General features: G+C 66.2%; 110 protein-coding genes and 2 pseudogenes (1 of these 112 only partly in view). 42 read left to right on the top strand and 70 right to left on the bottom strand.

The annotated features are described in order from the left end of the window. From QOJ24_RS14600 to QOJ24_RS14590, 3 genes are all read right to left on the bottom strand, one after another. Positions 1-240, bottom strand: the beginning of a protein-coding gene (locus QOJ24_RS14600; protein ID WP_526262385.1) for an ArsR family transcriptional regulator. Its footprint begins 834 nt before the window's first position; the window shows 240 of its 1,074 coding nt (coding positions 1-240); its start codon is at positions 238-240; its stop codon lies off the left edge, out of view. Positions 241-520: 280 nt separating this feature from the next. Continuing rightward, a complete protein-coding gene (locus tag QOJ24_RS14595; RefSeq protein ID WP_526262336.1) occupies positions 521-1,363 on the bottom strand; it encodes a MaoC/PaaZ C-terminal domain-containing protein in 843 nt (280 codons plus the stop codon). Positions 1,364-1,373: 10 nt separating this feature from the next. Beyond that, entirely contained in the window at positions 1,374-2,726 is a 1,353-nt protein-coding gene (locus QOJ24_RS14590; protein ID WP_526262334.1) for a 3-oxoacyl-ACP reductase, read from the bottom strand. Between the two features lie 46 nt (positions 2,727-2,772). On the opposite strand from QOJ24_RS14590, the gene QOJ24_RS14585 reads away from it, so the two are divergent. Continuing rightward, positions 2,773-4,071 carry an acetyl-CoA C-acetyltransferase gene (locus tag QOJ24_RS14585; protein WP_526262332.1) on the top strand — a complete coding sequence of 433 codons (1,299 nt, stop codon included), beginning with the start codon at positions 2,773-2,775 and terminating at the stop codon, positions 4,069-4,071. 104 nt (positions 4,072-4,175) lie between these two features. Here the strand turns inward: QOJ24_RS14585 and QOJ24_RS14580 are convergent, their stop codons facing one another. After that, positions 4,176-5,291: a TDT family transporter gene (locus QOJ24_RS14580; protein WP_526262330.1), complete on the bottom strand. Its 1,116-nt coding sequence runs from the start codon at positions 5,289-5,291 to the stop codon at positions 4,176-4,178. Positions 5,292-5,321: 30 nt separating this feature from the next. Here QOJ24_RS14580 and QOJ24_RS14575 point away from each other — a divergent pair, with 30 nt between their 5' ends. Continuing rightward, positions 5,322-6,251: a TIGR03564 family F420-dependent LLM class oxidoreductase gene (locus QOJ24_RS14575; protein ID WP_526262328.1), complete on the top strand. Its 930-nt coding sequence runs from the start codon at positions 5,322-5,324 to the stop codon at positions 6,249-6,251. A 156-nt stretch (positions 6,252-6,407) separates the two neighbouring features. Here QOJ24_RS14575 and QOJ24_RS14570 read toward each other — a convergent pair whose 3' ends face one another. The 3 genes from QOJ24_RS14570 to QOJ24_RS14560 form a co-directional block, all read right to left on the bottom strand. Then, positions 6,408-7,136: an Rv3717 family N-acetylmuramoyl-L-alanine amidase gene (locus QOJ24_RS14570; protein ID WP_526262326.1), complete on the bottom strand. Its 729-nt coding sequence runs from the start codon at positions 7,134-7,136 to the stop codon at positions 6,408-6,410. Next, positions 7,136-8,479, bottom strand: coding sequence for a serine/threonine-protein kinase (locus tag QOJ24_RS14565; RefSeq protein ID WP_526262325.1), 1,344 nt, complete (start codon positions 8,477-8,479; stop codon positions 7,136-7,138). Before QOJ24_RS14565 ends, QOJ24_RS14570 begins: the two co-directional genes overlap by 1 nt. Positions 8,480-8,645: 166 nt before the next feature. Beyond that, positions 8,646-8,867: a hypothetical protein gene (locus QOJ24_RS14560; RefSeq protein WP_526262323.1), complete on the bottom strand. Its 222-nt coding sequence runs from the start codon at positions 8,865-8,867 to the stop codon at positions 8,646-8,648. Between QOJ24_RS14560 and QOJ24_RS14555 the strand changes: the two genes are divergently transcribed. Next, positions 8,851-9,168, top strand: coding sequence for a hypothetical protein (locus tag QOJ24_RS14555; protein WP_526262321.1), 318 nt, complete (start codon positions 8,851-8,853; stop codon positions 9,166-9,168). The genes QOJ24_RS14560 and QOJ24_RS14555 overlap by 17 nt on opposite strands. Before the next feature lie 37 nt (positions 9,169-9,205). Here QOJ24_RS14555 and QOJ24_RS14550 read toward each other — a convergent pair whose 3' ends face one another. Then, positions 9,206-9,499 (bottom strand): hypothetical protein, encoded by a 294-nt coding sequence (locus tag QOJ24_RS14550; RefSeq protein ID WP_526262319.1) that lies wholly within the window; start codon positions 9,497-9,499, stop codon positions 9,206-9,208. Positions 9,500-9,604: 105 nt separating this feature from the next. Further along, entirely contained in the window at positions 9,605-11,440 is a 1,836-nt protein-coding gene (locus QOJ24_RS14545; protein WP_526262317.1) for an acyl-CoA dehydrogenase family protein, read from the bottom strand. Between the two features lie 245 nt (positions 11,441-11,685). Between QOJ24_RS14545 and QOJ24_RS14540 the strand changes: the two genes are divergently transcribed. Next, a complete protein-coding gene (locus QOJ24_RS14540) occupies positions 11,686-12,774 on the top strand; it encodes an NAD(P)H-dependent amine dehydrogenase family protein (RefSeq protein WP_526262315.1) in 1,089 nt (362 codons plus the stop codon). Between the two features lie 120 nt (positions 12,775-12,894). Beyond that, positions 12,895-13,380 (top strand): flavin reductase family protein, encoded by a 486-nt coding sequence (locus QOJ24_RS14535; protein WP_526262313.1) that lies wholly within the window; start codon positions 12,895-12,897, stop codon positions 13,378-13,380. On the opposite strand, the gene QOJ24_RS14530 is transcribed toward QOJ24_RS14535, so the two are convergent. The 5 genes from QOJ24_RS14530 to QOJ24_RS14510 are packed head-to-tail and all read right to left on the bottom strand — an operon-like array spanning position 13,377 to position 17,517. Then, the gene (locus QOJ24_RS14530; protein ID WP_526262312.1) at positions 13,377-13,532 is read right to left on the bottom strand and encodes a hypothetical protein; all 156 of its coding nucleotides are present in this window, start codon (positions 13,530-13,532) and stop codon (positions 13,377-13,379) included. The genes QOJ24_RS14535 and QOJ24_RS14530 overlap by 4 nt on opposite strands. 51 nt (positions 13,533-13,583) lie before the next feature. Further along, entirely contained in the window at positions 13,584-14,336 is a 753-nt protein-coding gene (locus tag QOJ24_RS14525) for a succinate dehydrogenase/fumarate reductase iron-sulfur subunit (protein WP_526262310.1), read from the bottom strand. Beyond that, positions 14,336-16,288, bottom strand: coding sequence for a fumarate reductase/succinate dehydrogenase flavoprotein subunit (locus QOJ24_RS14520; RefSeq protein ID WP_526262308.1), 1,953 nt, complete (start codon positions 16,286-16,288; stop codon positions 14,336-14,338). The genes QOJ24_RS14525 and QOJ24_RS14520 overlap by 1 nt, the downstream gene beginning before the upstream one ends. Positions 16,289-16,338: 50 nt before the next feature. Continuing rightward, positions 16,339-17,160, bottom strand: coding sequence for a succinate dehydrogenase subunit SdhC (gene sdhC, locus QOJ24_RS14515; RefSeq protein ID WP_526262306.1), 822 nt, complete (start codon positions 17,158-17,160; stop codon positions 16,339-16,341). 54 nt (positions 17,161-17,214) lie between these two features. Further along, the gene (locus tag QOJ24_RS14510) at positions 17,215-17,517 is read right to left on the bottom strand and encodes an Rv0250c family protein (RefSeq protein ID WP_526262304.1); all 303 of its coding nucleotides are present in this window, start codon (positions 17,515-17,517) and stop codon (positions 17,215-17,217) included. A gap of 107 nt (positions 17,518-17,624) precedes the next feature. Between QOJ24_RS14510 and QOJ24_RS14505 the strand changes: the two genes are divergently transcribed. Continuing rightward, positions 17,625-18,386 (top strand): isocitrate lyase/PEP mutase family protein, encoded by a 762-nt coding sequence (locus QOJ24_RS14505; protein WP_526262302.1) that lies wholly within the window; start codon positions 17,625-17,627, stop codon positions 18,384-18,386. Positions 18,387-18,414: 28 nt separating this feature from the next. Here the strand turns inward: QOJ24_RS14505 and QOJ24_RS14500 are convergent, their stop codons facing one another. After that, entirely contained in the window at positions 18,415-18,741 is a 327-nt protein-coding gene (locus tag QOJ24_RS14500; RefSeq protein WP_526262300.1) for a hypothetical protein, read from the bottom strand. A gap of 75 nt (positions 18,742-18,816) precedes the next feature. On the opposite strand from QOJ24_RS14500, the gene QOJ24_RS14495 reads away from it, so the two are divergent. From QOJ24_RS14495 to QOJ24_RS14480, 4 genes are all read left to right on the top strand, one after another. After that, complete coding sequence (locus tag QOJ24_RS14495; RefSeq protein ID WP_526262298.1) at positions 18,817-19,308, top strand: hypothetical protein; 492 nt, start codon at positions 18,817-18,819, stop codon at positions 19,306-19,308. A gap of 75 nt (positions 19,309-19,383) precedes the next feature. Continuing rightward, a complete protein-coding gene (gene nirB, locus QOJ24_RS14490) occupies positions 19,384-21,981 on the top strand; it encodes a nitrite reductase large subunit NirB (protein ID WP_526262296.1) in 2,598 nt (865 codons plus the stop codon). Beyond that, the gene (nirD, locus tag QOJ24_RS14485) at positions 21,978-22,334 is read left to right on the top strand and encodes a nitrite reductase small subunit NirD (RefSeq protein ID WP_526262294.1); all 357 of its coding nucleotides are present in this window, start codon (positions 21,978-21,980) and stop codon (positions 22,332-22,334) included. The genes nirB and nirD overlap by 4 nt, the downstream gene beginning before the upstream one ends. Before the next feature lie 37 nt (positions 22,335-22,371). After that, complete coding sequence (locus QOJ24_RS14480) at positions 22,372-22,602, top strand: ANTAR domain-containing protein (RefSeq protein WP_526262292.1); 231 nt, start codon at positions 22,372-22,374, stop codon at positions 22,600-22,602. A gap of 5 nt (positions 22,603-22,607) precedes the next feature. Here the strand turns inward: QOJ24_RS14480 and QOJ24_RS14475 are convergent, their stop codons facing one another. From QOJ24_RS14475 to QOJ24_RS14435, 9 genes are all read right to left on the bottom strand, one after another. After that, entirely contained in the window at positions 22,608-23,180 is a 573-nt protein-coding gene (locus QOJ24_RS14475) for a DUF2231 domain-containing protein (protein ID WP_526262290.1), read from the bottom strand. Between the two features lie 32 nt (positions 23,181-23,212). Then, positions 23,213-23,869 carry a sirohydrochlorin chelatase gene (locus tag QOJ24_RS14470; protein ID WP_526262288.1) on the bottom strand — a complete coding sequence of 219 codons (657 nt, stop codon included), beginning with the start codon at positions 23,867-23,869 and terminating at the stop codon, positions 23,213-23,215. Beyond that, positions 23,866-25,017 carry a uroporphyrinogen-III synthase gene (locus QOJ24_RS14465; RefSeq protein ID WP_526262286.1) on the bottom strand — a complete coding sequence of 384 codons (1,152 nt, stop codon included), beginning with the start codon at positions 25,015-25,017 and terminating at the stop codon, positions 23,866-23,868. Before QOJ24_RS14465 ends, QOJ24_RS14470 begins: the two co-directional genes overlap by 4 nt. A 121-nt stretch (positions 25,018-25,138) precedes the next feature. Then, positions 25,139-25,942: an SAM-dependent methyltransferase gene (locus QOJ24_RS14460; RefSeq protein WP_526262284.1), complete on the bottom strand. Its 804-nt coding sequence runs from the start codon at positions 25,940-25,942 to the stop codon at positions 25,139-25,141. Positions 25,943-25,963: 21 nt separating this feature from the next. Beyond that, positions 25,964-26,545 carry a GNAT family N-acetyltransferase gene (locus QOJ24_RS14455; RefSeq protein WP_526262282.1) on the bottom strand — a complete coding sequence of 194 codons (582 nt, stop codon included), beginning with the start codon at positions 26,543-26,545 and terminating at the stop codon, positions 25,964-25,966. A 17-nt stretch (positions 26,546-26,562) separates the two neighbouring features. Then, positions 26,563-27,459 (bottom strand): 5-oxoprolinase/urea amidolyase family protein, encoded by an 897-nt coding sequence (locus QOJ24_RS14450; protein WP_526262280.1) that lies wholly within the window; start codon positions 27,457-27,459, stop codon positions 26,563-26,565. After that, positions 27,456-28,118, bottom strand: a complete 663-nt coding sequence (locus tag QOJ24_RS14445; protein ID WP_526262278.1) for a 5-oxoprolinase subunit B family protein — start codon at positions 28,116-28,118, stop codon at positions 27,456-27,458. Before QOJ24_RS14445 ends, QOJ24_RS14450 begins: the two co-directional genes overlap by 4 nt. 85 nt (positions 28,119-28,203) lie before the next feature. Next, positions 28,204-28,893 carry a queuosine precursor transporter gene (locus QOJ24_RS14440; RefSeq protein ID WP_526262276.1) on the bottom strand — a complete coding sequence of 230 codons (690 nt, stop codon included), beginning with the start codon at positions 28,891-28,893 and terminating at the stop codon, positions 28,204-28,206. A 16-nt stretch (positions 28,894-28,909) separates the two neighbouring features. Continuing rightward, positions 28,910-29,863 (bottom strand): ABC transporter substrate-binding protein, encoded by a 954-nt coding sequence (locus QOJ24_RS14435; RefSeq protein ID WP_526262274.1) that lies wholly within the window; start codon positions 29,861-29,863, stop codon positions 28,910-28,912. A 78-nt stretch (positions 29,864-29,941) separates the two neighbouring features. Here QOJ24_RS14435 and QOJ24_RS14430 point away from each other — a divergent pair, with 78 nt between their 5' ends. The 3 genes from QOJ24_RS14430 to QOJ24_RS14420 are packed head-to-tail and all read left to right on the top strand — an operon-like array spanning position 29,942 to position 33,958. Further along, the gene (locus tag QOJ24_RS14430) at positions 29,942-30,937 is read left to right on the top strand and encodes a nitrilase-related carbon-nitrogen hydrolase (RefSeq protein WP_526262272.1); all 996 of its coding nucleotides are present in this window, start codon (positions 29,942-29,944) and stop codon (positions 30,935-30,937) included. Positions 30,938-30,975: 38 nt separating this feature from the next. Beyond that, entirely contained in the window at positions 30,976-32,583 is a 1,608-nt protein-coding gene (locus QOJ24_RS14425) for an amidohydrolase (protein WP_526262270.1), read from the top strand. Between the two features lie 13 nt (positions 32,584-32,596). Next, entirely contained in the window at positions 32,597-33,958 is a 1,362-nt protein-coding gene (locus QOJ24_RS14420; protein ID WP_526262268.1) for an amino acid permease, read from the top strand. Between the two features lie 3 nt (positions 33,959-33,961). Here QOJ24_RS14420 and QOJ24_RS14415 read toward each other — a convergent pair. The 3 genes and pseudogenes from QOJ24_RS14415 to lysE all read right to left on the bottom strand — a co-directional run bounded on the left by QOJ24_RS14415 (position 33,962) and on the right by lysE (position 36,653). Continuing rightward, positions 33,962-35,079 (bottom strand): annotated as a pseudogene (locus QOJ24_RS14415) (putative sulfate exporter family transporter). Between the two features lie 149 nt (positions 35,080-35,228). Then, positions 35,229-36,026: an SDR family oxidoreductase gene (locus tag QOJ24_RS14410; RefSeq protein WP_526262383.1), complete on the bottom strand. Its 798-nt coding sequence runs from the start codon at positions 36,024-36,026 to the stop codon at positions 35,229-35,231. A 27-nt stretch (positions 36,027-36,053) separates the two neighbouring features. Further along, complete coding sequence (gene lysE / locus QOJ24_RS14405; protein ID WP_526262266.1) at positions 36,054-36,653, bottom strand: L-lysine exporter; 600 nt, start codon at positions 36,651-36,653, stop codon at positions 36,054-36,056. A gap of 71 nt (positions 36,654-36,724) precedes the next feature. Between lysE and QOJ24_RS14400 the strand changes: the two genes are divergently transcribed. The 3 genes from QOJ24_RS14400 to QOJ24_RS14390 all read left to right on the top strand — a co-directional run bounded on the left by QOJ24_RS14400 (position 36,725) and on the right by QOJ24_RS14390 (position 40,084). Beyond that, positions 36,725-37,603, top strand: a complete 879-nt coding sequence (locus QOJ24_RS14400; RefSeq protein WP_526262264.1) for an ArgP/LysG family DNA-binding transcriptional regulator — start codon at positions 36,725-36,727, stop codon at positions 37,601-37,603. A 115-nt stretch (positions 37,604-37,718) separates the two neighbouring features. Then, positions 37,719-39,089: a hypothetical protein gene (locus QOJ24_RS14395; protein ID WP_526262262.1), complete on the top strand. Its 1,371-nt coding sequence runs from the start codon at positions 37,719-37,721 to the stop codon at positions 39,087-39,089. A 113-nt stretch (positions 39,090-39,202) separates the two neighbouring features. Then, positions 39,203-40,084, top strand: a complete 882-nt coding sequence (locus QOJ24_RS14390; RefSeq protein ID WP_526262260.1) for a mycofactocin-coupled SDR family oxidoreductase — start codon at positions 39,203-39,205, stop codon at positions 40,082-40,084. 16 nt (positions 40,085-40,100) lie between these two features. Here the strand turns inward: QOJ24_RS14390 and QOJ24_RS14385 are convergent, their stop codons facing one another. Then, positions 40,101-41,903, bottom strand: a complete 1,803-nt coding sequence (locus tag QOJ24_RS14385; protein ID WP_526262258.1) for a thiamine pyrophosphate-requiring protein — start codon at positions 41,901-41,903, stop codon at positions 40,101-40,103. Between the two features lie 47 nt (positions 41,904-41,950). Here QOJ24_RS14385 and QOJ24_RS14380 point away from each other — a divergent pair, with 47 nt between their 5' ends. Beyond that, a complete protein-coding gene (locus tag QOJ24_RS14380) occupies positions 41,951-42,253 on the top strand; it encodes a hypothetical protein (protein ID WP_526262256.1) in 303 nt (100 codons plus the stop codon). Positions 42,254-42,261: 8 nt separating this feature from the next. Further along, positions 42,262-42,738, top strand: a complete 477-nt coding sequence (locus QOJ24_RS14375) for a hypothetical protein (protein ID WP_526262254.1) — start codon at positions 42,262-42,264, stop codon at positions 42,736-42,738. Here the strand turns inward: QOJ24_RS14375 and QOJ24_RS14370 are convergent. Continuing rightward, on the bottom strand, positions 42,726-43,523 hold the full coding sequence (locus QOJ24_RS14370; RefSeq protein WP_526262252.1) for an IclR family transcriptional regulator: 798 nt from the start codon (positions 43,521-43,523) through the stop codon (positions 42,726-42,728). The two genes, QOJ24_RS14375 and QOJ24_RS14370, sit on opposite strands and share 13 nt — an antisense overlap. A gap of 87 nt (positions 43,524-43,610) precedes the next feature. Here QOJ24_RS14370 and hutU point away from each other — a divergent pair, with 87 nt between their 5' ends. The 8 genes from hutU (at position 43,611) to QOJ24_RS14330 (ending at position 52,964) form a co-directional block, all read left to right on the top strand. Beyond that, a complete protein-coding gene (gene hutU, locus QOJ24_RS14365; protein WP_526262250.1) occupies positions 43,611-45,275 on the top strand; it encodes a urocanate hydratase in 1,665 nt (554 codons plus the stop codon). A gap of 2 nt (positions 45,276-45,277) precedes the next feature. Continuing rightward, positions 45,278-46,513 (top strand): allantoate amidohydrolase, encoded by a 1,236-nt coding sequence (locus QOJ24_RS14360; RefSeq protein WP_526262249.1) that lies wholly within the window; start codon positions 45,278-45,280, stop codon positions 46,511-46,513. Next, positions 46,510-47,853 carry a formimidoylglutamate deiminase gene (locus QOJ24_RS14355; RefSeq protein WP_526262247.1) on the top strand — a complete coding sequence of 448 codons (1,344 nt, stop codon included), beginning with the start codon at positions 46,510-46,512 and terminating at the stop codon, positions 47,851-47,853. The genes QOJ24_RS14360 and QOJ24_RS14355 overlap by 4 nt, the downstream gene beginning before the upstream one ends. After that, on the top strand, positions 47,850-49,037 hold the full coding sequence (hutI, locus tag QOJ24_RS14350) for an imidazolonepropionase (protein ID WP_526262245.1): 1,188 nt from the start codon (positions 47,850-47,852) through the stop codon (positions 49,035-49,037). The genes QOJ24_RS14355 and hutI overlap by 4 nt, the downstream gene beginning before the upstream one ends. Then, positions 49,037-50,581 carry a histidine ammonia-lyase gene (gene hutH / locus QOJ24_RS14345; RefSeq protein WP_526262243.1) on the top strand — a complete coding sequence of 515 codons (1,545 nt, stop codon included), beginning with the start codon at positions 49,037-49,039 and terminating at the stop codon, positions 50,579-50,581. Before hutI ends, hutH begins: the two co-directional genes overlap by 1 nt. Positions 50,582-50,607: 26 nt before the next feature. After that, positions 50,608-51,378 (top strand): SDR family NAD(P)-dependent oxidoreductase, encoded by a 771-nt coding sequence (locus QOJ24_RS14340; RefSeq protein ID WP_526262241.1) that lies wholly within the window; start codon positions 50,608-50,610, stop codon positions 51,376-51,378. Beyond that, complete coding sequence (locus QOJ24_RS14335; protein ID WP_526262239.1) at positions 51,375-51,998, top strand: TIGR03085 family metal-binding protein; 624 nt, start codon at positions 51,375-51,377, stop codon at positions 51,996-51,998. Before QOJ24_RS14340 ends, QOJ24_RS14335 begins: the two co-directional genes overlap by 4 nt. Before the next feature lie 75 nt (positions 51,999-52,073). Next, on the top strand, positions 52,074-52,964 hold the full coding sequence (locus tag QOJ24_RS14330) for a mycobacterial-type methylenetetrahydrofolate reductase (protein WP_526262237.1): 891 nt from the start codon (positions 52,074-52,076) through the stop codon (positions 52,962-52,964). Here QOJ24_RS14330 and QOJ24_RS14325 read toward each other — a convergent pair. From QOJ24_RS14325 to QOJ24_RS14315, 3 genes are all read right to left on the bottom strand, one after another. Then, on the bottom strand, positions 52,961-53,611 hold the full coding sequence (locus QOJ24_RS14325; protein ID WP_526262235.1) for a GAP family protein: 651 nt from the start codon (positions 53,609-53,611) through the stop codon (positions 52,961-52,963). The genes QOJ24_RS14330 and QOJ24_RS14325 overlap by 4 nt on opposite strands. A gap of 100 nt (positions 53,612-53,711) precedes the next feature. Further along, the gene (locus QOJ24_RS14320; RefSeq protein WP_526262233.1) at positions 53,712-54,125 is read right to left on the bottom strand and encodes an STAS domain-containing protein; all 414 of its coding nucleotides are present in this window, start codon (positions 54,123-54,125) and stop codon (positions 53,712-53,714) included. Positions 54,126-54,210: 85 nt separating this feature from the next. Beyond that, the gene (locus tag QOJ24_RS14315; protein ID WP_526262231.1) at positions 54,211-55,458 is read right to left on the bottom strand and encodes a DNA polymerase domain-containing protein; all 1,248 of its coding nucleotides are present in this window, start codon (positions 55,456-55,458) and stop codon (positions 54,211-54,213) included. A 66-nt stretch (positions 55,459-55,524) separates the two neighbouring features. Between QOJ24_RS14315 and fadD2 the strand changes: the two genes are divergently transcribed. Next, positions 55,525-57,231, top strand: a complete 1,707-nt coding sequence (fadD2, locus tag QOJ24_RS14310) for a long-chain-fatty-acid--CoA ligase FadD2 (protein WP_526262229.1) — start codon at positions 55,525-55,527, stop codon at positions 57,229-57,231. 12 nt (positions 57,232-57,243) lie between these two features. On the opposite strand, the gene QOJ24_RS14305 is transcribed toward fadD2, so the two are convergent. The 9 genes and pseudogenes from QOJ24_RS14305 to QOJ24_RS14265 form a co-directional block, all read right to left on the bottom strand. Then, the gene (locus tag QOJ24_RS14305) at positions 57,244-57,714 is read right to left on the bottom strand and encodes a hypothetical protein (RefSeq protein ID WP_526262227.1); all 471 of its coding nucleotides are present in this window, start codon (positions 57,712-57,714) and stop codon (positions 57,244-57,246) included. A 128-nt stretch (positions 57,715-57,842) separates the two neighbouring features. Then, positions 57,843-58,172, bottom strand: coding sequence for a hypothetical protein (locus tag QOJ24_RS14300; RefSeq protein WP_526262225.1), 330 nt, complete (start codon positions 58,170-58,172; stop codon positions 57,843-57,845). Between the two features lie 368 nt (positions 58,173-58,540). Then, a complete protein-coding gene (locus QOJ24_RS14295; protein WP_526262223.1) occupies positions 58,541-59,557 on the bottom strand; it encodes an aminotransferase class IV in 1,017 nt (338 codons plus the stop codon). Positions 59,558-59,588: 31 nt separating this feature from the next. Then, a complete protein-coding gene (locus tag QOJ24_RS14290) occupies positions 59,589-61,088 on the bottom strand; it encodes an amino acid permease (RefSeq protein ID WP_526262221.1) in 1,500 nt (499 codons plus the stop codon). A 108-nt stretch (positions 61,089-61,196) separates the two neighbouring features. Next, positions 61,197-62,099: a LysR family transcriptional regulator gene (locus tag QOJ24_RS14285; RefSeq protein WP_526262219.1), complete on the bottom strand. Its 903-nt coding sequence runs from the start codon at positions 62,097-62,099 to the stop codon at positions 61,197-61,199. Between the two features lie 49 nt (positions 62,100-62,148). Beyond that, on the bottom strand, positions 62,149-64,344 hold the full coding sequence (locus QOJ24_RS14280; RefSeq protein ID WP_526262217.1) for an acyl-CoA dehydrogenase family protein: 2,196 nt from the start codon (positions 64,342-64,344) through the stop codon (positions 62,149-62,151). A gap of 42 nt (positions 64,345-64,386) precedes the next feature. Further along, the gene (locus QOJ24_RS14275) at positions 64,387-65,352 is read right to left on the bottom strand and encodes an NAD(P)-dependent oxidoreductase (RefSeq protein WP_526262215.1); all 966 of its coding nucleotides are present in this window, start codon (positions 65,350-65,352) and stop codon (positions 64,387-64,389) included. Continuing rightward, positions 65,328-66,467, bottom strand: a complete 1,140-nt coding sequence (locus QOJ24_RS14270; protein ID WP_526262213.1) for an alpha/beta hydrolase family protein — start codon at positions 66,465-66,467, stop codon at positions 65,328-65,330. The genes QOJ24_RS14275 and QOJ24_RS14270 overlap by 25 nt, the downstream gene beginning before the upstream one ends. 65 nt (positions 66,468-66,532) lie before the next feature. Further along, positions 66,533-66,733: pseudogene (locus QOJ24_RS14265) on the bottom strand (TetR/AcrR family transcriptional regulator); the annotation flags it as partial. A 91-nt stretch (positions 66,734-66,824) separates the two neighbouring features. On the opposite strand from QOJ24_RS14265, the gene QOJ24_RS14260 reads away from it, so the two are divergent. Beyond that, positions 66,825-67,403 carry a VOC family protein gene (locus QOJ24_RS14260; protein WP_526262211.1) on the top strand — a complete coding sequence of 193 codons (579 nt, stop codon included), beginning with the start codon at positions 66,825-66,827 and terminating at the stop codon, positions 67,401-67,403. On the opposite strand, the gene QOJ24_RS14255 is transcribed toward QOJ24_RS14260, so the two are convergent. Continuing rightward, a complete protein-coding gene (locus QOJ24_RS14255; protein WP_526262209.1) occupies positions 67,400-68,029 on the bottom strand; it encodes a TetR/AcrR family transcriptional regulator in 630 nt (209 codons plus the stop codon). The genes QOJ24_RS14260 and QOJ24_RS14255 overlap by 4 nt on opposite strands. 78 nt (positions 68,030-68,107) lie before the next feature. Between QOJ24_RS14255 and QOJ24_RS14250 the strand changes: the two genes are divergently transcribed. Both QOJ24_RS14250 and QOJ24_RS14245 read left to right on the top strand, forming a co-directional pair. Then, complete coding sequence (locus QOJ24_RS14250) at positions 68,108-68,965, top strand: oxygenase MpaB family protein (protein ID WP_526262207.1); 858 nt, start codon at positions 68,108-68,110, stop codon at positions 68,963-68,965. Between the two features lie 64 nt (positions 68,966-69,029). Then, positions 69,030-69,923: a class I SAM-dependent methyltransferase gene (locus tag QOJ24_RS14245; RefSeq protein ID WP_526262205.1), complete on the top strand. Its 894-nt coding sequence runs from the start codon at positions 69,030-69,032 to the stop codon at positions 69,921-69,923. A gap of 6 nt (positions 69,924-69,929) precedes the next feature. Here the strand turns inward: QOJ24_RS14245 and QOJ24_RS14240 are convergent, their stop codons facing one another. Together QOJ24_RS14240 and QOJ24_RS14235 are read right to left on the bottom strand one after the other, a co-directional pair. Continuing rightward, on the bottom strand, positions 69,930-71,141 hold the full coding sequence (locus QOJ24_RS14240) for an alpha/beta hydrolase family protein (RefSeq protein ID WP_526262203.1): 1,212 nt from the start codon (positions 71,139-71,141) through the stop codon (positions 69,930-69,932). A 24-nt stretch (positions 71,142-71,165) separates the two neighbouring features. Then, positions 71,166-73,004 (bottom strand): ArnT family glycosyltransferase, encoded by a 1,839-nt coding sequence (locus QOJ24_RS14235; protein WP_526262201.1) that lies wholly within the window; start codon positions 73,002-73,004, stop codon positions 71,166-71,168. 89 nt (positions 73,005-73,093) lie between these two features. Here QOJ24_RS14235 and QOJ24_RS14230 point away from each other — a divergent pair, with 89 nt between their 5' ends. Then, on the top strand, positions 73,094-73,858 hold the full coding sequence (locus QOJ24_RS14230; protein WP_526262199.1) for a trans-aconitate 2-methyltransferase: 765 nt from the start codon (positions 73,094-73,096) through the stop codon (positions 73,856-73,858). Here QOJ24_RS14230 and cysN read toward each other — a convergent pair. The 6 genes from cysN to QOJ24_RS14200 all read right to left on the bottom strand — a co-directional run bounded on the left by cysN (position 73,855) and on the right by QOJ24_RS14200 (position 80,749). Next, complete coding sequence (gene cysN, locus QOJ24_RS14225; RefSeq protein WP_526262197.1) at positions 73,855-75,711, bottom strand: sulfate adenylyltransferase subunit CysN; 1,857 nt, start codon at positions 75,709-75,711, stop codon at positions 73,855-73,857. The genes QOJ24_RS14230 and cysN overlap by 4 nt on opposite strands. After that, positions 75,711-76,637 carry a sulfate adenylyltransferase subunit CysD gene (gene cysD, locus QOJ24_RS14220; protein WP_526262195.1) on the bottom strand — a complete coding sequence of 309 codons (927 nt, stop codon included), beginning with the start codon at positions 76,635-76,637 and terminating at the stop codon, positions 75,711-75,713. The genes cysN and cysD overlap by 1 nt, the downstream gene beginning before the upstream one ends. Further along, a complete protein-coding gene (gene stf0, locus QOJ24_RS14215) occupies positions 76,634-77,431 on the bottom strand; it encodes a trehalose 2-sulfotransferase (protein ID WP_526262193.1) in 798 nt (265 codons plus the stop codon). The genes cysD and stf0 overlap by 4 nt, the downstream gene beginning before the upstream one ends. 9 nt (positions 77,432-77,440) lie before the next feature. Continuing rightward, the gene (locus QOJ24_RS14210; protein ID WP_526262192.1) at positions 77,441-78,811 is read right to left on the bottom strand and encodes a sulfatase family protein; all 1,371 of its coding nucleotides are present in this window, start codon (positions 78,809-78,811) and stop codon (positions 77,441-77,443) included. Positions 78,812-78,924: 113 nt separating this feature from the next. Then, positions 78,925-80,247 (bottom strand): adenylate/guanylate cyclase domain-containing protein, encoded by a 1,323-nt coding sequence (locus QOJ24_RS14205; protein ID WP_526262190.1) that lies wholly within the window; start codon positions 80,245-80,247, stop codon positions 78,925-78,927. Positions 80,248-80,266: 19 nt separating this feature from the next. Beyond that, positions 80,267-80,749, bottom strand: a complete 483-nt coding sequence (locus tag QOJ24_RS14200; RefSeq protein ID WP_526262188.1) for a hypothetical protein — start codon at positions 80,747-80,749, stop codon at positions 80,267-80,269. 23 nt (positions 80,750-80,772) lie between these two features. On the opposite strand from QOJ24_RS14200, the gene QOJ24_RS14195 reads away from it, so the two are divergent. Further along, a complete protein-coding gene (locus QOJ24_RS14195) occupies positions 80,773-81,444 on the top strand; it encodes a phosphatase PAP2 family protein (RefSeq protein ID WP_526262186.1) in 672 nt (223 codons plus the stop codon). Here QOJ24_RS14195 and QOJ24_RS14190 read toward each other — a convergent pair. Further along, the gene (locus QOJ24_RS14190) at positions 81,398-82,891 is read right to left on the bottom strand and encodes a bifunctional phosphatase PAP2/diacylglycerol kinase family protein (RefSeq protein ID WP_526262184.1); all 1,494 of its coding nucleotides are present in this window, start codon (positions 82,889-82,891) and stop codon (positions 81,398-81,400) included. The genes QOJ24_RS14195 and QOJ24_RS14190 overlap by 47 nt on opposite strands. Before the next feature lie 64 nt (positions 82,892-82,955). Here QOJ24_RS14190 and QOJ24_RS14185 point away from each other — a divergent pair, with 64 nt between their 5' ends. Then, a complete protein-coding gene (locus QOJ24_RS14185) occupies positions 82,956-83,609 on the top strand; it encodes a L,D-transpeptidase family protein (protein ID WP_526262381.1) in 654 nt (217 codons plus the stop codon). Position 83,610: 1 nt separating this feature from the next. Here the strand turns inward: QOJ24_RS14185 and QOJ24_RS14180 are convergent, their stop codons facing one another. Together QOJ24_RS14180 and QOJ24_RS14175 are read right to left on the bottom strand one after the other, a co-directional pair. Further along, on the bottom strand, positions 83,611-84,072 hold the full coding sequence (locus QOJ24_RS14180) for a nuclear transport factor 2 family protein (protein WP_526262182.1): 462 nt from the start codon (positions 84,070-84,072) through the stop codon (positions 83,611-83,613). A gap of 11 nt (positions 84,073-84,083) precedes the next feature. Further along, a complete protein-coding gene (locus QOJ24_RS14175) occupies positions 84,084-85,589 on the bottom strand; it encodes an FAD-dependent oxidoreductase (protein WP_526262180.1) in 1,506 nt (501 codons plus the stop codon). A 136-nt stretch (positions 85,590-85,725) separates the two neighbouring features. On the opposite strand from QOJ24_RS14175, the gene QOJ24_RS14170 reads away from it, so the two are divergent. From QOJ24_RS14170 to QOJ24_RS14160, 3 genes are read left to right on the top strand one after another with little or no spacing between them, the layout of a single operon-like run. Then, positions 85,726-87,549, top strand: a complete 1,824-nt coding sequence (locus QOJ24_RS14170) for an Hsp70 family protein (protein ID WP_526262178.1) — start codon at positions 85,726-85,728, stop codon at positions 87,547-87,549. Positions 87,550-87,564: 15 nt separating this feature from the next. After that, positions 87,565-87,972 (top strand): Rv0313 family protein, encoded by a 408-nt coding sequence (locus tag QOJ24_RS14165; RefSeq protein WP_526262176.1) that lies wholly within the window; start codon positions 87,565-87,567, stop codon positions 87,970-87,972. Between the two features lie 22 nt (positions 87,973-87,994). Continuing rightward, entirely contained in the window at positions 87,995-88,378 is a 384-nt protein-coding gene (locus QOJ24_RS14160; protein ID WP_526262174.1) for a cupin domain-containing protein, read from the top strand. On the opposite strand, the gene QOJ24_RS14155 is transcribed toward QOJ24_RS14160, so the two are convergent. The 6 genes from QOJ24_RS14155 to QOJ24_RS14130 all read right to left on the bottom strand — a co-directional run bounded on the left by QOJ24_RS14155 (position 88,375) and on the right by QOJ24_RS14130 (position 94,455). After that, on the bottom strand, positions 88,375-89,364 hold the full coding sequence (locus QOJ24_RS14155; RefSeq protein WP_526262379.1) for an ABC transporter ATP-binding protein: 990 nt from the start codon (positions 89,362-89,364) through the stop codon (positions 88,375-88,377). The two genes, QOJ24_RS14160 and QOJ24_RS14155, sit on opposite strands and share 4 nt — an antisense overlap. Then, positions 89,357-90,367 carry an ABC transporter ATP-binding protein gene (locus QOJ24_RS14150; protein ID WP_526262172.1) on the bottom strand — a complete coding sequence of 337 codons (1,011 nt, stop codon included), beginning with the start codon at positions 90,365-90,367 and terminating at the stop codon, positions 89,357-89,359. The genes QOJ24_RS14155 and QOJ24_RS14150 overlap by 8 nt, the downstream gene beginning before the upstream one ends. 11 nt (positions 90,368-90,378) lie before the next feature. Then, a complete protein-coding gene (locus QOJ24_RS14145; RefSeq protein ID WP_526262170.1) occupies positions 90,379-91,326 on the bottom strand; it encodes an ABC transporter permease in 948 nt (315 codons plus the stop codon). A 4-nt stretch (positions 91,327-91,330) separates the two neighbouring features. Next, positions 91,331-92,368 (bottom strand): ABC transporter permease, encoded by a 1,038-nt coding sequence (locus tag QOJ24_RS14140; protein WP_526262168.1) that lies wholly within the window; start codon positions 92,366-92,368, stop codon positions 91,331-91,333. Between the two features lie 6 nt (positions 92,369-92,374). Further along, positions 92,375-94,024 (bottom strand): ABC transporter substrate-binding protein, encoded by a 1,650-nt coding sequence (locus tag QOJ24_RS14135; RefSeq protein WP_526262166.1) that lies wholly within the window; start codon positions 94,022-94,024, stop codon positions 92,375-92,377. Positions 94,025-94,290: 266 nt separating this feature from the next. After that, positions 94,291-94,455 carry a hypothetical protein gene (locus QOJ24_RS14130; protein WP_526262164.1) on the bottom strand — a complete coding sequence of 55 codons (165 nt, stop codon included), beginning with the start codon at positions 94,453-94,455 and terminating at the stop codon, positions 94,291-94,293. 464 nt (positions 94,456-94,919) lie between these two features. Here QOJ24_RS14130 and QOJ24_RS14125 point away from each other — a divergent pair, with 464 nt between their 5' ends. Beyond that, positions 94,920-96,509 carry a S53 family peptidase gene (locus QOJ24_RS14125; protein WP_526262162.1) on the top strand — a complete coding sequence of 530 codons (1,590 nt, stop codon included), beginning with the start codon at positions 94,920-94,922 and terminating at the stop codon, positions 96,507-96,509. After that, positions 96,506-98,374 (top strand): zinc ribbon domain-containing protein, encoded by a 1,869-nt coding sequence (locus QOJ24_RS14120; RefSeq protein ID WP_526262160.1) that lies wholly within the window; start codon positions 96,506-96,508, stop codon positions 98,372-98,374. Before QOJ24_RS14125 ends, QOJ24_RS14120 begins: the two co-directional genes overlap by 4 nt. Here QOJ24_RS14120 and QOJ24_RS14115 read toward each other — a convergent pair. After that, the gene (locus tag QOJ24_RS14115; protein WP_526262377.1) at positions 98,366-99,529 is read right to left on the bottom strand and encodes a cytochrome P450; all 1,164 of its coding nucleotides are present in this window, start codon (positions 99,527-99,529) and stop codon (positions 98,366-98,368) included. The two genes, QOJ24_RS14120 and QOJ24_RS14115, sit on opposite strands and share 9 nt — an antisense overlap. 333 nt (positions 99,530-99,862) lie before the next feature. Here QOJ24_RS14115 and QOJ24_RS14110 point away from each other — a divergent pair, with 333 nt between their 5' ends. Further along, positions 99,863-100,546, top strand: a complete 684-nt coding sequence (locus tag QOJ24_RS14110; protein ID WP_526262158.1) for a VldE C-terminal domain-containing protein — start codon at positions 99,863-99,865, stop codon at positions 100,544-100,546. Here the strand turns inward: QOJ24_RS14110 and QOJ24_RS14105 are convergent. Genes QOJ24_RS14105 through QOJ24_RS14085 form a run of 5 tightly spaced genes read right to left on the bottom strand, consistent with a single transcriptional unit; the run spans position 100,534 to position 104,730 of the window. Continuing rightward, complete coding sequence (locus tag QOJ24_RS14105) at positions 100,534-101,502, bottom strand: SIS domain-containing protein (protein WP_526262156.1); 969 nt, start codon at positions 101,500-101,502, stop codon at positions 100,534-100,536. The two genes, QOJ24_RS14110 and QOJ24_RS14105, sit on opposite strands and share 13 nt — an antisense overlap. Next, positions 101,499-102,680 (bottom strand): glucosamine kinase, encoded by a 1,182-nt coding sequence (locus tag QOJ24_RS14100; protein ID WP_526262154.1) that lies wholly within the window; start codon positions 102,678-102,680, stop codon positions 101,499-101,501. Before QOJ24_RS14100 ends, QOJ24_RS14105 begins: the two co-directional genes overlap by 4 nt. After that, complete coding sequence (locus QOJ24_RS14095) at positions 102,673-103,995, bottom strand: glycosyltransferase (RefSeq protein WP_526262152.1); 1,323 nt, start codon at positions 103,993-103,995, stop codon at positions 102,673-102,675. Before QOJ24_RS14095 ends, QOJ24_RS14100 begins: the two co-directional genes overlap by 8 nt. Before the next feature lie 31 nt (positions 103,996-104,026). Then, positions 104,027-104,155, bottom strand: a complete 129-nt coding sequence (locus QOJ24_RS14090) for an SDR family oxidoreductase (RefSeq protein ID WP_526262150.1) — start codon at positions 104,153-104,155, stop codon at positions 104,027-104,029. Continuing rightward, positions 104,152-104,730 carry an SDR family NAD(P)-dependent oxidoreductase gene (locus QOJ24_RS14085; RefSeq protein WP_526262148.1) on the bottom strand — a complete coding sequence of 193 codons (579 nt, stop codon included), beginning with the start codon at positions 104,728-104,730 and terminating at the stop codon, positions 104,152-104,154. Before QOJ24_RS14085 ends, QOJ24_RS14090 begins: the two co-directional genes overlap by 4 nt. A gap of 81 nt (positions 104,731-104,811) precedes the next feature. Here QOJ24_RS14085 and QOJ24_RS14080 point away from each other — a divergent pair, with 81 nt between their 5' ends. Further along, the gene (locus QOJ24_RS14080) at positions 104,812-105,498 is read left to right on the top strand and encodes a DUF899 domain-containing protein (RefSeq protein WP_526262146.1); all 687 of its coding nucleotides are present in this window, start codon (positions 104,812-104,814) and stop codon (positions 105,496-105,498) included. On the opposite strand, the gene QOJ24_RS14075 is transcribed toward QOJ24_RS14080, so the two are convergent. Both QOJ24_RS14075 and QOJ24_RS14070 read right to left on the bottom strand, forming a co-directional pair. After that, positions 105,491-107,236: an RNA polymerase sigma factor gene (locus QOJ24_RS14075; protein ID WP_526262144.1), complete on the bottom strand. Its 1,746-nt coding sequence runs from the start codon at positions 107,234-107,236 to the stop codon at positions 105,491-105,493. The two genes, QOJ24_RS14080 and QOJ24_RS14075, sit on opposite strands and share 8 nt — an antisense overlap. A gap of 133 nt (positions 107,237-107,369) precedes the next feature. Then, the gene (locus QOJ24_RS14070; RefSeq protein ID WP_526262142.1) at positions 107,370-108,284 is read right to left on the bottom strand and encodes a hypothetical protein; all 915 of its coding nucleotides are present in this window, start codon (positions 108,282-108,284) and stop codon (positions 107,370-107,372) included. A gap of 336 nt (positions 108,285-108,620) precedes the next feature. Between QOJ24_RS14070 and QOJ24_RS14065 the strand changes: the two genes are divergently transcribed. Next, positions 108,621-109,076, top strand: a complete 456-nt coding sequence (locus QOJ24_RS14065) for a hypothetical protein (RefSeq protein ID WP_526262140.1) — start codon at positions 108,621-108,623, stop codon at positions 109,074-109,076. A 53-nt stretch (positions 109,077-109,129) separates the two neighbouring features. Then, positions 109,130-109,981 carry a L,D-transpeptidase gene (locus QOJ24_RS14060; protein ID WP_526262138.1) on the top strand — a complete coding sequence of 284 codons (852 nt, stop codon included), beginning with the start codon at positions 109,130-109,132 and terminating at the stop codon, positions 109,979-109,981. 75 nt (positions 109,982-110,056) lie between these two features. On the opposite strand, the gene QOJ24_RS14055 is transcribed toward QOJ24_RS14060, so the two are convergent. The 3 genes from QOJ24_RS14055 to QOJ24_RS14045 form a co-directional block, all read right to left on the bottom strand. After that, positions 110,057-111,400, bottom strand: coding sequence for a lipase family protein (locus tag QOJ24_RS14055; protein WP_526262136.1), 1,344 nt, complete (start codon positions 111,398-111,400; stop codon positions 110,057-110,059). A gap of 92 nt (positions 111,401-111,492) precedes the next feature. Continuing rightward, positions 111,493-112,578: a VIT1/CCC1 transporter family protein gene (locus QOJ24_RS14050; protein ID WP_526262134.1), complete on the bottom strand. Its 1,086-nt coding sequence runs from the start codon at positions 112,576-112,578 to the stop codon at positions 111,493-111,495. A 66-nt stretch (positions 112,579-112,644) separates the two neighbouring features. Continuing rightward, a partial coding sequence (locus QOJ24_RS14045; protein ID WP_526262132.1) for a glycosyltransferase 87 family protein occupies positions 112,645-113,451 on the bottom strand: 807 nt, incomplete at its 5' end.

Genomic DNA, 113,451 nt, shown 5'->3' with positions numbered 1-113,451 from the left:
CAGCCGGCCGAGCGCGTCGGGGTCGGCACCGACGCGGCGGGCCAGTTCGTCGGCGGTCAGCGGGCCGTCGGCCAGCGCATCGGCAACCCTCAGTTCGGCGGCCACGGAGATGCCCTGCACGCGCCACGCCCAGAGGATCATCTCCATCATCGCGCCGGCCGCCGGCACGCTGCGCTGATGAGCACGGCCCAGGAGGTGGCGGGCGCGCTCGAGGATGCGGACGACTGTGGCGGGCGGCATCTTCTGTGCGGTCACCGCTTGACTTTAAGACAAAGGTTGGCATGCTGCGGGCGGTGCGTGATCGCTTCGGCGCTGCCCTATGTCTCGGCTGCCGCTTTCGGGCCGATGGTGCAGGTCATCGCGGAGGCGGGCGAAAATGGAAACCTCAGCGGCGTATGGGGTTTGCGCGGTCCGCTCGTTGCACGAGATGACGGCCTGCTCAGGTCGGTGGCGGGCTCGGCACCTTGATCGCGCAAGGGGGCCTGTACAAAAGGCTCTACGAGGCGCAGAACGTTGTCGGCTAGAGTGCGCTGACGCTTCCCTTCAGGTGCGGTTCACCCTTCTTGATATCGCGCAGGTTCAGCTCCCAGCCGTCGGAGACACGCTCGACGTACAGGCCGGCGCTTGCCGGCAGCACCACCGGCTTGGCGAACCGCACCGAGTACTTCACCGCATCCGGCAGTGAACCTTCGATGTTGGCCAAGACCGCTGCGGCGCTGAACATTCCGTGTGCGATGACGGTGGGGAAGCCGAACAGCTTGGCCGCTATCGGGTTGGTGTGGATCGGGTTGTGATCCCCGCCGACCGACGCGTAGTGACGGATCTGCCCTGGCGTGATTCGCAGCACGGCGTTCGGCGGCCCGAGCTTGCTCTGCTTCTCCTGCGGTGGCTTCGGCTCATCCGACAGGCTCGTCTTCTGCTGATGCAGGAACGTCGTCACCTGATGCCATGCGGTGTCGTTGCCGACCTTAATGTCGGTGACGATGTCGACCAGCAGGCCCTTGCGATGCTCGCGAAGGTTCTCCGCATGCACGGTGACACCGACCGTATCGGTGACCGCGATCGGGCGGTACTGGGTGATGTGGTTCTCGATGTGCACCGAACCCATTGCGGCGAAGGGGAAATCGAAGCCGGTCACCAACGCCATGACGGTAGGGAACGTCAACGCGAACGGATACGTCAGCGGGACGGCGTCGCCGAACCGCAACCCCGTGACGTTGGCGTACGCGGCGACGTTGGCGGGGTCGATCTCGAGGTCCTCGACGGTGAGGGTGCGGTCGGGAAGCGAGTCGCTGCGCGGGACGAACGGCAGGGCTCCCGCCGCGGCGCGCAGCAGATTCTTCAGGCCGGAGGGCTGAGTCACGGTGCTCACCCTAGGCGCCCAGCCAGGCCTGGCCGCAGATCCGGATCGTGTTGCCGGTGACGGCGACCGAAGCAGGGCTCGCGAAGTAGGCGATGGCCTCGGCGACATCGACGGGCTTGCCGCCCTGGTACAGCGAGTTCAGCCGGCGGCCGACCTCGCGGGTGGCCAGCGGAATGGCCTCGGTCATCTTCGTCTCGATGAAGCCGGGTGCGACGGCGTTGATGGTGACGCCCTTCTCGCCGAGCTTGGGGGCCAGCGCATCGGTGAGGCCGATCATGCCCGCCTTGGTGGCGGCGTAGTTCGTCTGACCGCGGTTACCCGCGATGCCCGCCATCGACGAAAGACCGACGACGCGGCCGCCGTCACCGAGGATGCCGCTGTCCACCAGTCCCTCGGTGAGTTGCAGCGGGGCAAGGAGATTCACCGCGACAACCGCATCCCACCGGGAGTCGTCCATGTTCGCCAGCAGCTTGTCGCGGGTGATGCCTGCGTTGTTGACAAGGATGTCGAGCCTGCCGTCGTAGTTCTCCCGCACGTGCTCGGTGATGCGGTCGACAGCGTCGGGGGCGGTCACGTCGAGCGTCAGCGCGGTGCCGCCCACCTTGGTCGCGGTGATGCCGAGCGGTTCGGCGGCACCTTCTACGTCGACGCAGATCACCTTCGCGCCGTCGCGGGCGAACACCTCGGCGATGGTGGCGCCAATACCGCGTGCGGCACCCGTCACGACCGCCACCTTGCCGTCGAGCGGCTTGTCCCAGTCGGCGGGCGGCGCAGCGTCGGCCGCGCCGACCCGGAACACCTGGCCGTCGACGTAGGCCGACTTGCCCGACAGGATGAATCGCAACGTCGACTCCAGCCCGGTGGCGGCGGGCTTCGCGTCAGGGGAGAGGTACACCAGCGACACCGTGGCGCCTTGGCGCATCTCCTTGGCCAGTGAGCGGGTGAATCCCTCCAGCGCCCGCTGCGCGATCTGCTCGTGGGGGCTGCCCGCCTCTTCGGGCGTCGTGCCGATGACGACGACGCGGCCCGACGGCCCGATGTTGCGCAGCAGCGGCGTGAAGAACTCGTAGAGGCCCCTGAGCCCGGCGGGCTCGGTGATGCCGGTGGCGTCGAACACCAACCCGCCGAAGGAGTCGGCCCAGCGCCCGCCGAGGTTGTTGGACACCACGTCGTAGTCCTCGGCCAGCGCGAGGCGAAGGGGTTCCACGACACGGCCATCACCGCCGATGAGCAGGGAGCCGGCCAGCGGCGGCTCGCCGGCGCGGTACCGGCGCAGCGTCTCGGGCTGGGGGATGCCGAGCTGCTTGGCGAGGAAGTTTCCGGGCGCCGAGTGAACGAGTTGTGAGTACAGGTCGGTAGCCATGGGGACGAACTTACTCCAGAGTAAGAAGGGTGGGTACTATGGGTGCATGGCTAGTGATACCCACCGTCGGGTCGCAATCCTCGGCGGCAACCGGATTCCCTTCGCACGCTCCGACGGCGCCTATGCAAACGCCTCCAACCAGGACATGTTCACCGCCGCGCTCGGCGGGCTGATCGACCGCTTCGACCTGGCGGGCGAAAAGCTCGGCGCCGTGATCGGCGGCGCGGTGCTCAAGCACAGCCGCGACTTCAACCTGATGCGCGAGTGTGTACTCGGCAGCTCGCTGTCGTCCTATACGCCCGCGTTCGATATCCAGCAGGCATGCGGCACCGGCCTGCAGGCCACCATCGCCGCGGCAGATGGCATCGCCGCCGGGCGATACGACGCGGCGGCGGCGGGCGGCGTCGACACCGCCTCCGACGCGCCGATCGCATTCGGCGACGACCTGCGCAGGGTGCTGCTCGGGCTGCGCCGGTCCAAGTCCAACGTCGACCGGCTCAAACTGGCCGGCAAGCTGCCCGCGGCGCTCGGCGTGGAGATTCCGGTGAACAGCGAACCGCGTACCGGCATGTCGATGGGTGAGCACGCCGCGGTGACGGCCAAGGCGATGGGTATCAAGCGCGTCGACCAGGACGAGTTGGCTGCGGCCAGCCATCAGAACATGTCGGCCGCCTACGACCGCGGCTTCTTCGATGATCTGGTCACCCCGTTCCTCGGGGTGTACAGAGACAACAACCTGCGCGCCGATTCCTCGGCGGAGAAGCTGGCCAAGCTCAAGCCGGTGTTCGGGGCGAAATCCGGAGACGCGACGATGACGGCGGGCAACTCTACGCCGCTGACCGACGGTGCGTCGGTGTCGCTGCTGGCCAGCGACGAGTGGGCCGAGACGCACGGGCACCCGGTGCTGGCCTACTTCGTCGACGGCGAGACGGCGGCGGTGGACTACGTCAACGGCAAGGACGGCCTGCTGATGGCTCCGACCTACGCGGTGCCGCGACTTCTGGCGCGAAATGGCCTGAGCCTTCAAGACTTCGACTACTACGAGATCCACGAGGCGTTCGCTTCGGTGGTGCTCGCACACCTGCAGGCGTGGGAGTCCGAGGAGTACTGCAAGGAACGGCTCGGCTTGGATCAGGCACTGGGCCGCGTCGACCGCTCGAAGCTGAACGTCAATGGCTCGTCGCTGGCGGCGGGCCACCCGTTCGCTGCGACCGGCGGCCGGATCGTGGCGCAACTGGCCAAGCAGCTCGCCGCGAAGAAGCAGGAGACGGGCAAGCCGGTGCGCGGACTGATCTCGATCTGCGCGGCGGGCGGTCAGGGCGTCGCGGCCATTCTGGAGGCCTGACCAGCCAGTTATCCGGGCGTGTAACGCGTCCGGAACGGCAGTCGATACACGGGATAGCTCCGTGTTGTCGTCTGACCCCCCGACCCGACGGCAACACGGGGCGACTACTTGGGCGGGTCCTTGACCGCCTTGATCGGTCCCGCCGCGGGCGGCGGTGCGAACAGGTTCCCCCGCAAGCTGCCGCGCGCAGTGCGCACGGCGACAAGGCCCCACGTGAACAGCAGGCCGGCGTACGCGATCGCCGCGGCGGCCCGGAAAGCGGGCAGCCCGGTGTGATTGGCCAGCTGCGTGGTTCCGGTGACAAACGTTCCGACGGGGAATGTCAGACTCCACCACGTCAGCGCGAACGCCATGCCGCGGCGCAGGGTGCGGACGGTCAGCTGGGTGGCCAGCGCGATCCACAGCACCGCGAATCCCCATACCGGCACGCCGAACAGCACCGCGAAGACGTTCATCCCGTCGGCCAGCTCGTCGGGCACCGCCAACGCGGCGTTCGCACCGAGCAGCCCCGCCGCAGTGATGCCCTGCCCGAGGGGCCCGAGCACTATCCACAGGGTGGGCACCCGTGTCGTCCCCGAGGTTCCGTACAGCGCGAGCCTGCTCCAGATCATCGCGATGATGATCAGCGCCGCCACAAGCGACAGCCCAAACATCGCGTAACAGCCGTAGAGCATCGTGGTGCGCCCTATGCCCGGCGCCATGTGAGGTATCAGCAACGCGCCCGTCGCGGCGGAAACCATCGGCGGCACAACCGGCATCAACCAACCGCCGAACGCCGCATCGGGTTCGACGTTGAGCTGGGTGAACATCAGGTACGGAATGGTCGCGGCGGTGAACAGGCCGCCGACAGTGCCTGTCGACCACAGCAGCCAGGCGAGGTCGACCGCGAACCGTCCGCCGATGATGTCCTTGCCGATCAGCAGCGCACCGGCGCCCACGGTCATCAGTGCCATCGGCGCGGCGCCGTAGAAGTGCGTCATCTGTGGATTGCGCGCGTGGCTGCGGGCCACGGTCGGATGGCGGGCCCACTGGACGGACACCGCGACGATGAGCACCACCAACAGCACCGCGGCGACCACCCACACAACATGGGAGAAACCGCGCAACCCCGGCACGTGCACGGGCAGCGTCACACCCGCCGTTGCGACGATGCCGGTGCCCATCACCGAGGCGAACCAATTGGGCCCGAAGTTCTGCAACCGCGCCAGTTCGGTGGTCATCGCTGCACATCGTTTCACGGGCGTGCTTCGATGAAGGCCATGCGGATCAGCCTCAACCTTGTCAACGCCGTCGGCGCAGCGTCGATCGACTCCACAGTGGAAGCACTCGCGAAAATGCGCGACGAGGGATTCCGGCGGGTGTGGATGGCCCAGATGCCTTTCGACGGCGACTTGTTGACCGCGTTGGCGGTGGCGCTGCGCGAAGTCGACACCATCGAGGTGGGCTCTGCGGTGCTGCCGATCCAGAACCAGCACCCGATGCTGCTCGCCCAGCGGGCACTGACGCTGAACAGGATCGCCGGCGGCCGGTTTCTTCTCGGCCTCGGCATGACGCACCAGGCGGTCACCGAGGGAATGTGGGGAATCCCGTACGACAAGCCGGTGCGCCGCATGCGTGAGTACCTCGACGCCCTGCAACCGCTGCTGGCGGGCGAGGCGGTCAACGTGGTCGGTGAAACCGTGACAGCGCGCGGGGCACTGCAGATCGCCGACGCGGCGACGCCGGAGGTGTATCTCGCCGCGCTGGGGCCGCAGATGCTCAAGCTCTGCGGCAGGCGCACGGCAGGCACGCTGACGTGGATGTGCGGGCCCAAGACGTTGGGCGACCACATCGGGCCTGCCATGCGCGAGGCCGCCGCCGAGGCCGGTCGTCCCGACGGCGCGGTCCGCGTGGTGGCGGGCCTGCCGATCAGCGTCACCGACGACGTCGACGGCGCCCGAGCCCAGGCCGCCGAACAGTTCGGGAACTACGGCTTCCTGCCGTCGTATCGCGCGATGCTCGACCGGGAGGGCTACGCGAACCCCGAGGACGCCGCCATCATCGGCGACGAGAAAGCGGTGTCCGAGCGGCTCGACGAGCTGGCCGGGCTCGGTGTCGACGAGATCTCCGCGGTGGTCTTCGACGCATCGCCTGACGTGCGCGAACGCACCCGCGCGCTGTTGCTGTCGGTGGACTCCTGACGCCGAAAATTACCCCTGGTGTGACCACAGTCATAGGCGTACAGTCGGTCGCACGACGGGTTCGGGAGTGACCATTCCGAAGAGTCGGCCAGAGGTGAAAGCCGACCGCGCGAGACTAAATGTGACGCACCTCGGTGTCCTCCCGAACCCGCCCTCTTATGTCCGGGTCAGGAACGCGACGATGCCTGCTGTGATCGCGTCGGCGTAGCGCTGGCGCCCGTCCGCCGTCTCCATCAGCGCCGCATCGCCGGCGTTGCGCATGTTGCCCGTCTCGACGAGAACGGCGGGATAGTCGGCGAGGTTGAGACCCGCGAGGTCGGCTCGCCCGTATAACCCGCCCGCACCGATGTAGGTGGACGGCTGCATTCCCTCGGCGACCATGGTGTCGCGCATGGCGGTGGCCAGCACGATGGCAGGCCCGCTTTGTGCACCATTGAGCGGCGGCGCCGAGTAGTTGACGTGGAAGCCGTGCCCGGAGGCCGGTCCGCCGTCGGCATGGATGCTCACGTCGGCGTCTGGCCGCATGCGGTTCGCCGCCGCCGCCCGCTGATCGACACAGGGCCCCACGGACGCGTCGTCGGGTCGTGACATCTCGACGGTCACGCCCATCTGCTCCAGCGCGGCACGCACGCGGGTGGCGACGTCCCAGTTGAAGCTGTGCTCGGGGTAGCCGTCATTCGTTGCCGCGCCTGTCGTCTGGCATTCCTTGGTGCCGCCCCGGCCGTTGGGCACCTGGTTGTCGATCGACGCGTCGTTGGCGCCGCTATGGCCCGGGTCGAGGAAGACCGATTTTCCCTCGATCGACGAGGCTGCGACGGTCGCGGGCCCGAAGAAGGTCAGGGCCGACGCCAGCGCGACGATCGTCGCTGCAATTGTTCGTCGCATCACCACAAGTAAACCCGCGCGCTCTGGCCGCCGGTGCAGGTGATCCAGTTGTCGCCGGTGTACTGCTGGCACTTCATCAGGAAGTCCGAACCATCGCATTCGGCGCCGAGCACCATTGCGCAGTCGACGGCGCCGGGCGCCGACACCGATCGCGGCAGCGGGCTCGCATTGCCGTACTGGTCCCAATAAGCCCGCAGCACGCTGTCGGTGAAGAAACAGGACGTTTCGGGTGTGCCTCTTCCTGCGTGTGTGCCGAAGCCGTCACGGGCGGGCAGCGTGAACCCCTGGTCGCATGCCTGGTGAACCTTGCTCTGATCAGGGCCGGTCACTATCGGTGCACTGTTGCTCGAATCGGTCTCTTCACCCGAATCACGTAGCACCAGGAAGAAAGTCAGCGCACCGGCACCTGTCAGCGTCAGCGCAGCAATGGCGGCGATGGCGGCGGGCCGTCCCCACTTCCTCTGTTGGACAACCGGTCCCGCGTTCGCGACTGTCGTCATGGCGGCGGTGACGGTTGCCCGGCCGCTGTTCAGCGCCCGCTGCGCGGCCCGGCCGAGTCCGCCCGCCGTACCGTAGCGGTCATCGGGATCCTTGGCCATGCCTCGCGCGATGACGTCGTCGAACGCCGCGGGAACACGCGGGTTCGCTTCGCTGGGCCGGGGCGGCGGCAAGGTGATGTGTGCGGCGAGTAGATGCTCCAAAGTGTCGCCGGCGAAAGGCATCTCACCGGTCAGCGCCTCGTACAGCACACCGGCAAGTGCGTAGACATCGACCGCGGAGGTGGCGGGCTTGTCGGTGAATCGTTCAGGCGCCATGTAGTTCAACGTGCCGATCCTCGTGCCCGCCCCGGTGAGCCGGGTGTCACCGGTGGTCTCGGCGATACCGAAGTCGACGAGGTAGGCGAAGTCCGCAGCCGTGACGATGATGTTCTGCGGCTTGATGTCTCGATGTACGAGGCCCGCGGAGTGCGCGGCATCGAGTGCTGCCGCGACCTGGCCGATGATGTCGACCGCGCGCGCCGGTGCCAGCGGTCCGGCTGCGAGCAATTCGGTGACTGTCTGTCCCGCCACCAGCCGCATGTCGATGTAAAGATGGCCGTCGATCTCACCCCAGTCGTGAATGGGGATCACATGCGGTTCAGCCAGGATCGCCGCCGCACGGGATTCGCGCTGGAACCGGGTCCGAAAGTTTTCGTCGTGGGAATACTCGTCGGCCAGGATTTTCAGGGCCACAGTGCGCCCCTTCTCGGCGTCGTAGGCCTCGTACACCTCACCCATCCCGCCCATGCCGAGCATGCGCGAGATGGTGTACTTGCCGAACGTCGTACCGACGCGCGAATTCACCCAGGCAGTATCTCGCGTCAGGCAAGCAGCGGTGCCGATTCGCTGCGCGGTACCGAGATCTGGCGCGGCCCGGTGTTGTCCGCAGCAACGGCTGGCCCTCGCCGAAGAAGAAGATGACGGCGTACATGTACTGCCTGCCCGGGCCGTCATGGTCGAACCGGGCGATTCAGTCCAAAAAATAGCCGCGGTCGGCGTTCACGAAGTCCGACACCGACTTCATGTCCGGATAGTCCAGCGGGTAGGTGATATCGATTGTGTACTCGGCGGTTTCGGTGTGCTCGTGGTGGGTGCCGTCGGCGGCTGCCGAGTCCACCGGATGGACCTGCAGCTGGCATGTGTCGATGTCGACGGGGACAGTGGCGGCGGCCGTCGTGTCCGGCGCAGTCACCAGAAGCTGGGTATTTCGGGCACGCGCGGTTGGGATTGGCCTTGTCGACGGCGACACCCTCGACGACGGCGCGACCGGGTGCGGTGGCGGTGACCGGGACCGTGGGCTGCATCTCGGTGTCGCGCAGTCCGCCCATGAAGCCCGCCATGGTGCGGGTGGCGTGGATGAGCGGACCACCGGCACCGGAGTCGACGCCGGGGTAGCCGGTCAGCGAGCACTCCTGCGCGCCGGGCTGAACACCAGGACGATCTCACGGTGTCCGGATGCGGCCTGCTGGCCGCCGTTGCTCACCTGCACCTGACCACCGGAACACGGAGGTAGCGGCTCGGCCTAGGCGGTCACCGGCGCAGCCATCGTGGCTGCGGCGTAGTGGACGCCGTCTCCCACGTCGGTTCGCCGGGAGGCGTTTCGACACCGGGCATCTGCGGTGTGACGGGGCTCCAGGTGGCCAGCGTCCAGCCGGGGCCCAGCGCGGACCACGGAACGTCGCCGATGGAGGCTTCGGTGCCCTGGGTGACGGCTGTCGCGTCTGCGGCGGCCGAAGCGGTGGCGATGGCGGAGCTGATCGAGATCGCCCCCAGCGCGACCGCGCTTGCGGCGATCGTGTGCGTGATGCGTCTCGAGAACTTCATGGCGCAAACAATGGCGCGATCGCCTTGGCGAATTCTTGGCGCGCCGCGATACAAAAGACCCCCGGGGAAGAGTCCCGGGGGTCTTTTGGTCGAAGCGGCAGGGCTTTAGAAGGCCGCCTCGTCCAGCTCCATGATCTCGTTGTCGATGGTGTCGATCACCGCACGCGTGCTGGTGAGCAGCGGCAGCATGTTCTTGGCGAAGAACGACGCCACCGCGACCTTGCCCTCGTAGAAGGCGCGGTCGTCACCGCTGGCACCCGCATCGAGCGCCTGGATCGCCACTGCGGCCTGCCGCGCAAGCAACCAGCCGATGACCAGGTCGCCGACGCTCATCAGGAAGCGCACCGAACCCAGGCCGACCTTGTAGAGGTTCTCGGGATTCTCCTGCGCCGACATCAGGTAGCCGGTCAACGTGGCGGCCATCGCCTGCACGTCTTCCAGCGCGGTCGCCAGCAGCACCCGCTCGGCCTTCAGCCTGCCGTTGCCTGATTCGCTCTTGACGAACTGCTCGATCTGGCCTGCGACATGCGCCAGCGCCACACCCTTGTCGCGGACGATCTTGCGGAAGAAGAAGTCCTGCGCCTGGATCGCCGTGGTGCCCTCGTACAGCGAGTCGATCTTCGCGTCGCGGATGTACTGCTCGATCGGGTAGTCCTGCAGGAAGCCCGACCCTCCGAAGGTCTGCAGGCTCTCGGTCAGCTTGGCGTAGGCCTGCTCCGAACCGACACCCTTGACGATCGGCAGCATCAGGTCATTGACCCTGACCGCCAACTCGGCGTCGACACCCTGCACCGCCTGGGCCACCGCGCCGTCCTGGTAGGTGCTGGTGAACAAGTAGAGCGCCCGCAATCCCTCGGCGTACGCCTTCTGCGTCATCAGGCTGCGGCGCACGTCGGGGTGATGCGTGATCGTCACGCGCGGCGCGGTCTTGTCGGTCATCTGCGTCATGTCGGCGCCCTGCACGCGGTTCTTCGCGTAGTCCAGAGCGTTCAGGTAACCGGTCGACAGGGTCGCGATGGCCTTGGTGCCGACCATCATTCGGGCCTGCTCGATGACGTCGAACATCTGCGCGATGCCCTCGTGGGTCTCGCCGACCAGCCAGCCCTTGGCGGGCTTGTCGTGCTGGCCCAGCGACAGCTCGCACGTCGCCGACACCTTGAGGCCCATCTTGTGCTCGACGTTGGTGACGTACACGCCGTTGCGCTCGCCGAGCTCGCCGGTCTCGAAGTCGAACAGGAACTTCGGCACGAAGAACAGCGACAGACCCTTGGTGCCAGGACCTGCGCCCTCGGGGCGGGCCAGCACCAGGTGGAAGATGTTCTCGAACAGGTCGCCGGAGTCACCCGAGGTGATGAAGCGCTTCACACCGTCGATGTGCCAAGAGCCGTCGTCCTGCTTGACGGCCTTGGTGCGGCCGGCGCCGACGTCGGAACCGGCGTCAGGCTCGGTGAGCACCATGGTGGAGCCCCAGCCGCGCTCCGCGGCGATCGTGGCCCACTTCTTCTGCTCCTCGGTGCCGAGGTGATACATGATGTTGGCGAAACCTGCGCCGCCGCCGTACATCCACACGGCGGGGTTGGCGCCGAGGATGTGCTCGTGCAGTGCCCACATCAGCGCCTTGGGCGCGGGCACGCCGCCCAGTTCCTCGTCGAGGCCGACGCGATCCCAGCCGCCGTCGAGCATGGCTCGAACTGACTTCTTGAACGGCTCGGGCAGCGTGACCGTGAACGTCTTGGGGTCAAAAGTCGGGGGATTGCGGTCGCTGTCGGCGAACGATTCGGCGATCGGTCCCTCGGCCAGCCTGGCGATCTCGCCGAGCATTTCCTTGGCGGTTTCGGCATCCAGATCGGCGTATTCGCCCTCACCGAGTGCCTTCTCGAGGCCGAACACCTCGAACAGGTTGAATACCTGGTCACGAACATTGCTCTTGTAGTGGCTCACGTTTCCTCCTCGTCGAGAACGCCACAACGGTTGGGTACTTTTGGCTAAGTTACCCACCAGTAACTGCCACCCAATATACCGCCCGGTAACTTCAACGCAAAGCCTGCTCGAGCAATTTCCATCGACTAAGTAACCCAGCGGTTGATTGGGCGCCTTTTCACCGGGCGAAACGGTGCCTGACATGGGCCTTCGCCTGTTTGTGATACCTGCCACAGCCAAGTCACACGCACCACTATGGTGAGCGTATGCAACAGCGGGTAGCGGTCTGGGGAACAGGCAATATGGGGTCGACGGCCATCAGGTCGGCGTTGGCTTTTCCCGGCCTTGCGCTCTCGGCGATCATCACGTCGTCGCAGTCCAAAGCGGGCATGGACGCGGCCGAGTTCGTCGGCCTGGACAGCCCGACCGGGGTGGTGGCGACGACGGACGTCGACGCCGCGCTGGCCGAGTGTGATGCCGTTGCCTACATGGCATCGGGCGACATCCGTCCGGAAGAGGCCGTCGACGACATCGAGCGGTGCCTGCGCGCGGGCAGCCACGTCGTCACGCCGTCGCTGTACTCGCTCTACGACCCCCGATCGGCGCCTCCGGAATGGATCGAGCGGCTTACCGCGGCCGCCGAGGAGGGCGGGTCGACCCTCCTGGTCAGCGGGGTGGACCCGGGCTGGGGCAACGATGCGCTCGCGGTGATCGCCGCGGGCCTGTGCACCCGGATCCGGTCGATCCACTGCCAGGAGATCTTCGACTACTCGACCTACAACCAGCCGCACGCGGTGAAGGTGCTGTGCGGGTTCGGCGGTCCGATGGACGACATCCCGATGATGCTGTTGCCCTCGATCCCGACCATGGTGTGGGGCGGCAACCTGCGGCTGATCGGTCGCGGACTCGGCATGGAGATCGACGAGATCACCGAAGAGGTGGATCGCGTTGCGCTCGAATCGTCCGTCGACACCGTGATGGGGCCGTTCGACAAGGGCACTCAGGGCGCCTTCTGGCTGAAGGTGATCGGGAAGGTGAAGGGGCGCGAGCGCATCGTCATCGACCACATCACCCGGATCCACCCGTCATGTGCGCCCGACTGGCCGCAACCCGACCAAGGTGCAGGCGACCATCGCGTGATCATCGACGGTGATCCGCAGCTCACACTGGTCAGTCGCGCCGACGTGCCGGGAGGCACGCGGGCCGACGGCGGAAACACCACGGCGGCCAACCGTCTACTGGGCGCCATCGGATGGCTCGCGACGCAGAAGCCGGGCATCTACGACGGCCTCGACGTGCCCCTGCACCCGCCGCTGCCGCCGGAAGTCGAAGCGCAGCGGTGGGCGAACGACTAGCGCTGGCCGAATTTCGCTCATCGCGATTTCTGCACCGCGGTTCTCCCACACGCTCGATGACGACCCCGCTGCAGAAATGGGCGATCAACACCTGTGACCGCGTGTGAAAATGGTCTGCATATGAGCGCAACCGATCTGAGCCCGACGTCGCTACGCGAGGCGTTCGGCCATTTCCCGTCCGGCGTCATCGCGATCGCCGCGGAGGTGGACGGCATCCGCATCGGGCTGGCCGCCAGCACCTTCGTCCCGGTGTCGCTGGATCCGCCGCTTGTCTCGTTCGCGGTGCAGAACACGTCGGAGACCTGGCCAAAGCTCAAGGACCTGCCCCGGCTCGGTATCAGCGTGCTCGGTGAGGCGCACGACGAGGCGGCCAGGGCTCTGGCGGCCAAGACCGGCGACCGATTCGCCGGTCTGTCCACGGTGTCGCGCGAGAGCGGTGCGGTGTTCATCGAAGGCACCAGCGTTTGGGTGGAGAGCGCCATCGAGCAGTTGGTGCCCGCGGGCGATCACACGATCGTGATCCTGCGCGTCGCTGACATCACTGTGCACTCGGCCGTGCCGCCGATCGTGTTCCACCGCAGCACGTTTCGCCGGTTGGGTGGTTAGGGCCGCGAAGCGAGCTCTTCCCGATAGCCCTGAACCCGCCGGTCGAGCTCGGCGGCGTCATCGGGCCTGCCCTCTTTGCGGGCGAGGTCGGCGCGCGCTGACAACTCGCGAATAGCGGTGCGAATGTCGTTGACGCTGTGCGTTTCCGTCACGGTTGGCTGCCTTTCGTCGTTCCCTGGCCGCAACCGTCAGGCTACCCGCGCTCAACTCCTCCTGAACAGCTTGTCGCCCAGCCACACCACCGGGTCGTACTTCCGGTCGGCAGCGCGCTCCTTCATCGGGATCAGCGCGTTGTCGGTGATCTTGATGTGCTCGGGACACACCTCGGTGCAGCACTTGGTGATGTTGCAGTAGCCGAGGCCGTTGTCCTCCTGCGCCTGCTCGGGGCGCCGCTCCAGCGTGTCGAGGGGATGCATGTCCAACTCGGCCTGACGCATCAGGTAGCGCGGACCGGAGAACGCCTCTTTGTTCTCCTCGTGGTCACGCACCACGTGGCAGGTGTTCTGGCACAGGAAGCACTCGATGCACTTGCGGAACTCCTGGCTGCGGTTCACGTCCTCCTGAGCCATCCGGTACTCGCCGGGCTGCAGGTCCTTCGGCGGCGTGAATGACGGTATCTCCCTGGCCTTTTCGTAATTGAACGAAACGTCGGTGACCAGGTCGCGGATGACCGGGAACGTGCGCAGCGGCGTCACCGTGATGGTCTCGTCCTCGCCGAAGGTGGACATCCGGGTCATACACATCAGCCGAGGGCGGCCGTTGACCTCAGCGGAGCAGGACCCGCACTTTCCCGCCTTGCAGTTCCACCGCACGGCCAGGTCGGGGGTCTGGGTCTGCTGCAGGCGATGGATGATGTCGAGCACCACCTCGCCCTCGTTGACCTCGACCTCGTAGTCCTCGAGCGCGCCACCGGCCAGGTCGCCGCGCCACACCCGCATGTTCGCCGCGTAAGCCATCAGTTGCTCCGTTCTGGGTGCTGGGCGACTTCTTCGTCGGTGAAGTATTTCTCCAGTTCGGAGAGCTCGAACAGGTCGAGGAGATCCTGGCGCACCGGGATCTGGTCCTGCTTGGTGACGCTGACCTCGGGCACGAGGGCCTCGGGATCACCGTCCGTGCGGCAGACCAGGAGGATCTTGCGCCAGTCCGACTCCATCGACGGGTGGTCGTCGCGGGTGTGGCCGCCGCGGCTCTCCGTGCGCTCGAGCGCGGCCTTGGCGATGCACTCACTGACCAGCATCATGTTGCGCAGGTCGATCGCGAGATGCCACCCGGGGTTGAACGGCCTGCCGCCGTCGATCCGAACTCTCTTGTAGCGCTCACGGAGCTCGGTCAGCTTGTTCAGCGCCTCGGTGACTTCCTCCTCCTTGCGGATGATGCCGACGAGGCTGTTCATCGTGTCCTGAAGATCCAGCTGCAGCGTGTACGGGTTCTCCGGCGAGTCCCCGTTCGTTGCGGTCTCGAACGGCAGCAGCGCGCGTTTGATGGCGTCGTCCACCGCTTCCTCGGTCACAGCGGGACGCTGCGGGAGTGCACGCACATAGTCGGAGGCGCCCAGCCCGGCGCGACGGCCGAACACCAGCAGATCGGACAGCGAGTTGCCGCCCAGCCGGTTGGAGCCGTGCATGCCGCCCGCACACTCGCCGGCCGCGAACAGCCCCGGGGTCGTCGAGGACGCGGTGTCCGGGTCGACCTCGACGCCGCCCATCACGTAGTGACAGGTCGGTCCGACCTCCATCGGCTCCTTGGTGATATCCACCTCGGCCAGCTCCATGAACTGGTGGTACATCGACGGAAGCCTGCGCTTGATCTCTTCTGCGGGCAGCCGCGATGCGATGTCGAGGAAAACACCTCCGTGCGGTGAGTTACGCCCGGCTTTCACCTCCGAGTTGATCGCGCGCGCCACCTCGTCGCGCGGCAGCAGGTCCGGCGTGCGCCTGGCGGAGTCGTTGTCCTTCAGCCACTGGTCGGCCTCATCGATGCTCTCGGCGTACTGGCCTTTGAACACCGGCGGGATGTAGTCGAACATGAACCGCGTGCCTTCGGCGTTCTTCAGCACGCCGCCGTCGCCGCGCACGCCCTCGGTGACGAGGATGCCCTTCACGCTCGGCGGCCAGACCATGCCGGTGGGGTGGAACTGGACGAACTCCATGTTGATCAGGGTGGCGCCCGCGCGCAGTGCCAGGGCGTGCCCGTCGCCGGTGTACTCCCACGAGTTCGACGTCACCTTGTAGGACTTGCCGATGCCCCCGGTCGCCAGCACTACCGCAGGCGTCTCGAACAGAATGAACTTGCCGGTCTCGCGCCAGTAGCCGAACGCGCCTGCGATCTTGTCGCCGTCCTTGATCAGGTCGGTGATGGTGCACTCGTGGAAGACCCTGATGCGAGCCTCGTAGTCGCCGTACTCGGCCTTGTCCTCCTGCTGCAGCGAGACGATCTTCTGTTGCAGCGTGCGGATGATCTCCAGGCCGGTGCGGTCACCGACGTGGGCCAGCCGCGGGTAGGTGTGCCCACCGAAGTTTCGCTGGCTGATGCGGCCGTCCTTGGTGCGGTCGAACAGGGCGCCGTAGGTCTCCAGCTCCCACACCCGGTCGGGTGCTTCCTTGGCGTGCAGCTCGGCCATCCGCCAGTTGTTCAGGAATTTCCCTCCGCGCATGGTGTCGCGGAAGTGGACCTGCCAGTTGTCCTTCGAGTTGGCGTTGCCCATCGAGGCGGCGCAGCCGCCCTCGGCCATCACCGTGTGCGCTTTGCCGAACAACGACTTGGTGATGACCGCGACCTTCTGGCCCCGCTCCCGCGCCTCGATCACCGCGCGCAGACCGGCGCCACCGGCACCGATGACGACGACGTCGTATGAGTGCCTTTCGACGTCCGATGAAGCGCTCGGCTGACGAGCCTCGCTAGATGTCATGAATCCTCACTTGCTTGGGCTGTGGTGAAAAGGGCTGTCAGCCACATGAATCAGCCGATGAACCGGAGATCGGAGATGGTGCCGCTGGCCACCAGCATGACGTAGAAGTCGGTCAGCATCAGTGTCCCGAGCGTGACCCACGCGTACAGCTTGTGGCGGGTGTTCAGTCGGCTCACCTGTGTCCACATCCAGTACCGGACCGGGTGTTTGGAGAAGTGCTTGAGGCGGCCGCCGACGACGTGGCGGCAAGAGTGGCAGGACAGCGTGTACACCCAGAGCATCACGACGTTGACGACGAGAATCACGTTGCCCAAGCCGAATCCGAAGCCCGACGGCGAATGGAACGCCACGATCGCGTCGTAGGTATTGATCACCGAGATGATTCCCGCGATGTAGAAGAAGTATCGATGGGTGTTCTGGATGATCAGCGGGAAACGGGTCTCACCGGTGTATGTCGCGTGTGGTTCGGCCACCGCACACGCCGTCGGGGACTGCCAGACCGACCGGTAGTAGGCGCCGCGGTAGTAGTAGCAGGTCAGCCGGAATAGAAGAAGGAATGGTAGCGACGCGGCGGCGAAGGGCAGCCACCACACGTCGGGCAGGATCTGTGGCCAGAAGTGGCTGGCCTCAGGCACACAACCCTTGCTGATGCACGGCGAATAGAACGGCGTCAGGTAGTGGTATTGGGCGACGTAATAGTTGTTCTGCAGGAACGCCCGCACCGTCGCGTAGATGACGAACGCCGCGAAGCCCAGGTCGACGATCAGCGGCGACTGCCACCACCGGTCGGTGCGCAGCGTGCGCTGCGGAATCTCTGCCCGGGTCGGTGAGAAGACGCCGGTGCCCTCGCGGTCGGCGGTGGGTGCGCTCACAGTCGTTTCAAGCCTCTCGGTGTTAAATCGCTCCGCAGTGCGATCGAGCCTAATTCAGCCCCTGCTGTGACCCCCGACACCCTCGTCATCGACGTCCCGCCAGAAGTCCCTCTCGTACTCGGTGTCGGGGATCGCGATCTTCTCCGCCGAGTGCTGCTGCCTGGTTACCCCGCGGGTGAGTTCCAACTCCTCGGCGTCGACATCGAGTCGGTCGATGTCGATGAGGATGCGCTCGACGTCGTTGACGATGCGGCGCATCGCATGGGTGTCTCCGTACCGCGACGCCAGCGACGTCACGCACCGGCGAAGGTCGCCGCTCAACTCGTGAAGTTCGGCAAATTCTGCGATGCCCGACATCAGACCTCCTTGGGCTGAAGGGTGTCTCGAATCACAGTACGACAATCGATGCTAGCTACATCATGGAGATCGGACGTGAGACCGGTCACCTCGACAAGGATGGAGACATGGCGGATCCCCAGGCTCTTCGACATCGCGCGGCGGCACTGCTGGAACTACATCAGCCCGGGACCCCGGTGGTGCTGCCGACGGTGTGGGACGCGTGGTCGGCGAAGCTCGCCGTCGACGCCGGCTTCTCGGCGCTGACCGTCGGCAGCCATCCGGTCGCCGACTCGATCGGCAGGCCCGACAACGAGGGCATGACATTCGACGAACTCCTCACCCGCGTCGTCCAGATCACCGGTGCGGTGGATGTTCCGGTATCCGTCGACATCGAATCCGGCTACGGAGAGGAGCCGACGCGCCTCATCGACGGTCTGCTCGGCGCCGGGGCGGTCGGGTTGAACATCGAGGACACCGTGCACGGCGAGGGTGGTCGGCTCCGGTCGTCCACCGAGCACGCCGAACTGGTCGGAGCGCTGCGGGACGCAGCGGCCGCTGCGGGCGTTCATGTGGTGCTCAACGCGCGCACCGATCTCTTCTTGCGCCAGGACGGTGACGAGTCCAACCGCATCGACCGAGCAGTGGCGCGGCTGACGGAGGCCGCCGACGCGGGCGCCGACGTCCTCTATCCCGTCGGGCGCCACGACCCGGACACCGTGCGCCGCTTGACCTCCGAGCTGCCTTTGCCGGTGAACGTCATCGGCCTGCCGGATCGAGACGACCCGGCGTCGTTCGGCCCGCTCGGCGTCGCGCGGATCAGCTTCGGCCCCTTCCTGCAGTGGGCCCTGTCCGAGCGCGCCACAGAGATCCTGGCCCGCTGGGGATAGCGCAGCGCGGCTAGCATTCCCGCGTGTCTCACGACCACGAACCCGCGCACTGGTCCCACCGACCCGGCACCGTATTCGCCGCAGGCGCTGCCGCGGTGCTGCTGGTCGGGGTGCTGATCTTCGCGGTGATGCGGACATCGGACGACTCGTCGGACCCGCCCGCGACCCTGATCACGCCGTTGAGCAGCGCGACGTCGAGCACGTTCACGACGTCATCCACGACGACGACCACGTACAGCACGCCAAGCGCACAGACCAGCGACCAAGACCTGCCGCCGTCGGCTTCGCCGTCATCTTCGGCGCCCGGGTCTCGGCCGCCGACCTCGCAGGACACGCCTGATCCCGGGACCGTCACCGAGACTGCGACATTGTTGCCACCGCCGCCGTAAAGGGGCCTGAAATCGGCACGGCAGTCGCATAGGCTGGCGCAATGAATACTTCGACGCGCTTCACGGCAGTCGTTATGGTCGTGCTGGGGTTGCTCGGGTTGGGGTCTGGATCGGCGTCCGCCGAGTCCGCCAACGGCGGCTCGGTTCCGCTTGGCGAGAACTACCGATCCTGTGACTACACCAAGCTCGACTACGTCGCCGCGACTGGTTTCGGATCCGGCACATCGACCATCCGCTCTGACGGCGCCACGGTGACCGCCGATGTCTTCCTCATGATCGGCAGCCCGAACACCCCGTACCAGGTCAGGCTGATTCAGGGCCCCCGGCCGGGTGCGCAGAGATGCAACGCAGGCGACCCCGGCGTTGCGGGCGCCATGCTGAACACCGATGGCAACGGGGTCGGCACGGTGACACTGCACGGCGCACTTCAATCCGGTGCCACCAACGCATGGGTGTTCATCGACGGACCACCGGATGTCGGCCAGATCCGCGGCGAGTTCTACACATCGGACATCCTCACCAGCCTGAAATAGCTGCGGTGAGAACACCGTGATGGTCGCGTCACACGAGGCGACATCGCGGCAATATCGGGTGCTTAACCTCGCGTCATGTCCTCGGATTGCGCAGCTGCCAGGCACGTCGTGGTGGTCGGGCACGGAATGGTCGGACACCGGTTCGTCGAAGCCGTGCGCGCCCGCGACACGGAGGGTCGGTGGCGGATCACCGTGCTGGCCGAGGAGTCCGACGCCGCATACGACCGGGTAGGTCTCACCGGGTACACCGAGCACTGGGACCGCGCTCGCCTCGCACTGCCCGGCAATGACTACGCGAGCGACAGCCGGGTGTCGCTGCGGCTCCGCGCCCAGGTCACCGCGATTGACCGACACGCCAAGGCCGTCATGTGCGCGGATGGCGAGCGCTTTGAATACGACGCGCTGGTATTGGCCACCGGTTCCTATGCCTTCGTGCCGCCTGTTCCCGGCCATGACCTGCCGGGCTGCCACGTCTATCGCACGCTCGACGACCTCGACGCAATCCGTGCCGACGCGCTGGCCGCGATGGCGGCGGGGCATGCGCCCGTCGGTGTCGTCATCGGCGGCGGCCTGCTCGGGTTGGAGGCCGCCAACGCGTTGCGCACATTCGGACTGCGTGCCCACGTGGTCGAGATGGCTCCGCGGCTGATGGCCCAACAGCTCGACGAGGCCGGCGGTGCGCTACTGAGCCGGATGGTCACCGAGTTGGGCATCGATGTTCACACCGGCGTGGGCACCAACGCCATTGCGCCTGCCCAACGCAATCGGCCGGTCCGGCGGTCAGAGGACGCGGACGCACTGCGGGTGACGCTCAGCGACGGGACGGTCATCGAAGCCGGCGTCGTGATCTTCGCGGCAGGTGTACGCCCGAGAGACGAATTGGGCCGCCAAGCCGGTCTGGGAATCGCCGAGCGCGGCGGCATCCTCACCGATCTGTCTTGTGGCACAGAGGATCCCAGCATCTATGCGGTTGGCGAGGTGGCAGCGATCGAGGGTCGCTGCTACGGACTTGTCGGGCCCGGCTACACCAGCGCAGAGGTGGCCGCGGACCGGCTCCTCGGCGGCGCCGCGGAATTCCCCGAGGCCGACATGTCCACGAAGCTCAAACTCCTCGGTGTCGACGTGGCCAGTTTCGGCGACGCCATGGGCGTCACGCCGGACTGCCTCGAGGTGGCTGTCAACGACGCCGTCAACCAGACGTACGCCAAGCTCGTGCTCTCCGACGACGCGAAGACTCTGCTGGGTGGAGTCCTGGTCGGCGACGCCTCGGCGTACGGGATCCTGCGTCCGATGGTCGGCGAACCGCTGCCCGGCGATCCCCTCGCGTTGATCGCGCCTGCCGGATCCGACGGCGGCGGTGCCGGATTGGGGGTAGCCGCGCTGCCGGCCGGCGCGCAGGTCTGCTCCTGCAACAACGTCACCAAGGGTGATCTGACCGATGCCATCTCCGGCGGCTGCTGCGATGTGCCTGCGCTGAAGCGGTGCACACAGGCGGGTACCTCCTGCGGGTCGTGCGTGCCGCTGCTCAAGCAGTTACTCGAAGCCCAAGGAGTCCAGCAGTCCAAGGCGCTCTGCGAGCATTTCAGCCAGAGCAGGGCGGAGTTGTACGAGATCGTCACCGCAGGCCCCGCGGAATCGGTACGCACCTTCTCCGGACTCATCGAGCGCTTCGGTACCGGAAAGGGTTGCGACATATGCAAACCCGTGGTCGCCTCGATCCTGGCATCGACCAGCTGCTCGCACATTCTCGACGGCGAGCAGGCCTCGCTGCAGGACAGCAACGACCACTTCCTGGCCAACATCCAGCGCAACGGCAGCTACTCGATAGTGCCGCGGGTGCCAGGCGGTGACATCACGCCCGAACAGCTGATCCTGATCGGCGAGATAGCAAGGGATTTCAGCCTCTACACCAAGATCACCGGCGGACAGCGCATCGACATGTTCGGCGCCAGGGTGGACCAGCTGCCCGAGATCTGGCGACGCCTCGTCGACGGCGGGATGGAATCCGGCCATGCCTACGGCAAGGCACTGCGGACCGTGAAGAGCTGCGTGGGCAGCGACTGGTGCCGCTACGGGCAGCAGGACTCGGTGCAGATGGCGATCAACCTCGAACTCCGCTACCGCGGCCTGCGAGCGCCACACAAGATCAAGATGGGTGTCTCGGGTTGCGCCCGCGAGTGCGCGGAGGCCCGCGGCAAGGACGTCGGCGTCATCGCCACGGAGAACGGATGGAACCTCTACGTGGGCGGCAACGGCGGCATGACCCCCAGGCACGCAGAGCTGCTCGCCGGGGATCTGGACGACGAGACGCTGGTCCGCTACATCGACCGCTTCCTGATGTTCTATATCCGCACGGCCGACCGGTTGCAGCGCACCGCACCGTGGGTCGAACAGCTCGGCACGCCGGACCAGGATGGCCTTGAGCACCTTCGCGACGTGGTGTGCGCGGACTCCCTGGGCCTGGCCGAGGAGTTCGAGGCGGCGATGGCACGCCACGTGGCGGGCTACGCGTGCGAATGGAAGGGCGTGCTGGACGACCCCGAGAAGCTGTCGCGGTTCGTTTCGTTCGTCAACGCGCCGGATGCACCCGACCCGACCGTCACCTTCACCAGGCGCGAAGGTCGCATCGTGCCGATGGGCATGCCGACGATTCGAAAGGTTGCCGAAAAGTGACCCTGCTCAACGACATTGCGGTCTGGACTCCTGCGTGTGCGTACGACCGGCTGATCCCCTGCCGCGGGGTGGGCGTCCTTCTTCCCGGCGGCGACCAGGCTGCGCTCTTCCGGCTCGACGACGGCAGCCTGCACGCGATAGGAAACGTCGACCCGTTCTCGGGCGCGGCGGTGATGTCCCGCGGCATCGTCGGCGACCGGGGTGGCCGGGCCACGGTGCAGTCACCGATCAAGAAGCAGGCGTTCGCCCTCGACGACGGCGTCTGCCTGGACGATCCGAAGCGCGGCCTGCCGGTCTATGAAACCCGGATCACCTCTGACGGCCGCGTCGAAATCCGTGCCCAAACGGCGTAGGCAGTTTGTTTCCGCGTCCGGGAGGTACCCCTTACCGATGTACCACAACCGCATCGCGGCGCGACACGGGCGTTTCGAACGCAGGTACGGGCGGACGGACGTCATCCACGACGCGACGACGCTGCTCATGGCCCGGTTCGACCTCGACGCCGGACAGGCCGTCGCACATCTGGTGGAAATGTCCAAGCGGCACAGCGACTCCATCGAGGCGGCCGCCCGCATGTGCGTCGACGCGGAGTTGCGCGGCGACCGCCTGCTCGCTGCGTAACCGCACTAAGCGGCGGACCGAGCACGCTCGGCGAGTTCGAGGTGCCCGATCGCGCGCGCGGATTGCCAGCGATACATCCCGGCGCCCTGCGCGTACGACAAGTGGCCACCGAGGGCGCCGCCGACCCCGATGGCCAGCAATCCCAGCACGCTCAGCCACGTCGCGGTGCGGTGCCGTTCACGCCTTCGGGCCCGATATGACAACGCGAACAACGCCACCCCCGCCGCGTTGCTTGCCGCGTGCACGATGCCGACCCGCTGTTGGCGCTTCGTCAAAAGCGCGTAGTCGGCCCAGCCGGCGATGATGGTCGGCGGCGTCGCGGCCAGCCCGAGCCCGACCAGTCGCCGGGCGGCGGTCCGGTCGCCGAAGCCGAGATCGAAAACGGCCGAGCTGATCCAGGCGCCGAGCGGAAGCATGACAAGCAGCGGATGCACGGGGTGCCCGAGCCACGAGCCGCGGACCAGCGACGCGAACCGACCGCTTCCGACGAGCCGGCCCGCGACGGCGGCGCTACGTTCCGCGGGGCCGTCGAGTGCCTCGACCGCCTCCACACTCTGCAAGATCCGGTGAACGTTCATGGCTGCGAGGTACCCGCTCTGGGCACCGTCAATCAGCCTGTTCGGCGGAATCTGTCGGCGATCAATCTCGCCATGCCAGGGTGGGTGCCAAGCGGCTCGGTGACCACGTCGGCGCCACTGAGCCGCAGACGATCCTGGAACAGTCCTTCGGACAGCAGGTATGACGCCACGACGACGCGGTGCGAACCGCGCAGGCGCAACCCGGCCACACAGTCGGCTACGCGCGGTGCCCCGGTGGCCACGAATGCCAGCTCGACGCGCGAACCGATCGTTGCCGAAAGCCACGCCGCGGTGGTGTGCAGATCGCGCTGCGCGGTCGCATCCGAGGTCCCTGCCGCTGCCAGGACAACCGAATCGCTTTGTCGCCAGCCGCTTTCGACGAGCCGATCGGTCAGCGTCCGGACAATCTGGTGACTCGGGCCCAGCGGCGGCGTGATCACCGCGTCGGTGTGGCCGCTGGCTGCGACATGGGCAGGAATGTCGACATTGACGTGATAGCCACGGGAGAGGAAGGCGGGAACCACGATGGTCGACGCGCTGAGCGCTTCTCGCGGCGTCGGCCCGATGACGTCAACGAACGCCACCTTCACCTCGCGATCGAGCAGCCCGGACACGCGTTCGGCCAGATCTTCTATCATCGCGACGCCCGCCGGTTTGCGTGTGCCGTGGGCGACCAGCAGCAGACTCACAGCGCTTGGGCGAGGGGTTCGTCGACGGCAAGACGGTAGCCGCGCTTCACCACGGTCGAAACGATGTTCTTGTCGCCCAATGCGGTTCGTAGCCGTAGCACCGCCGTCTCCACCGCATGGGTGTCGGTGCCCGTGCCGGGCAGCGCGCGCAGCAGGTCGGCCCTGCACACAACCGTGCCCGGAAGGTGGGCGAGCGCGCGGATCGTCGCCATCGCCGCCGGAGACAGCGCCTTGACCACGCCGTCGACCATGACGCACGTGCCGCGGATCTCGAGCCGGTGGCCTGCGACCGTCATGGTGCGCGACTGCAACGTCGGCAGCTCGTCGGTGATGTGGCGGGCCAGGGCGCCCAGCCGCATCCGCTCGGGCGCCGACGTCGGCACGCCCAACCGGACCAGCGGACGGGCGGTGACAGGACCGACGCACATTGCGTGCACATTGGTGCGCAGCGCGCCGAGAACCCGGTCCTCGATGCCCATTTCGCCCGCCCGCATCAGAACCGCGGCGACAGCGGGCGCCGACGTGAAGCTCACCGCGTCGAATTTCTCGTCGGCGATCCCGGCGATCAGTTGATCGAGATCGCCGTTGTGGGGGGCCGGATGCCAGCGATACACCCGGATCGGGACCACGTCGGCGCCTGCGGCGCGCAGCTCGTCGAGGAACTCGGGGAACGGGTCCCATTCCGCGGTCGCGCCGTGCAGCTGCACCGCGATGCGCTGACCGGAGATGCCGCCCTCGACCAGGTAGTGCAGCAGTTCCCGCGACGACTCCGACTCCGGCGACCATTCCTCCGGCAAGCCCGCGGCCCGCAGCGCGCCGGTCGCCTTCGGGCCGCGGGACACGATGCGGGCCTTGCCGAGCGATGTGATCAGGTCGTTGGCCATATTCCAGCCGTCGGCGGCGGCGACCCAGCCGCGGAAGCCGATCCCCGTCGTCGCGATCACGATGTCGGGGGACACGTCGATCAGCGCTTCGGTGTGCAACCGCAATTCCTGGTCGTCGGGCAACGGCACCATCTCGATCGCCGCGGCCGCTGTGACGCTGGCCCCGCGCTTACGCAGCAGCGCGCTCAGCTCGTCGGCGCGCCGGGCGGACGTCACCGCCACCCGAAACCCGGTGAGCGGCGCCCAGTCGGGCTCCTCACTCATGTGCCCAGTGTTTGCAGCGCGTGTTTCGAGATGATTAACCGGTCGTTGCCCCCGGATGTCGCCGCCCGTCGCGGCGTGAATTTCGGCTCACCGCGGCTGGTGGGCGCCTGTGAGGTGGCGCTCAGTCGACGCGGTGTGCGTGCACGACGGTGAACGGCAGGTGGACCCGGTCGCCTTCGAGCAGGTCGGCAATGGTGCTGAAGCGGGCCTTGACGTCCCTCATCTGCTCGAGCGCCTCTGGCGGCAGCTGTTCTGCCATCTGCTGCGGTACATCCTCGCCGAGGTTGCCGAACCCCGCGGTAGTAGCCAGATATGTTGTCGGGCCGAGGAAATCGATGCGCCACCCGTTCGCGGTCAACGTGTCCCGGAGGTTCGACTCGGGCACCGACCCCATGGGCGCGACGATGCCGTTGATGTTGCCGTCGGAAAAACAGTAGAGATGCCATCTGGCACCCGGACGCGTCGCGCGGTACAGGCTGGCGGCGTAGGCCTGACGGCCGTCGTCGTCCAGGCAGTGGTAGAGGGCGCTGTCGACAACGGTGTCGAATCGACCGTCGTAACCGGTGAGGTCGGTGGCGTCGGCGACGTCGAACATGACGCCTGCCGATGCGGCGGGTGACTTCAGGACACCGGCTTCGGCTGCGCGCCCACGGGCCAGCTCGATCGCGGCGGGTGAACCGTCCAGCCCGGTGACCGAGTGTCCGCGGGACGCAAGGAAGATCGCGTTGTCGCCGAGGCCGCAGCCGATGTCGAGCACTTCACCGCTGATCCCGCCGAGCGCCTCGAGTTCCATCAGCCGTGGCTGGGCTGCCCTGATGTCCCACGGCACTCCTGCCGGCCGGGGTGCGCCGTCGGTTGCCGGCTCACCGCGGTACAGCTTGTCGAACGATTCAGGTGTCGGTTGAAAGGCTTTCGGCGTAGTCACCAGATCCAAAATACCCGCGGGTCACCACACATCGCCGTCGCGCCAGTCGCAGCTGATCGCCTCACCGGTGTCCAGCTCGACGGAGACGGGCAGCACGAATATCGACGCGTCATCGTCGGGAGTTCGTCGCATCCCGGTGGGCGCCAGCACCGACGTCGGCCCGCGCCACGGCAGCCAGCCACGCGCGGTGTAGATGGGCCGCCCCGCCTCCGATGCGCTCAGCGCCCCGAGCTGGTATCCACCGCGGATCACCTGTTCGACGGCGTCCATCAGGGCACTGGCCAACCCCTGCCCGCGCCAGTCCTTGTGCACCGCGACGCCTTCGACATAACCGCATCGCAGCGCCGAGTCCCGGTACAGCAGGCGGCGCGCGACCACCGCGGCGTGCGCAATCAGCGCACCGTGACGCGCGATCAGTGCGTGCATGCCGCCGAGGGTGTGCTCCCAGTCGGCGTCGGTGAACGCGATCTCGCCGCCGTCGAAGGCGTCGACCACCATGGCACGGGCGTCGTCGCGGGTGTTGTTGTCGAGGTCGGCGGTGTGGATCAGGCGAGCGGTGTGCAGCCCGCGCACGCGAGGAGCGGCAGAATCCGCAGTGGGCACACCATGTGTCTACCCGCTCAAGAACCGTTGTGGAAGGGTCGGCGCGGGCGTGACCAGTGCAGCCGGACGGTCTGCCCGGGGCGGACCTGCGCGATCCTGTCGATGTCCTCATCGATGACCACGCCGATCACCGGATACCCGCCGGTGACCGGATGGTCCGGACCGAGAACGACCGGAAAACCGTTCGGCGGCACCTGAATCGCTCCTCGGGTAGCGCCTTCGCTCGGCAACTGACGGTCGCCGTAGCGGTACTCCAGCGGCATGCCGGCCAAGCGGATACCAACCCGGTCGCTGCGGTTGGTGACCTGCCAGTTCGTGTGGACGAGGACATCAGGTTCGGTGAACCAGTCGTCGCGGGGTCCCGGCACGACAGACACTTCGACGACGTCCTCTTCGATTGCGGCCACCGGCGCTTGATCCAGCTCGGGAAATTTCTCGGTGTGCTCGCCGACCGGCAGCACGTCGCCCGCCTTCAACGGCACCGGTCCGATCGCCGACATCACGTCGTAGCTGCGGGAGCCGAGCACCGGATCGACGGCGATCCCCCCGCGAATCGCCAGATATGAGCGCAGACCGGAATGTGGCACGCCGAGCGAGATCACCTCGCCGTCATGCGCATAGTGAATACTGTTGGTACCGAAGGGAACTCCGTTGATGGCGGGATCGGTGTCGGCGCCTGTCACCGCGATGGCCACGTCCCCTCCGCGCACCCGTGCGCTGAACCCGCCGAACGTCACCTCGACGGTGGCGCGGTCCCCCGGGTTGGCCACCAGACGGTTGGCCAGCTTGTGGGACCGACGATCGGCTGCACCGGACCGAGTCACGCCGAGCTGCGCCTTGCCTGGCCTGCCGAGGTCCTCGATCAGCGCCAGCGGACCCGTGCGCAACACCTCCAGTGTGGTCGTTGTCGTCACGACGACACCTCCCTGAACTGAACCCACAGACCCGGGGTCAGCAGCGCGGGCTGCTCGCGGTCGACGTCCCAGAGGCGGGCGTCCGTGCGCCCGATCAACTGCCAGCCGCCGGGGGATTCGCGTGGGTAGACGCCGCTGAACTCACCTGCCAGGCCGACGGAGCCGACGGGCACCTTGGTGCGCGGCTCCGAGCGCCGCGGTACCTTGAGCCGTTCGTCACCGCCGACCAGGTAGGCGAAACCCGGTGCGAAACCGGCGAACCCGACCCGCCATGGCGTCCTGGTGTGCGCGGCGATGACGTCCCGGCGACTCAATCCGGTCAGCTTCGCGACTTCGTCGAGGTCGGCTCCGTCATACACCACGTCGATGACCACATCGACCTCGCCCTCGACCGGCGCGCCGGCCTCACGGACCGCATCCGGCGCCAGCCTCAACTTGCTGAGCTGTTGCCGGGCCATCCCCTGACAGCGCGGGCCGTCCAGCTTGATCAGCACGGTCCTCGAGGCGGGAACGATGTCCACGGCGCCGGGCAGATTCGCGTCGCGAAGAACGTCGTTCCAGGCCAATACCTCCGCGGTGCTGTCGAACTCGAGCAACAGCGCCTGATCGCCGTAGTCGGTGACCGTGCCGATCACCATCGCCTCTGCCGTCACGCTCATGTGGTAAAGCTACCCGCGGGTAAGTCTGCGAAATCCTCCAATTTCGGGGTTGCCAGAGGTGCCTTAGCGAAGGCTCACGATTGCATTAATTGGCGGGCGCGTACGTGGGCTCGTGCCGCTTGATGTACGCGATGACGCGGTAGGTCACCGGCAACATCACCACCTCGACGGCGGTCTTGTACAGCCATCCCTGCACCGTGTAGGTGGCGAAGGTGCCGAAGGTGGTGATCCCGATGGCGCTGGCCGCGATGCTGCAGAACACGAGCGTGTCACCGAGCTGGCCTGCGAACGTCGACCCGACCAGCCGAGCCCACAGGTGCTTCTCCCTGGTGCGCTCCTTGATGAGCACCACCACCCATGCGTTGATGGTCTGGCCGACGATGAAGCCTGCCAGCCCGGCGACGATGAGCTGCGTGTAGGCACCCACAACGTTCTCGAAGTGCTCCTGGTTGGCGTAGAAGTCCGCGGCCGGGAGATAGATGGTGACCCAGAAGGCAAGTGCAGCAACGATATTCATCGAAAACCCCAGATAGATGACACGCCGGGCGGCCTTGAACCCGTACACCTCCGACAGCACGTCGCCGATCACATAGGTCAATGGAAAGACGATGAAACCGCCGTCGGTGATGATTGGGCCGAATGCGACACCCTTGGTGGCGGTCACGTTGGAGATGATCACCAGTGCGGTGAAAACTGCGGCGAGCGCGGGGTAGTAGGCCGACCCGATCGCAGCGAATGAGGCGGGCCGCTCGTCGGTGGAGGTCTCCTCGGTCACCGGGATATCAAACTACTCAGCCAAGCGCCTTGACCAATGCGGGTGTCAACTGGTCGGCGACCACGGGGTAGGACAGCGGCGACGCGAACGCGATCGCGCCCGCGAGGTCCTTGCCGGTGAAGACGTTTCGGTTGCCGGTGGTGGCCCTCAGCTTGGCGACCGTCGGGTCGGCCAACAGCGCGGCCTGCTGGTCGTCGCTTTCGGTGCTCCAGATCAGCACGTCGGCCGAATTGAGCATCGGCGCCATCTGGTCGCGGGTGATCGTGCCGCCGATGTCGGGGATGGCCAGGCCCATCTGGGTGAGGAAGTCGCTGCGCCAGCGAGGGGCGAGCACGTTGACCGCGTCACCGACGATGGCGCCCTCCAGCAGCAGCGCCTTCTTGCCGGAGAACTGGGGGTTGTTCTTCGCGATCTCGGTGAACCTGTCTTCGACCGCCTTGACGAGCGCCGCCATCTCGTCGAACTTGAACGCGGCCCGACCGATAGCGGCGGCCTGGGTTTTCCACGGCTCGAAGAAGGCGTCCTGGCCGGACTGCGGAATGGTCGGCGCGATTTGGGACAGTTTCTTGTAGGTGTCCTCGTCGATGCCTGCGTTGGTGGCGACGATGAGGTCGGGCTTCAGTGCGGCGATCCTGTCGATCTGGATCCCGTTGCTGAGATCAAGGACCTCGGGCTGCGCGCCGCCGAGCTTGGGCTGCGCCCACGGCCACACCCCGAACGGCTGATCGCCCCACCAGTTGGTGACGGCAATCGGTAACACCCCGACGGCGAGCAGGTCGTCCTGTTCGGTGTAGCCGGCGCTCACCACCCGCTTGGGTGCGGCGGGGACCTTCGTCTCGCCGAACATGTGCGTGACCGTGACCGAACCGTCCTGGGCCACCGCGCCTGGCTTCTGCGGGCTGCACGCGGCGACTGCTGCAGCGGTTGCGGTCATCGCCAGGAAACCTCGCCGCGACCAATTCTTCGGCACACCGCGAGCGTAACCCGCAACCAGCTAACTAGGGTGAAGCGAAATAAGGAGCGAAAGCGATTCGTCTGTAGGAGTGCCATGATCACGCTCACAGCCTGCGCACCAGAACCGTTGTCCCGCACCAGCGCGTCGGGCCGTCCACCGCTGCGTGTCGGCCTGGTGCAGCACCGGTGGCGCCCCGATGCCAAGGAGCTGGCGACGGTTCTCCGCGGTGGCATCGACCAGGCGGCCGCCGAAGGCGCTCGAGTCGTCTTCCTTCCGGAGATCACCCTGCTGCGGTACCCCGCCGACACCCCGGCCGGCCCCGATCCGGGGGCCACGGCCGAGGATCTGGCCGCTGGGCCGACCTTCGCGCTGGCCGCCGAGGCCGCCGCGGCCAACGGCATCTACGTGCACGCCTCGTTGTACGAGAAGGCGCCCGCCGACGACGGTCTCGGGTTCAACACCGCGATCCTGGTCTCACCGAAAGGCGAGTTGGTCGGCCGCACCCGCAAGCTGCATATTCCGATTTCCGCCGGCTACTACGAGGACTCCTACTTCCGAGCCGGCCCCGGCCCGGACTCGGGGGAGGCGAACCCGTACCCGGTGTATGCGCCCGACGGCCTCGACGCTCGCATCGGCATGCCGACCTGCTGGGACCAATGGTTTCCCGAAGTCGCGCGTAACTACTCACTCGGCGGCGCCGAAATCGTCGTCTACCCAACGGCAATCGGTTCCGAGCCCAAGTTCCCCGCCTTCGACACCCAACCGCTGTGGCAGCAGGTCATCGTGGCCAACGGCATCAACAGCGGCCTGTTCATGGTCGTGCCGAACCGCACCGGTGACGAGGGCGCCCTGTCCTTCTACGGCTCGTCGTTCATCTCCGACCCCTACGGTCGCGTTCTGGTCGCCGCACCGCGCGACGAGGAAGCGGTGCTGGTCGCCGATCTTGATCTTGATCAGCGGCGCGACTGGCTCGAGCTGTTTCCGTTCCTGTTGACCCGCAGGCCCGACAGCTACCGGGCGCTGACCGCCCCGGTCGACGCGGAACGGCCCTACGGTGCGGGCCATGCCCCGACAGCCGTCATCAAATGACGCCGCCGTGAACGCCTCGCAAGCGTAGGGTCCCGCTGGTGACAGCGACGATCTTCACCGGCGGCGTCATCTGGACGGGCTCGGGACAGACCGATGCGCTGCTCGTCACCGACGGGGTGGTGCAGGCGCTCGGAGATGAGGCCACGGCGTCGGCAGCAGGTGCCGATGTCGTCGACTTGGACGGCGGCTTCCTGATGCCGTCTTTTGGTGACGGCCACGCGCACCCGCTGTACGGTGGCCTCGAATATGCCGGGCCGCCGGTGCGTCCATGTGGATCGGTCGACGGAATCGTCTCGGCGGTACGGAAATTCGCCGACGAGCACCCTGCCGACGAGTGGATCGTTGGCGCGTCATATGACAGCAGCCTCGCCCCCGACGGGCTGTTCGACGCTCGCTGGCTGGATTCCGCCGTCCCCGACCGTCCGGTGGCGCTGCGCGCGTGGGACTACCACACCATGTGGGTCAACTCCGTGGCGCTGGAGCGTGCAGGCATCACCGCGGACACCCCTGACCCGGTGCTCGGAGAGATCCCGCACCGCGAGGACGGGTCGGTGCTCGGCACGCTGCGTGAGTGGGGCGCGGTCGACCTGGTGACCGCGGTGATGCCGAAGCGCGACGAACGCGTGCGGTTGGCGGCACTGGGCACTGCCGCCGATTACTACCTGGCCCGCGGGGTGACGTGGGTGCAGGATGCCTGGGTCGAACCCGACGACGTCGACACGTACATCGCGGCGGCCCGCAGCGATCTGCTTCGGATGCGGTTCAACCTCGCCCTGTATGCCGACCCGCGCCACTTCGATTCGCAGCTGAAGAGTTTCGCCGACGCCCGCCGCCGCGTCGACGAGGTCGGCTCGCCGCTGCTGACGGCCCAGACCGTCAAGTTCTTCGCCGACGGTGTGATCGAGAATGAGACGGGTGCGTTGCTCACGCCGTACTGTTCGGCGCTGCACAGCCACGGGCAGAGCAACTGGGAGGGCGACGCGCTTGCCCAGGCCGCGCGTCAGGTCGACGATCTTGGCTTGCAGATCCACATTCATGCCATCGGCGACGCGGCCGTGCGTCAGGCGCTGGATGCGATCGAGGATGTGGTGCGGCACAGCGGGCCTCGGGACCGTCGGCCGGTGATCGCGCATGCGCAACTTGTCGATGACGCGGACGTCGACCGGTTCGCCGAACTCGGGGTGATCCCGAACATGCAGCCGCTGTGGGCCCAGCTGGACGCGCTGATGACGGTGTTGACAGTGCCCCGCCTCGGCACCGAACGCGCGGACAAGCAGTACCGGATTCGCAGCATCGCGGATTCGGGCGCGCCGCTGGCATTCGGTTCCGATTGGCCGGTGTCATCCGGCAAGCCGTTCGACGGCATCGCCGTCGCCGTGTCCCGGCAGACGACCGATGGCGAACCCGAAGGCGGTTGGATCCCCGACGAGATCCTGCCGATCGAGCGGGCGCTGTCCGCCTACACGGCGGGGGTGGCCTATCAGGCGTTCGCCGAGGACGGCTGGGGCCGACTGGTTCCCGGTGCAAGCGCCGACCTGCTCTGGTTGAATCGCGACCCGAGGATCACTGCGGCGCTGGAGCTTCCCGCGCTCGACGTCCAAGCCACGTATCTGCGCGGCAGGCCGGCCTACACGGCCACGGATTAGAGGAGACAAAGATATGTCCACTGCGCCAACGGATTCAACCGTTCCGCCGAAGTCCACGGAGGAGGAGGGCCGCCTCCGGCGCGCCCTCGGCACGCCCTCTCTCGTGCTGTTCGGCATGGTCTACATGGTGCCGCTCACGGTGTTCACCACATACGGCATCGTGACCCAACTGACCGGCGGCCGACTGTCGGTCGCTTATCTGGTGACGCTGGCGGCCATGGTGTTCACCGCCAGGTCGTATGCACGAATGTCGGCGGCCTACCCGGTGGCCGGCTCCGCGTACGCGTACACACAGAAGTCGTTCGGGGCGCCCACCGGCTTTTTGGCCGGCTGGTCGCTGCTGCTCGACTATCTCTTCCTGCCGATGCTGAACTACCTCGTCATCGGCATTTACATGAGCGCTGCGGTGCCGTCCGTGCCGCCGTGGGTATGGATTCTGATCGCGATCGTCTTGGTGACCGTGCTGAACATCGTCGGCATCGTTTCGGTGGCGCGGGCCAACTTCTTGCTTCTCGCCCTGCAGATCATCTTCATCGTCGTGCTGGTGGTGATGGCGTTCGTGACGATCTCCGGATACGGAAGCGTGAACCTGGTGGCGCCCTTCAGTGGTGACGGCACGGTCAGCGGTGTGACGCCGATCTTCGCGGGCGCGGCCATTCTCTGCCTGTCCTTCCTCGGATTCGACGCGGTGTCAACGCTTTCGGAGGAGGCGAAGGATCCCACCCGGACCGTGCCGAAAGCCATCATGATCGCCACCGTCGTGTCCGGACTGATCTTCTTCGGCTTGTCCTACGTCTCGCAGCTGGCGTTCCCGTCGAATGAGTTCGCCGACGTCGACGCGGGTTCGACGGACGTGATGCTGGCGGCGGGCGGCCAATTCCTGAACATCTTCTTCACCGCCGCGTACGTCGCAGGCTGCATCGGGTCGGCGCTCACCTCGCAGGCGTCGGTCGCACGCATCCTCTTCGCGATGGGCCGCGACGGCATCATGCCGCGCAAGGTCTTCGGTCACGTCTCGGTGCGATTCGCCACCCCGACGTTCGCCATCCTGGTGGTCTCGGTGATCTCGCTCGCCGCACTGTGGATCGAATTGGGCTTCCTCGCCTCGATCGTGAGTTTCGGTGCGCTGGTGGCTTTCTCGGCTGTCAACCTCACCGTCATCAAGCATTACTACATCGACAGCGGTGACAAGAACGTGTTCAACAACGTCATCCTGCCGCTCATCGGCTTTGCGTTGACGGTGTGGTTGTGGTTCAACCTTTCGGCTCTTACCCTGTGGGTCGGGCTGATCTGGCTGGCAATCGGATTCGTGTGGCTGCTGGCGGTGACGCGGGGCTTCCAGCGCCCGACGCCGGTGTTGGATATGGAGGAGTAGCCGCTAACCGACGGCGAAGTTCCCGAACAGCACGACCGCGAGGCCGAGTGCGACGACGATGTTCACCAGAGTCGCCGAGGCGAACAGTGCGATCGGTCGCCATCCCGCTTCGCGCAGGCCCTTCAGCGAGAACTCCAACCCGATGGAGACGAAGGCGAAGATCAGGAACCAGGTGCGCAGATCGTTGACGGTCGCGATCGCTGCTTTGCCGCCGCTGGCCCATTGCAGGTAGAGCGTGCCGATGATCGACGCGGCGACGAACCCGAGGACGAACTTCGGGAACCGTTCCCAGAACTGGCCCAGCGTCGGCCTAGCCTCGTCGGGACTGCGGCGTTCGACCTTGACCGCGAAGTAGGCGGTCAGCGCGATCGCCACCACACCGATCAGGGCGTTCTGTGTCGTCTTGACGATCGTCGCGATCTGCAGTGCGTTCTCGCCCGCGATGGCGCCGGACGCCGCGACGGCGGCCGTGGTGTCGATGTTGCCGCCGATCCAGGCGCCCGCCACCTCGTCCGAAAGACCGAACACGTCGGACAGCCACGGCAGCAGGAAGATCGACGGCAGCGCGAACTCGATCACCAGCGACGCGGCATAGGCGAGTTGTTCCTTCTTCGCCTGCACGGCGCCCGCCGCCGCGATGGCCGCGCTCACACCGCAGATCGACACCGCCGACGCCAGCAGCGCGCGCAGCTTGTCGTCGAGGCCGAGCAGGCCGCCGAGCCACCAGGTGAAGCCGAACACGATGCTGATCAACAGCAGCGCCTGAATGATGGCCGGCCCCGCGGCGGTGACGAGCACCTTCAGGTTGACCGACGCGCCCAGCAACACGAGGCCGGTCTTGATGAAGAACTCGGTGCGGAAGCCGTTCGACAGTGCGTCGCGCAGTGCCAGCCTGGTCAGTACCGCGTTGCCGGCCAGGCCCAAAGCAATGGCGTAGATCGGAACTCGATCGACATGGCCACCTTCGGGAACGGGGTACCCGCCGCCCAGAGCGGCACCTCCTGCTCGAGGAAGCGGGCGAGCGCGCCGAGTGCGACGACGACAACCACCCCGGCGATCGCATAGCCAAGGACGGGTTTCGACTCTTCCTGGGTCGCCTGATCGGCGGTCTGTTCGGTCACGGGATCACGCTTCCCGGGATAGCACCGACGAGCACCAACACCAACAGCGCCAGGCCAACGATGACAGCGAGCCAGTCCTCGTTCATGCGGGCAAACCGTAATCACCGACGACGGCATCGGGAACGGTTGAGATCACAGCGAACACAAAGCTAAAGGCTGGCCAGCCTCTTGTTCAGCAGCCGCTGCAGCCATGCGGGAGAGAAACGCGACAGCACGACCGACGCCCTGGTCTGTGTGCCGACAGCGAAGTGCACCTGGTGAATTCGGCGCTGCAGCCTCGAGGGTTCGACCGCCGCCACGATAGTGTCGGCGACGTCCTGAGCGGTCAGATTGATGCCGAGAGATTCGGTGGTGCCGGTTTTGATGTTCTCCGTCATCGCCGTCTTCACGTACAGCGGCCAGATCGCGACGACGCGGATGCCGTGGCTGCTCCATTCGATGTCGAGCGCCTCGGTGACGCCGCGGACGAAGAACTTCGTCGCACTGTAGGTGGCGAGCTCGGCCTGACCGTAGATTGCCGACGCCGATGCGAGGTTGACGACGACGGAGTTCGGTGTGGTCCGTAGATAGGGGAACGCGGCATGCAGACCGTTGACGACACCCTTGGTGTTGATGTCGATCTCCTTGAGCTGCGCGGCGATGTCGATGTCCTCGAACCGCCCGGCCCGCAGGATGCCGGCGTTGTTGATCATCACGTCGAGGCGGTCACCGGCCGCCTTGGCGAACTCGCCGACGCGCTTCGCCATCTCGTCGGGATCGGTGACGTCGAGGTGTCCGGTGATGGCCGGAGCCGCTCGGCCGAGCGCCTCGATCTCGCCGGCAAGCGATTTGAGACCCACCTCGTCGATGTCATATCCGCCGACCGTGTAGCCCTTGCGGGCGAAAGTCAGCGCGGTGGCGCGGCCGATACCTGCAGCGGCGCCGGTGATGAACACGGCTCTGGTGATGCCCACACGTCATGATCGCACTCCCTACTACACCGCGATCATCGCGATGGCGAGGCCGATCATCATCACCGCGATCAGCCCGTCGAGAATGCGCCGCGTCATGGGCTTGGCGAACAGCCCTGCCAGGCGTCGGGCCCCGAGGCCGAGGCTGACGAACCAGACCGCGCTGGCAGTGACGGCCCCGACGCCGAACAGCCAGCGACCGTCGCGGTGTTCGTTGGCCAGTGCACCCAGCAGCACCACGGTGTCCAGATAGACGTGCGGGTTGAGGAACGTCAGGGCCGCCGCAGTCAGCAGGACCTCAGCCAACCGGGCCGGCGTGGCTTCCGATGGTGAAAGAGTCGACGGCCGCCATGCACGCCGCGCGGCCAGCAGCCCGTAGCAGAACAGAAAAAGGGCACCGCCGAACTTGGCGACGTTGACTGCGGCCGGATGCGCATTGATCAACGCCCCGACGCCCGCGATGCCCGCGGAGATCAGCGCGATATCGGAGACGGTGCACAGCGCCACCACGGGCAGTACGTGCTCCCGCCGAATGCCCTGGCGCAGCACGAATGCGTTCTGCGCCCCGATCGCGGCGATCAGGGTGAACGAGGCCAGGAAGCCGACGATCAGGGGCGAGGTCATCAGTTCGACGGTAGGCAACCAGCGCGGATCAGTACAGCTAATGATTCTTCATATGCATTAGCATTACTAAGGTGCGCCTCGACAGCCAGCAGCTTGCCGCATTCGCAGCGGTGATCGAGCGCGGTAGCTTCGACGCCGCCGCCGACCATCTGCACGTCACGCCCTCGGCGGTGAGCCAACGGATCAAGGCGTTGGAACAGCGCGTCGGCCAGGTGCTGATCCGGCGCGAGAAGCCAACTGCGGCAACGCCTGCCGGGGTCCCACTGCTTCGGCTCGCCGCCCAGACCGCGCTGCTCGAGTCGGAGGCGCTGGCCGATATGGGCGGTGGTTCGGCGGACCGGACCCGCGTCGCGGTCGCAGTCAACGCCGACTCGATGTCGACATGGTTCACCACCGTGTTCGACCGGTTGCCGGACATCCTCTTCGACCTTCGGATCGAGGACCAGGACCACTCGGCCGGGTTGTTGCGCGAAGGCGCGGTAATGGGGGCGGTCACCACCGAGAGCGCTCCGGTGCCCGGATGCCGGGCGATGTCTCTCGGGGTGATGCGCTATGTGCCGGTGGCCAACGCCGCCTTTCGCGTGCGATACCTGTCCGAGGGGTTCACGGCCGAGGCAGTGGCCTGCGCGCCGTCGCTGGCTTGGAACCGCGACGATGCCCTGCAGGACATGTTGATAAGCAGGGCATTTCAACGCAGCGTCACCCGGCCGGTGCACTACGTGCCCACCGCAGAGGGGTTCGCTTCCGCGATCCTGGCCGGCCTTGGCTGGGGTATGTTCCCGACAGGTGCTGCTGCCCCGTACTTGGCGGACGGCTCGTTCGTTCGGATATCCGACGTGCACCTCGATGTGCCGCTGTTCTGGCAATGCTGGAAGATGACCAGTCCGCTGATCGACACCGTCACCGACGCGGTCCGCGCCGCGGCTTCAGGGCCTCTTCTGGGCGGCTGATTCGGTTCTTCTTTGGGAATCGAGACGCGAGCACGACATAATGAGACGATCGTCGCAGAACATTGGTGATGCGGGCTCTCCCGACGGGCGGCAGGAGAACACCATAAGTACACGCATGCGCTTGGCGGCAGGGCTCTGTGCGCTTTCCGTCGCCCTGCTGTTCACAGGACTGGGAGGTCCGGTCGCGACCGCTGAAACCGACGCGGACGGTTCGATCAGCAACACCCACGACCACGTTGGTGCGGCGGAGACCGGACCTGTCGAAGGTCCGGTCGAGACGAACGTCGTAGACACGATTCCCGAGCTGCTCGGAGCGCTCGGCGCCGACCCGCAGACCCCGTCCCAGGACGGGGAGACCCATGACGGCGGGGAAGTCCCGAAGGGTCCCGGCGGGCTAACTGGCCCGATGGCCCTCGGCGGTTCGACCGACGAGCAGCCGGCAGCCCCGGCAGTGACCACCGACAACACGGGTAGTGGCTCGAGCCCCGCGGCCACCAGCCAAGAGTCGAGTCAACCGGAGACCGTCGTCTCGCACACACCGGACTCCTCGTCGGACTCGCAGACGAATGTCGAAGCGGCCTCGCTGACCAATGCCGAGGTGAATTCGCTGACCAGCGGCGAAGTGAATTCGTCGACCGACGACCAAGTGAATCCTCCCGCCGGCAACCCACCAGCGGCGGAACCCGCGGTGGTTCAGCCGGTCACGAATTCAGTTGAATCGGTCGAGTCTCCGGCTTCGTCGGCCCCACCCCCGCCCCCGGCCGCGCCACCCGTAGTCGGTGCCGCTGCGGCCAACGACGTCATCAAGGCACTGGCGTACTTCTTCATCGCGCTGACCCCCGACGGCGTCCCGTACATCAAGATTCCGAATAATCTTCTCTCACTGCTCGGCATCCCTGCGATGGCCGAAGCGGCGACAGCGTCGCTGACCGCCGGTGGAATCGGCGGAAGCCTTCTTGCGGGTGGCCTGTACACCGCCGCGCGTATACAGCCGGCGTCATCGCTGTCGGTGCCGACAGGCTGGCCCGGAATGCTCATCGCACCCGGTGATTCGGCCGCGCTGGCATCTGCCCGCGCCGCCGCACATCCCACTCCAGAGGGTGTCGGCGCCAGCGGTGCGGTCGAACAGCGTCCCGTCGGGATCAAGGCGGTGCTGGCGGGCGGGATTCTCCCGGAGCAGGTGCGTTCGGTTCTGCAACACACAGTCGACGCCGTTTTGGCCCCGCTGTCCATGCTGGCGCTGGCTGCATTGGCATCGCCGGGCGTCGTCGGCCTGCTGCTTCTCAGCGCCGCGGGAATGTTCGTCGGGTATCGCCAGGCGAAGGCGGCGTCGATGCTGCGGGCGGTGGGGATAGCGCGGTTCGTGAAGGCGGGCCCGCTGGGCGTCGTCAGATCAGGCGGGCTCGTCGCCCTGCATGCCCGTCCGTCGACTGCGGCCAGGCCGGAGTCGCGCCGGAGCAGAGGTGTACTCGAGACCGTCGCCTGACCAGGCGGCATCAGCTCCAAACCAAACGTTTGTCCCGGCGGGGCATTGATTAAACGGCCTGCGTAAATTAGGTTCGCTTCGTTGGAGAATTGCGTTCTATCGGCGGAGGACAGATGGCTGGACGGCTCGAGGGCAAGGTCGCTTTCATCACTGGTGGGGCCCGCGGGCAGGGCCGCGCGCACGCGCTCGCGATGGCCAAAGAGGGCGCCGACATCATCGTCATCGACATCTGCCGGAACATCGACTCCAACCCGTACCCCCTGGCAACGCCCGATGACCTTTCCGAGGTCGAGCGGTCGGTCAAGGAACTGGGCCGCCGAGTGTTCGCCAGGGTCGCCGACGTCCGCGAACGCCACGAATTGCGCGACGCGCTCGAGGCCGGTGTCGCCGACCTCGGCAAGCTCGACATCGTCGTGGCCAACGCGGGCATTCTGCCGATGGCCTTCGGGAAAGAGTTTGATCCGATGCACTTCGTCGACGCCACCGACGTCGATCTCCTCGGCGTGATGAACACGGTCGCCGTCGCCCTGCCCCATCTACCCAACGGCGCCTCGATCATCATCACCGGTTCGACCGCCGGAATGATCAAAGGCACCAGCGACAACCCGATGATGGGTCCGGGCGGTGCAGGCTACGGCTGGAGCAAGCGGACTCTCATCGACTACGTCGACCATTTGTGTCTGCAGGTGGCGCCCAAGATGATTCGGGTCAACGCCATGCACCCCACCAATGTCAATACCCACCTGCTGCAGAACGACGGCATTTACAGCGTGTTCCGTCCCGACATGATGGCCGAGGGTAAGAAGCCGACCCGCGAGGATGCCGAACCTGCCTTCACCTACTTCAACGCCATGCCGATCCCCTACGTCGAACCCGAGGACATCGCGAACCTGGGCGTGTTCCTCGCCAGCGAGGAGAGTCGCTACATCACCGGGCAACACATCCGGGTGGACGCGGGTTCGATGCTCAAGTGGCCCAACGGACCTGGCGCCTGACTCACAGCGGGTTGAGTCATGAGGAAACCGATCGACTGCCCGGGATGAACTCCTGCACCTTGGTTTTCGCGCCCTGATACATCAGGTGCCAGGCATTAGAATCGCCTCGGAGCACGGCGGAGGTCAGTTCCTTCATCTGCTCGTAGGTGGCGTGCGGCGGTATGGGTGGAACCTCCGGATCACAGGCCACGTCCATCAGGACCGGACCGTCGGCGGCCAGCGCCTCGTCCCACGCGCCCGCGACGGCGTCATCGGAGTCCACCGAGATGGCCTGCAGCCCCATCGACCGTGCAACGTCGGCATAGGACAGATCCGGAAGCGACTGTGACTCCTCGAATTTCGGTGAGCCGCCCATCGCGCGCAGTTCCCACGTCACCTGGTTGAGGTCGTTGTTGTGGAAAACGCACACGACCATGCGCTGATCGGGCCAGCGGTCGCGGTACCGGCTGATGGTCAGTAGCTCGGCGAGGCCGTTCATCTGCATCGCACCGTCGCCGACCAGCGCGACAACCGGGCGCGACGGGTGCGCGAACTTGGCGCCGATGGCGTACGGGACCGCGCAACCCATGGTGGCCAGCGTGCCCGACACCGACGCGCGCATACCCGCGCGCAGCCGGACGCAGCGTGCATACCAATTCGTCGAGGAACCGGAATCAGCGGTCAGAATCGCGTTGTCCGGCAGGCGTTCGGAGAGTTCCCAGGCGACCCGCATGGGGTTGACCGGCTTGGCGGTCAGCATGCTCTGTCGCTGCACCACATCCCACCAGCGGCCGACGTTCTTCTCCACGCCGGTACGCCATGACGCGTCGGCCTTGGGTCGTAACTGCGGGATCAGCGCGCCCAACGCGGCTTTGGCGTCGGCGACGATGTTGACCTCGGTCGGATACCGCATACCGATGGCGCTGCCGTCCACGTCGATCTGCACCGCGCGGGCCGCACCGTACTCGGGGAGGAACTGGCTGTAGGGAAAGTTGGATCCCACGATGAGCAGGGTGTCGCAGTCGCGCATGAGCTCATAGCTGGGGCGCGTACCGAGCAGACCGATAGCACCGGTGACGAAAGGCAGGTCGTCGGGCAGAACATCCTTGCCGAGCAACGCTTTTGCCACCCCGGCACCGGTCAGTTCGGCGACAGCCGTGACCTCGTCGGCTGCGCCTCTGGCGCCCTGTCCGATCAGGATCGCGACCCTTTCGCCAGCGTTCAGGATCTCCGCTGCCGCACGCACCTGTTCGTCGGTCGGATCCAGCCTGCCCACCGCGTCGCCCGGGTCGCTCGACGGCACCTGCTTGAAAGCGTGCGCCGGTGCGCTGTACTTCTCCTCCTGCAGGTCCGACGGAATGATCACCGCGGTGGGACACCGCCGTGTCCGCGCTGTGCGGATAGCACGGTCGAGCGCCATCGGAAGTTGTTCGGCCACGTTGACTTCAACCAGGTAGTCACTTGCGACATCGTGGAACAACGCCTGCAGGTCGACCTCCTGCTGATAGCTGCCGCCCATGGCGCTGCGTGCCGTTTGACCGACGATCGCCACGACTGGGACGTGGTCGAGCTTGGCGTCGTAGAGGCCGTTGAGCAGATGAATCGCCCCTGGGCCGGACGTCGCCATGCACACGCCGACGTCGCCGGAGAACTTCGCGTAGCCCGTCGCGGCGAGGGCGGCCATTTCTTCGTGGCGCGTCTGAATGAACCGCGGTTGATCGTCCGCCCGTCCGAACGCCGCGATCAGGCCGTTGATGCCGTCGCCCGGATAGCCGAACACCTGATCGACTCCCCACTGCCGCAGGCGGTCCAGCACGAAATCGGCAACTTCTTGGCTCATGCCGTGAGCCATACCCCGCTGCGGCCGCGTTATGCCTCCGTGAAGTAGTGCCCCGCGTCGAGGTCGTCGACGCTCCGCAGTCCATGTCTCCGCTGGAAGCGGTCGGCGCGGCGAATACTCGTCTGCAGGAGAGGGAGCTGATCAAGCTCTCGGTGATCGCCTCGGCGCTCGCGGACGCGCTGGGCCGCAGGGGCGTGGCCGAGTCGCTGGCGAAGTTGACCGCCGAGGCGGGTGTCGCGGTGTTCAAGGTCGCCTTCGAGCGGTGGATCGGCGACGGCAGGCGAGATCAGCTGCCACACTTCATTCGATCCTCGCTCGACGAACTGAAGGAGATGGCCGCAGGAGGCTGATGATGTCCATGTCTAAGCCAGGTGTGCTCGCGGTCGCTTCGGTGGCCGCGGCGGTGGCTGTTGTCACGCTGCCGTCGGCGTGGGCGGCACCCGCGACAGACGCCAAGGGCTATGTGAGCTCGACGGCGCGCTGCGAAGCGCCCGCTACGGTCGTCGTCTTCGGCAGTACGGACGCCTCACGTGTGGCGATCTGTCGGACGGCCGGCGGCACGTACGAGTATCGCGGAGTGCGCGTCAGTGACGGCGCCAAGCTGGTCGCCCCCGCCGAGGCATCGACCGACGGCGCATTCGTCGCGGACAGCGGTGGGATCGGCTACATGGTGACCGCGAAGTCACTCGTCCTCAGCGAGGGCAACAAGGTGATCCGCGAGGAACCGATGGTGGAGTTCCACGGCCCGGCGGCGCCGGCACCGCAGGCGGCCACGCCGACGTCCACGACGCCACTGCCCCCGCCGCTGCCCGCCGAGCGGGGTCACGAAGGCTGACCAGCGAGCCACCCCTGCGGCGGCCTGCCGGACAGCGCCGAGGTCAACTGCTGAGCCGCAGTCTGAACCGCGCGCACCAATTCCGTTGCGGGCAAATGGGATCCGTGCTGGCGCAGTGTGATGCTGAACGCCGCAGCCGGGTGGCCGGTGTGGTCGAAGGCGCATGCCGCCACCGACTGCAGGCCTGGCGTGATGAGGCCGACCTCCTCGGCCCACCCTTGGCGCCGTGCTTGCTGCAACACCCGTCGCAGCTCGGGCAGAGAGGTGGGGCCATGGCCCGTTCTGTTGACGAACGCGCTGTCGGACGGAAACAACGCCCGCACCTGGGCGGCAGGAAGATGCGCAAGCATGGCGCGCCCGCTTGCGGTCAGGTGCGCTGGCATGCGCACGCCGATCCCGGTCAGTGTGACGGCCATGTGTGCCGCGGTCGGGTGCTCGCGGAGGAGATAGAGAGTCTCGGCGCCGTGCAGGATCGCGAGGTGGGCGGTCTCGTGTACGCGGGCGACGAGTTGCTTGAGCACCGGGCGAGCCCACATCTCCAGTGGCCCGTGCCGCAGGTAGGCCGAACCCACCTCGAACGCGGACACCCCGAGCCCGTAGGTGCGCTGGTCCGGCAGGTGTACGACGAAGCCGCGTTCGGTGAGCACCTCGAGCAGGTGGTAGGCGGACGAGCGCGGCATGCCGAGATCGCGCATGATCGCCGCGCCCGAGACCGGACCGGATCGGCGGGCCAGATAGAGCAGGACGTCGAGCGCGCGTCCCACCGCAGGCGATGTGCTCGACATGGCGCACCCTAACAAGGTCTCGGATACGAGACATTAGTGGGTTCGGTGGTCTGGAAGCAATGACCGGTGATCGGGTGTGCTGAAGCCATGACCTCTGCAACCGAGCCGCACCCGGTCCGCGCCCCGCGCGGCACGACGCTGTCCTGCAAGGGCTGGCAGCAGGAAGCTGCGCTGCGCATGCTGATGAACAACCTCGATCCCGAGGTCGCCGAGCACCCGGAGGATCTCGTCGTCTACGGCGGCACCGGACGCGCGGCGCGCAGCTGGCCCGCGTTCGACGCGATCGTGCGCACGCTGCGCGATCTCGAGGACGACGAGACCCTGCTGATCCAGTCCGGAAAGCCGGTCGGCGTCTTCCGGACACACGCCTGGTCACCGCGCGTACTGCTGGCCAACTCGAATCTCGTTGGCGACTGGGCGAATTGGGAGAAGTTCCGCGAGCTGGAGGCGGCTGGACTGACGATGTACGGACAGATGACCGCAGGCTCCTGGATCTACATCGGCACGCAGGGGATCCTGCAGGGCACGTACGAGACCTTCGGCGCGGTTGCGAAGAAGAAGTTCGACGGAACCCTGGCCGGGACGATCACGCTCACCGCAGGCGTCGGCGGCATGGGTGGTGCCCAACCGCTCGCGGTGACCATGAACGATGGCGTTGCGATCTGTGTCGACTGCGACGAGAGCCGCATCGACCGGCGAATCGCCCATCGGTACCTCGACACCAAGGCCGCCGACATCGATGAGGCGCTCGCGTTGGCGGTCGAAGCGCGAGATGCCAAGCGGCCGTTGTCGATCGGCCTTCTCGGCAACGCCGCCGACGTTTTTCCGGCGTTGCTCGACCGGGATGCGCCGATTGACATCGTGACCGACCAGACGTCGGCGCACGACCCGTTGTCCTACCTGCCGACCGGCATGCTGTTCGAGGACATGAAGAAGATGGCCGACAAGGACCCGGTGTACTTCACCGAGCAGGCGCGGGAATCGATGGCCACACAGGTGAAGGCGATGGTCGGCTTCATGGACAAGGGCGCCGAGGTGTTCGACTACGGCAACTCGATACGTGACGAGGCGCGCAAGGCCGGCTACGACCGGGCCTTCGACTTCCCCGGTTTCGTTCCCGCCTACATCCGCCCGCAGTTCGAGGAGGGACTCGGTCCGTTCCGGTGGGCGGCGCTGTCGGGTGACCCGAAGGACATCGAGGCCACCGACCGCGCGATCCTCGACCTGTTTCCCGATAACGACCATCTCCGACGCTGGATCACCATGGCCGAGGAACGGGTCGCCTATCAGGGCCTGCCCGCCCGGATCTGCTGGCTCGGCTACGGCGAGCGGCACAGGGCAGGGCTGAAGTTCAACGAGATGGTCGCTTCCGGCGAGCTTTCGGCGCCGATCGTCATCGGCCGCGATCACCTTGACTCCGGATCGGTCGCGTCCCCGTATCGGGAGACCGAAGCCATGGCCGACGGCTCCGACGCCATCGCGGACTGGCCTCTGCTGAACGCCTTGGTGAACACAGCGTCCGGCGCATCGTGGGTGTCGATCCATCACGGTGGCGGCGTCGGCATGGGCCGCTCCATCCACGCGGGCCAGGTATGTGTGGCCGACGGGACGGATCTGGCGGCCCAGAAGCTCGAGCGGGTGCTGATCAACGACCCGGGCATGGGCGTCATCCGGCACGCCGATGCAGGCTACGTGCATGCCATCGCGGTCGCAGCCGAGCGGGGAGTCCGAATTCCCATGCAAGAGAAGTGATCATGGACTTCGATCCGCGGTTCGACTCCCTGTGGGAGTCCATCCTCGACGTCGGACGCGAACCCACCACCGGCGGTTATCGCAGATTCGCGTGGAGCACGGCCGATCTCACCCTCCGCGAATGGTTCTCCGCCGAAGCGCAGCGTCGCGGCATGACCGTGGAGGAGGACCGTAACGGCAACATGTGGGCGTGGTGGATGCCCGCCGGGTGGCGTGGTGACCCAAGGGGCGCATTCGTCACCGGCTCTCACCTCGACTCGGTGCCCGACGGTGGCGCGTTCGACGGGCCGCTCGGGGTGGTGTCGTCGTTTCACGCGGTCGATCTCCTCCGCGCCCGCGGTGTCGCACCCGTCGTCCCGATCGCCGTGGTCGCATTCGCCGATGAGGAGGGTGCCCGGTTCGGTGTGGCATGCGTCGGATCGCAGCTGAGCACGGGGGCACTGACGGCCGACCGGGCGCTCGCGCTTCGCGACAACGACGGAACCACGTTGGCCGACGCGCTGCGCGACGCGGGCCGCCGCCCGGAACTACTCGGCGTCGACGACACGCTCACCGAACGGGTAGGTGTGTACGTCGAGCTTCACGTCGAACAGGGCCGAGCGTTACAAGACCTGGGCCGCCCGATCGCCGTGGCCTCGTCGATCTGGCCGCACGGCAGATGGCACCTCACCTTCGGCGGTGAGGCCAACCATGCCGGCACGACCCGGCTGGTCGACCGGCGTGATCCGATGCTGCCCTTCGCATCCGCGGTGCATGCCGCGCGAATCGAGGCAGCCAGGCACGGCGCCGTCGCCACATTCGGGAAGGTCAGGGTGAGCCCGAACGGCGCAAACGCCATTCCGTCCCGGGTCGACGCGTGGCTGGACGCCCGCGCCGCCGACGAGGCCACCCTCGCGACAGTCGTCGAATCGATCCGGGACTCGGCCGCGCACTATGCCAAGGACGGCCACGTCACCGTCGACTTCGAAGCCGAGTCGATCACCCCGATCGTCGAATTCCCGGACGCGCCGCGCCTGCGGGTGCAGGCTGCGCTGTCGCAGTTCGGCGAGGTTCCCGTGCTTCCTACCGCCGCGGGCCACGACGCCGGAATCCTCTCGGCCAAGGTGCCGACAGCGATGCTGTTCGTGCGCAACCCCACCGGGGTTTCCCATTCCCCCGAGGAGTACGCGGAGATCGCCGACTGCCGCACCGGCGCGGAAGCGCTGGCCGACGTGATGGCCGATTGGGTGGCGCGGTGACCGACGGGAACTTCTGGTGTGAGAACGCGTGGCTGGACAGCGAGGTCGTGGCCTCCGTTGGGGTCGTCGTCAACGCCGGACGGATCACCGAGATCGATAAGGGCGTGCCGCCGACGTCGTCGTCTCGGCGGCTTCGCGGTCTGGTGATCCCCGGCCTGGCCAACGCGCACTCGCACGCCTTCCACCGGGCACTGCGATCGCGAACCCAGCGTGATCGCGGCAGCTTCTGGACGTGGCGAAAGCTGATGTATGACACCGCAGGACAACTGACGCCCGAGCGCTACCAAGCCTTGGCGACGGCCACCTACGCCGAGATGGCACTGGCGGGAATCACCGCGGTCGGCGAATTCCATTACCTGCACCACGATGTCGGCGGAAGGCGCTACGCGGACCCGAACGAAATGGGCAAGGCGCTGATCGCGGCCGCGTCGGCCGCAGGGGTACGCCTGACGCTGCTGGACACCTGCTACCTACGCTCCGGACTCGACGGTGCCCCGCTGGCCGACGGTCCACAACAACGATTCGGCGACGGAACCGCCACCGCATGGGCCGAGCGGGTGGACGGGTTGAGAACCGACTTGCAATCACACGAGCAGGTGATCGTCGGTGCTGCAATACATTCCGTGCGGGCGGTGCCCCCGGCTGAGATGACCGCGGTGGTCGAGTGGGCCGACACCCATCGCGCACCACTGCACGTGCACTCGTCCGAGCAGACCGCCGAGGTCGACGAGTGCATCGCGGTGCACAACTGCACCCCGACCGCACTTCTGCGCGACAATGGAGTCCTCGGGCCCCGCACCACCGCAGTGCACGCCACGCATGTGACCGGACAGGACATCGCGGACATGGACCGCACGGCGACCGGCGTCTGCTTCTGCCCGACGACCGAACGCGACCTGGGTGATGGGATCGGACCCGCGCCCGCCCTGCTGGCAGGGCGCGGACCGTTCAGCCTGGGATCTGACAGCCACGCGATGATCGACCTGTTCGAGGAGGCGCGCGCCGTCGAACTCGACGAGCGCCTGGCCCGCCGCGAGCGCGGAATCGTCTCCGCGGCAACGCTACTGGACTCCGCAACTGCCGCCGGTCAACGCGCCCTGGGCTGGACGGAGGCGGGCAACTTGCGGGTCGGTGCGCATGCCGACCTCGTCGCGGTCGATACTCGGTCGATTCGTACCGCGGGTGGCGGAGCCACGGCGGAGAACGTCGTGTTCGCCGCATCGGCCGCCGACGTCACCGACGTGATCGTCGACGGTCGACATGTGGTGACCGAGGGACGACACGTAGCGCTTGCCGACGTCGGCGAGGCTCTTGCACAGGCGATCGGGTGGCAGGAATGACCGTTCTCTACGACAACATCGGCGAGCTGGTGACCAACGACGCGGCGCAGGGCGACGGTTCTCTGCTTGGGCTCATCCGGGACGCCGCGATGGTCGTCGACGACGACCGCATCGCCTGGGTCGGCCCGACAGACAAGGCGCCGGCCGCAGAGCAGCGGGTCGACTGTGGGAATGCAAGCGTGATACCGGGATTCGTCGACAGCCACGCGCACCTCGTCTTCGCCGGCGACAGATCCGCCGAGTTCGCCGCGCGGATGAGCGGCGCCGCTTACGACGGCGGCGGCATCGCGACGACGGTTTCGGCGACCCGCGCCGCCTCGGACGCCGAGCTGTCGGACAACGTCGACCGGCTGATCGGCGAGCTCTTGGCCAGTGGCGTCACGACTTTCGAAACCAAGAGCGGCTACGGCCTGACCGTGGCCGACGAACTCCGTGCGTTGGATATCGCCGGTCGCGCCACAGCCGAAACCACATTCCTCGGTGCCCATGTCGTTCCCGCCGAGTACCGCGACCGTCGTGACGACTACGTCAGCCTGGTCGCGGGGGAGATGCTCACGGCATGCGCACCGCGAGCCAGATGGATCGACGTGTTCTGTGATCGCGGCGCGTTCGACGTCGACGAGGCGAGGACGATCCTGCAGGCCGGCGCCGGTGCCGGCCTCGGTCTGCGCGTGCATGCCTCCCAGCTCGCTGCTGGGCCGGGTATCAAGCTCGCCGTCGAGTTGGGTGCGGCGTCGGTGGACCACTGCACGTATGCCGACGACGGTGACCTCGAGGCACTCGCTGCAAGCGACACCGTCGCCACCCTGCTGCCTGGCGCCGAATTCTCCACCCGCGCACCATGGCCCGACGGCCGACGCTTCGTCGAAGCGGGTGTGTCGATCGCCCTGGCTACGGACTGCAATCCCGGCACGTCGTACACCACCAGCATGCCGTTCTGCATTGCGATGGCGGTCCGCGATATGCATCTGACGCCCGCAGAGGCGTTGCGCGCGGCGACCAAGGGCGGGGCGTCCGCCCTGCGCCGCGACGACGTCGGAGTGCTTGCGCCCGGCATGCGGGCGGACTTCGTCAGACTCGATGCACCCTCATACGTTCACCTGGCCTACCGGCCCGGCGTGCCCATCGTCGACGACGTGGTGCAATCCGGCGCTCCCACGCAACGAAAGCAGATCGAACAGTGATGAATGATTCCAAGGTCGTTGTCGGGGTCGGCCCGGTCACCTTCGCCGATGTCGTCGCGGTGGCGCGCCAGGATGCCCGGGTAAGCATCGCCCCCGATGCGCTCGACGCCGTCGCGGCCAGCCGGGTCCACATCGAGGCGCTCGCCGGCCAACCCACCCCGGTCTACGGTGTGTCCACCGGCTTCGGCGCACTCGCCACCCGACACATACCCCTGCAACGACGAACGCAACTGCAGCGCAGCCTCATTCGGTCACACGCTGCGGGTACCGGCGCTGAGGTCGAGCGCGAGGTCATCCGCGCGATGATGCTGCTGCGGTTGTCGACACTGACGACCGGCCGAACCGGAGTCCGTACGGAGACGGCGCAGGCCTACGCCGATCTGCTGTCCGCCGGGCTGACGCCCGTGGTGTACGAGTACGGCAGCCTCGGCTGCTCCGGCGACCTCGCGCCGCTGGCGCATGTGGCGCTCGCGGTGATGGGTGAAGGCCACGTCCGCACCGCTGACGGTGTTCTGACGCCGTCAGCAGAAGCAATGGCCGAACACGGGCTGGGGCCGGTGACGCTCGCCGAGAAGGAAGGCCTGGCGCTGATCAACGGCACCGACGGAATGCTGGGCCAACTCGTACTCGCCCTCACCGACCTGGACAGCCTGTTCCGGCTCGCCGACATCGCCGCGGCGATGAGCGTCGAGGGTCTGCTCGGCACAGACCGGGTGTTCGCCGACGATCTCCAGCGGCTGCGACCACATCCGGGCCAGGCGGTGTCCGCGGCGAACATCACCCGACTGCTGGCGGGGTCGGCGATCGTCGCCAGCCACCGGGGTGACGACTGCACCCGGGTGCAGGACGCCTACTCGCTTCGATGCTCACCTCAAGTAGCAGGTGCCGCGCGCGATACCGCCGGCCACGCACGAGCGGTCGCCGAACGCGAATTGGCAAGCGTCATCGACAATCCCGTGATCACACTGGACGGGCGGGTCGAGTCGAACGGCAATTTCCACGGCGCGCCGGTCGGCTATGTGCTGGATTTCCTGTCGATCGTGGTGGCCGACGTGGCCAGTATCAGCGAGCGGCGCACTGATCGGTTCCTCGACGCCGCGCGCAGTCACGGGCTGAACCCCTTCCTTGCCGACGACCCGGGTGTCGACAGCGGGCACATGATCACGCAGTACACCCAGGCCGCCATCGTGTCGGAGCTCAAACGGCTGGCCGCCCCGGCGAGCGTGGACTCGATCCCGTCGTCGGCGATGCAGGAGGACCATGTGTCGATGGGCTGGTCGGCGGCTCGCAAGCTGCGCCGTGGCATCGACGGTCTGACGCAGGTGCTCGCGATCGAGGTGCTCAACGCGGCGCGCGGCATCGAACTGCGCCAGCCCCTGATGCCCGCACCTGGGACCGCGGCGGTCATTGCGGCGCTGCGCAAGCGTGTCCAGGGTCCAGGCGAGGACCGCTATCTGGCGCCCGAGATCGCCGCCGCCGTCGAGCTGGCGCGAACCGGAGCGTTGGTCGAGGCGGCGGAAGGCGCCGTCGGCGCCCTGTCCTGACCGATCGCGCCGATAGTCTGCGACGTATGGGACTTCGGGGATTGACCGGCAAGGTCGTCGTCGTCGCGGGGGGAGCCACCGGAATCGGTGCCGCCACCAGTCGCAGGCTAGCCGCTGAGGGTTGCGCGGTGCTCGTCGGTGATGTCGTGGCCGACGGGGCGCGCCGAACGGCCGAAGAGATCACCGAGGCGGGCGGCACCGCAACCGGCGTTCCGTTCGACCTCGCCGAGCCGGACTCGGTGGCGGCCCTGTTCCAGACCGCCGCGGATATCTACGGCGGCGTGGACGCGTCGTTCAACGTCGGCGCCGACATGGCTGCGCTCATGGGCGACTCCGACGTCGTCGACATCGAGCTGGATCTGTGGGACCGGGTGATGGCGGTCAACCTCCGCGGCTATGTGGTCGCGCTGAAATCGGCCATCCCGTTGATGCTGGCGCGCGGCGGAGGGGCCATCGTCAACATGTCGTCGGCGGCGGCGTTCCAGGGCGAGCCGACCCGCCCGGCCTATGCCACCGCGAAGGCCGGCATCGGTGCGCTGACCCGCCACGTCGCCGCCCGATGGGGCAAGCAAGGGATTCGTTGCAACGCCGTCGCGCCGGGTTTCACTGCGACACAGGCGATTCGGTCGGTGCCGCAATGGCCGGAGCTGGAGGCGGCCGCCCTCAAACGGATGCGCGGCAACCGTGTCGGCGATACGGACGACATCGCCTCGCTGGTCGCATTCCTGATCTCGTTGGAAGGTGAGTGGATCAACGGTCAGGTCATCAACATCGACGGAGGTACGGTTTTGCGATGACCGCAGCCTCCCGTGAACGTGCCGAACTGGTGACGACAATGCGCGACGCAGGTCCCGATGCGCCGACACTGTGCGGCGAATGGACCGTCCGTGACCTGGCGGCACACCTGGTGATCCGCGAACGCCGCCTCGACGCGGCGCCGGGCATCATGATTCCTGCGCTCGCCGGTTACACCGCCCGCAGGCAGCAGCACCTCACCGACACCACGCAGTGGCCCGAGCTGCTGGACATGGTCGCGTCGGGGCCGCCGCTGTACTCGCCGTTCAAGCTGCTCGATCCCGTGGTGAACACCACCGAGATGTTCATCCACCACGAAGATGTCCGTCGCGCGGTACTCGGATGGCAACCGCGGAGCCTCGAGGGCGACCTCGAGTCCGCACTGCGCAGGCAGGTGCGGTTGGGGGCCCGGCTGTCGCTGAGCCGCGCGCCTGCAACCGTGACGCTGCAGGACTCCGACGGCTCAACGCTGGCGTCCGTCGGCAAAGGCCCGCGGTGCACGATCACCGGGTCGGCACCCGAACTGCTGCTTTTCCTGTCCGGCCGCGACGCGGTGCTGATCGAATTCGGAGCCGACGACGACATCGCTGAGCAGGTGCGAGAGGCCCGCCGGGCGCTGTAGATCACAGTCGACGATTTCGAACTACACAGCTGCGCTCGGTATCGTGGTCCGGTCGTCTTGATCAGGAGCAACGCAGTGACCCTCAACACAATCGCACTGGAGCTGGTGCCTCCCAACGTGGAGCGCGGGCCGGAGTATGCGAAAGAAGAGGCGCGCAAGGTCGCGAAGATCTCCGCGGAGTCCGGCCTCGCAGGCCGGCTCAAGCACATAATGATCCCCGGGATGATCGACGAGGACGACGACCGCCCCGTCCCGATGAAGCCGAAGCTCGACGTCCTCGAGTACTGGTCGTTGATCCAGCCGGAGCTGCCGGGCCTACGCAGTTTGTGCACGCAGGTCACCCCGTTCATGGACCAGGCGGCCCTCGGCGAGCGGCTGACCTTGCTTCAAGGCGCTGGGTTCGAGGGCATCGCGTTCGTCGGAGTGCCCCGCACCATGAGCGACGGCGAAGGCACCGGTGTCGCCCCGACAGATGCGCTGTCGATCTACCGCGACGTGGTCGACAACCGCGGTGCGATCCTCATCCCGACCCGTGAGGGCGAGCAGGGCCGGTTCGAGTTCAAGTGCAATCAGGGCGCCAACTACGGCATGACGCAGCTGCTGTACTCCGACGCGATCGTCGGGTTCCTCACCGATTTCGCCAAGAACACCGACCACCGGCCCGAGATTCTGCTGTCTTTCGGCTTCGTGCCCAAGGTCGAGACCCGAGTGGGTCTGATCGACTGGCTGATTCAGGACCCCGGCAATGCGGCGGTCGCTCGCGAGCAGGAGTTCGTTCGGTCCCTGGCGAGCCGCGATCCCGCCGACAAACGTCAGCTGATGGTCGACCTGTACAAGCGGGTGATCGACGGCGTCGCCGATCTCGGTTTCCCGTTGAGCATTCACTTCGAGGCGACCTACGGCGTATCCGGCGCCGCCTTCGAGACGTTTGCCGAGATGCTCGCGTACTGGTCGCCGGACCGCTAGAGCGCGCGAATCCCGGTGTAGGTCAACAGGATTCCGACGACGAGAAGAATGGCCGCCGTGACGGTGGCATGTTCGCGCTGCATCCAGTCCCTCACCCGTTCGAGCTGCCCGTCGACGCGCTCGCCGGCCACCAGGTAGGCGAGGATCGGGGCGATCACCGTCGATCCGGCAAGGGCCGTGTAGAACGCCACGGCGAGCCAAACGTCGATGCCGGTCGCGGCGGTTCCGATGATCAGACCTGCCGCGGCGGTCATGACGACGACCTTCGGATTGGCGACCACCAGCCCGAATCCGATCAGCCCGGCGCCCAACGGCTTGATCCGTCCCAGCCGATTGAGAAAGGCAGGCGGCCGGGTCTCGCGTTTGCGTGTCACCCACCGCCCGGCGCCGAGCGCGATGAGCAGGACACCGACGGCGATCCGCACCACGGGCGCCCACGTCGGGGATTCTCGACCGAGCCCGTCGATCAGATGGGGCACCTGGACGAAGGCAGCGGTCAACACCGCGAGCCCGATAAGCCAGCCGGACATGAAGGCCAGCCCGGTGGGCCTGGGATGGTCGGTGTGCAGAACCAGCACGACCGCCGGAATTATCGATACCGGCGACAGTGCGACGACGAGCGCGAGAGGTAACAGCTCGCCGAGCAACGCTCCGGCGGACTAGCGCGCGGGCGTGGGTGTAGCGGTGTGCCTGCCGAGAAGGTAGGTCAACCAGCGGAGATCGATGAGCACGTGATCGCCCTTTCTGTTAGGCGGTCTTGGTGAGCAGAGGTAGAAGGCGCCGACGCTCGCCGATGCGATCGGCGATGTCGTGAAGCGCCTCGGCGACGGAGCCGACGGTCGGGAACGTTTCACCTTCACCGAACAACCGCAGTGTCCGGTGAACGTGTTGGCTGGGAACGATCGACCAATCAACGCCGGCGTGTTGGCAATCCTCGTCGACGGAGTAGAGGAGTGAAATGCAAGCCGGCGCAAAGGAAGTCACGCCGGTCATATCCAATACGAAGGGCTTCTCCGTCAAGACGAAGCGCCGTGCATAGGCAGTGATGACATCGAGGTTGGACTCGTTGACTTCGCCGCTGACCGTCACCACGGTGGCCAGCTGACGACACAGCGCACGCATCTGTGCGCCGCTGCAGTCGAGTGCCGGGTTCCCGTACATGAGGTCAAAGCTATGCCGCTGATCTAAGGCATTGGGGAGCGTCCGGTAATACTTTGCTAAGAACCGTTTTACGAGCGCTGGGATTCTAAGGACGGCGGAACTGCGCGCCGGAATAGTTCTCCCACGGGCTGTAGTCCGCGATCAGTGCTTCCTGTGGTGGTCGCAGGTCCTCTGGTACGTGCTGCAGGTTGATTCGGATGCGGTACCAGATCGAACTCGGTCCGCGCATACCGTCGAGTAACACGTCCACGGGCTTAAGTTTCTTAGCTACTTCCTCATATTTGTCGCGCCAGGTTTCGAGCGCGGCCATCGCCTCGTCCTTGGTCTTGGTGCGGGCGATCTCGATCAGCGGCATCGTCGATTCGCGTCGGCCGGTGCCCTTCTTCGCGCCCCTCGGTGCTTTCTCGGCGGGGCCGAGCCGGTCGGCGAGGTCGAGTAGTAGGTCCAGGCTGCCCGTCGCGTCGTCCATGCCTTCCCACGGGTCGCCGCGCTCGGCGAATCGCTCGGGCACGGTCGCGATGGTGAAGTTCTCGGCGCGGCAGTCGACGACCTCGTCCCACAGCAGTGGTGTGGACACCCTGGCGTCGGGCGTGGCCCGCACCGAGTAGGCCGAAGCCACCGTGCGGTCGAACGCGTTCTGGTTGAAGTCCACGAACACGCCCTCGCGTTCCTCCTTCCACCATCGCGCGGTGGCCATATCGGGCGCGCGCCGCTCGACTTCGCGCGCCACCGCCTGCGCGGCCAACCGGACGAACTTGAAGGGCCACCGCCGCTCGATGCGTGCATAGATGTGGAAGCCGCGCGATCCCGATGTCTTGGGCCACGCGGTCAGGCCGTGCTCTTCGAGAACTTCGCGCGCGACGAGTGCGACGTGGATGATCTGTCGCCAGTCGACCCCGGGCATCGGATCGAGGTCGACGCGCAGCTCGTCGGGGTGGGCGAGGTCGTCGGCACGGACCGGGTGCGGGTTGAGGTCGACGCAACCGAGGTTGATGGCCCACACCAGACCGGCGGCGTCGTGAAGGACGGCCTCCTTCGCGGATGTGCCCGATGCGTAGCGCAGCTCGGCGACATCGACGTAGTCGGGCCGGTTCTTCTCGGGGGCCCTCTTCTGGAAGACGGCCTCTTCGGTGATGCCCTTGACGAACCGCTTGAGGATCATCGGGCGGTCGGCGACCCCAAGCAGGGCCCCGGGAGCGACGGCGAGGTAGTAGTGGATCAGGTCGAGCTTCGTGACGCCGAGCGCGGGAAACACCACCTTGTCGGGATGCGAGATGGGCACCGCCTCGCCGTCGACCTCGAGGTGCTCACCCTTCGAGGACGATGCAGCCATACCGCCATGGTAGTTACGCAGCACTTTCCATACCGCGGTGCGACGGTCGTCACATAGTGTGGAGCCATGCCGAAGCTAACCGAACTTCCCTTTCAGGCAGCGGCCCTCGTCCAGCAATACGCCGAACGGGGCGCAGCCGAGCTGCACTACGCCCGCAAGATGTTCGAAGCGGGCGCGCTGAAGCTGGAACCGCCGCAGAACATCGCCGCCTTCGTGGCCGATATCCGGCGCTGGGGTGAGTTCGGCATGATTCCCGCACTGAACGCACGACGCACCCCCGATCGCACGGCGATCGTCGACGACGACGGCGAGGTCACCTTCAGAGAACTCGACGAGGCCGCCCACGCCCTGGCGAACGGCCTGCTTGCGATGGGAGTCAAGGGCGGCGACGGGGTGGCGATTCTGGCCCGAAACCATCGGTGGTTCCTGATCGCCCTCTACGGCGCCGCCCGCGTCGGCGCCCGCATCATCTTGCTCAACAGCGAATTCTCCGGTCCACAGATCAAGGAAGTGTCGGAGCGCGAGAACGCCCATGTGATCATTTACGACGACGAGTACACGAAGGCCGTCGCCCAGGCCGAACCGCCGCAGGGCAAGCTGCGCGCGCTCGGCACCAACCCCGACAAGGACGAGCCGTCGGGCAGCACGGACGAGACGCTGGCCGAACTCATCGAGCGAAGCAGCGCCAAGCCGGCGCCCAAGGCGGCGAAACACTCGTCGATCATCATCCTGACCAGCGGCACCACCGGGACGCCGAAGGGCGCCAACAGGAGCACCCCGCCGTCCCTGGCGCCGATCGGCGGCGTGCTCTCCCACGTGCCGTTCAAGGCCAACGAGGTGACATCGCTGCCCGCGCCGATGTTCCATGCACTGGGTTTCCTGCACGCCACGATCGCGATGTTCCTCGGCTCGACGTTGGTGCTGCGACGACGGTTCAAGCCCGCAACCGTGCTCACCGACATCGAGAAGAACAAGGCGACGGCCATGGTCGTCGTCCCGGTGATGTTGTCCCGGCTCCTGGACGAGCTCGAGAAGACGGAGAAAAAGCCCGACCTGTCGTCGCTGCGCATCGTGTTCGTGTCCGGGTCGCAGCTGGGCGCCGAACTGGCCAACCGTGCGCTCAAGGACCTGGGCCCGGTGATCTACAACCTGTACGGCTCGACGGAGATCGCGTTCGCGACCATCGCGCGGCCGCAGGATCTGTCGATCAACCCGGCGACCGTCGGGCCTGTCGTCAAGGGTGTGAAGATCAGAATCCTCGACGACAACGGAAACGATCTACCGCAGGGCGAGGTGGGGCGGATCTTCGTCGGCAACACCTTCCCGTTCGAGGGCTATACGGGCGGCGGCCACAAGCAGATCATCGACGGGCTGATGTCCTCGGGCGATGTCGGTTACTTCGACGAGCACAACCTGCTCTATGTCAGCGGCCGCGACGACGAGATGATCGTGTCGGGCGGCGAGAACGTCTTCCCCGCGGAGGTGGAAGACCTCATCAGTGGTCATCCCGAGGTCGTCGAAGCCACCGCGCTGGGTGTCGAGGACAAGGACTGGGGGCACCGGCTCCGCGCGTTCGTGGTGAAGACCGACGGCGCCAGTGTCGACGAGGACGCGATCAAGAACTACGTGAAAGAGAATCTCGCCCGCTACAAGGTGCCACGGGAAGTCGTCTTCCTCGACGAGCTGCCCCGCAACCCGACGGGCAAGATCCTCAAGCGCGAACTCCGCGAAATGGCCGTCGGCGGAGACGACGAGAAAGCCGAAGTGGAGTAACGCTTTTCGCCGCTACTGGCCGGGCGGCGGCTGCTGCTGGTCCTGGGGTGGCGTTGCGGCGCCGACGATCTGCTGGGCGGCGTCCGATCCCTGTTGCGCGGCGTCGACTCCCACGAACGTGTCCTTGGCGGTGCAGTTGCCCGCATGGACTGGCCCGGAGGGGACTTCACCCGGTAATTCCTCGCGGCCGCCGGGCGGAATGTAGATCGGAAAGCCGTTCATGCGGGCGCACACGCCTCCCGGCGGGCCCGATGTCGGATAGGGGCTGACGGCAGGCGCCTGGTTGAGAGCCTGGTTGGCCTGATCGGTCGCGGAACCAACGATGGCAGCCGGGTCGGGCTGCTTCTGCTGCTGTTGGCACTGCACATCGTCCGGATTACACGGCGGCGGATCGTCGGCACTCGCGATCGGCGCCAGAGCCATGATGGCGCCCGCGGCGGCTCCCAGCACGAGGGTGGCGGCAGTGGTGATGCGCTTCGGCATGTGCTTCGTCCTTAGTGGCAACATAAAGCGCCCGACGTGGGCGCTTGCTGCCCACATTGTCAGCGCACCAAGATCACCGCAATCCGGTTTGCTCACTTAATTTTAGTTAGTTGCGAAGGCAACCAAAATCAGCGCACGCCACTTGCGAACATCGCCGCTGACCAGGGGATTGACAGGCACACGAGCATCAGGGTCAACAGAAACCAGCCCGCGCCCTGCCAGATCACCCACGTGCCGCCTGCGCGCCAGACGCGATAGGTCTTGACGAGCGCACCGACGCCGCCGAGGAAAAGAATCGCAGGCACCGTGGAGGCGAGCAGCACCGAGCCCTTGTCGACGACGGCGAAAACAGCGAATGCGACACCGGCCACCACGATGACACCGGCCCCGTACCGAACCGCTCGGCGCAGCGCTTCCGGGTCGCGCCAACGCTTTTCGACGTCTCGGGTGTCACTCACTACCAGGGACCGTTGACATACCAGGACAGGCAGCCGGGACGGTTCCGGCACGCGATGATCGCGCCCGCGTCGGGTGCTGCGCCGCGAACCCTTGGCGCCCTGGGTGGAAGGTTGCAGTTCACCACATATGGGTTCCACGGAATCACCCCGTTCACACACGGCTGAGCGCTTGTGTCGGTATCGGTTTCGCTCACGACGGCGGGCACTGCCACCAAGAACGACACGGCCGCGGACCCGGTCACGACAAGGCGCGCTATGCGCTGCTGTATTCGCTTCATCACTACCGCCAACCACTACGGGTCGCTACCTATTTCGATGGTAGACCTCAGACGGTCGGCGAAGGTCAAATCGTCAATGGCAGCCCTCGCTCAGTACTCGATCGCCTCGATCAGCGGCGACGGCTCGTCCATCAGCGCCCAGAACCGGTCGCGGATGGCGGTTGTCATCTTGCCTGGCGCGCCGTCACCGAGCGCCTCCCCGTCGAGCGTGACGATTGGGGTGACGCCGCCTGCCGTCGTGACTGCCATCAGCTCGTCCGCCTCGTACAGCTCGTAGCTCGTGACGTCGCGCAGCGTGGCTTCGATTCCCATCGCGTCGGCGATCTCGAACACTGTCTTTCGGGTGATGCCCGGCAACGCATTTCGCGACGGCGACGCCAGCTTTCCGTCCTTGACGATGCAGACGTTGAAGCCCGGTCCTTCGGCGACGCAGTTGTCGGAGTCCATCAGGATCGCCGTGCGCGCGCCGCGGTCCTTCGCCTCGAAGCTCGCCGCGGTCAGATCGCCCCACTGGTAGTTCTTGATGGTCGGGTCGACGGTGTTGCGCCCCGCGCGGCGGACATGTCGCGGGACGACGGCAGTCGTCCCGAAGATCTGCTCGGCGGGCGGGAACGCCCACAGGTAGGGGATCGCGTAGATGTAGACCTGATGGGTCAGCTTGGATAGGTCCTTCTCGCCCTTGCGTTTTCCGTATCCGCGCGTGACGGTGAGGTTGACGAACGACTCCCGCAGCTGTGACATGCTCACACACCGTTTGGTGATGTCGGCCAGCTCCTCCTTGGTGTGGCCCGGGTCCAGCCGCAGTTTTTGCGCCCCGTCCAGCAGCCGGTCGAGGTGATCGCCGAGCCGGAAGATGTTGCCGTGCCACACATGTGCCACCGTGTAGGTCAGGTCGGAGTGCCCGAAGCCGGTGTCGAAGATCGAGATTCTGGCATCCTCGGCGGGTATGTACTCACCTTCGATCCAGGCGACACCGCCTGCGTACGGGCTCGAGGTGTCCAACTCGTAGTCGCTGTACTGGATCACCGACCCGGGCGGGGTGTCCTCCCGGATGGCGCCGGGCTCCACGGCGACGAGATTGCTCGACATACTGGTGGTAAGCGTCATTTCAGTTGATTCCTTTTCTGGCTGGCGAGTTTCAGGCTTTGTGGGTCTTGGCGTAGTCCGGTCCGGCCTCGCCGGTGGCCAGCCGCTTGCGCAACCCGGTGAAGGCCCAGAGCGTGGTCAATACGAGCAGGCCTCCGAACACGTAGCCGTTGCCTACGAACTGCGGCAGGAAGATCAGTGCGGCGCACACCAGCGTGAAGGCGATGGCCGCGACCACGGCCACGGGCACGCGCGCCTTGCCGAGGTCGAACGTGCCAGGCTCGGGCGCCGGGATGGTGCCGCGACGGGTGGCGATCATCACGGCGATTGTCTGCAGGAGGTACATCGAGCAGACCGCCAGCGAGGAGAGGCCGAGGATGAGGAAGAACGCCTTCTCGCTGACCAGTGCCGAGAGCAGCAGGATCGTCGAGAACCCGAAGATTCCGAGCACGGCGTAGGTTGGCGTGCGGTTCGACGGGGACACGTGCCGCCAGATGTGCGAGAACGGAAGCATGTTGTCGCGGGCCATCGAGTAGGTCAGCCGGGTGGCGACCAGGATGTTGGCCAGGATGCAGGCCAGCACGTTGGTCAGTGCCACGGCCACGACAATCTTGCTGATGATCGGGCCGACCTGCTGGGTGATGATCTCCTCGATGGGCGCTGCCGATGCGGCCTGTACGGCGTCGGCATTCTTGATCGCGAGTACGTAGACGACGTACATGCCGAATTCGATGATGATAGAGGCCGTCAGCGCGTAGAACATCGTGCGCGGGATGACGTGACGGGCGTTGACGGTCTCCTCGGCGATGTCCGCGCTGGCCTCCACTCCGATGAGCCCGAAGAAGGGACCGAGCGAGGCGGCCAGCCAAGCCAGCACATACGGGGTACTGCCGTCAGACGTGCCGCCGGTGAAAAGCACCGATACTGATTGGTGGTTGTCCGGCGAGGAGAACGCGACGATGGCGACGAGAATCGTTGCGCCGACGGTGATGACGAACTCGAGGCTGACGCCGATGTTGTTGACCATCGTCGCGAACCGCACGCCGTAGAGGTTGATGAGCATGCAGACGGCCATCACGCCGATGGCGATAAGGATCTGTGCGGTCTGACTCATGTTCCAGCCGAACAGGCTGCCGAGGTATCCGGACAGTATGAAGCCGACACCGGTCATGCCGCAGATCCAACCTGCGAGGGCGAGCACGCCGGTGAACAGCGCCATCGTCGAGCCGACGAGGCGACTGGTCCACTGGTACGAATAGCCGGCCAAGGGGATCTTGGCGGTCAGGTCGGCCGCAATCAGCGTCCAGATCACGAATACCGCAGCGGCGAGCAACAGAGTCCACACGAAGGGTCCGCCCGCGGTGAAGTAGCCCGCGCCGAAGCCGGTGAACACCGCCGTGGTGGCGCTGATCGTCGCGAAACCGATTGCGAAAGAGGCCAATCGGCCCACCGAGCGGTCGAGCTTCTGGGTGTAGCCGAACTGCTCGAGCTTGGCATCCTCGCTGTTGGCGGGTTCCGGAGCTTTCGCTTCGGCGGGTGCGATATCGGTCATGGCTTCTCCAGGCAGGCGGGTCGAACGGTCATCACAGAAAACTCCCTTGACCTGCCAGGCGGAAGTTCCAATAACTGATCTACTGATAACCCACGCTTATTAATGGACTCAGTAATAAGTCGCGGGCCGCTCCACCGGCTTGCCTTCACCGAAGCTCCACTCCTCGCGGACGTGCGCCACCAGCTCGGCGGCTTCGCGGCTGAGGCCGGCCGGATGCCACGCGAGCGCGGTGTAGTTGCGCGGTCGATCCGTGATGGGCACGTAGACGATGCCCTGACGGTTGTAGAGGCGCGCGCTCGCCTCGCTGGTGAAGCTGATCCCGAGCCCGCGCGCGATGGTCGTCGTCTCCTCCTCGTAGGTGGCAGCGACGGCGGCGATCTTCGGCGGCGTGCCGTCCCGCACGTCCATCGCCATCCAGTAGTCCCGCCAGGTTCCTGCGGTGGCAGGTGCCACCACGATCGGCTCGTCGAGCAATTCGGAGATCGTCAACTCCGACCGCGCAGCCAGCCGATGATCCCTCGGCAGGCACGCGACCCACTTCTCGGCGTCGAGGATGAACATCCGATGCTCGGGCAGGTCGACCGGCGGCCGGATGATGGCCACCTCTGTGGTTCCGTCGGCGAGACCGGCCGTGGGATCGGCGAAGTCGAATTCCCTTGGCTCCACGGTGATTTCGGGGTGCACCACCTCGAAATGACGGACCAGCCGGAACAGCAGGTCCGCACCGGTTCCGATCAGGTAGCCCAGGCGGATTCGGCGATAGTGAGCCGAGATCGCGATCAGGTCGTCGACGGCGGAGTCGATGCCGGCCAGCGCGTCACGCACTTTGGGCAGCCAGGCCGCCGCCAGCTCGGTCAGCGCGACTTCGCGGGTGCTGCGGGTGAACAGCATGACGCCGAGTTGATGTTCGAGTGCTTTGATCGCCGTCGAGAGGGCGGGCTGGGTGATGAACAACCGCTCGGCGGAGCGACGGTAGTTGAGTTCCTCGCCGAGCACGGCGAAGTAACGCAACTGTCGAAGGGTGACGTCTCCGGTCGTGGGCCCGACCTTCCTACTACCTCTACGGGTCCCGCGGCAGACCCAGCAGCCGTTCGGCGATGATGTTGAGCTGCACCTCCGTCGTGCCACCGTAAATCGTGGTGGCGCGGCTGTACAGCAGGTACTCGGCCCACTTCCCTGGCAGCTGCCCGGGGTCGCCGATCGCGCCGTCGGTGCCGAACGACGACACGGCGAACTCGGAGTAGCCCTGTCCGGTACGCATCGACAGCAGTTTCGAGATCGCCGCGGCGGGCATCGGATCGCCACCGGCGAGCGTCAGCAGCGTCGAGCGCATGTTGAGCACCTTGGCCGCATGGCCCTCGGCGATCAGCCTGCCTGCGTGGTTCTGACCGATCTGGTCGAACTGTCCATCCCTGATGAACTCGACGAACCCCTCCAGGCTGGCCATGCCGAGTGGCTCGCTGCTGCCGATGGACACCCGCTCGGCGGTCAGGGTGTTGCGGCTGACCTCCCATCCGCGGTCCACCTCGCCGAGCACGTACTTGTCGGGAACGAATACGTCGTCGATGTACACGGTGTTGAACATCGCGTTGCCGGTGAGCTCGCGAAGCGGCCGCACGTCGACGCCCTCGCTTTTCATGTCGAGCAGGAAGTAGGTGATGCCGTTGTGCTTGGGCGCGCTCGGGTCCGTGCGTGCCAGCAGCGCACCCCACTGCGAGAACTGCGCCGCCGTGGTCCAGATCTTCTGGCCGGTGATCCGCCAGCCGCCGTCGACTTTGGTGGCCTTGGTCGAGAGGCTGGCCAGATCGGAGCCGGCGCCCGGCTCGGAAAACAGTTGGCACCAGATCATTTCGCCACGGAAGGTCGGTGGCAGGAACCTCTGCTGTTGTTCGTCTGTGCCGAACGCGACGATCGACGGAATGATCCATGCCGCGATGCCCATCTGCGGGCGCTTGACCTCGCCGGCCGAAAACTCCTGGGCGATGATGATCTGCTCGACGGGATCCGATGCCCGCCCCCACGGCCTGGGCAGGTGCGGCTGCACCCAACCGCCTTCTGCGATGGCGGTGTTGCGCTCCGTGCCGCGCGCAACTGCCTTGAGGGCGGCGACCTCTGCGCGGATCTCCTCGCGCAGCTTCTCGGTGTCGGGGTCAAGGTCGATGTCGAGCTTGCGCATGCCGGTGGTCGTCGCGATGTCGACAACCTGTTGCGTGTAATCGGCTGCGCGGCCGAAGCAGGCGGCCAGCACGAGGGCGCGGCGATAGTAGACGTTCGCGTCGTGCTCCCAGGTGAACCCGATCCCGCCGTGCACCTGGATGCAGTCCTGGGTGCAACGCTGTGCGGCGGCCGGTGCCAGCGTCGCGGCCACCGCGGCGGCGAACTCGAAGGCGCTGTCTTTGGAATCGCCTTCGCTTGCCTCGTGGATGGCGCGCGCGGCGTCCCACACCGCCGCGGTCGCGCGCTCGGTGTCCGCGATCATCTCCGCACACTTGTGCTTGATGGCCTGGAACTGCCCGATCGGTCTGCCGAACTGTTCGCGGATCTTGGCGTACGCCGAGGCGGTGTCGGTCGCCCACCGGGCCACGCCGATCGACTCGGCAGACAGCAGGGTCGACATCAGTGCACGCGCGAGGACCCGGCTCAAGTTGGTCAGCACGCGGTCGTCTTCGACTTCCACGGCGTTGGCCCGGACATGAGCCACCGGCCGCAGCGGGTCGACGCTTCGCACCGGCTCGATCTCCAGCTGGTCGGCGTCGATCACCACCCACTCTTCGCCGCTGTCGATCGCCACCGGAAGCACAAGCACCGATGCCTGGGCGGCGGCAGGCACCGCCCGCACCTCGCCCCGGATGACCAGGCCGTCGCCGTGCCGGGTGGCGGTCAGACCCGAGTCGATCGCATATGCGGCTATCACCTCGCCGGACGCCAGGTCATTCAGCAGCTTGGCATCGGGGTCGTGTGCGGCGATCAGCGCGCTGGCGATCGCCGACGGCACGAACGGGCCCGGCACCGCACCGTAGCCGAACTCGGCGAGCACGATCGCGAGCTCCAGGATGCCGAACCCTTGTCCACCAACGGCTTCGGACAGGTGCACACCCTGCAGTCCCTGCTCGGCGGCGGCCCTCCAGTACGGCGGCGGATTGGAGATCGGAGTCTCGAGCGCCTCATGCAGAACGTCCGACGGCGCCACCCGCGCCACCAGAGACCGAACCGAATCGGCCAGGTCGTTGTGCTCGGGATTGACTGCAATGGGCATGCGGCGTTGCCTTCCCTAATAACCGGTGGGTTGGGAACGACACTACCCGCGGGAATTGACCACGTTCCGAAGGTCCCGGCCGTCGCGGATGCGCAGGCAGTTGTCGACCGCCTCGGTGAGGTAGCGGCGCATCGTGTCGGCCGTGTACCAGGTCACGTGGGGCGTCAGCACGACGTTGGCGAGACTCAGCAGCGGGTTGTCGGCGGCGACGGGCTCGACAGCGAAGACGTCGAGGCCTGCGGCGGCCAGCCGGCCGCCTCTCAGTGCGTCCACCAGCGCCTTCTCGTCGATGATCGGTCCGCGAGAGGTGTTGACGATGACCGCACTCGGCCGCATCAGCGCAAGCGCCGCGGCGTCCAGCAGATTCGAGGTCTGGGCGGTCAGCGGCAGATGCAACGAGACGATGTCGCTTGCGGCAAGCAGGTCCGGCAGCGATCGCCATCCCGAGTGGCCGTCATCGCCGGTGCTGGTGTGCAGCACCTCGGCTCCCATCGCGGCAACGATGGTCTCCACGCGTTTGGCGATGTTGCCGTAGCCGATCAGCCCCACCGAGGCGCCCCCGATGTCACGGACCGTCTCACCGAGGCTCGGATCCGACGGCCAGCCTCGGCCCTCCCTGGTGGCGCGGTCGAGTTCGGGGAGTCGGCGCAGGGCTGCCAGCATCAACAGCAAGGCGCCCTCGGCCACCGATGCGGCGTTGGCGCCGGGCATGTTGGCCACTGCGATGCCGCGCCGCGATGCGGTTTCGACGTCGATGGTGTTGACGCCCGCACCAAGCTTGTGCACCAGCCTGCACCTGGTCGCCCGCTCGAGATCGGCGCCCGACAACGGTCGTAGCACGTGCCAGATCACCTCGGCTTGGGGCAGTTCGCGATAGAACGTGTCATTGTCGTCTTCGGCGCAGTAGTGGATATCCAGCCAATCTGCTTGCCGCGCAACGAATTCCAGAACCTTGGCGCCGGGCGTGAAATGGGCCAGGACCCTTACCGCCACCGTTTCGCGATCCACCTGGCGATCGTATCGGCCTTCTCGCTGCGCGCCCCGGGCGTGGTGAAGTAATGGTCGGTGTCAATGGCGCACCGTGTCTTGTCGGTACTCGCGAGTGCGTCGAAGATGCGCTGGGCGTCGGACGGATAGACGCCGGTGTCCTGCTCGGCGTTGATCACGAGGGCCGGGCAGTAGATGCGCGCCAGATGCGGCTCGGCCCGTGTCTGCGAGTGCCGCAGGCTCCACATCCCGAGCCAGCTGCGCAGGGTGGACGCAGCGGCGATGCCGTGCGCCGACCGGTTCGCCTTGACCGGCTCACCGACATAACACGTATTGGGTGGTCGCTTGGACGGTTCCAGCGTGGGGTCGACCATTCGGGGGTCGGCCCAAGTTCTCAGGACCGTGAACGGGCGATCGGAGAACCCCGCGGCGCGCACGCGTTTGAGTTCACATTCGGCCCAGTCCGTGATCGCGTTGTTGCGCGCCACCTGGGCCGAGCGATACCGGGTGACGAAATCCTGGCTGTAGGGCGGTCCGTTCTCCGAGTTGAAGAGATCGAGGTTGGAATCGGTTGCAATCGGGTCGTTTTCGTCGATGACCGAGGCGTCCATCCAGGCGGTCAATACGTCGGGCCGACCCGGGTGCGCCGCGCTGGCCACATAACCGTCGGCAGCGGGCAGCTCGGTGAGCCCGGCTGCGGGACGCATGCCCTCCAGTGGCGTAACGTGGGCGTCGACCGCCTGCGCCTGGTAGGCGGCCATCAGCGAGCCGCCGCCGGAGTTTCCCAGCAGCACAATCGATTCGACACCCTGGACCTCCCGCAACCACCGGACACCAACCCCGATGTCGACCAGCGCATGGTCGAGTAGGAAGCTGCTCTCATATCCGCGAAAGCGGGTGTTCCAGCCGAGAAAACCAATGCCGCGGGTCGCCATGTAGTCGGCGAGATAATGCTCCGAGAAGTCGATCTGATAGTGAACGGCGATCATCGCCACCTTCGGCTTGCGGCCTACCCCACGGTGATACAACCCCTGGCAGGGATGGCCGCCAGATCCGGCCCGCCGCGCGGTGGGGGAGTCCAATCCGACGAACTCGCGCGTCACACCCGGCGTGCCGGATGACGGTGTCCTCGTCATGTCGCTCCCGCCTCGTCGTCGACGAGCATCGAAACCAGGGCTGGGGCAGTCAGTTTCGGATCGCCGTACTCGCGGACCATCGACGCCTTGGAGTCGTAATAGTTGTAGAACGACGCGGCCGACTTGCCGCCCTCGGCAGCGATGTCGACGATCGTGGTCGCCAGAAACCCCTTGCGCGCGACGACCGCTCGCGCCGCAGCATCGATCGCCGCCTGAGTCTGCCGTACCCGCACAGTCGGCAATCGTTCGCGCGGACTGACCGTCACGGTTCTCCTCCGCCCCAAGGGTCGCCGGTCGTTGAACGCACCTGAGCCTGATGTTAGATTCAGAAACAGAACTTGGTAGGAGTTTTCCGACATGATCAAGCCCGTCAATTTCAATTCCGAATTCCAGCTCGGCGGCATCAACCATGTGGCGCTGGTGTGCTCGGATATGCGCCAGACCGTCGACTTTTACTCCGGCGTCCTGGGAATGCCGTTGATCAAATCGCTCGACCTGCCCGGCGGGATGGGTCAGCATTTCTTCTTCGACGCCGGAAACGGCGACTGCGTGGCCTTCTTCTGGTTCACCGAAGCCGCCGATCGGGTGCCCGGCATCTCCTCACCCGCCGCGATCCCGGGAATCGGCGAGATCACCAGCTCGGTCAGCTCGATGAACCACCTGGCATTTCACGTACCCCCCGAGAAATTCGACGAATACCGGCAGCGGCTCAAGGACAAAGGGGTGCGCGTCGGGCCGGTACTCAACCACGACGAAAGCGCGGCACAGGTCTCGCCGACCGTTCACCCGGGCGTATACGTGCGGTCCTTCTACTTTCACGACCCCGACGGCATCACGCTCGAGTTCGCTTGCTGGGTAAAGGAATTCACCGATGCGGATACGCAAACAGAGCCGAAGACATCGGCAGATCGCAACCGTCCGGTAGCGGCTGGCTAGTCGAAGTAGCGGCTGGGATCGTCCAACGCGGCGAGAATCGCAGCCAGCTGGTCGACCAATTGCTCTTCGCGCAGATCGACCTCGCCGGCCAGCCACGCGCTGATGGTCTGACCCACGCCGCCGACGACGAAGTGCACGGCCGCCCTGCTCCTGCCCGTCTGATCGCGGCGCAGTGAGGTCGCGATGTGCTGTGCCAGAAGAAAGGCGAAGATTCCGCCGAGGTCCGAGCGCTTGCGCAGGACTACCGGGTTCGACATTCGGACGTCGAACAACACACGGCCGATGCGCGAGTCGGAACTGATGATGCGTACCAGGTTCGCGATGCCCGCCCGGCCCTGCTCGGCGGCCGGGGATGCGGCCACGGCCGCCTGGGTGGTGGCCGCGACGTCGGCGACGGCGGCGTCGAAGACCGCGGCGACGAACTCGTCTTTGTCGGCGAAGCTCTCGTAGAAATAGCGTGCGGTCAGACCGGCCCGGCTGCAGACGGCCCGCACGGTGAGGTCGGCTTCGGTGCTGTCGCCGCCCAGCAGGTCAAGGCCGGCGTCGAGGAGCCGGAGTCGGCGCTGCGTGAGGCGGTCGACCGCCTCGATTCCGCGGTACGGGCGGACCTGTGCCATGTGGGCCATCGTGCCACCTTGACAGTCGCCAGCGGGCTCGGGCAATATCTGACAACAATCGTTCTCACATTTGGGGGCAGGTAGGCAATGACGGTTCGTGAGGCTCGCAGACCACTCATCCGGCGCCGCATCCCCGACGCCGTCGGCGGCATGTTGGGAGTCGGCCTGCTGGCCGGACCGGCGAACGTGATCATGCAGCTGTCGCGCCCGGGCGTCGGCTACGGCGTGGTGGAAAGCCGCGTCGAGAGCGGCCGGATCGACCGGCACCCCATCAAGCGGGCCCGCACCACATTCACCTACCTCGCGGTCTCCGTGAACGGAACCGCAGAACAGCAGGCGGCATACCGGCGGGCGGTGAATGGCGCGCACGCGCAGGTGTACTCGACCGACGAGAGCCCGGTCTCCTACAACGCGTTCGATCCCGAGCTGCAGATGTGGGTCGGCGCCTGCATGTACAAGGGCGTCGTCGACATCTACAAGATCTTCGTCGGCGAGATCGACGACCAGGTCGCCGACCAACTGTTCGATGAAGGCATCGCACTCGGAACGATGTTGCAGGTGCCACGCGAGATGTGGCCTGCGAACCAGGCGGCGTTCGATCGCTACTGGGATGAGTCGATGGCCCAGGTGCACATCGACGACGAAGTCCGTGACTTCCTCTGGCCGATCGCCGCAGGGCGGGTGCGTGGAGTCAAGCTGCCCGCGCTGGTGCAGCGCAGGCTGGACGACTTCAACCTGTTGATCACGGGCGGCTTCCTACCGCAGCGGTTTCGCGACGAGATGGCGCTGGACTGGGACGCCGAGAAGCAGCGGCGGTTCGACCGGCTGATGAGACGCATTCGGTTCGTCAACGACTTGCTGCCCACCGTGGTCCGGCAGTTTCCATTCAATTGGATGCTGAAGGATCTGGACTGGCGGATCCGGACCGGCCGCTCGCTCGTCTAGTCATCCCGCGCGGCCAATTCTTGCAGTTCAGCGAGTTGTCGGAATTCGGGCGTACAACCGAAGTATGCGTTCCGATAACGACACCTGGGACATCACCTCGAGCGTCGGTGCGACGGCACTGTTCGTCGCCGCCTCCCGAGCGCTGGAGGCGAATAAACCGAATCCGCTGGTCGTCGACCCGTACGCGGAGACTTTCTGCCGAGCAGTCGGCGGCGAGTGGGCCGACGTTCTCGACGGCAAGGCGCCGGAGAACAAGCTGATGTCCGAGTTCGGCGGGCATTTCGTCAACTACCAGGCGGCACGCACCAAGTACTTCGACGACTATTTTTACGCCGCGGCCGACGCGGGAGCGCGCCAGATCGTGATCCCCGCGGCAGGCCTTGACTCACGTGCCTACCGGCTGGCCTGGCCGAAGGGGACAGTCGTGTTCGAGCTCGATCAGCCGCAGGTGCTGGAGTTCAAAAAGGATGTGCTCACCCGCAGCGGTGATGCGTCTACCGCAGAGCGCCGCGAGGTAGCGGTCGATCTGCGCGACGACTGGCCTGCGGCCCTTCGGGAGAGCGGATTCGATCCGTCGCGGCCGTCGGCCTGGCTGCTCGAAGGGCTACTGGTCTATCTGCCCGCCGCCGCTCAAGCCGAACTCTTCGCGGGCATCCATGAACTGGCGGCAGCGGGCAGCCATGTCGCGGTCGACGACGGCAAGCCGTTCAGCCAGGAAGCCTTTGAACAGGCCCGCGACGCAGAGCAGGAATCGCCCGACGGCTCTCGGTTCTTTTCGCTGATCTACAACGAGCAGCACGCGCCGGCAATCGACTGGTTCACCGCTCACGGATGGAGGGGCACCGCAATCGACCTGCCGGAGTATTTCAGGCAGATCGACCGGCCCGTGCCGGGACCGGACTCCGAGGCCGGCCCGATGTTCGCGGGCATTTCTCTGGTCAGCGCCAGCTTGGGATGATCCGGCCTAGTCGAACATGAAGTCGCGCATGAATCGGGTCATCCTGCGCAGGTAATCCGGTTGGCTGACGTGCAGGATGTGATTGCCGGGGAACCAGTGGAATGCACAGTGGTCCCAGTGCTCCCACAGGGCTTCCGCCTGCTGTGGCGGGGCAAGGCGGTCGCCCAGACCGGCGATGATCAGCCGCCGGTCTTTCGGCACTAAAGCGGGATAGTTCAACGGCGAGTGGAACATCGCTGCGGCCGTCGACAGATCGTCGTCGGTCCCGCTGACCCGATCGCCGAGCGCGACCAGCATATTGGCCGGCCACCACTCGTCGACCAGCTTCTCCGGCATGACGACCGGAACATTGGGGATGACCGCCTGGATGCGGTCGTCGGCGCATGCGATCAACGCAGAGGTGTAACCGCCCAACGACATTCCGGTCAGCGCCACCCGGTCGACACCGGTGAACTCCAGATAGTCGAGCAGTGAGCGGAAGTCGAACACCGCCTGAGCCATCGCTTCGGCGAAACCCGCAAAGCCATTCGCAAACAAGCCGTAACCGCTGTAGGGCGAATACTTTTCGGCGCGACGGCCGTGGAACGGCATTGTGTACAGCAGGATGTCGTAGCCGGACCGGTAGAACCACGGCAGCGAGAAGAACAGTCCGTTGAACATGTATGCCGAGCCCATGAATCCGTGGATGACGCACAGCGTGGGGTGGGGCCCGTCGTCGTGGCGCCAGTGCTGGGCATGCACGACGTTGTTGCGCTCATAGGATCCACACCGGTCACGCGACGCCGGGTTGACGGCCTCGAAGCTGCTGTTGAAACGGATGTTGTGCACCCGGCCGTTGGCCATCCACTCCGCGACGGGGTTGGCGGGGCGCGACGAGATCCGTGGCACTTCAGTCGGGGCGGGAAACGAAAGTTCCCTGTCTTTCTTGGCGCCGAGTTCGGCGTAGAACTCCAGTGCATCGCGCTGCTGCTGCCTTGCGCCCGAGCGGTTGAGAGCGGCAAGGGCCACCTGCGGCAGCATCGCCGCACCGACCACCGACGCCAGTGCGGTGCGCAGGCCGAGATCGGCGATCGCCGAGGAGTCGACGATCAACCGTTGGCGCAGCGTGAGGTCCACCCGCCGCGGCAGACCACGCGATCCTGCGTCGGCGCCGGGAACATCGGGGGCCGGAATGGGAGGGTCGACCGGCGCGTCGCTGGGCGGCTGTGAACTGGGCACGGCCAGATCGTATCCAGCGCACGGCTACGTGAGCCGGTAGACCGTCGATTCGCCGATGACGGTCGGCTGGTAGTGGTTGGCAACCCAGTCGGCGATCTCGCGCGTGTGTGCGGCGCTGCGGCTGTGCCCGTAGACGACCTCGCCGTGGTTCGGCAACTCGGCGGGCCGTCCTCGTCCCGCCACGACGTAGTAGGCGATCCTGCCTGCCTGCACGTCGTCGATGAACGATTCCAGGGTGGGTACGGGATCGCCGCTCCACCCGCCGATCGCCATCACGGCGGTGCCTGAGGAGACCTCGAGCGCAGCAGCTGATTGAGAGCCGTTCGTCGCCGCTGACCATTGGGTGTGCGTAGCGGCCAACATGCCGGCGAGGTCTGAATCACTACTCTCGTCACCGGTCCAGTTGCCGAGCTGGATCATGCCCTTCTTCAGTGCCGCCGGGATGGACCCCTGGTGTGGTGTGGCCGCGGTGGCGATCGAGAAGGCGCTCGGCCCACCCATCGCGGCCAGCATCCCGACGACGACCGCCGTCGCCGACAATCGGCGTGCGCCGACGGCGATCACGCACACCGCCGCAGCGGCCGCGACGGCAAGGATCACCCACGGCAGCCGGGCCGGGCCAAAGGTGTTGCGGCGCAGAAGGACTCCCGACCATATCGCGGTGACAAGGATCATGGCGGCCATCGTGATGCGACCGTCCCAGCCGGCGCGCTCCCGCCATGCCCACAACGTGCCCACGGCGACGAGACCCGCCACCGCGGGTGCCATCGCGACCGTGTAGTACGGGTGCACCATGCCGCTCATGTAGCTGAACACCAGCGCACTCACCAGGAGCCAGCCGGCGAACATCGTCAGCGCGGCCTTTTCGCCGCGGTCGAGCCTGCCGCGCATGAGCAGGTACCCGCCGAAGGCGATGGCCACCAGCGCAGCAGGCAGCAGCCAGGAGATCTCGTTGGCCATCTCGGCGGTGAACAGCCTGCGCGGCCCCGCTGCTCCGCCCAGTTTCGACCAGCCCTGACCGAAGGCGGGCGACGCGGAACCCGCCGACTGGTTTCTGTTCAGGCCCAGGATGCGGGTCATGCCGTTGTAGCCGAGCGCCAGCTGCAGCACGGTGTTGTCAGTCGACCCGCCGACGTAGGGCCGCGCATTCGCCGGGACGAGCTGGACCGCCAACACCCACCAGCCAGCTGCGGCGATCAGTGCGGCAGTGGCACCGAGCAGATGCAGCAACCGCCTGCGCCAGGTCGTCGGCGCCAACAACAGGTAGGTGACGGCGTAGGCCGGCAACGGAAGGAAGCCCGCAAGCATCTTGGTGAGAAATGCCGCGCCCATTGCGATGCCGGCCAGTGCGAGCCAGCGCCACGACGCCGACTCGACGGCGCGGATCACGCAGTAACCGGCGATCGTCAGCACCAGTACCAGCAGCGCGTCGGGGTTGTTGAAGCGGAAGATCAGCGCCGCTCCCGGCGTGCATGCCAGCGCGGCACCTGCAAGCAGACCGGCCATCGATCCCGCGCCTGCGTCGGCGAACGCTCGGCGAACCGTTGAGTACAGCACCGCGACCGACGCCGCACCCATCAGCGCCTGGGGGGCCAGTACCGACCAGCTGTTCATGCCGAACAACCGAACGGACAGCCCGGTGATCCACAGCGAGGCAGGCGGCTTGTCGACAGTGATGAAGTTGTTCGCGTCGAGCGATCCGAAGAACCACGCCGACCAACTGTGCGAACCCGCCTCCGCCGCCGCGGCGTAGAACAGGTTGCCGTAGCCCGTCGCCGACAAGTTCAGCAGGTACAGCGCCGCAGCCGCTGCGATCAGCGCGGCAAGCACCATGTGCGTGCGCCTTCCGGCAGCGGTGGTCATGGGAGAACACCGTGCCGTGCTTTGCTGGCGGTCCGGCTGGTCGCCCGCTGCAAACCGGCTGTGAACGGCGCAGTGCGACACTGTCAGCCATGTGGAATCCCGACGTCTACCTCACGTTCGCCGACCACCGCGGCAGACCCTTCTTCGATCTGACGTCGCGGGTCGGCGCCGAGAATCCGCGTCGGGTCGTCGACCTCGGTTGCGGCCCAGGCAATCTCACCGCTACCTTGGCGCAGCGCTGGCCCGACGCGGTCATCGAGGCGTGGGACAGCTCGCCGGAAATGGTCGAGTCCGCCAGGGAGCGCGGGGTGGACGCGCAGGTCGGGGATGTCCGGTCGTGGGAACCCAGGCCCGACACCGACGTGGTGGTGAGCAACGCGACGCTGCACTGGGTGCCCGAGCACGTCGAACTGCTGATGCGCTGGGCAGGCGAGCTGCCGAGCGGCTCGTGGATCGCGGTACAGATGCCGGGCAGCTTCAACACACCGTCACATGAGGCCGTTCGGACCGTGGCACGTCGCGAGCCGTTTGCAAACAGGTTGCGGGACATGCCCTTTCCAGAAAGAGACAGGGTCAGCCCGGCCGCTGAGTACGCCGGCATAATGACCGATGCGGGCTGCCGGGTGGATGCCTGGGAGACCGTGTACATCCACGAGCTGACCGGCGATCACGCAGTGCTGGAATGGATGTCGGGCACCGCGCTGCGGCCGGTGATCGAGCGGTTGTCGGAGGAATCCTGGCACCAGTTCCGCCAGCAGCTCATTCCGATACTGGACGAAATCTATCCACGTCGGCCCGACGGTCGGACGTTCTACCCGTTCCGCCGGATCTTCGTGGTGGCACGGGTCGACTAGCGGCGCTGGTTGAGCAGCTCGATCACCTGGGCCGCGAGGTCATCGATGTCGGCGCCGGTGGTGTCGAGCACAAGATCGGCGTTCTCGGGTGCCTCATAAGGCGCATCGACGCCGGTCAGCCCCGCGAGCTCACCGGACCGCGCCCGCGCGTAGAGGCGCTTGGGATCGCGGCGCTCACACTCGGCCAACGATGTGGATACGTACACCTCGATGAACGGAAGCTTCGCCGCGTCGTTGAGGGCTCGGGCGATCTCCCTGTCGGATTTCAGCGGTGACACCAGCGAAGCCAATGCGACGACGCCGGCATCGGCGAACAAGCGGGTGAGATGGCCCACCCGACGGATGTTCTCGGCGCGATCACCCGCCGAGAAGCCGAGGTCGTCGGATAGCCCGTGACGAATGTTGTCACCGTCCAGAAGATAGGCGACATCGCCCGCCTCGACGAGCGCCCGCTCGACGGCGACCGCGAGTGTCGACTTGCCGGAGGCGGGCAGTCCGGTGAACCAGATCGTGGCGCCGCGTTGACCCGTGGCGTTCCACCGATGGTCACGGTCAAGCGACGAGGGATGCCAGCGGATGTCGTTCCTGGTCTGCACACCCGGCTTCACCTCGCGCGGTTCGGTGATGGTGCCCGCGCCGACCGTGTCGTTGGAGGTCTCGTCGATGAGGATGAACGCTCCGCTGTCGCGGTCGTTGATGTAGGGGTCCGCCACCACGACAGAACTCGTCCGCAACGTCACCGAGCCGATGTCGTTGAGCACCAACTCAACTGGGTTGTCCAGGTCGTCGAGCGTCTCGGGATCGATCCGCGAGTGCAGCGCCTGCACGGTGGCCCGCACCGTGCGGGTGCCCTGCTTGAGCGCGACCCGGTCGCCCGCACGCAACGGGCTGTCGGCGAACCAGCAGACGGTCGCGTCCAGCTCGCGGGCCTGGACAGGAAGGATCGCGCCGTCATCGGCACTGACGAACACGTCGCCGCGACCGACGTCGATGTCGTCGGCCAGCTCGATCGAAACCGAAAGCGGCGCAACGGCCGTCGCGCGGGAATCATCGAGGGTGTCGATGGCGGTGACGGTCGACCGGGTGCCCGCAGGAAGGCTGATGACGGCGTCGCCGACCTGTAGCGTCCCGCCGGACAACCTGCCGGTGTAGCGGCGGCGCTGCTCTGCGGACGGTCTGGACACCCATTGCACCGGCAGCCTCAGCCTGGCCGGTTCCGGTTGCGGTGCAGTCAGCTCGACGTTTTCCAGGTACTCGAGCAGGGTCGGTCCCTCGTACCACGGCGTTCGGTCGGACCGGTGCACCACGTTGTCGCCCTGTTTGGCCGCGATCGGGATGACTGTCACGTCGATGCCACCGAGTCGGGCCGCGACCTGATGGAGTTCGTCCTCCACCTCTTTGTAGCGCTCGCGGTCGAAATCGACCAGGTCGAACTTGTTCACCGCGGCGACGAAGTGCTTGATGCCCAACAGTTTTGCGATCCTGGCGTGACGGCGGGTCTGCCGCAATACACCAGCGCTGGCATCGACGAGCAGGACCGCGACGTGAGCGTTCGATGCTCCGGTGAACATGTTGCGGGTGTAGCGCTCATGGCCAGGTGTGTCGGCGAGGATGTAGCTGCGCGCTTCGGTCGAGAAGAACCGGTACGCCACGTCGATCGTGATGCCCTGCTCGCGCTCGGCGCGAAGGCCGTCCGACAGCGCGGCGAGGTCGGCGACACCCTCTTCGTCGGTGACGGCTTCCAGATGGTCGGTCGGCAGGCTGTCGGTATCGTGCAGCAGGCGGCCGATAAGTGTGCTCTTGCCGTCATCCACAGAGCCGGCGGTGGTGATGCGCAACAACTGGCGGGTCATCAGAAGTACCCCTCACGCTTGCGGTCCTCCATGGCGGCGGCCGAGGTGCGGTCGTCGGCGCGGGTCTCCCCGCGTTCGGAAACGGTTGCTGCGGAGATCTCCTGGATGACCCGCTCGATGTCGGTGGCTCTCGAACGCACGGCGCCGGTGATGGTCAGGTCGCCGACGGTGCGGTAGCGGACCCATTCCACCGATGCGGTCTCACCGTCGGACGGGCCGGCATACTCGGACACCGCGAGCAGAATGCCGTCGCGTTCGAATACCTCCCGCTGGTGGGCGAAGTAGATCGGCGGCAGCTCGAGGTTCTCCAGCTCGATGTAGCGCCAGACGTCCAGCTCGGTCCAGTTGCTCAGCGGGAACACCCTGACCTGTTCGCCCTTCTTGATCCGGCCGTTGTACAGCGACCACGGCTCGGGGCGCTGCGCGCGTGGGTCCCATTGGCCGAATTCGTCACGGAAGCTGAGGATGCGTTCCTTGGCGCGGGCGCGTTCCTCGTCGCGGCGGGCGCCGCCGAATGCCGCGTCGAATCCGCCTGCCTCCAACGCATCCAACAGCGTGCGGGTCTGTTGCCGGTTCCGCGACGCCCCTGGACCGGGATCGGGCACCCGGCCGTTGTCGATGGACTCCTGGACCGACGCGACGATCAGCTTGTGACCCTCCCCGGTGACCCTGCGGTCCCGGAACTGGATCACCTCATCGAAATTGTGCCCGGTGTCGACGTGCATCACCGGGAAAGGCAGGGGGTTGGGCCGAAACGCCTTCTCCGCCAAGCGCAGAAGCACAATGGAATCCTTGCCTGCGGAGAACAGCAGCACTGGCCGCTCCAGTTCGGCGACCACCTCACGGATGATGTGCACCGCTTCGGCTTCCAGCAGCCGCAGTTCGTCGACGTGCAGGGTGTCGTAGTCGGCGGCGCTTGCGGTCATGTGGGCAGACCCTCCTTCTCGGCATCTGATCGGTATCGATCTACCCATTCGTCGGAGCGTTGATCGGCCTGCCGCTCCAAGACCGGGGACGGCGCCAGCTGCGGGTCCTGCCCCAGCGCATCGAGGACGGTGCCGACGATCTGGGTGAGGTTGCGCCACAGCACGGGATACGGCACGTCCAACGGCGAGATGTTCTCTTCGGCGAACCAGGTCCGCCAGCCGTCCTCCTGTGCCCGCAGCATGCCGACGACGTGGGCGATGGCGCCTGCGTGGTACTCGGCCGCGGAGTCCCGTCTCGGATCCGGCCGGCCGCGCCAGACCCGCGTCTGCACCGCCCGCCAGAACGACACCGCCTGCGAAACGACGTCGGGACGGTGCACGTAAATCAAGTACGGGTCGGTGCCGATGACGTCCCGGATCGCCGACAACAAGCCACCGCCTGACCGGTCCGGCAGCCCATCCGCGCGCTCGAGCAGCAACGGCGTCTGATTCCACATCAGCTTGCCGCCCCAGATTCCGTTCGGCGTGCGTCCCACCGTGCGGATGTAGTCACGCCAGATCTCCGGCGTGGCGAGGTCGGGCTTTCCTTCGTCAAGAGGGTCGAGCAGGCGCAGGATCGATTCGTCTTCGACGCCCTCGAACCACTGCCTCGGCTGCGGCGACTGGCTGGTGGACGGCAGGTACTGGAAGAACTCGCCCGGTTCACCGGCAACGCCTGTGCTCCGAAGAGATTCGACGAGCAGCGTGCTGCCGCTGCGTTGCGACGCCAGTACCAGATACGCCGAAAATGTCATTGCGCGAACCTAACTGTGTTCGTCTTCGATACCGCGCTCCGCGGCGATGGCGGACCGGCTTGTCAACGCCCGGCCGTGGATGCGTTGGTAGGTCTCGGTGTAGCGTTCAGAGATTCGAGTCCCCGCGAACTCCGACGGGATGACGTCGTTGGTCTTCAGTCGCCAGTCGTTCAGCAGCAACGCGAGCTCGTTCGATATCGCCTCCGCTTTGTCCGTCGCGTCAGGGCCGAGCAGATTTCGCGATTCGGTCGGGTCGTCGAGCAGGTCGTAGAGTTCGCGATCCGGGCGCGGACTGCCGACGGATTCCGCGACGGCCATACCGGGTGCACTGTCTGCGATGTCCCACGGCAGGTCGAGCAGGGGCCGGGACGCGTAGTTCTCGATGTAGCTGTATTCCTTGGTCCGGATCGCCCGGATCGGGTCGAAGGAATCGTGGTACGTCTTCGTCGTGTAGACCTCCGACCGTGCTGGCCTGCCGTTGCGGGAGGCGGAACGCAGCGCAGCTGCATGGGAGATCCCGTCGACCTCGGCAGGCGCCTGCACCCCGAGCAGCTCGAGCAGCGTCGGGACCAGGTCCACCCCGCTGAAGAGGTCGTCGTAGACGTGCGGCGATCGGCCGGTCCGCAGCGGCGGCCGGACGATGACCGCTATGCCGGTGCCCGCGTCGTACAGCGTCGACTTCGCGCGCGGCAACGCTGGGCCGTGGTCGGTCATGAAGACCACCCAGGTGGACTGGTCGATGCCGGTAACTGCCAGCGCGTCGAGCAACTGCCCGACGGCGGCATCGGCGACCGTGATCGAGCCGTAGAACTCGGCCAGGTCCTGACGAACCTCCTCGGTCTCCGGTAGATAGTCGGGTACCGCCACCGTGGTCCGGTCGGCTGGCTGATACCGGTCAGCCGGATACGGGCGGTGGGTCTCGAAGAAGCCGGCAGTCAACAGGAACGGCTCGCTGGGAGGATTGGCGAGCCACTCGACGGAGCGCTCCACCACATACTCGCAGAACGAGTTGGACACGTCGTATTCGTCGAAGCCAAGCCGGGCCGGATACGAAGTCTCGTGCTGCATACCGAAAAGGGCTGTATGCCAACCGTTCTCCGACAGGATCTGCGGTAACGTGCGGACGTCTGCCCGGTACTCCCAGCCGTGATGAGCCAACCCCACCAGCCCGTTGTTCTGCGGGTAACGGCCGGTGAACAGCGAACCCCGCGATGGTGAGCAGAGCGGCGCCGTGGCGTGCGCGCGGGTGAAGAGGACGCCCTCTGCGGCGAGTTGGTCGAGGCGGGGGCTGTCGACGTCGGGATGGCCGTAGGCACCGAGGTATCGCCCGAGGTCGTGCCAATGAACGATCAGCACGTTGTCCTTGTTCGGGTCGGTCACTGCGCATCCTTTCCCATGCCGTCGCTACACCGAACAGGTCAACGGGCCATTCGGCAACCGTTTGGCTCAGCGAGAGCTAGTTATCCACAGTTGCGGGTTGATAACACGCAACGCTAGGGAGAGGCGACGGCGGATATGTGCCATTCGCCCGGCACGCCCTTGAGCTGGTGAGCACCCCGGTCTTCAAATTCGATTCCTGACCCGATCACCAGGTCGCGCAGCGTGCGCGAGACGAGCACGTCGTTCGGTCCTGCCAGCGCGCTCACCCGCGCACCGATGTGCACGGCAATCCCACCGATGTCGTCGCCGCGAACCTCGCACTCGCCCGTATGCAAACCCACGCGCACCTCGATACCAAGGCCTTGCACGGCGTCGCGGATCGCCATGGCGCAGCGGATCGCACGCTGCGGGCCGTCGAACATCGCGAGGAAGCCGTCGCCCGAGGTGTTCACTTCGCGGCCCCGAAACCGCGACAGTTGCGCCCGCACGACGGAATCGTGCGCGTCGAGCAACGCGTGCCATTCCCGGTCGCCGATCTCCGCCGCGCGGCGCGTCGAGTCCACGATGTCGGTAAAGAGCACCGTGGCGAGAACCCGATCGTCGGCCACCTCGGCCCGCTGCCCGGTGAGGAACTCGGAAATCTCACGGAACGAGGAGCGCCATCCTGGTTCAACGAAGTGATACATGTTCCGGCCCGGGAGCTCGACGTACTTCGCGCCGGGTATGTGGTCAGCGATGTACCTGCCCCACTCGGGTGGGATCAACAAGTCGTCGGCGTGCTGGACAACGAGGGTCGGCACGCGCACGGTGGGAAGCACTGCACTCACGTCCAATTCGGCCAAGAGAGGCAACATAAGAGCAACGGTTCCTGGGCTCGCTGCCAGCCGTTCATGCCGCGCCCACCGGGCCCGGATTTCCTCGTTCCACGGCATCTCCGGATTCAAGAGGTGCTGGAACTTGCCTGTGCCCCACATGGAAACGAACGCGGCAAAGAAGTTATCCGACGTGAGCCCATCGGAACGTTCGGCACGCGCGTAGGCGTTGCCCTCGAGCACGATCAGCGCCGTGGTACGGGACGGATGTGTTCCCGCGAACAATGCGCCCGTCGCCAAACTGCCGACGCTGGTGAGGAGGACCGCTTCGCGACTCCCCAGATCGTCGAGCACCACCGTGATGCTGTCCGCCCATTGCTCCAACGTGGGCAGTGCCCCCGGTGTGATGGGGTCGGACGCTCCTGTGCCCGGCTGGTCGAAGAAGATCAATCGGCCAAGCGTCGTCACCGCCTCGACCCAACCCTGAAAAGGCGGCAGATCCGGGAGGTCTTCACAATTTGTGAACCAGTTCGGAACGAACACGATGTCCCGAGGACCTTCATGGGAAGCGCGGTAGGCGACGCGCAGGTCCCCGTTCATCGCGTAGCGCGTCTCCGAGAACATCAGCCGCCGCCCTTCTCGCTCAGCCTCTTGCGGGGACGCCGACCGCCCGAAGGACGTACTCGGGCGGTCCTTCGAACGCCAGCGACCTGCGGGGCAAGCGGATCAGGACGTCTTCGGGGATCGAGGTCTTGTAGTCCAGCGACAGATGACCGTCGAACTTCGGGTCGACCTGTCCGATGTCGACCTCGATGTGCACCCCGGCGTCGGAGATGTCTGCCGTGACCGGCCCGTCCTGGGCGGCGTCCCACCGTTGGTCGATGGTGCGGCCCGCGAGCTTGGGTACCGACGACAGCGTGCCGAGGACGCGCTGCGAGGTGATCACCAGCGAGCCGACATAGCTCGAGATGTTGGTATTGGCCCTCTTGCCCGGCACAGATCCACTGAATCGCCTGGTGACCGGGAGGAACTCGGCCAGATAGATGACGCCCTCGGCTTCGGCTTGTGTCCGGAGGTCCTCGGGCAAACCTCCGATGCGGAGCAGCTTGCGCAGAAACACGGCCATGAGGGCACCGTAGCGTGGAACCCGTGACGACGCGGAAATGGTGGTTGGTCGGCCTGGCCGCGTCAGCCCTCGGCCTCTACTTGTTGCTGTGGTTCGGCGTCACGGCGCAGTGGCAATGGATCGACACCATGGACCGGTCTGCCCTCGACCCCCTGCTTGACTTCGCCATCTCCCACCCCGGCTGGGTGGTGTTCTGGGACTGGTTCTGCCTTGTGTTGGGGCCGACCGCGTTTCGCCTGGTCGCCTTGGTCGTGATCGTCGTCGCCCTGGCCCGGCGCAACGTACGGACGGCGATGTTCCTGGTGATTTCGGTCGAGCTCAGCGGCTTGATCACCGAGGCGACCAAAGCGGTGGCAAATCGTGCGCGACCCGAAGGGGCTCTGGTGAACGCGCTGTCGACGTCGTTCCCATCGGGACATGCCCTCGGCGTGATGGTGGGCGTGCTCGCATTGCTGACCCTCCTGGTGCCCATCGTGCCCGGACCGCTGCGAGCCTGGCTGGTCGTTCTCGGCGTGATCATCGTGCTCACGATCGGCTTCGGGCGGGTGGCGCTCAACGTGCACCACCCGTCCGACGTGTTGGCCGGATGGGCTCTCGGTTACGCCTGGTTCGTCGTATGCCTGTTGGTGGTGCCGCCCGCCGTGCCGATCAGGGCAGCGGACGAAAAACCGGTAGCGCCCGGTAGTTCACCCTGAACCGCGCCTCACCGCATTCGGTGCCGATCTCGCCGTCATGCGCGAGCTCGGTGCACCCGTCCACGGCGGTGAAGGCGAATTCGGGCACCCGCATCTCGTGGTAGAGCGGGCTGCGGGTCAGCCGCCCAAGCGCCAGCGAGCTGACGATGCGCAGCCTGCTGAACCGGCGGCCGGTTTCGAGAATGCGGACGTCCATCAGGCCGTCGTCCATCCTCGTGCGTCGTGACGGCGCGAAGCCCGACGGCAGATACGTCGAATTGCCCAGAAAGAACAGCGATGTCTGCAACGTCTTGTTGTCGTAGGAGATCCTCACCGGCTGGTCGCGGCGCAGGGTGTGGAACATCGCGTACAGGCCTGCGAGTGGCTTGCCGATTTTGTGTTCCAGCTTTTCGCGTGTCTGCACGAACCGTGGATAGGCGCCGATGCTGGCCGTGTTGACGACGATGTGTTCGTCGTTGAGGCAGACGAGATCGACGCAGGAAATGTCGCCGCGTTGAATCGCCCCGACCGTCTTGGCCACACTGTCGCAACCGATGTCCTTGGCGAAGTGGTTGAAGGTGCCGCCGGGGAAGACTGCGAGCGGAATGTCGTGCTCGACGGCGATGCCCGCCGCGCACGACACAGTGCCGTCGCCGCCGCCGACGGCGAGGACCTCGGTGCGCTTGGCCGCGTCGCGCAACGCCTCCTCGATGTCGTCGTCGTCGCCGAGCTCGACGATTTCGGCTCTGGGCAGCGCTTCTCGCACTCCGTCGACGACGCGGGCTCCCGTCCCGCTTCCCGACGCAGGGTTGATCACCAGCACGACGCCCGCGCCGTCGGGTCGCGGCAGCGTGGGGACCCGCAGTGGATCGGCGGTGGGAATCTTCGTCGGCGTGATCGGCGGCACGATCCGCCCGCCAAGCACTGCGATGCCCGCCCCGATCCCGAAGCCCGCGAACACGTCACCGGGATAGTGGGCTCCGACGACGACGCGCGACAGGCCGACCAGGCCGGCGAGCAGCGCAAGGCCCAAACCGACGGGCGGGTTCTCGAGCCCCACTCCGACCGCGAACGCCGCCGCGCTCGCCGAGTGACCGGACGGCAGCGAGTTCGACGTCGGGAAGCGTCGGCTCTGCCGGGCCAGGGGCACCAACGTTCGGTTGGGCCGTGCCCGCTTCCAGACGCGCTTGGCGAACTGGTTGGTGAAGGCGCTGGTGATGGCCAGGCTCATGACTCCGCGGATCGCACCTCGGGCGGACGCCTTGTGTCGCGACGCGATCAGCCCGGCGGCGATGACGAACCACAGTTTGGAGCGATCCGCGGCCCAGCTCAACCGCGGCATGGTGGCGTCAAGAAGAGGGCTCGGCGATTCCGCGACGGCCTCGAAGACCTCGCGATCAAGGGTGCCCAGACCCTGACCGATCTCGGTCAGACCGCGCAGACCCTGTGGCTTTCGACGGAATCGCATGACGCAAACTTACCCAGCGGGCGAGCCGCCCAACCGGCGCCTGATCGTGTGCAACCATGAGCGCGTGCGCCGATGGCTGGTTCTGCTGCTGCCATTCGTACTGGCCATGATTGCTGCGCCGGTGGGTCAGGCCGATTACACGCCGTGGTTCGCCCCGAACGTCGGTAACGCGACCCAGGTCATTTCCGTTGTCGGAACGGGTGGTTCGTCAGCGAAAATCGACGTCTTTCAGCGCACCACGGCCGGCTGGCAGGCGGTCAGGACTGGCATCCCCGCGTTCGTCGGTGAGAACGGGATGGCCCCGGAAACCCATGACGGCCAAGCCAAAACGCCGATGGGAGTCTTCAGCCTCGACTTCGCCTTCGGCACGGCACCCAACCCCGGCGGCGGCCTGCAGTACGTGCAGGTCGGGCCCGACCATTGGTGGGACGGCGATATGAAGAGCCCGACCTACAACACCATGCAGGTGTGTGAGAAGTCGAAGTGCCCGTTTCGCACCGATCGGGCCAGCGGCACTGAAAACCTCGAGATTCCCCAGTACGTGCATGCGGTGGTGATGGGCGTCAACAAGCAACGGGTGCCCGGTAACGGCGGTGCCTTCTTCCTGCACGCCACCGACGGCGGACCGACCGCCGGCTGCGTCGCCCTCGATGACGGCACCCTTGTCGAGATCATCCGCTGGCTGCAGCCGGGCGCTCTGATCGCCGTCACCCAGTAACTCAAATATTCAGCGCCTCACCGGGTTTCACCTTAAAGTTGGTGATCGCCTCGGTGGACATGTTCACCTCATAAGTGCGCTGGTATCCGGTCGCGGAGATGCGCCAACCGTCGGGGGTGCGTCGATAGCGGTCGTGGTAGAACGCGGCGCCGTAGAGCATGAAGTTGAAGTCGGCAACGATCACCCGGTCCTGCAGGTACCACGTGCCGGTGGCTTCGTCGCCATCGACGTCGATCTCGGGATGCGTCACCCGGTGTTCGGTGAGCACGCTTGCGGGCATGGATGTGCGCATGAACTCGACCAGCGTGTCACGGTCGGTGAAATGGTGTTCCTCACCGACCGAGCTGCCGTAGTCACCGGCGATGTCCGCGGTCAGCGTGTCCGCGAAGTCGTCCCAGTGTTTGGTGTCCAGCGCCCGCAGGTACCGGTACTTGACCCGCTTGATGTCGTCGATATCGCCCATGCGGGGGGATACTACTGAGCTGCGGTGAGATCCCTGGTCGCAGGACCTTCCAGCAGCTTGCCGTCTGGTGCGAATCTCGAACCATGAAGTGGGCACTCCCAGGATTCGTCGGCGTCGTTCCAGTTCACAATGCCGCCGAGGTGCGGGCACACCGGTGAAACCCGGCGCTCCACGCCGTCCACCACGCTGCGACCCTCGAGCTGCCACGGAGGGCCGCTGACGACGCCGCCGTCGTCGGGCGTGCGATCGCCGATCCGTGTCACCGGGGTGATCCAACCACGTGCAAGGTAGAGGCCGACTTCGGCGTTGAGCTGCATGGCTTTCGGGATTCCGGACAGCTCGTGAGGACTCCAACTGGCGAACGACTCGGCCCAATCCATTCGGCCGCCGAGGATTCGGCTGGCCAACGCCAACGCCGCAGCTGTCCCGTTCGTCATGCCCCACTTGTCGAAACCCGTCGCGACGAAGATCTTGTCGTTTCCGGGCAGTATCGGTCCGACGTAGGGCAGCTCGTCGATCGGCGAATAGTCTTGCGCAGACCAGTAATGCGTCTGCATCGCACCGGGGTAGTGCAACTTCGCCCATGCGTCGAGTTCCTGCACCGACGACGCCGGATGTTTCGCATGTCCCACCGGATGTCCGGCGCCGCCGACGATCAAACGCTGGCCGTCCTCGGTCGGCGCGTAGCGCACAGAACGAGTGGGGGAGTCCGTCGAGATGTACATGCCGCTGGTGATGTCACCCGGTACCCGGTACGCCATGCAGTAGGACCGCTGCGGCTTGAGGCGCGCGAAGAACCCGCCACGGTCGAGGATCGGAATACCGGTGGCGAGCACACACTGCTTCGCCTTGACGGTGAACTCGTCGGCATCGGTCGTGCGCACGTGCAGCGCCAACTCGTCGCCTTCGCCCGAAACCTTCTGCACGCGAACGCCTTGCGCGAGACGGCCACCCCGCTCTTCGAGCTCCACGATGAGGCTGTCCAAAAACGGCATCGGATCGAACTGGGCCTGCCCGGCGAGGCGAACGCCGCCGTGAAACGGGAACGGGACGTCGGCTTCGTCGACCCACTCCGCCTCGAGCCCGGCTGCTTTGCACGCCTCGAGCTCACCCTTCGCCGACGGAACACCTTCTTCGGACTGCGCGTAAGTGAAGGCGTCCTCGCGCTGCACCGAGATGCCGTGCGCCTCGCAGTGCCCGATCAGCCACTGCCGGCCCTCGCGATTGCCTTCGACATACTGCTGGGCGCGTTTGGGGCCGTGCTTGCCGACGATCTTCGACAGCTTGGTGCCCTGCAGCAGGCTGATCTTCGCGGTGGTGTTGCCCGTGGTGCCCGCGCCGGCCGAATGCGCTTCGAGCACGATCACGTTTTTGCCCGCCCTGGCCAACAGCACGGCCGTCACCAGGCCGGTGATTCCCGCACCGACCACCGCCACGTCGGCGTGGCGGTCGGTCTCCAGCATCGGATTGGGAGGTGATGGTTGATTTGCTCGGTTGGCCAGCCACAACGAAGTCATGGAGCACGCATTACCCGGCGAGGGGGCGACGAAACGCGACCGCTCAAAAGCATGGTGGCGGAACACCGTTCAAACGGCCTGCTCGCGGAGTGTCTGAACGGTATCGGCACTCAACGCAGCTATCGTGTGGGCCGTTATGAGCGACCCCCTGGGGTTGTCGGTCGGGACAACAAACCTGGTCGCGGCGCGTGTCGGCAATCAACCTGTGACGCGCCGCTCGATGCTGACCCTCGGGCAATCCGGCGGCACGATCACCGGCTTCGTCGAGCGGGTCGGGGACCGGGTGCCGCTGGTGACGCCCGACGGGACGAGCTACCTGGCCGAACAACTGCTGGTCGAAGCGCTCGACGCCATGGTCGAACTGGGCGGTGGGCCGTCGTCCGACGTCGCGATCGCGGTGCCCGCGCACTGGAACGCGACGACGATCTGGGCATTCCGCGGCGCACTGGGCAACAGCAAGACGTTGTCGCAGACCACCCAGCCGGTTCGGGTGGTCTCCGACGCCGTCGCCGCACTGACCGCGCTGAAGGCCAACCCGGGGATCGCCGCGGACGGCATGGTCGCGCTGCTGGACTTCGGCGGAAGCGGCACCAGCCTCACACTCGCCGACGCTACGGCCGGGTTCGAACCCTCCGGCGAAACCGTTCGCTACCCGGACTTCTCCGGCGACCTGATCGACCAGGCGTTGCTGGCCCACGTCCTGGAGAACCTCGCCGACGAGGTCGACCCCGCCGGAACCACGGCGGTCGAGTCGCTGACCAAGCTGCGCGAGGAGTGCAGGCGCGCCAAGGAGCGGCTTTCCGCCGATACGGCGACCCAACTCGTCCTCGATATCCAGGGCTATCGAGCCGATATCCGGATCACCCGGGACGAACTGGAGGATCTGGTCCGGCGGCCGCTGGACGGCGTCGTTGCTGCACTTGACGAGTTGACGGAGCGCAGCGGCACCTCACCGACCGGCCTGGCCGCCCTTGCGATCGTCGGTGGCGGAGCGGGCATTCCCCTTGTCGCTCAGCGGCTTTCGGAGCACACCCGGCTTCCGGTGGTGACCACACCGCAGCCCGCCCTCAACGGCGCCGTCGGCGCTGCGCTGTTCGCCGCCTTCGGGGCCGATGCCGAAGCCCCCACCGGAGCCAATGCAGCGACCGCGATCGACGCGGACGCCCCGACGGGTGCCGCCGCAGCCGCCACCGATGCAACGGCGGCCGAGCCCGTCTATGACGGACCAGGACCCGACTCACCTGGTTCGGCGACGTTCCGCGCGCTTGCCTGGTCGCAGGAGGAGATCGGCGACGATCTTGTTCCGTATACCGGTGAAAACCCCTATGAGACACCACAATCCGATGTCAGACCGGTGCTGGAGTATGTACCGACGACGGGCAGGATCTACCAGGAGCCGCGGCGGCCGTGGCACCGGCTGACGGCGCTGGCGATCGGTGTCGCCGCTGTCATCGCGATCATCACGGTCGGCGGCGTGGCTTACGCCCTGACCAGTGCGACGGAAGGCACCAAGGCCAGCGAGGCGCCGAAGCCGCAACCACCCAAGCAGCGCGAACCCGAGCCGCCGTCGCCGCCGAAGCAGGAGAGCCCCCCACCGCCGGAGCCACCGCCCCCGCCGCCGGCACCGCCGTCCGAGGTGACGATCACCAGCGAGGCGCCTCCGCCGCCGACACCGACGTGGACGCCGACGACGGAGCAGGTCACCACCACGAGAACGACCACCACGACGCCGACCACGACGTCACCGACCACAACCACGACGTCGCCGACCACAACGACCACGACGACAACTACCACGACCACGAGCACAACTCCGTCGATGACGACGAGCTACATCACGGTGCCGTTCGTGCCGGTGCCGGTGCCGATTCAGGTCCCCAACCAGGGGCCCCCTCCCCAGGCGCCGTACCAGCCGCCGGTGTACCAGCAGCCTGTGTATCCGCAGAGTCCCTGGGGGTAGTGGCACACTGGATGGATGAGCAGCAATGGTCCGTTCGGCTTCGACCCGGACGACTTCGATCGAGTGATTCGTGAGGCCGGAGAGGGACTGCGCGACGCGGTCGGGAAGCTCTTCGACATGACCGGCGAACGTGCCGGTTTGGGTGTCATCTTCGACGAGTTCTCCCGCCGCCAGCGCCACGAGCCGGAAACCACCGGCGAGACCGGCGATGGGGTGTGGTCCATCTACACCGTCGACGACGAGGGCAAGGCGCATGTCGAAGAGGTGTACGCCTCAGAACTCGACGCGTTACGGGCGAACAAGAACAACACCGATGCCACGCGGAAGGTGCGTTTCCTCCCGTACGGCATCGCCGTCAGTGTGCTGGACGCGTCGCCTGACGTCTCCGGCGATTCCGGCGATTCCGCGGGCGACACCGAATAGCCGCCTTTCGTAGCATTTGCGCATGCTGAAATACGCGCGCATGGTCACAGTCGCGGGCGCTACAGGTGCCGCACTGACTCTCGCCGGCTCCGCGTCGGCCACCCCGGCCGAAGGCGACGTCCAACGCACCGATCTGGCCAAGGGCACAACCGATACACCGATCTCGATCGTCACCAACGGCGAGGAGACCGCGTTCTACGTACAGAGCCTGGTTCTGCGGCCCGGCGCAAGCAGCGGCTGGCACGCCCACCCTGGACCCGAACAGTCGGTGATCACCGAAGGCACCGTGTTCGTCCAGACCGCCGCCAACTGCGCTCCGACGGCCTATTCCGCCGGCCAGACGGTGTTCCTGCCTGCCGGGACGCCCCACATCGCCGCGAACAGGGGCCCCGCCGCGTGCCCCTAGACGTTCTGCGGATGGTGGCAGGCGGCAAGGTGTTGTGGACGATGGTCGAGGAGTGCAGGCTCGTCTGACGTGCAGACCTCGGTCGACCACGGGCACCGCGTGTGGAAGCGGCAGCCGGGGGGCGGATCGATAGGACTGGGCACGTCGCCCTCGAGCACCAGGCGTTCGCGCGCGAAGTTCTGCTTGGGATCGGGAATCGGCACCGCGGACAACAGCGCGTTGGTGTACGGGTGGATCGGTTTGTCGTAGAGCTCGTCTGCGCCGGAGTCTTCAACGATCTTGCCCAGATACATGACCGCGATTCGATCGGATACATGACGGACGACGCCGAGATCGTGGGCGACGAACAGATAGGAAAGGCCGAACTCCTCCTGCACGTCCTCGAGCAGGTTGATGATCTGCGCCTGGACGGAGACGTCGAGGGCGGAAACGGGCTCGTCGGCCACGATCAGCTTGGGCCGCAAAGCAAGTGCGCGGGCAATGCCGATGCGTTGGCGCTGTCCGCCGGAGAACTCGTGCGGAAACCGGTTGTAGTGCTCGGCCTGCAGACCGACGCGGTCCAGCAGGTCTTGCACGCGCCGTTTCAGCTCGGCTCCGCGCGCGATCCCGTGCAGCTCGAGTGGATCGCCGATGATCTGGCCGACCCGCTTGCGCGGATTGAGCGAGGCGAACGGGTCCTGGAAGATCATCTGCATCTGGCGGCGCATCGGGCGCAATTCGCGGCGCGAGCGGCCGACAAGCTCCTCGCCGGCGAACCGGACCGACCCGGACGTCGGGGTGGTCAGTTGCAGGATCGCGCGGCACAACGTCGACTTCCCGCATCCCGATTCGCCCACCAGGCCCAGGGTTTCGCCTTCTCGCAGGGTGAAGCTGACACCGTCGACCGCCCGGACCCTGGCGACTTCGCGGTCGACCACGACTCCCGACTTGATCGGGAAGTGCTTGACGAGGTCGGTCACCTCCAGAAGCAGGTCGCCCTCAGCCATGGTGGGCCACGCGATCGCTGCCACGGTGCGCCTTGACATCGGGGTCGAGCCAGCACCGGTCGAGATGCGCTCCGCCGGTGCGCGCCTCGAGCGGGGGCAGTTCGGTGCACTTGTCGAAGACATGTGAGCAGCGCGGGGCGAATCGGCAGCCCGACGGTGGCGCCAGCAGGGATGGTGGCGCTCCGGGGATCTGCGTGAGCCTGGTTGTCCGTGGCTGGTCGAGCCGCGCGAGCGAACCGAGCAGTCCCCACGTGTAGGGATGCTTGGGCTCGTAGAAGATTTCGTCGAGCGTGGCGTCCTCGACGACCTGGCCCGCGTACATCACCAGAACCCGGTCGGCGATCTCGGCGACCACGCCGAGGTCGTGGGTGATGATGATGACTGCAAGGTCGCGCTCGCGATTGAGGCGGTCGATCAGCTGCAGGATCTGCGCCTGGATCGTCACGTCGAGCGCGGTGGTCGGCTCGTCGGCGATCAGCACGTCGGGCTCGAGCGCCAGTGCCATGGCGATCATCACCCGCTGGCGCATACCGCCGGAGAACTCGTGGGGGTAGAGCCGTACTCGCCGGTCCGGGTTGGGGATGCCGACCGACCGCAGCAGCTCGATCGCCTTGGCCTTGGCTTCCTTCTTGGAGACGTCGCGGTGTGCCCGGATCATCTCGGTGATCTGATCGCCGACGCGATAGACCGGGTTCAGCGCGCACATCGGGTCCTGGAAGACCATCGCAATCTGCTCACCGCGCACGTCCCGCAACTGATTATCGGTGAGCCCGTTGATCTCTCGGCCGCGATACTTTACCGAGCCGGTGATCCTCGCGTTCGAGGCCCGGGTCAGACCCGTCAACGTCTGGGCGGTCACGCTTTTGCCGCAACCGGATTCGCCGACGATCGCCAGCACCTCGCCCGCTGCCAAGTCGAAGGAGACGCCGTCGACGGCCTTGACCACACCGTCTTCGGTGGCGAAGCTGACCCGAAGGTCCTCGACTGTCATGATTGCGCTCATGCCGGCGCCGCCTATCCAAGTCGGATGCGGGGATCCAGCACCGCGTAGAGGATGTCGACGATCGTGTTGAAGAACACGATGAAGAAGGCGCCGAACATCACCACTGCCATCAGCGGGGGCAAATCCAACGACCGAATCGCCTCTCCGGCATACAGACCCACACCGTCGAGGTTGTACACCGTCTCGGTGAGAATCGCGCCGCCGCCCACCACCATGCCGAAGTCGAGTCCGAACAGGGTGATGATCGGGATCATCGAGTTGCGAAGCACGTGGCGGATCCGCACCTGACGCTCGGACAGCCCCTTGGCCCGTGCCGTGCGCACGTAGTCCTCGTTCATCGCATCGAGCATGTTGGATCGCAGCACGCGGCTGTAGATGCCGACGAACAGCACAGCCAACGTGAACCACGGCAGTATCAGGTGATACGCCCAGTCACCCGGATTCTCCGTCAACGGCACATAACTGCCCGTCGGAAAAAGTTCCACCTTGAAGCTCAGGAAGTACAGCAGCATCGCCGCCAGCCAGAAGACCGGCATCGAGATGCCGACGAGGGAAAGGATCGTCAGCGTGCGGTCGGCGAACCTGCCCGCGTGTACCGCGCTCAGATAGCCGAACAGAATCGCCAGCGACATCCACAGCACGGCCGCGCCGATGCACAGCGAGAACGTGGCAGGAACACCCTCCCAGATCTGCTGGACGACGTTGCGGTCCTTGGCATATGACGTGAGCTGGCCGGTGAAGATCTGCTTCATCATCGTCAGGTACTGCACCGGCAGCGGCTTGTCGAGACCGAGGTCGGCGTTGACGCGGGCGATCAACGCGGGGTCGGCATTCTTGCCCGCGATCCTGGCGGCGGGGTCCGAGTTGGGGATCACGTTGAAGATCAAGAACACGATCACGGAGATGGCGAACAGCACCGCGACCATCCCCAGCAGCCGTCTGGCGACGAAACGTGCCATCTTCTCAGTGCTCCAGCCGGATCTTCGCGCGCGGATCCATGGCGTCGCGCAGACCGTCTCCGAACACGTTGAGTGACAGCACCGTTGCCACGATCATCAAGCCGGGCACGACGGTGAGGTGCGGCGCCGTGAAGATAACCTGATAGCCGTCGGAGATCATGCTGCCCCACGATGCGTTGGGTGGTCGCACGCCTGCACCCAGGAACGACAGCGCCGACTCCAGCAGCATGTTATTGGCGATGTTCAGTGTGAAGAAGACGACGACGGTGGACACGATGTTGGGCATCAGCTCCGAGAACATGATCCGCAACGGCCCCTTGCCTTGAGCGACGGCAGCCTCGATGAACTCCTTTTCGCGTAGCGCCAAAATTTCGCCGCGGATGGGCCTGGCCACGTAGGGGACGTAGACCAGGCCGATGATCAGGATCGGTATCCAGAGTGAGTCGCCCGCAATCTGGATCGGGCCGGCCTTCAGGCCTCCGATGGACAGCGTGGTGCCCAGTGCGATGCCGAGCAGCAGCACCGGAAAGGCCCAGATGATGTCCATGGTCCGCGACAGCACCGCATCGATCCAGCCGCGATAGTAGCCGGCCAACAATGCGACGATGACGGCCAGGATCGTCGTCACCAGTGCCGCCGCAAGGCCGACATAGATCGATGTCCGGCCGCCATACATCAACCGCACCATGACATCTCGGCCGTTCTGGTCGGCGCCGAGAAGAAACTTGCCGTGCAGTCCCGGCCCCAGGGGCGTGCCGTCGGGCGCGACGACGTCGGTCTCCTGCCCGTTGATCATCACCGTATCGGTGATGTGGTTCTCGTTCGGCCCGGTGTGCGCCACGTGCTCGGCCCACAGCGGCGCCGCAAGGCAGAACAGAACGATCAGGACGAACAGTGCGGCGCACACCAACGCAACCTTGTTGCGCCGCAACCGCAGCCAGGCGAGATACCAGGGGCTACGCCCCTGGATCTGCGCGACCGGCACACCTGTCGGGATCGGTGGCTCACCTGGTGCCTCAAGCGAGTCGATCGGCGAAACCATCGCCTGCTACTTGATGGCGAGCGAGGTGTAGTCCTGGTTGAAGAGCAGATGGTGATAGGACTTGTCGAAGTCCATGCGCTCCGACAGGAATGTCGTGAATTGCTCGTTTCCGTACGGCGCCCACACGGCCTGCTCCATGTACGACTTGTCCAGCGCGGCGTACTGGTCCTCAACGCCGCCGTCGCCGATCAGCTTCGTCAACAACTCGTCCTGCTTGGCGTTGTTGGCTCCGATGTTGACCCGCGAGTAGTTGTTGCCGTTAGTCGGCAGGATGCTGTCGCCATGTAGCAGCGGACGGAAGAAATCGTCCGGGTGCGGGAAGTCCTGAAACCAGTCGGCGAAGCCGGTGTCGACATCGGGTGTGGACTGATTGCCGATGGTCGTCCAGTAGACGTCTCCTGCAATGACTTTCAGTGTGGCGTTGAAGCCCAGCTGCGTGAGCAGGTCGTGATAGTACTCACCGATCCGCTTGCGGTCGGGCTCGTCGTCCGTCCAGACGGTGATGTCCTTGTCGGCCGGATTGGCCTCGGCGATCAGCTGTTTCGCCTTGTTCATGTCCGGTCCGGGGTAGAGCTTGTACTCCTTGTAGCCGGGCATGCCGGGAGGCAGGATCTGCTGCGACGGATGCAGCCGGCCACCGAAGATCCTGTTGAGTGCTTCGGGGTCGATGGCGTAGTTGATGGCCTGACGCACCTTGATGTCGTTGAACGGCGCCTTCTCCATGTTCATGAAGAAGTAGTAGGTGTTGATCGAGTCCTCCATCCGGAACCGATCGCTGTACTTCGCCTTGACCTCAGCCAGGCGGTCGGCGACCGGCGGATCGACCATGAAGTCGACCTTGTTCTGCTCGATGTCGGTCACCTGCGCGCTGTTGTTCTTGTTCTCGTTGACGATGATCTTGTCGACGTTCGCGTCGGGTACCTCGCTGGCCCCGGCGTCCTTGACCGTTTGAAAGTTGGGGTTGCGCTCCATCGTCAGCGTGCGCGGCGCGTTCACCGAGCTGATCATGAACGGACCGCTGGCCGGTGGCGGCTTGTTGGTCGAGTCCTTGTCCAGACGGGTGCTTGGTGGCACGGGTGCGGCGAACATCAAGCCGAGGACGTTTTCGAAGGTGCCGTTCGGCTCCTTCAGCGCGATGGAGATATCACCGGTGTTGTCGTCGGTCTTGATGCCGCTGATGTTCTGCGCCTTGCCGTCGGCATAGTCGGTAGCGCCCTCGATGTTGTCGTAGAACACCGAGCCGCCGGAGTCGGTCTTGAACAGCCGCTGGATTGCGTAGGCGAAGTCGGACGCCTTGATCGGGGTGCCGTCCGAGTACTTCATGTTCGGCCGCAGCTTGAGCTTGTAGGTCTTTCCGTCCGGGGAGATGTCGGGCATGCCTTCGGCCAGGGCGGGAACCAACTGGGTGCCGTCCTTGCCCTTGGCGTGCTTGTAGGTGAGCAGCGGCGTGTAGACGTTCCAGAGAACTTCCCAGCCCTCGACCGTGTAGGAGAGCTGCGGGTCGACGTAGTCCGGAAACGAGGTCAGCGCGACGTTGATCTCACCGCCGGCGCCACCCCCGCCGCCACCGTCACTCTTCTTGCCACACGCCGCGGCGCCGAACGCCGCGAGGGCGATGACACACGCGATGACAAGGATTCGGCGCAGTGCTTTCATGGTGCTCCCTCTGACAGGCAATCCGGACGCTCCCATACACCTACGCCACTCGGGTGGACTTGGCTGGAGCTTCGAGGAACTTCGGTAGTGCACCTTTCGCCACCTCAGGAAGCTCCGCAACTCGGGGTCAAAGGGCGCCGAACGGGACTAAGGTTGCTCTTTCAGAAGGTCCTGATCCATTCGAGGGAGGCCTTCGATGAGTACATTTCATCGCCTGACAGCCGTTACCGTAGCTGCGTTCGGAGCGCTGGCGTTCGCCACAATCTTCACACCGGTGTCAGCGGCGCCGTCGACTGTGGATGGGGAACGGTATTCGATCCGCCGTCGAACAGCTGCGTGGCTGCACCCGCGCCACCGCCAGCGGGGCCGCCCCCACCAGCGTGGAACGGGGACATCACGCCGTACTTCGGGGTAGGAGTTTGCGTGCCCATTCCGGTACCGTTTGCCCCGTCGATATGTGGTGGCATCTGACAGCCGCTTCGCGGCCGTCAAATTTTGCTAAGGGACTGGCGCGACTTCGCTGTGTATGGCACCATGGTCGGTAATTCCTGCCGCTTGTCGGTGCAGGTACACAGATAGGACAATTAAATGAGGACACAGAGTCGTTTGCCCCACCGGCTTGGAGTAGTTGCCGGGCTGAGCGCGATCGCCGCCATGGGCATGATCATGGCGGGTTGCGCCAAGGAACAAGAGAAGGCGCCAGAGACCTCGACGACTACTACGACGACTACGACGTCCCCGGCTGCACCGCCTTCGCCTACAGAGAAGGCTCCGCGGATCGATCCGAATGCGCCGAACCAGTTCACCCCGCCCGTTGTTGCTCCGCCGGCCTCGCAGGTCCAGCCCGGCGAACATGGTCGCCACGTAACCAACGGTTCCTAGAAGCATCATCGATATGCGGCGGCGTTTGCCGGCGCTCATCGCGACGTCGGCGATCATCGTCGCGTCGGGGTTGAGTGCCGGCTGCGCGCCGACCGATTCGGCGGTTATCACGGGCCCGTTCGCATCGCTGCTCGCCAGCTCGACAGATCTCGGGCCGTCGCGCGCCGGTGATGCACAACTGACCGTGTCGCTCCCCGACGCGTCGCGCCCCGAGGCGCTGATGGCATGGGCGGGCGCGCGGGAGTTGTGGGTGCGATGGCGGCCAGGCAACGCCTGGGCCGTCGTGGAAGGTTCCGCCGATCACGTCGCGCGTGCGTTCGAAGTACCGGTGAATGACTACCGGGGCCGAAAAGGCCAGGCGTTCTACGCATCGCCGGAACAGCCGTCGGTGCCAGTGGCGCTGCACGCTGCGGTCAGCGGGCTCGGCCGGATCATGAGCTACACCCCGCATCGCACGAAACGACCGGACAACCTTGCCCTTGATGTGCCGAAGGGCGGGTTGACGCCGGGCGGGCTGTTGGACGCCTACAACGCCGCCCCGCTGGTAAAGGAAGGTCACACCGGTAAGGGCGAGACCATCGTGTTCTTCGCATTTGATGGCTTCGACCAGCGCGACCTCGACTCGTTCGCCGATACCTCCGGCTTGCCGAGGTTCGCGCCCGAGGTGATCGGTGGGATACCGGACGAGGCTCACGGCGAGACGACGATGGATCTCGAAGTGACGCATGCCATTGCGCCCGATGCGCACCTAGTCGTCGTCAATGCCTTGCCGACCTTGGTGGCCGACGGCGCATACGAGAAGATCGGCCAGATGTTCTCCGACGCGGACCGGCAATTCCCCGGTGCGGTGTGGAGCCTGTCGATCGGGTGGTCGTGCGACTCGTTCGTCAACGCCACCGACCTCGCGCCGGTGGAGTCCGCATTGGCCACGGCGCAAAAGCACGGCACATCGGCATTCGATGCGACAGGCGACAACGCCAGCTTGGAGTGCAAGGGCGCAGACGAGTGGTCATCACCGCCTGGTCCGAATGACGTTGGGCTGGATGCTGTCTCGTCGCTTCCGGCGATGACGGCGGTCGGTGCGACCACCCTGTCGACGGGACCGCGCGGACAGTGGCTGGCGGAGTACGCGTGGTTCGATTCGCCGCTGTCGCAGGGTACGAGCGGTGGCGTGTCGCAGCTGTTTGCGCGGCCGAAATGGCAGGAGAAGCTGACCGCCGATCGTGACCAGGATCGGCGCAGGCTGTCGCCCGACGTGGCCGCGGTCGGTGATCCGCTCACCGGGGTGAGGTTCATCTACAGCCAGAACGAATACGTCGGAGCCGGTACGTCACAGGCGGCACCCATCTGGGCCGCGCTGACCGTGCTGATGAATCAGTACCTGAACGCCAACGGCGGCAGGCCGCTGGGAAACATCAACCCCCTGCTCTATAGGGTCGCGGCCGGCGCCGACCTGCCGGGCTTTCGAGATGTTTCGTTGGGCGGCAACGCCGTCGACCTCTCCACCCCCGGCTACGATCTCGTCACCGGACTCGGCACTCCGAACACCTACAACCTCGCGCAGAACCTCCTCAAGATCCAGTCGCAGGTAGCGCCCGAATGACACAGCCGCCCGCCGACGAGGGTGGCGTGACCACCATGTCGTGCGGAGCGTGCGGCACCGACGTCCCTGCCGGGGCATACTGCGGCGCGTGCGGTGCGCAATTGACAGAGCCGCCTGTGACGCGCCGTGACCGACTTCGGATGGCCGCGTATGCGGCAGCGCCAGGTGAGCACGTCGTGCGCCTGTCTGTGGCGAGTTCCTTGTTCCCACATCTTCCGCACCGGTCCCGCACGGCTTTTCGTGCCGGCCTCGCCGTTCTCGTTCTGTTGTTGATCGCCCTGGCTCTGCTGCACTGGCAGGCGGCCATGGTCGCGGTGAGTGCGCTCGGTCTTCCCCTCGTGTTCGTGCTCTATCTGTTCGAAGCGGACGTCGACCGCGACTTCACCGTTCGTTCGTTGGTGCCCACCGCATTGCTCGGTATCGGGCTCGGTATCGGATGGGCGTTGGCGACCCGCACCTTGGTCTCGAGCTTCTACGATGTATCGCTGGCCGACGCGGACTCCAGAAGGCTGGCGATGGTGGTGGGTATCGCGGTGCCCGTTGGCGGAGCGATCGTCATGCTGATCCCCGCGGTGGTGATGCGAATTGCACGCCCAACCCGGGAGTCGCTGGACGGCTTCGTCATCGGATCGCTGGGCGCCATCAGCTTCACCGCCGCCGCTACTATTGTCCGGCTGGCGCCGCAGTTCGCCACTGGGATGACCGCCGGTGACCGTCCCGCGGGAGTGCTGTTGGTGCAGGCCGGCGTGCAAGGTGTCGCGGTGCCCTTGACGGCGGCGTCGATGGGCGGGTTGGTCGGTGCCGCGTTGTGGTTCGCCCGCCGAAACCTCGCGCTGATGAGTGTGCTTGCGGCAGTGATGATCTACGGCTTATTGGGCGTCGCGGAAGCCAGTCCCGTGCTGGACGGGCTGCATCTCGGTGCCCACCTGATGGTCGCCGTCGTCGCCGTACTGACGCTGCGAGTCGGGCTGCAGTACTGCTTGCTCAACGAGCAACACGATGAGCCGGATCCGGGCCGGCACGTGCTGTGCCCTCAGTGCGATCATGTGGTCCCCGACATGGCGTTCTGCCCCAACTGCGGGGTCGCCGCGGCGGCGGCATCGAGGGCGTCGCGAGCCGCGCGCAGGGCCGCCGTCAGCGGCGGATCACCCGTACCCCGCCCGGGGTACGCCACTGCGTCCAGCATGTATGAGGTTGCGCCGGTACGACATACCGGTCATGGCCGACTGTTGACGACGCTTGCTGCAGGCGTCGCTGTCGTAGTTGCCGCTGGAATCACCGCGTCGGTTCTGGCGACTCCCGCGCGGCCGCGATACACCTGTCCGCCCGACTGTGGGCGTCCGCCGATCGGAGAGCCGATCGACATCAACCCGCGCTTCGTTTCCGCGGACGGAGAGTTCTCGGTTCAGTACCCGGGCCCTGGCACCTTCTACAAAGCCACGCTGTACTCGGATTGGGTCGCGCTGGAGTACACCGGGGGAGACACCGGCACGCTGGATCTGTGGGGGGAGCCCGCCGAGAAGCGCTCACCGAAAGAGATCGTCGACAAGATGATCGCCGAGTACTACCCCGACGCCACGCTCGACTACGAGATCCCCAACGCGATGGTCGGTTACGAGCCGGGCTTCGGCGCCGCGTTCGACCAGTACCCGCAGGATTCCAGCGGTGAGTTCACCCGGCTTCGGTTGGTGGTCCTCGCCGCGGTGAAGAACGATTATGCGTTGGTGGTTTCCGCTGTCGGCCCGTATCACGAGTTCACCCCGGACTACGGTACCGGCCATCCGTCGGGTGCCAACCTCGCCCTCGCCCTGGATATGGGTAAGTACGTCAACAGCTTTCGCTGGCGCAGCGGAGCGTCAGCCTGACGCGGCAGTGAACGTGACGTGCATCTTGTGGATGCCGTTCATCAGATTCGAGCGCACTCGCTCGACCGGGCCGGCTAGCTCGAGGTCCTTCATCCGCGACAGCACCTCGGGAATGATCGCGGTGGCTTCGACACGTGCGAGGTTGGCGCCGAGGCAGAAATGCGTGCCGCCGCCACCGAAGGCGAGGTGCGGATTCGGAGCGCGGCCGATGTCGAAGCGGTCGGGCTCTGCGAAGCGCGATTCGTCGCGGTTGGCCGACGGGTAGAACATCGCCGCCCGGTCGCCCGCCTTGACGGGGATGCCGCGCAACTCGGTGTCCGTCGTCGCCGTGCGCACGAAGACCGTGACCGGGGTGGTGTAGCGCAGCATCTCCTCGATCGCGGTCGGCAGCAGCGACGGGTCGGCGGCGAGGCGGGCTTGTTGATCCGGGTGCTCCATCATCGCGAGGATGCCGGCCGCGACCAGATTGCGGGTCGTGTCTCCGCCCGCGTTGATGAGGAGAAGGAAGAACATGTTGAACTCGAGGTCGCTGAGGCGCTCGCCGTCCACTTCGGCTTCAAGTAAGGACGTCGCGACGTCGTCGCCCGGCGTCTGACGCTTGCGGGCCGCGAGCTCCGAGCCGTACTGGAACATCTGCAGCTGCGCATCGATGACGGGTGAGACGCCCTGGTGGGTGTCGCCGACCGCACCACTGTTCATGACCTCGGTCAGTTCGTAGAGCCGGCGACCGTCCTCCAGCGGGATGCCTAGCAGTTCTGCAATCACATACGACGGGAGTGCGCCTGCGATGTCGTCGACGAAGTCGCACTCACCTTGTCTCACGACGTCGTCGACGATCTGGCGCGCCATGTCCGCGACGTGATCGTTCAGCTTGGCGACCTGGCGGGGTGTGAAGCCCTTGCTGACGAGGGAGCGGAGCTTCGTGTGGCGCGGCGGGTCCATCGTGAGCATCATCAGCTCGAGCTGGAACTTGTCCTCGGGACGTGGAACGTCAAAGAACACGCCTGCGGACTGCGACGACCAGGTGGCGCTGTCGCGCGAGACGGCGAGGACTTCGTCGTATCCGGTCAGGGCCAGGAATCCGGGGCCGTCGCCGTAGGGGTGCCAGGCGACAGGCGCACGGTGCCGAAGCTCGCGAAAGGCGTCGAACGGCATGCCGAGGGCGTACGTATCGGGATCGGCGAGGTCGACTCCGCCGATGGCGGCGGCATCTTGAGCCACGCCAGACAGTGTGACGGACGACATCGACCGAGGGATATACATCGAACCGGTCGAGCGAAAAACTGCCGGCTCGGTCAATGCGCCCGACCGATTCGATGGTTCTTACACGGTAAGTCTCCAACCGATGCGATCGACACCCGGCACGCCGATGAGCTGCGCAAACGTTACCTCCCCGTGACTATTAGCTGTTCGGGGCGGTATCGCGCTCCTTAAGGGATCACTGAGGGATGCTGAAATTCAGCTGGTTTGCTCGTATGGTGCTACGTGATGGGGAGACATAGTGTCGCTCAGCGCCGACGGATACCGTCGGCCGTTCCAGCGGCTGCGGTGATCGCTCCTTACGCTCTCCTGCTCGCCACCAGCGGCGACGTTTCGGTGCCCGCACCCGTCAGTGAAGCGTCTGCACCCGACCAGATCGTCGACGAGGGTGCGATGCGAAGCGCGGAGGTCGTCGCGTCGGCGCCGACCGACTTCTCGGCGGCGGCCAGCGTTGAGGCGGTCGCCAGTGCGGCGCCGGTTCAGTTCGCGGCGGCGTCGAGGTACCGGGTGTACGACCGCGAGGCCGAGCGGGTTCTGCCCGTGGGTATTGCGCCGGAGCGTGGACTTCAGGTCAAGACCATCTTGGTCGCGCGCAGCATCAGCGTCCTGTTCCCCGAGATTCAGAACATCGGCGGGGTTCGGCCTGACTCTCTGCGCTGGCATCCGGATGGCCTCGCATTGGACGTGATGATTCCGAACCCGTCCTCAGCCGAAGGCATCGCGCTCGGAAACCGGATCGTCGAGTTCGCACTGGAGAACGCCGACCGTTTCGACTTGCAGGACTGCATCTGGCGCGGCATGTACTACACGCCCAGCGGCGCGAAGGCCGGCGGGTACGGCCACTACGACCACGTCCACATCACGACGCACGGTGGCGGATACCCCACCGGCGGCGAGGTCTACATCCGCTGAGCCTGCCACGCACGTGCCGCGATCAGCTCCGGAACCAACACTTCCGTCAACAGCCGCACCGTGTCGTCGCCGTCGCCGGGGTAGCGGAGGTTGTACTGCGTATCCGGCACAACCCCGCCCACGCCGACCACCGTGCTGCCCCGTTCCGTCGTCCACTCGGCCAGTTGCGCCTCCCACGCCGACCCCGCGAACACCAACAGCCGATAGTCGAGCGTCTTCGTGAGATAGACGTCGACATGGCTCCAGTCGCCCGTCTCGCATCCCACTGCCGGCAGTCGCGGCCCCTCCCGCAACATCAACGCACCCTGCTGCGCGTTGCAGAACCGTTCTGCCGGCGCCGCCAGATAGATCCCCGACGGTCCGAGCAGCGGCTCGGAAACCTCTAGGCGCCAATCGCTCTCGGTGTCCAGCAGGTAAGCACTCGCGTCTGCCGCCAAAGCGACGGCATGTGCCAGCTCGGCTGTATCGGTGCCCAGGAGGTGACACTCGAGCGCCAGCAGGAGTGCCAGCGTGTGCTGGTAACTGCGGCACGCGACGCCGCCCACCTCTGGCTCCGCCGCCAATTCAACCACGGACCTGCTCCGCTTCGAGATGGCCGAGCCTGCCGTGTTCGTCAGCGCGACCGTATGCACGCCCTGCGGCAGACGCTCGAGAGCGTTCAACGTCTCCGCCGATCCACCGCTCGCCGATGTCGCGACGACGAGCGTCTCATCTCCCCAGCTCGGGAGTAGTTGCGAGGAAGCAAGTTCCGACGAAGTGACGAGGCCCCGCGCGCGCATCCGTGCCGCTGCCACGCCACCCGCGTACGCCGACGATCCCATCCCGAGCAGGACCACCCTCTGGGTGCCTGGCGGCACCACATCTGCCCATGGATTCCCGTCGGCCAACATCGCCGAGAGCCGCCCGAGCACCTCCGGCTTTCTGTACAGGTCCGCAGCGAAACCATCCGGCTTCACGCCGGCACCCCCTCGTCGAGCAGCGCGGGCAGCGCCGCGTCGGGCACATACATCCATCTGGGCAGATGCCTTGCCGCGTAGATGATCTCGCGTAACACCTGCTGCATGCGGAAGGCCTGCACCGGCTCCGGATCGTAGAGGCCGCCCGGTACGCGCACCTCGTAGGCACCCAGGAATGTCTGCTGACTCGCGGCATCTGCCTCGGCCACCGCCGCGGAGTCGAGGTCTGTGTGCTTGCGTGCGACGATCGCCGCGTGTGTCAGCGACTGCACCATACCCGCCACATCCTGCGCAGCAGTAATCGACAAAACCCGTTGTGCCGCAGGCAGTATCGGGTTGCCATCGAAGTCGGTGACGAAGAACCTCCCGTCACTGAGCAGCACCTGGCCGACATGAAGGTCCCCGTGGCCCTCGATCACGGGACTGTCCGCAAGCGATCCGATGCCGTCCAAAACCTGTGTGATCTCGCTGCGACGCTCCCTCGCGACGTCATGCAACGCGCACGCATCGTCGAGAAGATCAAAGGCGGCGTCTCGCCACCGCTGCGCGTCCTGCGCTGAGGCGACCGTCGCAGTCGTGCGCAGCGCCGCATGCATCTCCGCCACAACCGTGCCCACTCGAGCGGCCGCATCCACGACAGGGGCGACGTCACGGTCAATGGCCGCCGCAGTGATCAGGTCCACCGCCCACGTCCAGCCGTCCACCGCACCAGGAAGGTACGCGTCCACACTCGCCGCCACGGTCTCCACACCGTCTGCGGATCGCCACGTGACGAATCCCCACGGGGTGGGCATGCCGTCGAAACCGGCATCGCGGAGCACCCCTATCCGTCGCGGTGCGGGATGCGGGCCCTCCTGCAGATGTGTCGCCCACTTCACCATCGCGGCATCGCCGACGATCACCGACTCGTTGGTCTGGTCGACGCCGATCGCCTTCTCGCCCAATGCTGCTCGGACCGTCCACGAGTGAAGGGTGAACGGACCTCGTGTCGTCGTGAGACCAGATTCCCGCGCCAGCACATCCAGAAGCGCTTCGGCGACGCCGTCGCCCGCCGCCGCGCGCCGCCACTGACCATCCGCGTCGCAGACCATGGGCAAGGCTGAGGGCCCGGCGTCGTCGGCGACAATGGTCAGGCGCTTGCCGTCGGTGAGATCGAGCGCGTCGAGCAAATCAGGCAACCGAGGCTCGATGCTGCACGCCTACCTTCTCGATGACGTCGGCGCCCACGCGAAGGCCGTCCCGTCCGCGGATCGCCTCCCCGATCGAGGCCAGCCGCGCACGCAAATCCGTGTCGGACAGCAGCCGGTCCACCGCGCCCGTCAGCTCCTCGTCGGCGAACCCATACGTGTCCAACCGGATCCCGAACCCGAGTTCGTCGATGCGCTGGGCATTTTCGTACTGGTCCCAAAACAGCGGAAGCACGATCAGCGGCTTGCCGAAGTGCAGCGTCTCGGTGACCGTGTTGTTGCCGCCGTGGGAGATCACCAGATCGACTTGGGGGATCACCTTGGTCTGCGGCAGCATCTGTGCGCCGACCATGTTGTCGGGCAGGTTGATCCGATCAGCCTGCGGCCCCTTGCTGACGATATAGCGGTGCCGGGTCGTACCGAGGACATCGACAACCCGTTGCATCAGATCGACGTCGGCACCGCCGAGCGAACCGAGCGAGAAGTAAACCAGCGCACTGTCTTCGGGCCGATCGGCGACCTCGGCAGGCAGCTGGTATTCCTCATCGGTCTCGCGCACACTGGAGTCCATCCGGGCCCAGGTGTCGTCCAACGGGCGGGCGTCGAGGTAATCGGCCTCCGTCGGATAGACATACAGGTTCGCCGCCGTCGTGTGCGGCATGAACTCCAACTCGCGCAGCGGATCAGCGCCTTGGGCCTGCACCCAGTCGTTGAAGTCGGACCACATCGCGCGGTGCGTGCGGTCGAACTCGGCGCGGTAGGCGTCCCACTGACTGCGGTCGGCACTTGGCAGGCCCGAGAACGGCGGCGGCACATCGGAGCCCGTCACCTCCAGCGGGCTACACGACACGATCCGTACGAACGGCGCACCGGACGTCACCAGTGCGGGGAACAGCACCACGTTGTCCTCGACGATGACTTCAGGCCGGTGCTTACCGATGATTTCGCGCAGTCGCGGCTCGCAATACTTCGCACCGTCAATGAGAGCCTGATAGGTGGGCTGGATGAACGAGCCGAGCTGTTCGATCGTCGGCTTGCGAAACTCCGGCGCCGTCTCCGCGATGAACTCGGTCCAGAACGCCCCGGCGTCCTCGTCGCCCGCACCATCGGCCGGTTCAGCCAAGTCGACGAGCTCTTCGATGAACCCGAACGGAGCGAGCTTGCCCGCCCACGAGCTTTCGGCCGCGAACACGATCGTGTGCCCGCGGTCCCGGAGGATGGCAGCGAGGCCGATGCACTGGTTCGTCGGCCCGTAGGCCGACTCAGGCCAGAACATGATGGTCAGTGGTGCCGGCTCTGAAGACATGATCGGACGATACTTCCCGGTTGCGGCTGCGTCATGGGCGGAACGTGACTCCGCCGTCGACGCTGATGGTCTGGGCGGTGATGAAGCTGCCGTCGTCGGAGAGCAACAGCGCGCCCATCGCGGCGATGTCGTCGGGCGTGCCGAACCGGGACTTGATCATCTGCCGGGCCCTCGTCTGTCGACGATCCCGTCCGGCATCGGATTCTCGTCGAATTTGTAATGCCAAATCAGCCCTGGCGCAATGGCATTGGCGCGGATACCCTTCGGCACGTACTTGCGGGCGATGTGCCGCATCAGTGCCAGCTCGGCGGCCTTGCTCATCTGGTAGGACACCCGGGTGCCCGCGCCGCTGTAGGCGTCGATCGACGCGGTGAAGACGATCGACCCACCGCCGCCGGCGATCATCGGCGGAATCGTGTGCTTGGCGCAGATCACGAAGCCGCGGGTGTTGACACGCATGACCTCGTCGAACGCCTCGAGCGGCAGATCGACGACCCCGCCGGGTAGGTAGGCGTCGGCGGCGTTCGTGAAGTTCAGGTGGACGCCGTCGAGCGCAACCCCGCGCACCCGCTCGGCTGACGGATCCAGTTCCGTGGCGACGCGCGACGCCAGTTCCGCATCGAGGTCGCCGAGCACGAGCAGCGCGCCCTCGTCCGCGTAGCGACGCGCGAGGCCGTTTCCGACACCGCCGAGCCCGGCAACGAAGACGACCTTGTTCTCGAGCAGACCCGGCACACGTCAGATACTGCCCGATGCGATGAATTCCGACTGCCGCTCGTGTCTATATAGCGAGAGCACACCGAGAAGGAGAACCACATGGCCGAGAACGCGGCGAAACCACCGGTCGTCGACAACGAAACCTGGCGCAAGGAGCTCGACGAGCTACGCCACCGCGAGAAGGCGGCAACCCGCGAGCTCGACGCGATCGCTGCGCAGCGACGCCGACTCCCGATGGTCGAGATGGATGACTACACCCTCATCGGCGAGGACGGTCCCGTGCGCCTCGCCGACATCTTCGACGGCCGCTCGCAGCTCATCGTCTACAACCACATGTGGGAGGACGGGGCGGAGTGGCAGTGCGGCGGCTGCACGGGCTTCACCTCTCAATTCACCCGGCTCGAATTCTTGGACAGCTACGACGCGCGGTTCGTCATCGTCACCAACGGACCCATCGACGAGGCGCTGGCCTACCGCGACAAGGTGGGCAACAAGATGACGTGGTACTCGTCGTCGGAGAGTTCGTTCGGCGCCGATGTGGATGCGCCGCCCGGAGCCGGTTTCGGCGTCAACGTGTTCTTGCGCGACGGCGACAAGGTCTACCGCACCTGGCATACCAATGGCCGCGGCACCGAACAGCTCAGCCACTCGTTCGCGCTCATCGATCTGCTGCCGTGGGGACGTCAGGAGGAGTGGCAAGATTCGCCGGAGGGCTGGCCGCAGTCGCCGACGTATTCGAGGTGGCTCGACTCACCCGATATCGCGAAGGCCTACGGCACTACCTGACGCAGATGTCGACCGCCGGATCGCAGGCCTTCTGAGCCGGCGGATCCACCTTCTTGGGAGCGGGCCCGACGGGATCGGGCACTTGCTGAGGCGCGGGTCCGACTGGATCGGGCACTTGCTGGGGGGCGGGGCCGACGGGATCGGGAACCTGCTTCGGCGCGGGGCCGACGGGGTCAGGGACCTGCTTGGGTGCAGGGCCGACCGGGTCGGGGACCTGCGCAGGTACTTGTGCAGGCAATTGCGCCGGCACCTGAGCGGGTTTTTGCGCCGGTGGCTTGGCCGGAACCTGGGCGGGCAGCTGCGCCGGAAGCTGAGCCGGGTTTTGAGCGACGGGAGGCACCCCGGGAATGATCGCGGGAAGCGAGCCGATCGGTAATTGAGGAATCTGGGCGGGCGCCGGTGCCTGCACAGGAGGAGGTGCTGGGGGCGCCTGCGGGGTCGGAATCGGCGCCAGCGGTTGTGGCGTCGGAATCTTCGCCTGCGGCGTGGGCAGCGGGGCGGCGGGACGCGGGGCCTGAACCGGCTGCGGAGCCGGGGTGGCCTTCGGCGGCTGCGCGGTGGGCAGAACTGCCGCGGGGGTCGGCGCCGGCCCTGTGGGCGTCGGCGACGGTGACGGCGCGTCTTGCACGACACCACTCGGCGACAGCGCCGTGCTCGGTAGGTACACCCAGGCCAGCGTTCCGCCCAGGATCACCAGCGGGATGAAGATCAGCAGCGCCATGAACGGCACGACACGACGCTTCGAGTCGTCGTCAGTCGGCCCGCCCACCAGCGCCGCGGGCTCCTCGTAGGCCGCATACGACTCTTGCGGGAGGTCGGCGGGGGGCTGGATCGCGGGCCGTGGAGCTGTGTTGGCGGCGTGGAAGTTTGACTGACCGCCGGTCGCCGTCGCTTGCGACGAGGTGCCCATGCCGTGCGACGCCGAGGTCAACTCGAAGTCGCGCGAGACGCTGTTCTTCAGCCAAGCCGGCGCCGGGATGAACACCGGGGCGCCGAGCAGGGCAGCCGGACTCACCGACCGCGAACGCAGATCCTCGCACGCGCCGCACGATTCGATATGCCGCGCAATGCGTTTGCGCATCAGGATGTTGAATTTTCCGTCCCAGCCGTGCAGCACCGCGGCCAACTCCGGGCAGCTGCCCGGGTCGGACTGGACACGACGCGCCACCAGCAAGGCGCCGAGCGACCGCTCGATGGTTTCGCGCAGCCGGCCGACCATGGTGTTGGCGTTCGTCTGCGTGACGCCGAGGGCCATCGCGAGCTCGGGCCCGTCCAGCCCCTGGCGGTAAGCCAACTCGAGGACAGCCTGGTCGCGGTCCGAAAGTCCGCCTGCCGCTTCGGAAATGAGGTTTGCCAACTCCATGCGGTGCGCCAGCGTGTCCGGCCCCGCATCGTGGGAGACGACGTCGGGCATCTCGTCGGACGGCCGTTCGCGGCGAAGCTGGCGAAGTCGCTTATGGGCTTCGTTGCGGACGATGGCGTAGAGCCAGGGGCGCAGCTTGTCGGGCTCGCGGAGGCCACTGAGCGTGGTCGATGCGATGCAGAACGCATCCTGAACGCAGTCCGCCGCCGAATCGCGGTCCCGCAGCATCCCGATGGCGAAGTCGTGGAGGCGGTCGGCGTAACGGTCGTAGATTTCGGCGAACGCACGACGGTCACCGTCGGCTGCGGCCAGGGCCAGATCGGCGTCATTGCTGCCGGGCCCAATTCCACCCCAGTTTCTCAGCGCGGCGGTCATGGCGTTTTACTCCAAATTGGTCTAGTGCGTTAGCTGTCAGGGTAATTGCTGAAACTCATCGTTGCGCGACATTCGTTCGATGGGTAGTGCTCGGCCCAGGCCTTGTGACCTGCGCCGAGCCGCTGCCGCGGCGCTATTTCATGTTGGTGATGATGTCGCCGGTCTGCGGATCGGTGTTCATGCCCCGAGTGTCGGCACCGGTCGCCGGGTCCTTCGTGGTGTCGGTGGTCGCTTCCTTTTTGGTCTCCTCGGTCTTGGTCCCGTCGGTCTTGGTCTCCTGCTTCTCGACGGGGGTCTGGCCGCCACCGAGGCCGATCTCGACGTTTCCGCCCTGGCCCTGACCCGGAACGCCGACCTGAACGCCGGGCGTCTTGACGGCGACGCCGCCCTGGCCGTTGGCGCCGACCTCGACGCCTGGCGCCTTGATCGTCACGCCATTGGGGCCGGGAGCGGGCGCAGGAACAGGGGCCGGTGCCGGGGCAGGAACTGCGGCAGGAGCCGGCGCCAGTTTGGGAGCAGGTGCACTCGCCAGCTTGGGGGCCGGTGCGACGATCGGCTTGGAGACGGTCGGGCCGTTCACCCGGACGACTGGTGCCTGGTTGTTGACGATGACCGGGGCCGGGGCGGCCTGCGCCGGCGCCAGCGCCGGAATGTCGATCGCCGAAGGGAGATTGACGACCGGGGTACCGGCTGGGTCCGTGGCCGAAGCCGCGCTAGTGGATGCCGTCTCGGTTGTGCGTGCGTCGTTCGAGTTCATCAGCAGCACGCCGCCGAACGCTGCGGCGCCGATGACGGCCAGGCCCGCGACGAACAACAGGCCCTTGCTGCCGGACGAGGATTGTGCGACCGGCACCTGAACCGGGATCGACTGCTGCGGGACGGGGGCGTAGTCGCCGTAGTAGGAGGCGTTCTGCGGCTCTGGCGAGTATCCGTAGTTCGGCTGCTGCGGGTAGCCGTAGTCCGGCTCGGGCAGGCACTGGGAGTAGGCCTGGGAGATGTTGTTGCGGACGGTCGGCTCCGAGTAGCGGATGTAGGTGGTGGTGTTCATGATCTCTCCCCTTGGTGTGTTGCTGCCCTTTGCGGCTGCTTTCACGGGTAGGAGCGATCGGCGCCGGTCAGTCGCACACTTTTTTCCGCAGAATTTTCTGAAAAAACTTTTGACCGGCATCGCTGCTGGTCCCGCAGGCCGTATGCGGGTTTCTGCGATCCTGGTGTGACAGCGCGTTTCGCGGGTCGTTGGTATCAGCTCTGTCTGTTCGAGATCACCATTGAGAAACGATGCCGTGTGGCGCTTCGCGTGCCCCGCATCGAGTGCTGCAATTAACGCCGTCGTCCAAATACCACCGTTGTTATTTGTAGAGCGCACATGAAGGAGTCGACATCGATGGCGATTTTTGATCGGTCCAACATCAGGCTCGTTGCGGCCGGAGCGTGGTTGTGCGCGATCGCCATTGCGCTGAGCCCAGAGGCCGCCGCCGCCCCACCCGGCGGCAACGAATGCTTCGAGGGGAAGGGCGAGGTGTGCACGGCCAGCGCACCGCTGGCCGGCATGGCTGGCGTCCCAATGGCTTTGCCTGGGCCGGTGCCCGCGGCCCCGGCTGTGCCGGTGGTCCCCGCGGCGCCCCCGATCCCGGTGATTCCCATGGCTCCTCCCGTGCCGGTGGTGCCCGCCGCGCCCGCGCCCGTGCCAGCGGCCGCGCCGTTGGCTGGCGGCGCGGGGTTCACTGACGTCCCTGGCCTCGGAGGTAAGGGCGCGCCCACCACGGGTCCGCCTCCGGCCGGCGCACCCGTGCCCGGCCAGCCGATAATCCCCGGCCCTTCGGCCGCAGGCGCGAGCTGAGGCCGCCTCGGGGAAGCCGAAACAAACCAGAGCAGTCAACAAGATTGGGATCCATGCGCGCTGTTTTTCGGTGTGTTCTCACGGTGATCGTTGTCGCTGCGAGCGTGGTTGCGGTGCCTGCAGGCTCGAGCGTGGCGGCGAATCAATCGCCCGAATTCGCTATCGCGTCGGTGCTCCCGACGCTGGGCCAGGTGGTGGGTGTCGCGCACCCTGTCGTGGTGACGTTCACTGCTCCCGTCGCGAACCGGCTTGCGGCCGAGCGCGCCATCGGTATCACGTCGACGCCGGTGATGAGCGGCAAGTACGAGTGGCTGAAAAACGATGTCGTGCAGTGGGTCCCGGACCGATTCTGGCCGGCGCACACCACGGTCGCCCTTTCGGTAGGCAGCCTTGCCACGAACTTTGCAACGGGTCCCGCCGTCGTGGGGGTCGCCGACATCTCGGCCCACACATTCACCGTGACCGTCGACGGCGTCGAAGCGGGACCGCCGTCGACGCTGCCGTCGCCGCACCACCGCCCGCATTGGGGAGAGCCCGGTGTGTTCCCGGCCTCGATGGGTAGGCCCGACTACCCGACGCCGGTCGACACCTACACGGTGTTGTCCAAGGAACGTTCGGTGGTGATGGATTCGAGCAGCGTCGGCATCCCCGTCGATGCTCCCGACGGCTACCACCTGACGGTCGATTACGCCGTCCGGATCACGAGCCGAGGGCTGTTCGTGCATTCAGCGCCGTGGGCGATCAATTCACTCGGCTACGAGAACGTCAGCCACGGCTGTATCAGCCTGAGTCCCGAGGACGCCGAGTGGTACTTCGACACGGTCAATGTCGGTGACCCCGTGATAGTGCGGGAGAACAATCTCGAGGTTCCGCGGACGGTGTCAGCGGAAAGTCGGAGCCGATGACGGGAATCGAACCAGCGTATTCCGCTTAGCAAGCCTGTGCGGACCACCTGTGCGACAGAAACCCAGACTGACGAATCAGCGGGCATCCGTCGTCGACAGCGGTTGGCGTTCGACGGAGCGCCCGAGGACGACCTTCGCCGTGATGACGCCCAACTTGACCATGCCCAAGTACGTAGACGGGTTGAATATGGTCGGCCACACCGTGCGTGTTTTGTGCTCGTTGACCGGCCGGTCCGTGAATCGATCGCGCAGCCACCTCAGCGTCATGGGCGCCGACAGTGGATGCAACAGCAGATGACCACAGAACCGGTCGCGGTGATAGGTGACCGCTGCGCCAATGCGTTCATAGTCGGCCACCAGTGCATCGATGTCGTCGACGCTGATGATTCCGTCGTGCACCGCCTGCAAGACCAGCACGGGAGGCTTGGGTCTGGATTTGCCGAGTTTTGTCTCGTCGAAGATGTGGCGCACTTCGGGTAGGTCCCACAGCTCGTCGGCTGTCATGTCGACATAGGACCCGATGTCGACGTTGCGCAACTGCCATACGGCCTGGGCCGTCGTCATTGTCTGCAACTCGTCGAGCAGCGCCTTGCCCTCATCAGTCGCGTGCTCGTCGACGACGTTCTGCGCGCCGGGGAAGACCTGCGTCAGTGCAGAAATCATCAGCGCGGCGAGACCGGAGAAGAAGCTGCCGTTGAGGCGGCGCGCCACACTTCCCGGGTCGCCGACGGGCGAACCCAGAACGGCGCCAACAATATTGAGTTCGGGCGCATATCGCTCACACAGTTCGGCCGCCCACGCCGACGCCAAGCCTCCCCCGGAATATCCCCACAGGCCCACCGGTGCAGCCAGCGACAATTTCAAGCGCTCGCACCGCATCGCGGCCCGCAGCCCGTCCAAAATCCGGTAGCCAGGCTCTACGGAAGCGCCCCACATGCCGTGGCAGCCTTCATGATCCGGCACACACACCGCCCAGCCTTCGGCCAGCGCGGCGGTCACTAGCAAGTACTCGGCTTGCACGAACGCGCCGATCGGTCGCGCGCCACGCCGCATGGCGAATGAGGGAAAACAGCGCGACGCCACGGCGTCGATCGCGCATTGATAAGAGAGCACCGGACAGACGACGTCTGACTCGCGCTGCGCCGGGACAAGCACGGTGGTCACGGCGACTTCCGGTTGTTCGTGCAGATTAGTGGTGCGATACAGCAACTGAGTGGCATTCACGCGTTGGTTGATGAGACCGAGAAATCCGATCTCCACGTCGCGCGAGCGCAATACCGCGCCCGGTTCGGCGTGCTCGTAGCCCTGTGGCGCCCGGTAGAACGGGTCGTCGTCGGGTGACATCGGACGTTCGCCGCTTCGCAGGTCGTCGTGCGGGACGCTTGCGAGTCCTACCGGCGCGGCGGAATTGTTATCCATTGGCGTTTCGACCCCTCGGCGTATTGCTGACGGCGCGCACCCCACGCCGCTCGAGGCATCCATTACCCGCGGTACCGGGTGTCAACCCTCGGTTATCCGAAACCACCACCGAACATCAGCCCGAGCACATACGTGATCGCGGCCGCGCCATAGCCGATCAGCAATTGGCGCAGCGCGCGTAGCAGGGGTGGTCCTCCTGACAGCAGCCCGACGACAACCCCGGTGGCCAGCAACGTCACGCCGACCAGTCCTGCCGACAGGCCGATTGCCACCGCTCCGTGCAGTCCGAACAGGAACGGCAAGACCGGAATCAACGCTCCTAACGCGAAGCAGCAGAAACTCGACAGTCCGGCAGTCAGCCCGCTGCCGACAGCCTCGTGGGGGTCATCGCGTGCCGCCTCGTCGATCGAACCGGTGTCGCCGCTGTCCAGAGTCCTCAAGACCTCTTCTGCCTTGGCGCCAGCCTCGGCCTCACTCATTCCACGCGCGCGGTACACCAGCGCGAGCTCGTTGGCTTCGACATCCAGCTGGGGAAGCGCAGCGCCGGTATGCGGGTTCGGTGTCGAGGCTTCGAGCAGTTCGCGCTGCGAGCGCACCGAGACGTATTCACCCGCACCCATGGACAACGCTCCAGCCAGCATTCCCGCCATCCCGGTTGCCAGCAAGATGTGGGTGCTCACACCGGTGGCACTGACGCCGAGCACCAGCGCCAGATTGCTGACCAAGCCATCGTTGGCGCCGAACACCGCGGCACGAAATGCACCGGAGAGCCGACTGCGTCCGCGGGCGGCCAGTGCGCGCACAACCTCCTCGTGCACACGCTCGTCGGCGGCCATCCTGGGCGTCGCGTCGGCATCGCTCTCATACGTCGACCGTGCTTCTGCGCGCTGCGCCAACGCGAGGACGAACACGGACCCGAAGTGGCGTGCCAAAAAGCCAAGCGCACGCGTCCGCAGCAACGGTCGGTTCGGCGCGCCGACATCCGTACCCAGAAGATCGAGCCAATGCTGCTCGTGACGCGCTTCGGCATCAGCAAGCGCCAGCAGGATTTCGCGATCGGCACCGGTGCGCCGCTGCGCGAGATCACGGTAGATCGCTGCCTCAGCGCGTTCGTCCGCCAGATGTTGTCTCCAGCGACGCAGATCCGAACGCGAGGGAGCTAATCGTTGAGCACTCACCAGCCCTCCCTCCGAGGACAGCCCTATTTCACTCGAGGAATATCCCACTGTGTCACCGGACGACGGCTAATGATCGCGGTAGAGCGGGCCGATGCTCGCTCTTGGTCGACTGCCCTCCACCATTGCGTCAAAGCCGATCGTTGCGGCCACTGGATGCTGTCGTGCCCGCCAGAATGTGTACACGCTGCAGATGAGCACGATAGTAAGCGCGAAAAGGTACGCCGCGGGTAGAAGCTGATTCCACGTCCCGGGGTGGCGCAAGGACATCAGACCTGCTTGCGGAGGCGAGGTTCGTGATGAGACGAACCACCCCCCGAAGATCGCCGCAAGCGTCCACATGGCGAGCGCCGCGACGCGCGAGCGGTGTACGAACCCGAGAAACCCAAGGTGGACGAGCAGCGGTGCGAACCACACCCAGTGGTGGCTCCAGCTGAAGGGTGAAGCGGCGGCCGAGGTCATCCCCGCGATGGCGACGCCTAAGAGCAAATGACCGCGACGCCACGCCACCGCGGCGATTGCGATGGCGAAGACCGTGAATACGACTGCGACCGCGGTCTCCCACCGCGTCGCCCAGTCAAGGCGCGTGAGGAGTCCAGTCAGGCTGGTGTTCGCCAGCGGGTCGCTGGAGATCCGTCGTACGTCCTGAAACCGCCCACGCAGCCAGAACTCGTTCGAATCAGCCGGCAGCAGAACGAAACCGACTGCGATGGTGGAGATGAACGTCAATCCAGCGATGACTGCCTCACGACGTCGCCCGGTTGCGACGAGAAAGACAATGAAGAGCGCGGGAGTGAGTTTGATACCGGCGGCGATCCCGATACCTATCCCAGTCCACCTGCGGGACGGTTGCGACAGCACGTCAGCAAGGACGAT

Origin of the sequence: Mycobacterium sp., assembly GCF_032159775.1 — a bacterium.
In the GTDB taxonomy this organism is placed as follows: Bacteria; Actinomycetota; Actinomycetes; order Mycobacteriales; family Mycobacteriaceae; genus Mycobacterium.
This window is presented reverse-complemented; position numbering and strand designations above follow the sequence as displayed.

What these genes read in the sequence shown, in the direction of transcription:
- QOJ24_RS14495 (WP_526262298.1), top strand. Translation starts at nt 18,817, where the DNA reads ATGAATACTTCGACGCGCTTCACGGCAGTCGTTATGGTCGTGCTGGGG.
- QOJ24_RS14525 (WP_526262310.1), bottom strand. Translation starts at nt 14,336, where the DNA reads ATGGCTTACGCGGCGAACATGCGGGTGTGGCGCGGCGACCTGGCCGGT.
- QOJ24_RS14250 (WP_526262207.1), top strand. Translation starts at nt 68,108, where the DNA reads ATGACGGTTCGTGAGGCTCGCAGACCACTCATCCGGCGCCGCATCCCC.
- QOJ24_RS14160 (WP_526262174.1), top strand. Translation starts at nt 87,995, where the DNA reads ATGCTGAAATACGCGCGCATGGTCACAGTCGCGGGCGCTACAGGTGCC.
- QOJ24_RS14135 (WP_526262166.1), bottom strand. Translation starts at nt 94,024, where the DNA reads ATGAAAGCACTGCGCCGAATCCTTGTCATCGCGTGTGTCATCGCCCTC.
- QOJ24_RS14230 (WP_526262199.1), top strand. Translation starts at nt 73,094, where the DNA reads ATGTGGAATCCCGACGTCTACCTCACGTTCGCCGACCACCGCGGCAGA.
- QOJ24_RS14140 (WP_526262168.1), bottom strand. Translation starts at nt 92,368, where the DNA reads ATGGTTTCGCCGATCGACTCGCTTGAGGCACCAGGTGAGCCACCGATC.
- QOJ24_RS14575 (WP_526262328.1), top strand. Translation starts at nt 5,322, where the DNA reads ATGAAGGCCATGCGGATCAGCCTCAACCTTGTCAACGCCGTCGGCGCA.
- QOJ24_RS14360 (WP_526262249.1), top strand. Translation starts at nt 45,278, where the DNA reads ATGGACTTCGATCCGCGGTTCGACTCCCTGTGGGAGTCCATCCTCGAC.
- QOJ24_RS14065 (WP_526262140.1), top strand. Translation starts at nt 108,621, where the DNA reads ATGGCGATTTTTGATCGGTCCAACATCAGGCTCGTTGCGGCCGGAGCG.
- QOJ24_RS14590 (WP_526262334.1), bottom strand. Translation starts at nt 2,726, where the DNA reads ATGGCTACCGACCTGTACTCACAACTCGTTCACTCGGCGCCCGGAAAC.
- QOJ24_RS14280 (WP_526262217.1), bottom strand. Translation starts at nt 64,344, where the DNA reads ATGCCCATTGCAGTCAATCCCGAGCACAACGACCTGGCCGATTCGGTT.
- QOJ24_RS14295 (WP_526262223.1), bottom strand. Translation starts at nt 59,557, where the DNA reads ATGACGCTTACCACCAGTATGTCGAGCAATCTCGTCGCCGTGGAGCCC.
- cysD (WP_526262195.1), bottom strand. Translation starts at nt 76,637, where the DNA reads ATGACCGCAAGCGCCGCCGACTACGACACCCTGCACGTCGACGAACTG.
- QOJ24_RS14130 (WP_526262164.1), bottom strand. Translation starts at nt 94,455, where the DNA reads ATGGGCACGCAAACTCCTACCCCGAAGTACGGCGTGATGTCCCCGTTC.
- QOJ24_RS14535 (WP_526262313.1), top strand. Translation starts at nt 12,895, where the DNA reads ATGAGCGCAACCGATCTGAGCCCGACGTCGCTACGCGAGGCGTTCGGC.
- QOJ24_RS14165 (WP_526262176.1), top strand. Translation starts at nt 87,565, where the DNA reads ATGAGCAGCAATGGTCCGTTCGGCTTCGACCCGGACGACTTCGATCGA.
- QOJ24_RS14155 (WP_526262379.1), bottom strand. Translation starts at nt 89,364, where the DNA reads ATGGCTGAGGGCGACCTGCTTCTGGAGGTGACCGACCTCGTCAAGCAC.
- hutH (WP_526262243.1), top strand. Translation starts at nt 49,037, where the DNA reads ATGAATGATTCCAAGGTCGTTGTCGGGGTCGGCCCGGTCACCTTCGCC.
- QOJ24_RS14430 (WP_526262272.1), top strand. Translation starts at nt 29,942, where the DNA reads ATGATCACGCTCACAGCCTGCGCACCAGAACCGTTGTCCCGCACCAGC.
- QOJ24_RS14480 (WP_526262292.1), top strand. Translation starts at nt 22,372, where the DNA reads ATGTACCACAACCGCATCGCGGCGCGACACGGGCGTTTCGAACGCAGG.
- QOJ24_RS14115 (WP_526262377.1), bottom strand. Translation starts at nt 99,529, where the DNA reads ATGCCGTTCGACGCCTTTCGCGAGCTTCGGCACCGTGCGCCTGTCGCC.
- QOJ24_RS14335 (WP_526262239.1), top strand. Translation starts at nt 51,375, where the DNA reads ATGACCGCAGCCTCCCGTGAACGTGCCGAACTGGTGACGACAATGCGC.
- QOJ24_RS14080 (WP_526262146.1), top strand. Translation starts at nt 104,812, where the DNA reads ATGGCCGAGAACGCGGCGAAACCACCGGTCGTCGACAACGAAACCTGG.
- QOJ24_RS14070 (WP_526262142.1), bottom strand. Translation starts at nt 108,284, where the DNA reads ATGAACACCACCACCTACATCCGCTACTCGGAGCCGACCGTCCGCAAC.
- QOJ24_RS14245 (WP_526262205.1), top strand. Translation starts at nt 69,030, where the DNA reads ATGCGTTCCGATAACGACACCTGGGACATCACCTCGAGCGTCGGTGCG.
- QOJ24_RS14385 (WP_526262258.1), bottom strand. Translation starts at nt 41,903, where the DNA reads ATGAGCCAAGAAGTTGCCGATTTCGTGCTGGACCGCCTGCGGCAGTGG.
- QOJ24_RS14375 (WP_526262254.1), top strand. Translation starts at nt 42,262, where the DNA reads ATGTCTAAGCCAGGTGTGCTCGCGGTCGCTTCGGTGGCCGCGGCGGTG.
- QOJ24_RS14110 (WP_526262158.1), top strand. Translation starts at nt 99,863, where the DNA reads ATGGGGAGACATAGTGTCGCTCAGCGCCGACGGATACCGTCGGCCGTT.
- nirB (WP_526262296.1), top strand. Translation starts at nt 19,384, where the DNA reads ATGTCCTCGGATTGCGCAGCTGCCAGGCACGTCGTGGTGGTCGGGCAC.
- QOJ24_RS14340 (WP_526262241.1), top strand. Translation starts at nt 50,608, where the DNA reads ATGGGACTTCGGGGATTGACCGGCAAGGTCGTCGTCGTCGCGGGGGGA.
- QOJ24_RS14370 (WP_526262252.1), bottom strand. Translation starts at nt 43,523, where the DNA reads ATGTCGAGCACATCGCCTGCGGTGGGACGCGCGCTCGACGTCCTGCTC.
- QOJ24_RS14570 (WP_526262326.1), bottom strand. Translation starts at nt 7,136, where the DNA reads ATGCGACGAACAATTGCAGCGACGATCGTCGCGCTGGCGTCGGCCCTG.
- QOJ24_RS14550 (WP_526262319.1), bottom strand. Translation starts at nt 9,499, where the DNA reads ATGAAGTTCTCGAGACGCATCACGCACACGATCGCCGCAAGCGCGGTC.
- QOJ24_RS14260 (WP_526262211.1), top strand. Translation starts at nt 66,825, where the DNA reads ATGATCAAGCCCGTCAATTTCAATTCCGAATTCCAGCTCGGCGGCATC.
- QOJ24_RS14090 (WP_526262150.1), bottom strand. Translation starts at nt 104,155, where the DNA reads ATGATCAAGTCCCGGTTCGGCACGCCCGACGACATCGCCGCGATGGGC.
- QOJ24_RS14465 (WP_526262286.1), bottom strand. Translation starts at nt 25,017, where the DNA reads ATGAGTGAGGAGCCCGACTGGGCGCCGCTCACCGGGTTTCGGGTGGCG.
- QOJ24_RS14095 (WP_526262152.1), bottom strand. Translation starts at nt 103,995, where the DNA reads ATGTCTTCAGAGCCGGCACCACTGACCATCATGTTCTGGCCTGAGTCG.
- QOJ24_RS14125 (WP_526262162.1), top strand. Translation starts at nt 94,920, where the DNA reads ATGCGGCGGCGTTTGCCGGCGCTCATCGCGACGTCGGCGATCATCGTC.
- QOJ24_RS14075 (WP_526262144.1), bottom strand. Translation starts at nt 107,236, where the DNA reads ATGACCGCCGCGCTGAGAAACTGGGGTGGAATTGGGCCCGGCAGCAAT.
- hutU (WP_526262250.1), top strand. Translation starts at nt 43,611, where the DNA reads ATGACCTCTGCAACCGAGCCGCACCCGGTCCGCGCCCCGCGCGGCACG.
- QOJ24_RS14315 (WP_526262231.1), bottom strand. Translation starts at nt 55,458, where the DNA reads ATGGCTGCATCGTCCTCGAAGGGTGAGCACCTCGAGGTCGACGGCGAG.
- fadD2 (WP_526262229.1), top strand. Translation starts at nt 55,525, where the DNA reads ATGCCGAAGCTAACCGAACTTCCCTTTCAGGCAGCGGCCCTCGTCCAG.
- QOJ24_RS14175 (WP_526262180.1), bottom strand. Translation starts at nt 85,589, where the DNA reads ATGACTTCGTTGTGGCTGGCCAACCGAGCAAATCAACCATCACCTCCC.
- QOJ24_RS14180 (WP_526262182.1), bottom strand. Translation starts at nt 84,072, where the DNA reads ATGGGCGATATCGACGACATCAAGCGGGTCAAGTACCGGTACCTGCGG.
- QOJ24_RS14055 (WP_526262136.1), bottom strand. Translation starts at nt 111,400, where the DNA reads ATGGATAACAATTCCGCCGCGCCGGTAGGACTCGCAAGCGTCCCGCAC.
- QOJ24_RS14505 (WP_526262302.1), top strand. Translation starts at nt 17,625, where the DNA reads ATGGCGGATCCCCAGGCTCTTCGACATCGCGCGGCGGCACTGCTGGAA.
- QOJ24_RS14270 (WP_526262213.1), bottom strand. Translation starts at nt 66,467, where the DNA reads ATGACGAGGACACCGTCATCCGGCACGCCGGGTGTGACGCGCGAGTTC.
- QOJ24_RS14390 (WP_526262260.1), top strand. Translation starts at nt 39,203, where the DNA reads ATGGCTGGACGGCTCGAGGGCAAGGTCGCTTTCATCACTGGTGGGGCC.
- QOJ24_RS14510 (WP_526262304.1), bottom strand. Translation starts at nt 17,517, where the DNA reads ATGTCGGGCATCGCAGAATTTGCCGAACTTCACGAGTTGAGCGGCGAC.
- cysN (WP_526262197.1), bottom strand. Translation starts at nt 75,711, where the DNA reads ATGACCCGCCAGTTGTTGCGCATCACCACCGCCGGCTCTGTGGATGAC.
- QOJ24_RS14580 (WP_526262330.1), bottom strand. Translation starts at nt 5,291, where the DNA reads ATGACCACCGAACTGGCGCGGTTGCAGAACTTCGGGCCCAATTGGTTC.
- QOJ24_RS14235 (WP_526262201.1), bottom strand. Translation starts at nt 73,004, where the DNA reads ATGACCACCGCTGCCGGAAGGCGCACGCACATGGTGCTTGCCGCGCTG.
- QOJ24_RS14395 (WP_526262262.1), top strand. Translation starts at nt 37,719, where the DNA reads ATGCGCTTGGCGGCAGGGCTCTGTGCGCTTTCCGTCGCCCTGCTGTTC.
- QOJ24_RS14305 (WP_526262227.1), bottom strand. Translation starts at nt 57,714, where the DNA reads ATGCCGAAGCGCATCACCACTGCCGCCACCCTCGTGCTGGGAGCCGCC.
- QOJ24_RS14445 (WP_526262278.1), bottom strand. Translation starts at nt 28,118, where the DNA reads ATGAGCGTGACGGCAGAGGCGATGGTGATCGGCACGGTCACCGACTAC.
- QOJ24_RS14120 (WP_526262160.1), top strand. Translation starts at nt 96,506, where the DNA reads ATGACACAGCCGCCCGCCGACGAGGGTGGCGTGACCACCATGTCGTGC.
- QOJ24_RS14255 (WP_526262209.1), bottom strand. Translation starts at nt 68,029, where the DNA reads ATGGCCCACATGGCACAGGTCCGCCCGTACCGCGGAATCGAGGCGGTC.
- QOJ24_RS14585 (WP_526262332.1), top strand. Translation starts at nt 2,773, where the DNA reads ATGGCTAGTGATACCCACCGTCGGGTCGCAATCCTCGGCGGCAACCGG.
- QOJ24_RS14520 (WP_526262308.1), bottom strand. Translation starts at nt 16,288, where the DNA reads ATGACATCTAGCGAGGCTCGTCAGCCGAGCGCTTCATCGGACGTCGAA.
- QOJ24_RS14205 (WP_526262190.1), bottom strand. Translation starts at nt 80,247, where the DNA reads ATGTTCTCGGAGACGCGCTACGCGATGAACGGGGACCTGCGCGTCGCC.
- QOJ24_RS14170 (WP_526262178.1), top strand. Translation starts at nt 85,726, where the DNA reads ATGAGCGACCCCCTGGGGTTGTCGGTCGGGACAACAAACCTGGTCGCG.
- QOJ24_RS14475 (WP_526262290.1), bottom strand. Translation starts at nt 23,180, where the DNA reads ATGAACGTTCACCGGATCTTGCAGAGTGTGGAGGCGGTCGAGGCACTC.
- QOJ24_RS14540 (WP_526262315.1), top strand. Translation starts at nt 11,686, where the DNA reads ATGCAACAGCGGGTAGCGGTCTGGGGAACAGGCAATATGGGGTCGACG.
- QOJ24_RS14420 (WP_526262268.1), top strand. Translation starts at nt 32,597, where the DNA reads ATGTCCACTGCGCCAACGGATTCAACCGTTCCGCCGAAGTCCACGGAG.
- stf0 (WP_526262193.1), bottom strand. Translation starts at nt 77,431, where the DNA reads ATGACATTTTCGGCGTATCTGGTACTGGCGTCGCAACGCAGCGGCAGC.
- QOJ24_RS14145 (WP_526262170.1), bottom strand. Translation starts at nt 91,326, where the DNA reads ATGGCACGTTTCGTCGCCAGACGGCTGCTGGGGATGGTCGCGGTGCTG.
- lysE (WP_526262266.1), bottom strand. Translation starts at nt 36,653, where the DNA reads ATGACCTCGCCCCTGATCGTCGGCTTCCTGGCCTCGTTCACCCTGATC.
- QOJ24_RS14290 (WP_526262221.1), bottom strand. Translation starts at nt 61,088, where the DNA reads ATGACCGATATCGCACCCGCCGAAGCGAAAGCTCCGGAACCCGCCAAC.
- QOJ24_RS14190 (WP_526262184.1), bottom strand. Translation starts at nt 82,891, where the DNA reads ATGCGATTCCGTCGAAAGCCACAGGGTCTGCGCGGTCTGACCGAGATC.
- QOJ24_RS14150 (WP_526262172.1), bottom strand. Translation starts at nt 90,367, where the DNA reads ATGAGCGCAATCATGACAGTCGAGGACCTTCGGGTCAGCTTCGCCACC.
- QOJ24_RS14200 (WP_526262188.1), bottom strand. Translation starts at nt 80,749, where the DNA reads ATGGCCGTGTTTCTGCGCAAGCTGCTCCGCATCGGAGGTTTGCCCGAG.
- QOJ24_RS14320 (WP_526262233.1), bottom strand. Translation starts at nt 54,125, where the DNA reads ATGTACGGGAACCCGGCACTCGACTGCAGCGGCGCACAGATGCGTGCG.
- hutI (WP_526262245.1), top strand. Translation starts at nt 47,850, where the DNA reads ATGACCGTTCTCTACGACAACATCGGCGAGCTGGTGACCAACGACGCG.
- QOJ24_RS14060 (WP_526262138.1), top strand. Translation starts at nt 109,130, where the DNA reads ATGCGCGCTGTTTTTCGGTGTGTTCTCACGGTGATCGTTGTCGCTGCG.